Consider the following 115343-nt stretch of genomic DNA (forward strand, 5'->3'; position numbering starts at 1 on the left):
TGCTGCTCAGCTTCACCACCTTGCTGGGGTTCGGTCTGTGGTGGCGCGCGCGCTGGCAGCCAGCCCTGACCCGCGTCGCCCAGGCCGGTCCCAGCCCGCGTACGGTGCTCGATGACCTCAAACGCGCAAGCCATGCCAACGACCCGCAGGCCACCCGTCAGGCACTGGACGCCTGGGCTCGTCAGCAACCGGAAACGCTGGCCGACATGGCTGCCCGCTTCGTGCCGCTGTCCGATGCACTGGACGGCTTGAACGGCGCGCTGTACAGCGAAACCGGCAAGCTATGGCTGGGTGAGGAACTCTGGCGGGCAGTCAAGGCACTGCCTGCGGTGGAAAAGCCGCTGGACCCGAACAACGCGGACAGCCTGCCGCCGCTTTATCCGAAATGATGTGACCTACACACTGTCCGGTAGAGGACGCGACATTGCGTCTATCCCACACAAGGTACCCCCATGCGTCTGTTTCACACCTCCGACTGGCACCTGGGCCAAAACCTCCATGGCCAGGAGCGGGACTTCGAACACGCCGGCTTCCTGACCTGGCTGCTGGCCCGTCTGGCCGAACGCAAGCCCGACGTGCTGCTGATCGCCGGCGACATCTTTGACACGGTCAACCCGCCGGTCCGGGCGCAAGAGCGCCTTTACGACTTCATCGTCAGCGCCCATGAGCAAAACCCGCAGCTGACCATCGTCATGATCGCCGGCAACCATGACTCCGGTTCGCGCATCGAACTGCCTGCGCCGTTGATGCGGCGCCTGCGTACCCACGCGCTGGGCCGCGTGCTGTGGCTCGACGACGGCGTGCTCGATGTCGAGCGCCTGTTGTTGCCGCTGACCAACGCCAAGGGCAAGGTGCTTGGCTGGTGCCTGGCGCTGCCGTTCCTGCGCCCTGCCGAGGTCACCGGGCCGACATTGGGCGACAGCTACCTGCGCGGCATCGGGCAGGTCCACGAAATGCTGATCGCAGCCGCCAATCAGAAACGCAAGAAAGGCCAGGCGCTGATCGCCATCAGTCACGCGCACATGGCCGGCGGTTCGGTGTCGCAAGACTCCGAGCGCAGCCTGATCATCGGCAATGCCGAAGCGCTGCCGGCCAGCCTGTTCGGCGAGACCATCACTTATGTTGCCCTGGGCCATCTGCACAAGCCCCAACGCGTGAATGGCGAAGAGCGTATCCGCTATAGCGGCTCGCCGATTCCGCTGTCATTTTCAGAAATCGGCTACCAGCACCAGATCCTCGAAATCGACTGCGAGGGCGACAAGCTGACCAGCGTCACGCCGTTGCTGATTCCGCGCGCAGTCAACCTGCAACGGGTCGGCCCTGCACCGCTGGCCGAACTGTTGCTGCAGCTCAAGGACATGCCGGAGATCGACCTGCTGGCCGACGTCGATCGCCAGCCCTGGCTGGAAGTGCGGGTGCGCCTGGACGAACCGCAGCCAGACCTGCGCAACCAGATCGAAGCTGCACTGGAAAACAAGGCCGTGCGTCTGGTGCGTATCGCCGCCGAGTACGCCGGCAAGGGCGGGCGCGATGACGACGACAGTCAGACCCTGATCGAACTGGATCAACTCAGCCCGCAGGAACTGTTCAGCCGCGCCTGGCTCGACAGCTACGGCAGCGAGGTCGATGAGCAAACCCTGCAGGACTTCGCCACGCTGCTGCAGGACGTGCAACTGGAGAGCGAACAGCCATGAAGATTCTCGCCATTCGCCTGAAGAACCTTGCTTCGCTGGCGGGCCCCTTTGAACTGGACTTCACCGCCGAGCCGCTGGCCAGCGCCGGCCTGTTCGCCATTACCGGCCCCACCGGCGCCGGCAAGAGCACCCTGCTCGACGCGCTGTGCCTGGCGCTGTTCGGGGCAATCCCGCGGCTCAACAACGTCGGTCAGTCCCGGGTGCCGGAGATCGACGGCGACATCAGCACCAACGATCCGCGCAACCTGCTGCGTCGCGGCACGGGCAGCGGTTATGCCGAGGTGGATTTCGTCGGCATCGACAAGCGTCGTTATCGCGCCCGCTGGGAAACCAACCGCGCCCGCGATAACGCCACGAAAAAACTGCAGGCCAGCCGCCAGACCCTGATCGATCTGGACAGCGAGCAAATCCTCAGCAGCCAGAACAAGACCGAATACAAAACGTTGCTCGAAGCGCGCCTGGGCCTGAATTTCGAGCAGTTCACCCGTGCGGTGATGCTGGCGCAGAGCGAGTTCAGCGCCTTCCTCAAGGCTGATGACAGAGAGCGCAGCGAACTGCTGGAAAAGCTCACCGATACGGCTATCTACAGCCAGCTCGGACGCCGCGCCTACAGCAAGAGCAAGGAAGCCGAAGACGCGCTCAAGGCTCTCAATGCCCAGGCGGGCAATCTGACGCCGCTGGAACCGGAACAACGCGCCGAACTGGAACAACGCTTCAGCGACGCCCAGCAACAGTTGAAGCTGCATCAGGCGCAACTGCGCCAGCTGGAGCTCAAGCAACAGTGGCTCAATGAACTGAACCGCTTGCGTGACAGCCATCAGGCCGCCAGCGAGCAGCTCGCCAGTGCGCAACAGACCTGGGAGCAGCACGCCGGTGACCGCCAGCAACTCGGCCAGCTGGAGCGCCTGGCACCGCAGCGGCATCTGTTCGGCCAGCGGCAGAAACTGGATGCGCAACTCACGCCTTTGGCGGCAAAAATTGAGCAACACACCGCGCAACAGACCCAGACCCAGACACGGGTCAGCGATCTGGACACCCGCCTCGCTGCTGCGCAAAGCACCCTGCAACAGGCGCAGGCACAACAGCAGAGCGCTGCACCGGTTCTGCGCCAGGCGGTGGAACAACAGCTTGAGCTCAACCACCTGAATCAGGAGTTGCAGCAGGTCAGCGAACAGGCGCGAATCGCAGATCAGGCCAGTCACGCTGGACAGGCCGTGCTCGATCAATTGACCGAGCAGCAGCGTCAGGTCGAAACGCGCCTGCAGGCAATCACCGAACAGCTGCACAATAGCGCCGCGCTGGGTTCGCTCAGCCAGTCGTGGGACGCCTACCGACCGCGTCTGCAACAGATCGTATTGCTCAGCTCACGTCTGAACAAAGGCCGTGAAGAACTGCCCGCCCTTGAACAGGCATCGATCCGCGCCGAGCAGGCGTTGAGCGAACGTCGCAGCGCCTTGCAGGCACTGTACGACCAGGCCCAGGTCAAGGCCGACGCGATCAGCCAGGAAATCGAACGTCTGGGCCAGTCGCTGCAGGAAAACCGCCAGCAGCACAGCGCCAGCGACGCGCTGGAGCGCCTGTGGCAGCGTCATCAGGACCTCGCCAGCCGCCTGCAACAGGTGCAGACACAGCAGCAACAGGCCACCGAACGCCGAGCGCAGAGCATCGCCCTGGGCCTGCAACTCAAGGGTGAACACCAAGCGGCGGATCAGGCGTTGAAAGTCACCGTCGAGCTGCTGCAACGTCAGCGCCTGGCCCGCAGCGCCAGCGTCGAGCAACTGCGCGGGCAACTGCTCGATCAACAGCCGTGCCCGGTGTGCGGCAGCGAAGAGCACCCCTATCATCAGCCCGACGCGCTGCTCCAGGCGCTGACCGGTCATGACGACGGCGAAGAAACCGCTGCGCGGCTGAAGGTCAGTCAGCTCAGCGAAAAACTCGCCGAACTGCGCAGCGAAGTCACCGAGCTGAACAATCAGCTCAAGCAGTCCAGGCCACAACAGGATCAGCTCGGCGAGCTCTTGCAGACGCTGACCCCGGAGCTCGAAGCCCACGCGCTGTACCCGCGTCTGCTGGAGCAACCCGAACACCTGCGCAGCGACTGGCTGAGCGAACGCCTGCACCAACTGGCGCAGGACATTGTCACCGCCGAACAGCGCCAGACACGCCTGCTTAAAGTGCAGCGCGACGCCGAATCCCTGCAACAACAGGTGCAGGATGCACGTGAGGCCAGCCAGCAGGCGATGAAGCTGCTCGATGAGCAGCAGCGCAACATCTCGCTGGATAATCAGGCTTTCGAAACGTCCCTGCAGGAATTCGAACCGCTGATGCCCGCCGAGAGCCAGTCGCGGTGGCGCGAATCGGCCACCGAAAGCTTCATGCAACTGGACAACGACATTGCGCTGCGCCTCCAGCAGCTCGATCAACAAAAGGACGAGCAGCAGGAGCACAGCGAGCGCGCGCAGAAAATCGAGCGCGAGCAGATGGCGCAACAAGGCCGTCAGCAAGAGCAGCAAAAGCTGCAGCAGCGCCTTGAAAGCAGCCAGCAACAGCAGGCCACTGTCGAGCAGCGCCTGGGCGAAATCCTGGGCCAGCACGCCAGCGCCGAGGCTTGGCAGGATCATCTGGAACAGGCCGTGGAACAGGCGCGCCAGGCGCAGGCCGCGACCGCTGAACAGTTGCAGCAAGCGCGCAGCGAGCTGATCAAACTTACCGCTGAGCTGGAAGCTGAACGCCTGCGCCTGCAAGGGCTGGAGCAGGAACTGGCGGAACTGGATCGACTGATCGGTCAATGGCGCAGCCAGCACAGCGAGCTGGACGATGCCGCGCTCGACACCCTGCTCGGCTTGAGCGACGACAGCGTCAACCCGCTGCGCCAGCGCCTGCAGCAAAACGAGAAAGCCCTGGAGCAGGGCAACGTGCTGGTGCAGGAGCGCGATGCCCAACTGCAACAGCATCAGGCACAGCACAGTGATACCAGTGATGCGCAACAGTTGCTTTCGGCGCTGTCCGAAGCACAGAGCCTGTCCGCTGGTCATGAGCAATCCTGCGCCGACCTGCGCGCGCAAGTGAGCGAGGACGACCGCCGGCGCAACGCCAGCAGCGAATTGCAGGAGCGGATAGCCGCGGCATATTCGCAATACCAGCGCTGGGGCCGGATCAACGCGCTGGTTGGATCGGCGACCGGTGACACCTTCCGCAAGATCGCCCAGGCCTACAACCTCGATCTGCTGGTGCACCACGCCAACGCGCAGCTCAAGCAGCTGGTGCGGCGCTATCGCCTCAAGCGCGGCGGCAGCATGCTTGGCTTGTTGGTCATGGATACGGAGATGGGCGACGAACTGCGCTCAGTGCATTCCCTGTCCGGTGGCGAAACCTTCCTGGTGTCGCTGGCACTGGCGCTGGGCCTGGCCTCGATGGCGTCGAGCACGTTGAAGATCGAATCGCTGTTCATCGACGAAGGTTTCGGCAGCCTGGACCCTGAATCGCTGCAACTGGCCATGGATGCGCTGGATGGCTTGCAGGCCCAGGGTCGCAAGGTCGGGGTGATTTCTCATGTGCAGGAAATGCACGAACGGATTCCGGTGCAGATCCAGGTCCGTCGCCAGGGCAATGGCCTGAGCACCGTGGAGGTCAGCTGATGGCCGCCCTGCTCTACTCGTTTCGCCGTTGCCCCTACGCCATGCGGGCGCGCATGGCCGTGGCCTATTCCGGGGTCGAGGTTGAATTGGTCGAGGTCAGCCTCAAGGCCAAACCGCCGCAAATGCTCGAACGCTCGCCCAAAGGCACGGTACCGGTGCTGGTGCTGGACGATCAGGTGCTGGAGCAAAGCCTGGACATCATGCGCTGGGCGCTGGCACAGAACGATCCGGGGGACTGGTCGATGTCCGGTGACGCCGATGCGCAACAGCAGATCGCCCAGCTGATTGGGCAAAACGACAGCAGCTTCAAGACTGACCTGGATCGCTACAAATATGCGGTGCGCTATCCAGAATTCAGCCAGCAGGTGTATCGGGGGCGCGGTGAGGTGTTTTTAAGCCAGCTGGAAGGGTTGCTCAACGAGCGAGAGTTTTTGATTACCGATCACCTCACGCTGGCCGACATCGCCCTGGCGCCTTTCGTGCGCCAGTTCTGTTTCGTCGACCCGGACTGGTTCTGGCAAAGCCCCTACCCGAAGTTGCAGGGGTGGCTGCAACGGTTTTTGCAGTCGGCGTTGTTCAAGCAGGTGATGCACAAGTAACAAACCAAGCACAAAGCACTGTAGGAGTGGGCTTGCTCGCGATCCAGTCTGACACTCACCGCCCATATTGCTGGTTGACCGCTATCGCGAGCAAGCTCACTCCTACAGAGGCCGTGCCCACCCGTCAAACTGTCGTCCACTCGAAAATCGTCGAAAACAGTTCACCGTGGCGCGGCGGCGGGTTGCCGGCATTGAGCTTTTGCGCCCGTTGCATTTCGATGGCTTCGGCGACCTCGGTCTTGAATTCCATGCTGCGTGCCACGCCGCCCACCGAGCCCTCGCCCTGCCCCAGCAACGAGCAGCCATTGTTGATCAATGCGAAAAACACGATTACCCAGAAATTCGACCCTTTCACGACACACGCCCCTTCGTGTTGACAGCAGCACGATCAAGTTCGACGAGCGACGACTGGGTAGACACCGAAGCCGGTGCGGTAAGTTGTGGATTCATGCTGGCAACGGTGACCACTGCAATGAAAACAACATACAAAGCGATGGCGGTATAAGCGCCTTGTTTAAGTGAATGAAGAATGGCAGTGGCCATGTCAGTAGCTCCGGGGTGTCTTTGTTTCAGGCGCCCAGAATGCTCGAAGCCACCATTATTTAAAAACGATGCGCAGCGATTCAAAAGATCAGTTCGGTTGATTATTTAGCGGGTCAATCGGCCCGATAGTTTTTTACCTGGCGGTAAATATCAGGCATAAAAAAATCCCCATCGCTTATTCAGCAGACGGGGATCAAAGGGAGGGAATCCAACGCTTTCGCGAGCAAGCTCGCCTGCATCTGGTACCTGGTCTGACACGCAATGGTCAGTGGGTCGTACCAGCCTGTTTGAGGCGAATTTGCTCGCGAAAGCGTTCTTTCTATAGCGAGCAACGACAGCGTTACATTCAAGTTTGGGTCTTACAAATCCATTCCCCGGTATTGTGTGCTTCGTTACCGGGGAATGGATTCACATCGAGTTCTATTCATTACTGAGTCTTGTGATCCAGAGCAGCATAGAAGTTGGCGCTTTGTTGCAGATACTTGGGGGTGTAGCTCTGGGTCGAAGTGACTTTTTTGTCTGTGGCTTCGACACTGGCACTGGCTGGCAATGCAACGGTGGCGGAGATGGCAGACGCGGCGATGATGGAGAAGATATTGAAGTTCATGGGGTGTTCCTCGGTGTTGATGCTTCGTTTCAAGTCTTGACCGTCTTGGCCGTGGAATTAAAAGTACGCCCGAGGAGCTTTCAGAAAAAATCTTTTCTGGCACTAGCCCTTATCACTTCAATTAATACATGGCTCGAGCCCTTGTAAATCAAGGGCTCGAGCCTGCGTCAATGTGTCACTTGCCACTCAGAAAACGAAAATCGGAGGGCGAATCGAAGTCGACTTTCTGCACCGTGTCGCCCAAAACACCGGTTTTCGGGTCAACGCGAACGGTGATGATCTGGTTGCTTTTCTGATTGGCGATCAGCACGAAGCGGCCGCTGGGGTCGAAGCTGAACTCACGTGGCTCCTTGCCCTCCACGGAACGGCGCTGGATTTCCTTCAGCTGGCCATTGGCTGAATTGATGCTCAGGACAACCAGCTCGTTGGCCTCGCCACGGTTGGCGACGTACAGGAATTTGCCATCCGGCGAAGTGTGCAGGCCACCTGCGGCGCGGTATTGCTGACCATCCTTGTTCGCCAGTTCGACCAGTTGCGTGCGTTTGAAGGCGCCGTCGTGGTACTCGAACACGGCCACTTGCGCGCTCATCTCCATGGTCAGCCAGGCGTGCTTGCCGTCCTTGCTGAACAACAGGTGACGCGGGCCACTGCCCGGTGGCAAGTCCACGGACGGCACCTTGGCAGGCTTCAAGGGCTGGGTCTGCTTGCCGTCGTAATTGAAGACGAACATCTTGTCAGCGCCCAGATCCATGGCGATCAGGTATTTGCCATCGGGGGTCGGCACGGCGGCATGAACGTGGGACGAAGCCTGACGTTCAGGGTTGACCTTGCTCGCCTCATGAGTGGCGGTCTGTACCACCGGCGAAAGCTTGCCATCCTTGCCCACGGGCACCACGGCGAGCACACCGCCCGGATCAGGGTGCACGGCGTAGTTGGCGACGAACAGGAAACGTCCGTCCAGGCTCAGATTGGAGTGCGTCGGCTCTTCGCCTTTGCTCTCGATCTGGTTGATGAACGACACCGCATGGGTCTTGGGGTCGATGGCAAAGCTTGAAACCTTGCCGACCACGTCGGTCTGGCCAGGGCCGTTCTCGTTGACCGCGAACAGGTGATGCTGGTCTTTGGACAGGGTCAGCCAGGACGGGTTTTCGCTTTTGATCACCTGACGCGGCTTGGCGTCGAGCTGGCCGGTCTGGGTATTGAAGCCCAGGCGGTAGATGCCTTCGCTGGCGCCAGCGGTGTAGGCACCCACCAGTACGTCGTAGTCGGTCATGGATTTGGCCTGTACGCAAATGGAGGTGAGGCTGCTGGCGAGTACCAGCCAGGGCAGGAGTCTGGGGGTCATGAGCGTGATCTCTTTGTTGGAGTTGTTGGCGCGTGGTCAAACGCGAGAATCAGGTCTATGACAGCGGTTGGCCGGGAGTAGTTGCCAGTAACGACTCAGGATCCGGACCTGTCTTTCGCAGCCGTCCGGCTTGCCGGCGGTGGTGTTGGCCGGATCGCTACCGCCGGCAAGCCGGACGGCTACAAGGGACGGCGTTAATCCTGCTTGTCGTCGTCTTCGTCGTCACCACTGCTGGTAAACGCGTCCGAGAGCACGAGGAGACGATGATCGGCATTGCCGTCATTGATGACCCAGCTTTGCAGCTCACTGTCGAACTCGGCGCTGTCGATCTGCGCCAGGGAGAATCGCCAGACCTTGCGCTCGCGGCCGTCCATGCTTTCGATTTGCAGCATTTCGTCCAGTGAGAATTCGAACGCGTGCAGCCCGTCAATCTCCAGCATGGCTTGGGAAATCAAGGCTGTCTGCAGGGCGGCAAGCAATGTTTGCGGTGTGGTAGTCATGGCAATGATTCGCATAGGTCAAAGCGCGAATGATAGGTCAAAAGGCGCCAGAGCGGTGTGGCTGGCGCCTTGCTGATACCGTTGATGGTCAGTCCTGCAGCGCTTGCCTGGCGTAGTAACGCTTGGGAATGCCCCACACAATCAGCGCAATGGCCAGCACGCTGACCGCGAACAAGGCGAACAGCGCAGGCGTTGCCGTGCCGGTCAGGTCCTTGATACGACCGACCATGAACGGCGCGATGACGCCGCCCAGTTGCCCCAGTGAGTTGATCAGGGCGATCCCCGCCGCCGCCGCGATGCCGCTGAGAAAGCGCGGCGGGATGGTCCAGAAGATCGGCATCCAGGCGATGATGCCGGTCATGATCATGGTCATGCCGATCATCAACGGCAGCAACTGCCCGGGCAACAGCGCACAAACCAGATAGCCCGCCGCAGTCAGGGTCGCGCAGGCGGCCATGTGCCAGCGACGCTCGCTGTGGCGGTCGGAGCTTGCGCCGATCAGCAGGTTGCCGATCACCGCACCTACATAAGGAATCACCGTCAACAGCCCGATGTTCATGGTGTCGAGCACGCCGGCGCTCTTGATCAGCTGTGGCATCCAGAACAGCAGGCCGGTCAGCGCCATGACCAGGCACAGGTAAATTGCCGACATGACGTAGGTGGTCGGGTGTTTCCAGATGTCCTTGACCTTCTGCGGTGATGTCGGCCGCGGTTCTTTGGCCATCCGCGACAGCACCACTTGCTTTTCCTGGGCGCTGAGCCACGGGGCATCTTCAATACGGTCCTTGACCAGCCAGAACACTACACCGCCCAACAGCACCGACGGGATGCCTTCGAGCAGAAACAGCCAGCGCCAGCCGGCCAGGCCCATGACCCCGTCGAAGTGCCCGAGAATCAGTGCAGCGATAGGGCCGCCGACGATGCCACACAGGGGAATGGAGCTTTTGAAATACGAATTGACCCGCGCCCGCCGTGAGCTGGGATACCACTGGGTGAAGAAGTACAACACGCCGGGCACAAAGCCGGCTTCCATTACGCCGATCAGAAAGCGCAGGGTGTAAAACCAGAACTCGGTCTGCACGAACATCATGCAGGCTGAAGCGATGCCCCAGGAGACCATGATCCGGGCAATCCAGATTCTCGCGCCGATCCTGTGCAGCAGGACATTACTGGGGACTTCGAAGAGGAAGTAACCGACGAAAAACAGACTGGCGCCCAACCCGTAGATGGTCTCGCTGAAACCCAGATCACTGGACATCTGCAACTTGGCGAAGCTGATGTTGACCCGGTCCAGATAAGCGAACAGGAAACAACAGATGAACAGCGGCACGATGCGCCAGCTGACCTTGCGGTAAATGCTGTCTTCAATCGCTTCGGCGTCCAGCTGTTCCAGCGGTATGGCATTGGCGGTCATGGGGCGCACCTCGTTTGTTTTTATGTGGGTGTCGGGTGTGTTGCGTTAGCTCTGCGTTTTCACAGCTGTTTTGTAGGAGTGAGCTTGCTCGCGATGGCGCTTTTACACGCACCGCTGCAGCGTCTGATCTGGCGCATCGCGAGCAAGCTCACTCCTACAGGGTCTGGGTTATCAGCTTCATGCTGCAGTGGTATTGAGCCCATCCACCAACCGCTGGATCCCCAGCAGGTTGACGTTTTTCAAGGCGCCGGCCAAGGCGCTGTCGGGGCAGTTCTGCAAGCACGGCTTAAAGCTGCTTGATTGCGCCTGGCTGGAATACCGCTTCGGCCGGGGCGATGCCATTGATCAATGGCGCGCCAAACTCGCTCTGGCTGATCTCGAAATGATCGCCCGGCTGGGTCTTGATGCCGTCGGCGAACGACAGGGTAGCGGTGCCGAAGAAATGCACATGCACGTCGCCCGGACGCAGGAACTGGCTGTACTTGAAGTGGTGGTATTCGAGGTTTTCCAGGCTGTGGCACATGTTCGCCTCGCCGCTCAGGAACTCCTTCTCCCACAGCACCTGGCCGTCACGCAGGATGCGGCTGGTGCCCGCCAGGTTCTGCGGCAGATCGCCGACCCGCAGCTCCGGACCAAACGAGCAGGCGCGCAGTTTTGAATGGGCCAGGTACAGGTAGTTCTTGCGCTCCATGATGTGATCGGAGAACTCGTTGCCGATGGCGAACCCCAGACGGTAGGGTTGGCCGTCATTGCCGATTACATACAGGCCGCTCAGCTCCGGCTCTTCACCGGCATCTTCGGAAAACGGCGGCTGCGGGAAGGCTTGCCCTGGACGAATGACGATGCTGCCGTCGCCCTTGTAGAACCATTCTGGCTGCACCCCGGGCTCACCGGCAGCAGGTTTACCGCCCTCGATACCCCATTTGAAGATGCGCATGGTGTCGGTCATGGCGGACTCATCGTTGCCATGCTGGTGCATCTTGTCGCGGGCCGAGGCGCTGCCCAGGTGCGTCAGGCCGGTGCCGCTGACCAGCAGGTGAGCGGGGTCCGGATGGTCCAGCGGCGGCAGGATCATCAGGTCCGCACGCAGTTGCGAATAATCGTGGTTGTCACCCAGGCCCAGGCTGTCGACCTGCTCAGCCAGGGAAATCTTCTTGTCGATGGCCGCCAGCGCCAGCTCACGGGTGCTGGTCGCGCCTTGAATTTCGCGCACCAGCGCGCCGTCCACCAAGCCGACGCGACGCTGGCCGTTACCCAATTCGAATTGAACCAAATGCATGAATGTCTCCTTTCCAGATGATTGCGTCGTGGCCTTTTGCGGTGGCTGTGTCGAAATCGCTACCGCCGGCAAGCCGGACTGCTACGGGTTCTGTGGCGCTGTCAGACCCGGGATACGAAATGTTTTGTGTAGCCGTGCGGCTTGCCGGCGGCTACACAAGCGTAGTGCTAGCGAGAATTGCGGGCGCTGGCGGCGAAGCTCGACGCAGGCAATACGTGCTTGCGCTCCAATACGCGATACACCACGCCGGTCAGGATCAGTCCACAGACCATCACGCCCGACAGGAAGTACAAGCCGCTGGCCAGATTCCCGGTGAGCTCTTTAAGCCAGCCGATGACGAACGGGCCGATGTAACCGCCCAGGTTGCCCACCGAGTTGATCAGGGCGATGCCCGCCGCGGCGCTGGCTCCGGCGAAGAAGCGGCCCGGCAGGGTCCAGAACACCGCGGTGCAGGAGAACAGCGAAAATGCCACCAGGCACAGCGCCGCCAGTTGCAGTACCGGCACGCTCAGATACGCACTGAAGAACAAGCCGATAGCCCCGATGACATACAGAACCGCCAGGTGACCATAGCGATCATTCAGGCGGTCGGAGCTGCGCGGCACGATCAACAGGCCAACGATGCCGAAGACATAAGGCACCGAAGAGATAAACCCGGTCATCAGGTCCGTGCCGCCAAACTGCTTGATCAACGTCGGTAACCAAAGCCCAAGGCCGTAGATGCTCAGGGTCACCGGCAGGTAGAACAGCGCCAGCAGCAGCACGCGCTTGTCCTTGAGGGCATGCAGCGGATTGCCATGACGGGTCTGGCCGTACTGTTCCAGATCCTTTTTCAGCTCGCCGGCCAGCCAGTCTTTCTCGACCGGGTCCATCCACTTCACGTCCCTTGGGCCATCGGGCAGCCAGCGCAGGACCGGCAAGGTCAGCAGGATCGCCGGGGCACCGATGCACAGGAACAACCACTGCCAGCCATGTAGGCCGCCAACCCCTTCCATCCCCAGTAAACCGCCGGAAATGGGACCGGTGATCATCATCGCGATGGGTTGCGAGAGGATGAACAGGCCCAGGATCTTGCCGCGATGGCGCACCGGGAACCATTGGGTGATGTAGTACAGCACGCCGGGGAAAAAGCCCGCTTCGGCCGCGCCGAGCAGAAAACGCATCACATAGAAGCTGGTCGGGCCCTGGACGAACGCCATCCCCATGGTGATCGCACCCCAGGTGACCATGATCCGCGCGAACCAGCGTCGGGCGCCGAAGCGTTCGAGCATCAGGTTGCTGGGGATTTCCAGCAGGAAGTAACCGATGAAGAACAGTCCCGCGCCCAGGCCATAGGCAGCGTCGCCGATGCCGACATCCGCGCCCATGTGCAGCTTGGCGAAGCCCACGGCGGAACGGTCGACATAGGCGATCAGGTACAGCAGGATCAGAAAGGGTATGAGTTTCAGGGTGATGCGACGAATAAGCCTGAGTTCCTGGCTCATGTATGCGTTCTCCACGTTGTTTTTGTTATGCAAGCGCGGGGATCGCCTCTGCCTTCGTGTGCGCCGTACAACGTGTCGCTCGGCCTGGCAGGGTCGTCCCTCGTTGGGAAACGACTATATAGTATTACTATTTAGCGTTACAACACTTCCACTCAGACGATTTTCGGCCTATTTTAGTCGTCAAGCGAAGCCTTTAGTCTTACAAATCGAGTCTTACAATAAGAGTGCTGATTTATGTCTGATGCCAATAAGAAACCTGTCCTGCGTTCAGCCCAATGGTTCGGTACCGCCGACAAGAACGGCTTCATGTACCGCAGCTGGATGAAGAACCAGGGCATCGCCGACCATCAGTTCCAGGGCAAGCCGATCATTGGCATCTGCAACACCTGGTCCGAACTGACCCCGTGTAACGCCCACTTCCGCACCATCGCCGAACACGTCAAGCGTGGCGTCATCGAAGCCGGTGGCTTTCCGGTGGAATTCCCGGTGTTCTCCAATGGCGAATCGAACCTGCGCCCGACCGCGATGCTGACGCGCAACCTGGCGAGCATGGACGTCGAAGAAGCGATACGTGGCAACCCGATCGATGGCGTGGTGCTGCTCACCGGTTGTGACAAGACCACCCCTGCCCTGCTCATGGGTGCGGCCAGTTGCGATATCCCGGCCATCGTCGTGACCGGCGGGCCGATGCTCAACGGCAAACACAAGGGCAAGGACATCGGCGCCGGGACCATCGTCTGGCAGATGCACGAATCGTATAAGGCCGGCCAGATCAGCCTGGATGAATTCCTCTCCGCAGAGTCCGGCATGTCGCGCTCGGCCGGCACCTGCAACACAATGGGCACGGCGTCGACCATGGCCTGCATGGCTGAGGCTCTGGGCACCTCACTGCCGCACAACGCTGCGATTCCGGCCGTCGATTCGCGTCGCTACGTGCTGGCGCACATGTCGGGCATGCGCGCGGTGCAGATGGTCAACGAAGACCTGCGCCTGTCGAAGATTCTGACCAGGGAAGCCTTCGAGAACGCCATTCGGGTCAACGCCGCCATCGGCGGTTCGACCAACGCAGTGATCCACCTCAAGGCCATCGCCGGGCGCATCGGTGTCGATCTGGACCTGGACGACTGGACGCGCATTGGTCGCGGCACGCCTACCCTGGTCGACCTGCAGCCTTCCGGACGTTTCCTGATGGAAGAGTTCTATTACGCCGGTGGCTTGCCTGCGGTGCTGCGCCGCCTGGGCGAAAACAACCTGATCCCCAACCCCGAAGCCCTTACCGTGAATGGCAAGTCGCTCTGGGAGAACGTGAAGAACTCGCCGATCTACGGTGACGACGAAGTGATCCGTGCCATCGACAACCCGCTGGTGGCCGATGGCGGCATTTGTGTATTGCGCGGCAACCTGGCGCCGCTGGGCGCTGTGCTCAAGCCTTCGGCCGCCACGCCCGCGCTGATGAAACATCGCGGACGCGCAGTGGTGTTCGAGAACTTCGACATGTACAAGGCGCGGATCAACGATCCTGAGCTGGACGTTGACGCAAGCAGCATCCTGGTGATGAAAAACTGCGGGCCAAAGGGTTATCCGGGCATGGCCGAAGTCGGCAACATGGGCCTGCCGGCCAAGCTGCTGGCTCAGGGCGTGACCGACATGGTGCGTATTTCCGATGCGCGCATGAGCGGCACGGCATACGGCACCGTGGTCTTGCACGTGGCGCCGGAAGCCGCTGCCGGCGGACCGCTGGCGGTGGTGCAGGAAGGTGATTTCATCGAGCTGGACTGTGCGACCGGGCGCCTGCACCTGGACATCAGCGACGAACAACTGGCTGCGCGCCTGGCGGACTGGCAAGCGCCGCAACAACTGCTGGTGGGCGGCTATCGCCAGCTGTACATCGAGCACGTGATGCAGGCCGATCAGGGTTGCGACTTTGACTTCCTGGTGGGCATGCGCGGCTCGGAAGTGCCTCGGCATTCGCACTGATCAATCTGGGAGACGAAGCTACCCCTACAGGTGATCGCGCTTGCGCACGCATCCGCCAGGGAGCTGCGGATGTGCGCAAATTTCGCGAGCGCGCGCAATCACTTGCAGGAGCCGGCTTGCTGGCGAACCGCAAGGTGTCAGATACAGGTGATTCGACTGACACTGCGCATTCGCCAGCAAGCCGGCGCCTACAGGGTTGAGGGTCGGGCCGGCAGGTCGCGCCTGACCTGTAAGCCCGCAAGTTTCGCAGCGACGCCAGCGCTCCCCGCCAGTGCTATGATGCGCCGCATTCACCGCTCAGGATTGCCACGCGCGCCCATGGATTACCGTAAGCCCTCCGACCGCAAAAGCATGCATTCGCGCATTGTCCAGGACATCGGCATGCAGATCGTTTCAGGACGCTTCAAACCTGACGACAAACTGCCCGCCGAGGCCTTGCTGTGTGAGGAATATGCGGTCAGTCGCCCGGTGCTGCGCGAAGCCACCCGGGTGCTGGTGGCCAAGGGCCTGGTGTATTCGCGTCCGCGGGTAGGTACGGTGGTCAAACCACGCCGCGAATGGCATATCCTCGATCCCGACGTGCTGCACTGGCTGATGCAAAGCTCGCCGCAGAACGAATTCTTCGCCCTGCTCACCAGCGTTCGCAGCATCATTGAACCGGCCGCTGCCGCCCTTGCCGCGCAACATGCAACACCAGACGAGATCGCCGGCATTGGCGAAGCCTACCAGCGCATGGAGGCGGCGCCGAGCGTGGAGGACGTGCTGCAGCCGGACTTGGATTTTCACAGCCGGATTGCCGATGCCACCCACAACGACCTGCTGGCACACCTGTGCAACATGCTGTCACTGGCGCTGCGCGAAGCACTCAAGCACTCCAACAAACGCCCGAACCTGCATGAGCTGGCCCTGCCCCGGCACAAGGCAATCCTTACCGCCATCGAGAACCGCGACGCCCTCGGTGCCCATCACGCCACGCTGGTGCAGCTCGACGATGCGCGCAATGCGTTGAATGTCGTGCTCGGCAAGGCCATGAAGCTGTAGACGCCCAGGCTTCGGATACTCGGCAGCAGCGAGGCTGGAAGATCCTGCGGTCGCCCTACGGCAGATAAATACTGAACAGCCCGCCGCCCAGTTCGCCACCATTGGCGATCTCGATATGCCCCGGCACGCCCTGGCGCTGATGCTGTCGGGCGATGTTCGCCGCAAAATACAGCCCCAGCCCGGTGCTGCCGCTGCTCTGGTTGATGCCCTGCACATAGTCGGTCTGGTGTTCGATCATGTGCGCGGGAAAGCCCGGCCCATCATCGTTGACGCTGATCACCAATTGCTCGCCGACCTGCCCCGCGCTGATCAGCACTTCATGCCGGGCGAAGCGAATGGCATTGATCACCACGTTCGACACCACCGAACCGATCAACTCACGGTCGAAGAAACCCGGCAGGCCGAAATCGTCGACGCGCAAGCGCGCGATGATGCCGCGGCTGGCGAGTACTTCCTGGTGAAAGGCCAGCTGCGCCTCGATGAAATCGTCCAGCTCGTGGTAGTCCGGACGCAGTGGCAGCTGGTTCACGCCCAGCTTGTACAGCCCCAGCAGTTGCACCAGCATGCCGTTCAGATGCGCGAACTCGTAATCGATCACGCCCTGCTCCGGCGTGCCGCGATCAGTCGCCGGCAGTTGCCTGACCCACTGCCCGTGCGCCTGGATCAACGAGGCCAGCGAGTTTTTCATGTCGTGCACGGTGGAGGCGATCACCATGGAGAAATCCACCCCCGGTTGCTGATCACTCATTGACCAAACGCCCTGGATCGCAGTTTCTGATAACGCTCGTAGCGCGCATCAGTGTCGGGCATCTTGCCGACCATTTTCAGACTGTTCTGGCATTCCTGCAGACTGGCGGTGTCGAGATTCTGCACGCCCACATGCAGCAGCGCCTGCGCCAGGTTCAGGGCAATACTGATGTTCTTCGGTTGCAGTGCCAGCCCCTGACGGAACAAGTCCTGAGCTTCGCCCAGCTTGCCTGCCCGATAGCTGCGAATGCCTTGCATGTTCAGATCGATCGCCGCCTTGCCCGCGCTGAGGATGTCGGGATCGTCGGTCTGCCTGGCGATGCTCTGCATGACCTGCGGATCATCGCCATAGATCTCCGCGCAGCTTTTGAGAATACCGGCGCCGGCGCCTTCCTGCCCCAACTGCTTGAGTTGCGAGGCTACCGCCAGCGCGGCATCGGCACTGAGGAACTGCTCCATGCCTTCGAGCCGCTCCAACGCCTGCTCGGTCAGCTTGGCGGCCATTTCAGGGTCGGAACTGGCCACGCTGGTGGCTTTCATCAGCCGCGCCCGCACTTGCAGGCCGGCATCGTTGACATGCTCCTTGGCGACTTCACCCAGGGTCTGGTTGATCTCGACCCGGGTGCGCGCATCCAGCCCGCGCTCGCCGCCACGGCTGATCAGCGCCTGGGCCAGGCCAAGGTTGGTTTCCGGGTCCTTGAAACGCGAGAACTGCCCTTGCGAAACGGCCTGGCGAAAGGCTTTGGAGGCGCCGTCGAAATCCTGATTCTCCAGCGCCAGCTTGCCCAGCAGGCGTTGACGCCGCACCGCGTAGGGTGACAGGCGCACCGCTTCTTCGAGCATCTTCTGCGCGCGGCGGTTGTCGCCGCTGGCCATCAGCACATCGGCCAGGCCGTCGAACAGCACCGGCATCGCGTTGAACGCGCGGATCGCGTCTTCATAGACCGCCTGCGCGTCGGCGTTACGCCCACGCTTGAACAGCAGCTTGCCCAACGCCGCGTAGGCCCAGGGCTGCGGACGATCGGCAAGAATCGATTTGAGAAACGCCTCCAACGGTTCGTGCTGGCCCAGGTCGCGCAAGGCGTCGGCCCTGTAGCGCAGGCACAGCGGCGCGAAGCGCGGATCCTGTTTGGTCAGGTTGACGCAGGCGGTCAACACCTCCGCCGGTTTGCCGCGATCCAGCGCCTGCAGAATCGGCTTGAGCAGGTTCTTGCGCTGGACGATCTTTTCCAGACGCTGAGCCAGGCTTGCGCGGTTGAAGGGCTTGGTCAGGTAGGCGTCGGGCTCCCACTCCAGCGCGCTCATGACCATCGCCTGGCTGTTCTCGGCAGTGACCATGACGAACACGCTTTCATGACTGATCAGCTTGTCGGTCATCAGGTCTTCAAGCACTTGCTGGCCGTTCTTCTTGCCATCACCCAGGTTGAAGTCGTGCAGGATGAAGTCATAGCGCTTCTGCGAGCACATCTTCAGCGCCTGTTCGCCGGTATCAGCGGTGTCCACTTCCTTGACGCCCAACTCACGCAGCATCGAGCGGACCGAGCTGCGGAAATCGGAGAAATCATCGACGATCAGAAAGCTTTTTTGGTTCCACGCCAGCATCGAGATTCCTGTCACGGGAGAAAATCAGCCCATAGGCAATTACACAACGGATCGACTTCGCCGCCCCCCGTTCAGCGGGACGAATGATAGCCAACATCAATTTGCCATCAAGCTATTTCACGCAAGCTTTGGCCAGTTCAAGTGCGGCAAGAAGCCGCCTGTTCGAGTTATCGGCGGCGCAGGAACAAAGCTTAGGTGATGGCATCGGGAAAATGCCATCGCCAGGCGTAGCCTTTAAAGCACATCCGACTGATCTGTGACGCAGTTGGTCAGCGAGCGGGCACTTAACCTGCTCGAAACATTTCGCCCTCACGCGGCCAACGTCCGTGGATCCAGAATCAGCGACAACCGGGGTGGATGATGACATTCATCGCAGGTGTTTCGAAATGTGTAAAGTCCCCCGCCCCACCGCCGATAGGAAGTGATGCGGCCCATGCAGCCGCGACACTTAAATCCTGCCCTGAGTAATGCCTCCATGTCCTGGCTGACCGATCTGAAACTCAAGTCCAAGCTGTTGTCCGCTTTTAGCCTGTGCGCGCTGATTACTGTGGTGATAGGCGTGCTCGGCCAGTCCGGTATTTCGCGTCTGTACGACCTGTTTCAAGACACGGTCGCCAACAGCATGCTGTCTATCGCCAAGGTCGACTCGGTCAAGGCGAACGTGATCGCCACCAACCGCGACTTCTTCAAGATCATTGCGCTGAGCGCACTCAAGGCGCCGGCTGACGAGATCAATGGCGCGATTCAATCGCTCAGGGAAAATCAGGCTCAGGCAGACAGCGACTTCAACATCTATCGTGGCACTCCAATGGAAGCCGACGAAAAAGCCGCCAGTGAAGACTTCATGCGGGACTGGCCGGCATATATGGCCGCTGTGCAGAACACCTTGGCGGTGATTCAGAGCGGCGATATCGAGCTGGCCAGCAAACAGGCTGCGACGCTGGTTACCCCCACCTATCGCAAAACCATGGGCGAGTTGAAGATCATTATCGAATCCAACTCCCGTCAGGCGCGTGACTCGGCCCAGGCAGGGATCGACACCGACCGTCAGGTGACCTGGATTCTGATCATCGGCTCGCTGATCGCGGTGGTTTGCGCCATCACCTTGGGGCTGATCGTCACCCGCATGATCACCCGGCCGATTTATCAGTCGGTGCAAAGCGCATCCCGGGTCGCCAGCGGTGACCTGTCGCAAGCCATTGCAGTCGGCGGTCAGGATGAAACAGGTCAGTTGCTCAAGGCACTGTCCAACATGCAAGGCAGCCTCAAGGGCACTGTGCAGCAGATCGCAAGCGCATCCGATCAGCTTGCTTCAGCCGCCGAGGAGCTGACCGCGGTGACGGACGACAGCAGTCGCGGTCTGCTGCGCCAGAATGACGAAATCCAGCAGGCAGCCACTGCCGTGAACCAGATGACCGCTGCGGTCGAGGAAGTCGCACGCAACGCCGCCAGCGCGTCGCAGGTGTCGACTCAGACCGCTGACGATGCGCTCAAGGGCCAGCATCAGGTGCAGCAGGCGGTGAGCGCAATGAACACCATGACCGTGGAAATCACCGACTCGACCCAACGCGTCGAAGCCCTGGCAGGACAGATCCGGGATATCACCAAAGTCCTGGACGTGATTCGCGGCATCGCCGAACAGACCAACCTGCTGGCGCTCAATGCCGCCATCGAAGCCGCCCGCGCCGGTGAGCAAGGCCGCGGCTTTGCGGTGGTGGCCGACGAAGTGCGTGCGCTGGCTCACCGTACCCAGGTATCGACCGGCGAAATCGAATCGATGATCACCCTGGTGCGCAAAGGTGCCGACGAAGCCGTCCAGGCCATGGGCAAGAGCCAGGCCATCGCGGTCAACACCCAGACTTTGGCCACCGAAGCGGGCCTGGCACTGGAGCGCATCAGCGCAGGCGTCAGTCAGATCAATGAACGCAATATGGTCATCGCCAGCGCTGCCGAAGAACAGGCGCAGGTCGCGCGGGAAGTGGACCGCAATCTGGTGAATATCCAGGACCTGTCGGCACAGACTGCCGCGGGCGCCAACCAGACCAGCGCCTCGAGCCAGGAACTGTCGCGTCTGGCGGTGTCGTTCAACATGATGGTCGGCAAGTTCACGCTGTAACTATCTTGCGCTTGAAACTGTAGCAGCACGGCTTGCTGGCGGTAGCGATCTTCAGGACGTTCCGCCGGCAAGCCGTGCTGCTACACAGATGCTTGCGCTTCAGACATTGCCGGGACAACTGTGCTGCCGCAATCGCGAGCAAGCTCACTGCTACAGGGAGCGCTCGCGCGCAGCAACGGCAATTGGCCACCTGAGACAAATTGGCGTATTGACTTAAACGTCGTCTGATTTGTCGTAAATCACATTTCGGGTACAATCCCCGCCCCGTTGCAGAGCGCTTGGACCTGATGACCGAGTTCTGCGATGGATTGATGTTTACTCAAGCTGCTGAATCCAAAGATCGAATAAAAAGCCAGCACCGAGGGACATAGAACGGGAGGTCGCCCGAAACACCGACCTCTTGACCCTTCCTCCTCGTCTTCTGAGAGCGAAGCCTGCGCGACATTCATGCCTGTACGGCGGTGATGTGCTGCAGGACCTTGCCTGATGAAGGGTTGCAGGCGGATAACTTTCTATCTATTGGATGACTCAATGTTCAAGAAAACGAGCACGGCTCTGCTGGGCCTGGCCATTTCGGCAACTCTACTGCAAGCCCATGGCGCCGAGAGCAAGAAAGTCGACGTACTGCTGATTGGCGGCGGCATCATGAGTTCGACCCTGGGTGTCTGGCTTAATGAACTGGAACCGGGCTGGTCGATGGAAATGGTCGAGCGCCTGGACGCTGTCGCCGAAGAAAGCTCCAACGGCTGGAACAACGCCGGCACCGGGCACTCGGGCCTGGCCGAGCTGAACTACACGCCTGAAGATAAAGACGGCAAGGTCAACATTTCCAAGGCCATTGAAATCAACGAAGCCTTCCAGGTGACTCGTCAGTTCCTCTCCTGGCAGGTCAAGAGCAGCGTTCTGAAGAACCCGCCGTCGTTCATCAACACCACACCACACATGAGCTTCGTGTGGGGCGATGACAACATCAAATTCCTCAAGAAGCGTTACGACGCGCTGCAAGCCAGCCCGCTGTTCCGTCCGATGCAGTACTCCGAAGACCCGGCGCAGATCGCCAAGTGGGTCCCGCTGATGATGGAAGGCCGCGATCCGACCCAGAAGCTGGCGACCACCTGGACGCCGATCGGTACCGACGTCAACTGGGGTGAAGTCACCCGTCAATACGTGTCCTACCTGCAGACCCGTCCGAACTTCGACTTGAAGTTGTCCAGCGAGGTCAACGACATCACGCGTAACGAAGACGGCTCCTGGCACGTCGAATACAAGAATCTGAAGGACGGCAGCACCTCCGGTACCGACGCCAAGTTCCTGTTCATCGGCGCCGGCGGCGGTGCGCTGAAGCTGCTGCAGAAATCCGGGATTGCTGAAGCCAAGGAATACGCAGGCTTCCCGGTCGGTGGTTCGTTCCTCGTCACCGAGAACCCGACCGTCGCCATGCAGCACATGGCCAAGGCCTACGGCATCGCCTCCACCGGCGCGCCGCCCATGTCGGTTCCGCACCTGGACACCCGCGTGCTCGACGGCAAGCGGGTGATCCTGTTTGGCCCGTTCGCGACCTTCTCCACCAAGTTCCTGAAAGAAGGCTCGTACCTGGACCTGTTCAGCAGCATGACCACGCACAACTTCTGGCCGATGACCAAGGTCGGTATCGAGCAGTATCCATTGGTCGAGTACCTCGCCGGTCAGCTGATGCTGTCTGACGACGACCGCTTCAAGGCGCTGCAGGAATACTTCCCGCACGCCAAGAAGGAAGACTGGCGCCTGTGGCAAGCCGGCCAGCGCGTGCAGATCATCAAGCGTGATGCAGACAAAGGCGGCGTGCTCAAGTTGGGCACCGAAGTCGTTTCTTCCCAGGACGGCACCATCGCGGCGCTGCTGGGCGCATCGCCGGGTGCTTCGACCGCTGCACCGATCATGCTCAACGTTCTGGAAAAGATCTTCAAAACCCAGGTGGCAACGCCTGAGTGGCAAGCGAAGATCCGTCAGATCGTGCCGAGCTACGGCACCAAGCTCAACGACTCGCCAGCCGCTGTGCAGCAGGAATGGAACTACACCGCAGAAATTCTGCAGCTGGGCACTCCACCGGTGCTCGATCAGACCGTTGGTACCAGCACTGCACCCGCCAAGCCAGTCGAAAGCAAGCCTGCAAGCGACATGGCGTTGTAAAGACTGCGTGATGAGCTTGTATCAGGTTTGAACTAGTAATGAACAAGCCACGGGGGCTAATCACCTCGTGGCTTTTTTGTCTAGGGTTGTCGGCGGATTAACGTCGATTGAAAGACCGCATGAAGGAATGACAGTGCAGATACAAGTTTGGCGTCAATCTTCCAAATAAAAAAGGCCGCTCAATTGAGCGGCCTTTGTGTTCAGCGGTTCAGCGATTTACTTGGCCAGCCAGGACTCGACCTCGTCATTGCCATGCTCGGCCTTCCAGGCTTTCAACAGCTTGTGGTTGCCGCCTTTGGTCTCGACCAGTTCACCGGTGTGCGGGTTCTTGTAGACCTTGACCGAGCGCGCCTTGCGCGTGGTCTTCTCGGGAGCCGCTGCCGGGGTGCCCTTACGGCCGCCAGCCTGTGGATCGAGGATATTGATCACGTCGCGCAGGCTGTAGTTGTACTCACCCAGCAGGCCACGCAGTTTGTTTTCAAATTCCATTTCCTTTTGCAATCCGGTGTCGTTTTTCAGCGACTCCAGTTCAGCAAGTTGTGCGGCCAGCTGTTGCTCAAGCTTACGAAATTCTGCCAAACGAGACATAGGGTGCTCCTGATTCGGGGAAGTGGCATTTGCTTGCTGCAATGCTAGTTGAAAGTACTAATCCAGTCACCTGCCTGTTGCACTTATCGCATTAAATTTCTTCGTAGCAAGTTCCAGAGGCTGATTAGCTTCGAGGTTCTATGCTGCTGCAAATTAATTGTGCAAGCTATCGCCATAATGCAGCGTGGCCACGGCATCTTTGCGTCAGATCCAGGAACCACCCGCCTGTTTATCAAGAGATGCCCAAGATGTCAGCCAGTACACTTACCGCTCGGCAGGCCTGCCAGATACTCAGGGATATAGCCCTGGGGGTTCGCGTCATGCGCCGAGTGTCTGCGGCAAAATGGGGCGAGTCCAGCGCCGCGTCGTTCGTCATCGAGGCCGACGGTTGGTCGCTGACGCTATCAGGCAGCGGGGACAAGCTGGAATGCTGCCAGCGCTGCAGTTCGCCGGATGGCCAGACCGGTTCGCTCGAATCCTGGCAACGCTACGGCACCGATCCGGTCAGCCTTCTGAGCACTTGGGAATACCACACCGTACTTCAGCTGCTGCAATCGATCTGAGACGCCGATCGATACCCTGATAAAAGCTGCACCTCTCGCTCCCCTCCTCCCGACAAGTGCCGTCTGATGCCCGTTCGGGATGCGCAGCTTTTTTATCAAAACCGACACAAAAGTCAGCGCCCCTCTAGGGGAAACCCTTACAAATTCATCGACTATTTCCGGGCAAGGCGCCAATAAAATAAATCCTTATAAATCAGTTATTTATATGGAGTAATGGACCTGAACGCGGCGGTAAAACGGCACTTTCCCGGCGGCGAGCGCAGCAAAACCGCAAACGCAATTGGCGTAACCCCTGATTCCGATTACTAAATGTGTCCAGGACCCCTCAAGTATCAAAATGCCATGTCGATAGCATGGCACTCGAGGGCTCGTTTTGCGGCGATGCGAGCGTGAGTAACTCTGCCAATAACTAAATTCATACCAGGAAAGTTAACCCTATGACCTCCATCGTCACGTCGATGTCAACGGCGCAAATTGCCGTGTTGTCTACCAAGCAGATCGCGGCACTATCGACTTCCGATATTGCCGCGCTCAGCACCGCGCAAGCTTCCGTTCTCACCACCGCCCAGATCGCCACGCTGTCGACAGCCGACGTGGTATCGCTGAGCACGGCAGCTATCGCAGCCTTCAACGCTTCGCAACTGAGCGCGCTGAACACCAAGGACGTGGCTGCACTTGCCACAGCTCAGGTTGCTGCGCTGACCACTACTCAAGTGGCTGCGTTTTCCACCGCCCAGATCGGTGCCCTGACCGGCACTCAAGTCAATGCACTGGCCAGCAACATGACCACTGCACAGATCGGCGTACTGTCGGCGACTCAGGTCAAAGGCTTGACCACCACAGTGTTGGGCGCTTTGGGGGCAACTCCAGTGTCGGCCTTGAACACCAAGGCCATCGCAGCGCTGACCACTGCCCAGATCGGCTCGCTGTCGACCACCGCCGCTGCCGGCATGACCACCGCTCAGGTCAAGTCGATGACGACCGCGCAGGTCAGCACCGTCGCTACCAAGCTGGCGACCGCACAGATCGGTGCCTTGACCACCGGCCAGGCCGCGGGTCTGACCACCACCGTACTGGCAGCACTGACCAGCGTTCAGCTGCAGGCCATTGCCACCGCCGACATCGCAGTGATGTCCACGACTCAGGTCTCGAGTCTTTCGACCACCGCGCTGGGCAACCTGACCAACTCTCAGTTGCAAGCCATTTCGACCAAAGACATCGCTGCGCTGTCGACCACTCAGGTCGGCTCTCTGAGCACCGCCCAGGTCGGCGTACTCAGCACCGCTCAGGCCGGCGCATTGAGCGGCGCCCAGGTCAGCTCCCTGGCTGCCAAACTGTCCACCGCCCAGGTTGGCGCATTGTCCACGGCCCAGGCTGCGGGCTTGAGCACCACGGCTGTGGCCGCTCTGTCTACCGTTCAGCTGGCTGCGATTTCGACCAAGGACATCCCGTCCCTGACCACCGCGCAGGTGGGTGCCATTGCCACTGCAGACGTCGCTTCTCTGACGACTGCCCAGGTCACGGCAATGACCACCAACCAGGTCGGCGCACTGGCTGCCAAAATGTCGACCGCGCAGATTGCGGTACTGAGCGCCACACAGGCCGGCAGTCTGTCGAACGCGGTGCTGGGCTCGTTGAGCTCCGTACAGTTGCAAGCGATCTCGACCAAGGACATCGCGGCGCTGTCGACCTCTCAGGTATCGAACCTGTCGACCACCGCATTGGGCAACCTGACCACTGCACAGTTGCAGGCCATCGAGGCCGCAGACGTTGCCGCGATGTCGACCACTCAGGTCGGCTCCCTGACCACTGCCCAGGTCGGTTCGCTGGGCACCGCTCAGGTCGCAGCACTGACCAGCACCCAGGTTGGCGTTCTCGCGGCCAAGATGAGCACTGCCCAGATCGGCAAGCTGAGCATCACCCAGGTGCCAGGCCTGACGACCACGGCAATTGCCGCTCTGAGCACCGCTCAGGTCGCGGCGATTTCCACCCAGGACATCGCCAAGTTGACCACCACCCAGTTGGGCGGTTTGACAACCACAGGCGTTGCCTCGCTGACCACCGCCCAGGTTACCTCGCTGTCCACCGCCCAGGTCGGCGTACTGGCGGCGAACCTGACGCCCGGTCAGATTGGCGCTCTGACCACAGGTCAGGCTGCAGGTCTGTCGACCACCGTGCTGGGCTCGTTGACCTCCACTCAGCTTCAGGCGATTTCGACCAAGGACATCGCTGCCTTGTCGACCGCTCAGGTCGGCAGCCTGTCGACCACCTCGCTGGGTAACCTGACCACGGCTCAACTTCAGGCGATCTCGACCAAGGACGTGGCGGCCCTGTCGACCACTCAACTGGCTTCGTTGTCTACTGCCAAGGTCGCCGCACTGGCCACCGCGCAGGTTGCAGCACTGACCAGCACCCAGGTCGGCACGCTGGCCGCCAGCCTCAGCACTGCACAGATCGGCACATTGTCGACCGCGCAAGTGGCCGGCATCAGCACCACCGCCGTTGCCGCCCTGAGCACCGCCCAAGTGGCTGCAATTGCCACCCGTGACATCTCTTCGCTGACCACGACTCAGCTGGGCTCGATGACCACGTCCGGTGTCAACGCGCTGACGACTGTTCAGGTTTCCGCCCTGACGACCACTCAGGTCGGCACGCTGACCGCCAAGCTGAGCACCGCTCAGGTCGCTGCCCTTAGCGCAAGCCAGGTCACTGGCCTGGTTGTCGCCAGCCTGAGCACCGCCCAGGTGGCTGCGGTTTCGACCACCGACGTCGCTGCACTGTCGACCGCGCAGATGACCGGGCTGTCGAGCACCCAGATCGGGAGCTTTACGACCGGCCAGATCGCAGCGTTGAAGTACACCCAGGTCAGCTCGCTGGGCCAGAGCTTCAGCACCACCCAGATCGGCGCCCTGACCACCAGTCAGGCTGCAGGTTTGACCACCTCGCTGCTGGCGGGCTTGAGCACCGCTCAACTGCAGGCGATCTCCACCAAGGAAATCGCAGCGCTGACGACCACTCAGGTATCGGGTCTGGCAGCTTCGGTGCTGAACAATCTGAGCACCACTCAGGTTCAGTCGATCGAAACGGCTGATATCGCGGCCCTGACCACCGGTCAGGCTGCTGCTCTGTCGAGTGCTCAAGTCACTAGCCTGACCACCAGTCAGGTTGCTGCCTTGAAATACACTCAGGTCAGCGCACTGGGCACCAACCTGTCCACGGCGCAGGTCGCGCAACTGTCTACAGCGCAGGTATCGGGCATCTCGACGACCACACTGGCGGCCCTGAGCACGGCGCAGGTTGCAGCGATCACCACCAAGGATATCGCTGCCCTGACCACCACCCAGGTCAGCTCGCTGACCACGGCGCAGATCGGTGCACTGTCGACCTCTCAGGTCGGCGCACTGACCCACGCTCAAGTCGGCGCACTGACCTCGACGCAACTGGGTTCGGTTTCTACTACTCAGGTCCCGTATCTGAACCTGTAAGACCGCCACTCAGGCTCATGAAACGACGCTTGTCCAGGCCCTGCATCCGCACGGCACGTTCAAGCGTCGGTCGATCGAGTGCTATTAAACGCAAGGGTTGGACAGGCGACTGCCAACCCCTGCTCTGCGCCTGCGGTTCTGAATGAACCCGAATGTGCTCACCAGGATCGCCGCTGGGCAGACTCCTGAAACACGCTGCTAAAACACCTCGCGTATTGCCCCTCCCCGTTTTTTCCTTCATACCGGCCAGCGTCCGATGTCTTCATCGCAACTTCGCGAGCATTCAATTCAACACTTGCTCCTGTAGCCACACTGCAAGTGCGTTCTCTGGGCGCTGCTTGAACAGACTTATGGCGTGCTCGCCGATACGGCGCGCAACAGACGCCTGACGGATCGGCCACGCATCAAGCTTTTACCTACATGAAATGTCGGGCGCGATCGGCTGACGCCGCAGCATCAGTAGACATCAGCGGAGTGGCGTGTTGGGGGGCGAAAATGATCAGCAGGAGGGTGCAGCAGAAGAATCTTGAGGGTCCGCGCAACGATACGCTCGCGCGGTGATCATAATGGTGTCCCAGGGCAGGTTCGAACTGCCAACCTTCCCCTTAGGAGGGGGATGCTCTATCCAATTGAGCTACTGAGACACAGTGCTGGTGCTCTAGACGGCACCAGCGGGACGGCGAGCATGTTAACGGCAACCCTTTGTTTTGTCATGTCGTCATTGTCTTTTAGCGTCGTAGTCCGCCGGAGCTTTGACGACCGATACGTTGGCGTCATGCAAAATGCAATGCTGCAAAATGGCGTCATTGCAAAGTGCAATCCAAAGCCGTGCCAGCAAAGCTCTAACCACTTGATTTTAATGGATTTATTTTAAAATCTCGCTTGGCATGCAGACTGCATTATTCATCCTCGTGCAATCCCCTTCAAAACCAATTCCAAACGAAGGTAATCGAGATGAACATGACTCTCTGTGCGTTGAATGCTGCGGCGCTTGTGGCGTTGGTGGCTTTCCACTTTCAGGACGATGGCAGCAAGACACAGAGCGTCGCTGTTCAGGCTCAACCACATTACCTCATGAAGCAGGCTCCGCGCTTTGCCGGGTTGTCGGCGGCTCATACCGACGCCATGCTGGCCAACGATACCGATGAAGCCATTCCAGTCGATCGCTCCGAGCGCTGGGTGTTTTGAATTGATTGGTTGATTGCACAGGCTTACCGACCACCCGTCTTCACTTTGAGAACCGCCATGTCGAAAGCAGCAACCTTATTTCTGATCCTGGCCATCATGGCCATTGTGGCGGATCAATTGCTTGCGCTGCCGAAAGGCTCCTTGAGCACCATTATCCAGACCTGCGCAGGTATCTTCGCCAGTCTGTTCATTGCCGCGCTGGTCGTGGGCCGACGGATCAAATTCGATCCAGTCCTTCGCAGGGCCAAACCCTGACCTTGCGCTCCCCGCCAGCCCGCGAGTGCTACGTCAGCGAACCCTGATTTCTGCAAACCCGCGCAGCGTGCCGTTCCTCCCTGACAGACCCTTCGTCTCTTTCTTGACTCCTTTCTCGTAATTCTCTGTAGACCCACCTACGCTGACGACAGATAGCCATCATGGCAGCGCGTTCGCGCCCGCCGGAGCTATTCGTTCGGATAGGTGGTATTCGGGAACTTTGCTAACCAGAACGCATTTCTGATAATTGGTGCTGGCTATACGCCTTTATCTAGTTCAATATTTGTCACAGATTTGACGCCAAGGTTCCGGCGGAACTGATGCATGATGACGGACCTTTATGTTGGCCGGTTGAACATTTTGCCAAAATGACAGTCAGACGATGACATCTCGCGGCCTAATGCAAGAACCGCCCCCCCTTTGAACTAAATCGGTTAAATATATGAGCCCTATGAAACAGGCCAATTATTCCAGTCGCACAGCTGACAAGTTCGTTGTCCGTCTCCCTGAAGGCATGCGCGAGCAAATCGCGGATGTTTCCAAGGACAACCATCGCAGCATGAACTCTGAAATCATTGCGCGTCTTGAACAAAGCCTGATTCAGGAAGGCGCGCTGGGCAATGAACCAAAGCTGCGTCTTGACAGCCCTGAGCTGTCGTTGCACGAACGCGAGCTGTTGCAACGCTTCCGCCAGCTGGCCCACCGCCAGCAGAACGCTTTGATTTCCCTGATCGCGCACGACACCAGCCTGGCAAACGACGACGAATAAGTCCCGACTGCCAGAGACTTGAAAGCCAGCCACGAGCTGGCTTTTTTGTGCGCGTGATTCATCCGGCCAGCCGTTTGTGCCCGCTCAGGGTTGCGGCTTGGGTGATGCCCGGGCCTGAGGTGCTATTGCTGCGCGCCAGCTACCTTCCGTAGGGACGCTTGTTCTCCCGGATGCGCGCTGCTGCAAGCTGGCTCATCAACGAAATCGGCTAAAAAAAACCGCCAGCGAAGGCGGTTTTTTTGGCTGCTCAGGCAGCTTCAGAGCAGGAAGATCGTCGCCAGCCCGAGGAAGATGAAGAACCCTCCACTGTCGGTCATGGCGGTGATCATCACACTGGCACCCATGGCCGGGTCTCGTCCGAAGCGCGCCAGGGTCATGGGGATCAATACGCCCATGAAGGCAGCCAGGAGCAGGTTCAGGGTCATCGCCGCGGTCATGACCACACCCAATGACCAGCTGTGATAGAGCAGGTAGGCGACAATGCCGATCACCCCGCCCCACACCAGGCCGTTGACCAATGCCACGCCAAGCTCCTTGCGCATCAGGCGCGAGGTATTACCGGTGCTGACCTGGTCCAGCGCCATGGCCCGAACGATCATGGTGATGGTCTGGTTACCGGAGTTGCCGCCGATGCCGGCGACAATCGGCATCAATGCCGCGAGCGCCACCAGCTTTTCGATCGATCCTTCGAACAGCCCGATCACCCGGGAGGCGATAAAGGCTGTGATCAGGTTCACCGCCAGCCACGACCAGCGGTTACGCAGCGAGCGCCAGACCGAGGCGAAGATGTCTTCTTCTTCGCGCAGACCGGCCATGTTGAGCACTTCGGTTTCGCTTTCCTCACGGATCAGGTCGACCATTTCATCGATGGTCAGACGGCCGATCAATTTGCCGTTCTTGTCCACCACCGGCGAGGAAATAAGGTCGTAACGTTCGAACGCTTGGGCCGCTTCATAGGCATCGCCGTCCGGGTGGAAAGTCACCGAATCGCTGGCCATGACTTCTGCAACCTGCTTCTCAGGGTCGTTGACCAGCAGACGCTTGATCGGCAAGACACCCTTGAGCACGCCATCGGAGTCGACCACGAACAGCTTGTCGGTGTGGCCGGGCAGCTCCTTGAGCCGCCGCAGGTAACGCAACACCACTTCCAGACTGACGTCTTCGCGGATGGTCACCATCTCGAAGTCCATCAGGGCGCCGACTTGTTCTTCGTCGTAGGACAATGCCGAACGCACGCGTTCACGCTGCTGGCTGTCCAGCGCTTCCATCAGCTCGTGAACGACGTCGCGCGGCAACTCGGGGGCAAGGTCGGCGAGCTCGTCCGCGTCCATTTCCCTGGCAGCGGCCAGCAGTTCGTGATCGTCCATGTCGGCGATCAGGGTTTCACGAACGGAGTCGGATACTTCGAGAAGAATGTCGCCGTCACGCTCGGCCTTGACCAGCTGCCAGACCGTCAGACGATCTTCAACCGGGAGCGCTTCGAGAATATAGGCGACGTCGGCGGAGTGCAGGTCATCGAGCTTGCGTTGCAGCTCAACCAGATTCTGCCGGTGGACCAGGTTTTCTACCCGGTCCTGGTGCTGGCCTTCCTGACGATGGGTCAGATCCTCGACTACACGTTGGCGCTGCAGCAGATCAACGACTTGAGCGAGGCGATCCTGAAGGCTTTCCTGCGTTTTTTTTACTTCTATTTCGGTCATAGGCGAACTCCACTCCCAGCAGTGGAGCACGCCGGGAGATCAATCAGTCGATTCTTGATTGGTAAAGCTTGATGCTGAGTTGCTACTGGGTAAGTCCATGGAGGTATTCCACAAGCCCCGGCGGGGCTGACGGGCGCAATCATACACCGCTTGCCGCGGCCGGATGTTAAAAATTCAACGTGGAACAACCGCTTGCAACACAATGTTAAGCATTGTCCGAGTCGTTATCGCTACGACGTCACATCCAGTGAAAAAAACACGCTCGCCGGAGCCATTGCTGCTCGCTAGTGTGCCCTGACGCCCGTCACGGAGGACGCTGTCATGGCATTGGACGTTCAAAAGACCTTTGTTGCTGCCCTGCTGACCTTGGCGCCATGCGCCTTTGCGACAACGGTGAATCGTTGCGAGGATGGACACGGCAACCTCACTTTTACCACCCTCGCCTGCCCGCCCGGGCACAGCCTGAAATTGCACAGGGCGCATAACCCGTTACCCGGTACGATCCCCACGGCGCCGCCTGCGATTGCAGAATCTGCGCGAGCGCAAACAAACAAAGAGTTGGTGGTGATCGGGCAACGCGACGATGGCTGCGGCAACATCTTGAGCGCCCAGCAACGGCGCAAGTCGATCATTGATGAACGGACGCCTGCGGGCATGACCAAACGCGACGTGGAGAGCCTGCTGGGCAAGCCGGACAAGGTAGTCGGTCGTAACGCTGAGCTACGTTACATCTACGAGACAAAGAAAGGACGAAGCCGGCAGGTGATTTTTGATGAACACGGGTGCGTAAAAGGCAAACGCGAAAAAACCAGACCGTAGAAAAGCAAAAAGCCCGCATTTGCATGCGGGCTTTTCGTTTTATGGTGCACTCGACAGGATTCGAACCTGTGACCGCTCGGTTCGTAGCCGAGTACTCTATCCAGCTGAGCTACGAGTGCATGTGGCGCTTGATAGACCAGATCACCTCTGGTTACTGCGTTTTACTTCTGGAAGTGAGTGGTACTTCCGAAGACCTGTTGAAGCCAGGCTCTTTCTTAAACCGTTATCCGTATTGCTACAAATAACGCTTAAATGGTGCACTCGACAGGATTCGAACCTGTGACCGCTCGGTTCGTAGCCGAGTACTCTATCCAGCTGAGCTACGAGTGCATTTGTTGCCGCGCATTATAGGCCGTTAAATCTTCTGGTCAAGCACTTTTTCTAGTAAATTCAACAACTTACCGATCAAGCCAGATTACAACGTACTACGCAAATAATGGCGGAGAACGGGGGATTCGAACCCCCGACACCCTTTTGAGGTGTACTCCCTTAGCAGGGGAGCGCCTTCGGCCACTCGGCCAGCTCTCCGCAACACGGGGCGTATAATAACCACCCTTTTCCCCGTTTGCAAACCAAAAATTCAATAAAAATTAATGGCTTGGTTCCTGGTCCTTCTCTTTCTTGATGCGCAGGTAAATCTCCTCACGGTGAACGGCCACTTCCTTGGGCGCATTGACCCCGATTCGCACTTGATTACCCTTGACGCCCAGCACGGTTACGGTGATTTCACCGTCACCAATAATCAGACTCTCCGCGCACCGACGGGTCAGAATCAGCATACCTATCTCCTCAACCTGCAATTCAGGGACAACAGTCTGCACAAACCAAAAGGCACCAGCCTGAGCCTGCAGCAGCAGCAGGCCTTCGCCTTGAGTATTGACCAGCGCGGAAAAAAGAACAGCTTCGCGCGCCTGTCAGAAACGCAAAAGGCGCGGTATCCACCGCGCCCCCTGCCAATCGCTTACTCGCCCTGTCGAGGGGCGTCGAGCTCGAAAGCCGTGTGCAGTGCGCGCACCGCCAGTTCCAGGTACTTCTCTTCGATCACTACCGAAACCTTGATTTCAGAGGTGGAGATCATCTGGATGTTGATGCTTTCCTTGGCCAGCGCTTCGAACATGCGACTGGCAACACCGGCATGTGAACGCATGCCGACGCCAACGATCGAGACCTTGGCGATCTTGGTATCGCCAACGACTTCACGAGCGCCGATTTCACTGGCGGTGTTTTCCAGCACCTGCAGCGCCGCCTGATAGTCGTTGCGGTGCACGGTGAAGGTAAAGTCGGTGGTGTTATCGTGCGCGACGTTCTGCACGATCATGTCGACTTCGATATTCGCGCCGCTGATCGGGCCGAGGATCTTGAATGCAACGCCCGGGGTGTCTGGCACGCCACGGATTGTCAGCTTGGCTTCGTCGCGGTTGAAGGCGATGCCAGAAATGATCGGCTGTTCCATGGATTCCTCTTCATCAATGGTAATGAGGGTGCCTGGACCCTCCTTGAAGCTGTGCAATACGCGCAGCGGGACGTTGTACTTGCCGGCGAACTCGACCGCACGGATCTGCAGCACCTTGGAGCCGAGACTGGCCATTTCCAGCATCTCTTCGAAGGTGATCTTGTCCAGACGCTGGGCCTGGGACACAACACGCGGATCAGTGGTGTAGACACCATCGACGTCGGTGTAGATCTGGCATTCGTCGGCCTTCAAGGCTGCCGCCAGCGCAACGCCGGTGGTGTCCGAACCACCGCGACCCAGGGTCGTGATGTTGCCGCTTTCGTCCACGCCCTGGAAACCGGCGACCACAACCACTCGGCCGGCCTTGAGGTCAGCGCGAATCTTCTGATCGTCGATCTGCAGGATACGCGCTTTGTTGTGCGCGCTATCGGTCAGGATGCGAACCTGATTGCCCGTGTAGGACACTGCCGGAACACCACGCTTGATCAGCGCCATGGCCAGCAAGGCAATGGTCACCTGCTCGCCCGTCGAAACGATCACGTCCAGTTCGCGAGGAACCGGCTGATCGCTGATCTGCTTGGCCAGCTCGATCAGGCGATTGGTTTCGCCGCTCATGGCAGACAGAACCACCACCAGATCATCGCCCGCGTCGCGGAATTTTTTGACTTTGTCGGCCACCTGCTCGATGCGCTCTACCGAGCCCACGGAGGTGCCGCCAAATTTCTGTACGATTAAAGCCATCTCAAAGCCGCCTCAGCCCGTGAAGGGCGCCCGTTAAACATTCAAACCGCGAAGCGCCGGAACCTGCAGGAGGCAGGTTCCGGGTGGGTCGACTTAAATTCCCTGCTCGGCGAACGGAACCGCCAGCGCAAGCGCTGCGTCCAGGCTTGCGGCATCAACACCGCCACCTTGTGCCATATCAGGACGACCGCCGCCTTTACCGCCAACCGCGGCAGCCGCTTGCTTCATCAAATCACCGGCTTTGAGTTGGCCAGTCAGGTCCTTGGTGACGCCTGCCACCAGCACGACCTTGTCTTCATGCACCCCGCCGAGCAGGATCACTGCGCGGCCGAGTTTGTTCTTCAGTTGGTCAACCAGCGCCAGTAGCGCCTTGCCATCCTGCCCGTCGAGGCGGACAGCAAGCACCTTGGCGCCCTTGACGTCCACCGCCTGGGCCGACAGATCGTCGCCCGCAGCGCTGGCCGCCTTGGCCTGCAATTGTTCCAGCTGTTTTTCCAGCAGGCGATTGCGTTCCAGGACAGCCGAGAGCTTGTCCAGCAGGTTGTCGCGATTGCCTTTGACCAGGCTCGCGGCTTCCTTCAGTTGTTCTTCTGCGCCGTTGAGATAGGCCAGTGCCACAGCACCGGTCACCGCTTCGATACGACGCACGCCGGCAGCCACGCCGCCTTCGCTGATGATCTTGAACAGCGCGATGTCGCCGGTGCGGTTGGCGTGGATCCCGCCGCACAGCTCGACCGAGAAATCACCGCCCATGCTCAGCACGCGAACGCTGTCGCCGTACTTCTCGCCGAACAGCGCCATGGCGCCCTTCTGCTTGGCGGTTTCGATGTCGGTTTCTTCGGTTTCGACCGCGGTGTTCTTGCGCACCTGGGCGTTGACGATGTCTTCCAGCGCCTTGATCTGCTCTGGCTTGATCGCCTCGAAGTGGCTGAAGTCGAAGCGCAGGCGCTGACTGTCCACCAGAGAGCCTTTCTGCTGAACGTGATCGCCCAGTACCTGACGCAGCGCCGCGTGCAGCAGGTGAGTGGCCGAGTGATTCAGCGAGGTCGCCTGACGCACCTCGGCGGCAACCTGGGTGCTCAGCGTAGCGCCGACTTTCAAGCTGCCCGACACTTGAATACCGTGGTGCAGGAATGCGCCGCCGGTCTTGGTAGTGTCGCTGACGTCGAAACGGACATCGCCGGCGGTGAGGTAACCGCTGTCGCCAATCTGACCACCAGACTCGGCGTAGAACGGCGTGCGGTCGAGAATGACCACGCCATCCTCGCCTTCGTTCAACTGCTCGACGGCAACGCCTTCCTTATAAAGAGCGACGACTTTCGCCTCGCCCGCGGTGGCGCTGTAGCCGGTGAATTCGGTAGCCACATCCACCTTGACCAAGCTGTTGTAGTCCATGCCGAAGGAGCTGGCGGAGCGTGCGCGCTCGCGCTGGGCGTCCATCTCGCGCTCGAAACCGGCCTCATCGAGGGTCAGGTTGCGTTCGCGGGCGATGTCGCCGGTCAGGTCCATCGGGAAACCGTAGGTGTCGTACAGCTTGAACACCACGTCGCCCGGCACCACGCTGCCTTTGAGCTCAGCCAGATCCTGCTCGAGGATCTTCAGGCCCTGCTCCAGGGTCTTGGCGAACTGCTCTTCCTCGGCCTTGAGAACACGTTCGATATGAGCCTGCTGGGATGTGAGCTCAGGGAACGCTTCGCCCATCTCGGCCACCAGGGCGGCGACGATCTGATAGAAGAAACTGCCCTCGGCGCCCAGCTTGTTACCGTGACGGCAAGCCCGGCGAATGATGCGACGCAGCACGTAGCCGCGGCCTTCATTGGACGGCAGCACACCGTCGGCAATCAGGAAGCCGCAGGAACGGATGTGGTCGGCGACGACTTTCAGCGAAGCCTGATTGTCGTTGCTGCAACCGATCGCCTTGGCCGAAGCCGCCAGCAGACTCTGGAACAGGTCGATCTCGTAGTTGGAGTTGACATGCTGCAGCACCGCGCTGACCCGCTCCAGGCCCATGCCGGTGTCGACCGACGGCGCAGGCAGCGGGTGCAACACGCCATCGGCGGTGCGGTTGAACTGCATGAAGACGTTGTTCCAGATCTCGATGTAACGGTCGCCGTCTTCTTCTGGCGAGCCCGGCGGGCCACCCCAGATGTGGGCGCCGTGGTCGTAGAAGATCTCGGTGCAAGGACCGCACGGACCGGTATCGCCCATGGTCCAGAAGTTGTCGGAGGCGTACGGCGCGCCTTTGTTGTCGCCGATACGGACCATGCGCTCGGCCGGCACGCCGATTTCCCTGGTCCAGATATCGTAGGCTTCGTCGTCCGAGGCATAGACCGTGACCCAGAGTTTTTCCTTGGGCAGGTTCAGCCATTTGTCGGAGGTCAGGAAGGTCCAGGCGTAGGTAATGGCGTCACGCTTGAAGTAGTCGCCGAAACTGAAGTTACCCAGCATTTCGAAGAATGTGTGGTGGCGAGCGGTATAGCCGACGTTTTCCAGGTCGTTGTGCTTGCCACCGGCGCGTACGCATTTCTGGCTGCTGACGGCACGGGTATAGGCTCGTTTTTCCTGGCCCAGGAAGCAGTCCTTGAACTGGTTCATGCCTGCGTTGGTAAACAGCAGGGTCGGGTCATTGCCCGGAATCAAGGAGCTGGAGGCTACACGGGTGTGACCCTGCTCTTCGAAGAAGCGAAGGAAGGCTTCACGGATTTCTGCGCTTTTCATAGGTTCTTCCACGGGAACTGCGGCCAGAGGCAAGTGCAAAACGTCATTCGACGTAGCGACGGCAAAGGGCCGCATTATATAGGCGTTGCTTCCACGGTACAGTGACTTTGTACGATAGAAGCAGCCAATTGGATTATCGGTCGACTATCGGCTGCCAGACTCGGCAAATGCCGCGACCACCTGCTCCATCTGCGCGGCCGACGCATCAAGATGCGTGACCATGCGCAAACGTGGCGCGGCGCTCAGGACTATCCCTCGCGCTGCGCAGAAGGCCTTGAGCTGTTCGGCACGCTCACCGATCTGCACGTAGACCATGTTGGTTTGCACCGGCTCGACTTCAAAGCCCAACTCGCCCAGCGCCTTGGCGAGGAACGCAGCATTGGCGTGGTCGTCGGCCAGACGCTCGACCTGATGCTCCAGCGCGTACAGCCCCGCCGCCGCCAGCAAACCAGCCTGACGCATACCGCCGCCGACCATTTTGCGCAGGCGACGGGCCTTGGCGATCAGTTCGCGGGAGCCGCACAGCACCGAACCTATCGGCGCACCCAGCCCCTTGGACAGGCACACCGATACCGAATCGAAATGCTGGGTGATGTCACGGGCATCCACGCCCAGCTTGATCGCCGCGTTATACAGTCGCGCGCCGTCCAGGTGCAGCCCCAGACCCTTCTCGCGGGTCAGCTCGCGCGCCGCCTGCAGGTACGCCAGCGGCAGGACTTTGCCCTGCATGGTGTTTTCCAGCGCCAAGAGCCGAGTGCGCGCGAAATGGAAATCGTCCGCCTTGATCGCGGCCGCCACCTGAGCCAGGTCCAGCGAACCATCGAGCTGATTGTCCAGCGGTTGCGGCTGAATGGAACCCAGCACCGCGGCGCCACCCCCTTCATATTTGTAGGTGTGCGCCTGCTGGCCGACGATGTATTCGTCGCCACGTTCGCAGTGGGCCATCAGCCCCAACAGATTGCTCATGGTGCCGGTGGGCACGAACAACGCAGCGGCAAACCCCAGGCGCTCGGCCAGCCACGACTCCAGTTTATTGACCGTCGGGTCTTCGCCATAGACATCGTCGCCCAGTGGCGCTCGCGCCATGGCCTGGCGCATGCCTTCGGTAGGCTGGGTCACTGTGTCACTGCGCAGATCGATAACCGTCACGATGAAGCTCCCTGAAAGGTGGTTCGAAACCAGTGTGGAGGCCAGTGTTAAGGTTTTGAGGCCAGAGCCAGGGATAATCAAGGCTTGGCGCGGCAATTCCAAGCGCTGCTTATAAGAAAAGCTGATGAAAACCATCAAAAAGGCTCGATGCACATTCTGAAAATCTGTGTTACAAACTGCACGCCGACGAAATATGCCGTCGGCAACGTTCTCAGGGCGGGGTGCGATTCCCCACCGGCGGTAATGGCGCGCAAAGCGTCTAGCCCGCGAGCGCTCGCGCAGGATTGAGTTCCTGTACGAGGTCAGCAGACCCGGTTGGATTCCGGGGCCGACGGTCATAGTCCGGATGAAGAGAGAGCGGGATTGGCACCACAGGATCGGCTCGAAGCATCATCACGCGCGCTTGTCGCCCGGCTGACCGTCGACCGTACCCTGGCATCCCCTTCGATCCAAAGCGCCCTGTTTTTTAATTAAACAGGAGTCAGAACAGATGCAACCCACCGCAATTCACGCTCACGAGCGCATCGCTTTCATTCAAGCTTGCTGGCACAAAGATATCGTCGATCAGGCGCGCAAGGGCTTTGTCAGCGAAATGGCGGCCCACGGCTATGCCGAAAGCGATATCGACTTTTTCGAGGTAGGCGGCGCGTTTGAAATCCCGCTGCACGCAAAACTGCTGGCCAATACCGGTCGATACGGTGGCGTCGTGGCTGCCGGTCTGGTGGTCGATGGCGGGATCTATCGCCATGAGTTCGTCGCACAGTCGGTGATCAGTGCGCTGATGCAGGTTCAGCTGGAAACCGAAGTGCCGGTGTTCTCGGTGGTCTTGACCCCGCATCACTTCCACGCTGGCGAAGAGCATCAGAAGTTCTTCTTCGAGCACTTCGTGCACAAGGGCCAGGAAGCAGCGAAGACCTGCGCCGACACGCTGGCCAAGCTGCGTGCAGTGCGTCGTATCGGTGAGTCGCAGAAAGCGGCGGGCTGATTGGGTTGCTCTTGTAGGAGTGAGCTTGCTCGCGATCCGGCCGTCCTTTGAACACTGAGGTGCCGGATAAATCGCAATCGCAAGCAAGCTCACTCCTACAGCGGGTGGTATTGAATCAGTAACCTCAGACCAACCTGGCATCCGTCGTCGGCACGATCAGAATCCCCGCTCGCAAGCCGTTCTTGACCTTCGGGTTGGGGAAGATGATGCGTGCGCCCTCTTCTTCCACCACCCAGCGCGAATCGGCCAGATCCTCGGCCAGAACGTAGCCTTTTTCCAGCAGCGTGAAGTTTTCCACATCGGCCGCCAGATTGAGGCGGAAGGCGTCGCTGTGCTTGATGATTTCCCGCGCAACGCTGAACAGCTGCAGACCGTCCAGATCCTCGTGGCCGTCAGCCTCGCAACCCTCGATCAACTGCTGCAGACAAGCCTTGAGTCTGGTGAGGTTGACCTCCTGGTTCTGCCCGAACGGTCGCGCCTTGCCCAGCTCCAGCGTGAACGCTTGGGCATCGAGCTTATCGTAGGTGTAGGCGCTGAAGACGATGGAGGACTTGTTCTGCAACAGCACTGCGTCCATCCCCGCGGCTCGCAGGCGTGCCAGTTCACGGCGTGAATGCTGACGCCCTGCTTTCCAGGGATACAAAGCGAACTGCTCGATCTTCGAGCCACGAATCGCCGTGTGCAGGTCGTAATGCAGGCGGTAGCGATCAGGCAGGCTGAAGAAACTTGCCGCCAGACGCTCCAGTTCACACGCACGCAGCGCTTCGTTGCCGCTGGCCTGTTCATGCCGACCATTGAACAGCCGGTTGACGTCCTGCTCGATATAACGCTCGCCGCGACGCATCGCTTCGGGGTTGCCGAACAGGAACAGAATGCGCGCGCGAGGCTTGAGTTCGCCTCGGGCGATGGCGTGAATCAGCTCGTCGAGCAGCTCGACCGGCGCCGTTTCATTGCCGTGGATGCCGGCAGACAACAGCAGATCGGTGCCATTGTCGCGCGCCTCCGGCGGCCGGACTTCCAGCGCACCCTCGGCCAGCCAGCGCATGCGCACGCCTTCGACGGTCAGTTGAGTCTTTTCTGCGGGTTCACGACCCGCCAGGGTCAGTTCAAGCAGTTTGCCGAGGGCGAGCATGGGGACACTTCCTGCTTAGTGGTTACAGTCAGGGCCGTGCACGTGACCGTCGTCTGCCTCGTCGTCGCCGCTCATGTCTGCCGGCTCCATTTCCAGTTGCAGGCTGACCAGGTTGGTGGCCAGTGGGCGCAGCAACAGATTGGCGTATTCGGCGTCACCTTCTTCGACGTCAACGCCGATCAGCAACTGGCCGCGGCCGTCCTGCTGAATCCACAGCTCCTTGCCCTGCCAGATAACGGCAAGACGTGTGCAGGAGGTCTCCAGCTGAGTACCGTCGGTGTCTTCAAGGATCAAACGCAGGGCGTCACTCATATCAGCAATTCTCTCTATAAAAGCAAACCCATCGCCTGTCTGACGCCGGTTGGGGTCAGGCGCGACGGGCTTGGGGCATCAATTGATTTGGAAAGGATAGACCGCGCCCAACTTCAGGTGCTGAGTCAGTTCATCCAGTGCCGTGCGGCATTCGGTCAACAGCTGTGGATCCGCCAGGTCGGTTTCGCTCATGCGATCGCGATAGTGCTTGTCCACCCATTGGGTCAGCGTGTCGTACAACGGCGCGGTCATGATAACCCCTGGGTTGACCACCGCCAGTTCCGTTTCGTTGAGCGCCACGCGCAAACGCAGGCAGGCCGGGCCGCCGCCGTTCTGCATGCTTTGCTTGAGGTCGAACACCTTGACCTCGCGGATCGGGCTTTTCTGGTCAGCGATCAAGCGCTGCAGGTAGTTCCACACGCGCTCGTTGCCGCGGCATTCTTCCGGGACGATGAGCAGCATCGAGCCATCGGCACGCGACAACAGCTGGCTATTGAACAGGTAAGAGCGCACGGCATCTTCCACGGCTACTTCGCTGCGCGGCACACAGATGGCCTGGAAGCGACCGCCACGACGATCGAGCTTGTCCTGCAGCTCGCTGAGCATGTGCTCGGTATTGAGAAAGGCGTCTTCGTGATAGAACAGCACTTCACCGTTTCCTACGGCAATCACGTCATTGTGAAACACGCCCTGATCGATCACCGCAGGATTCTGCTGGGCATAAACCACGCCCTCATCGCTCAGCCCGTGCAGGCGCGCCACCGCTTGCGAGGCCTCCAGGGTCTGGCGCGCCGGGTATTTCTGCGGTGCCGGAAAACGGCTATCGAACGCTGCGCGACCGAACACGAAGAACTCCACGCCCGCCGCGCCATAGTCACGGCACAAACGCGTGTGGTTGGCCGCGCCCTCGTCGCCGAACTGGGCAACGGCAGGCAGCGCCGGGTGATGGGCGAAGTGCTGCGGGTCGGCGAACATGGCGCCCAATACCCGGCTGGTGGTCGGGTGCTCAATGCTGCGGTGGTATTTGCAGTTGAGATTGGCCGCGGTGAAATGCACGCGGCCATCGGCGGTGTCGGCGCTCGGGCTGACCGTGGCGGCGTTGGCCACCCACATGCTCGACGCCGAGCAGCTGGCAACCAGCAACGGCATGGACTGTCTGGCGGCGCGCTCGATGACCTGTGCGTCGGTCCCGCTGAACCCCAGTTTGCGCAGACCGGCAACGTCCGGGCGCTCCTGCGGGGCCAGCACCCCCTGTGTGAAGCCCATGTCCATCAGCGCTTTCATTTTCGCCAGGCCTTGCAGCGCCGCCTCGCGCGGATTGGACGCCTGCTGGCAGTTGCTCTGGGACGCAACGTTGCCGTAGGACAACCCACCATAGTTATGGGTCGGCCCCACTAGACCGTCAAAGTTGACTTCACAGGATTTCATCGGTGAGGCTCCGTGGATCTGTTTTTTATGTGCACATTCTGCGTGCGCTGCATGACCCGTAAGGGTTAATTCAGGGTGATACCGGGCGTCAGGCTCGCTGGCAACGCCAGGCTCGCGGTCTCCAGCGACGCCACCGGATACGCGCAGTAGTCCGCTGCGTAATAGGCGCTGGCGCGATGGTTGCCCGACCCTCCCACACCACCGAACGGCGCGGTACTGGCGGCGCCGGTCAGTTGTTTGTTCCAGTTGACGATGCCGGCACGGCTCTGCAGCCAGAACTGCTGGTAACGCGCCTGCGAGTCCGACAGCAGACCGGCGGCCAGACCGTACTGGGTGGCATTGGCCTCATCGATCGCAGCATCAAAGTCAGCGTAGCGAATCACCTGCAACAGCGGGCCGAACAGTTCTTCATCGGCGCGATCACTGACGTCGCTGACGTCGATGATGCCCGGTGTGAGCAAGGCCGACTGCGCCTGCGGCTGAGTCATTTCCAGCAGCGCCACAGCGCCATTGGCCAACAACTGCTCCTGTGCATCGAGCAAGGCTTGGGCGGCGTGCAGAGAAATGACCGAACCCATGAACGGTGCAGGCTGTTGATCGAAGGCACCCACCTCGATGGTCCTGCTGACCTCGACCAGCCGCGTCAGGAATGCATCGCCCCAGCTTCCCTGTGGGACCAGCAGGCGACGGGCGCAGGTGCAGCGCTGGCCGGCGGAGATGAATGCCGACTGAATCACGGTGTAGACCGCGGCATCGACGTCAGCGACTTCATCCACCACCAGCGGGTTATTGCCACCCATTTCGAGGGCGAGAATCTTGTCCGGGCGCCCGGAGAATTGTTGATGCAGCGAGTTGCCGGTACGGCTGGAACCGGTAAAGAACAGCCCGTCGATACCGGTGTTGGCGGCCAGGGCAATGCCGGTTTCCCGAGCGCCCTGCACCAGGTTCAGGACACCTGCCGGCAAACCCGCATCGATCCAGCATTGCACGGTCAGTTCAGCGACTTTGGGCGTCAGCTCGCTGGGCTTGAACACCACCGTGTTACCGGCCAGCAGCGCCGGGACGATATGCCCGTTGGGCAGGTGCCCCGGAAAGTTATAGGGGCCGAACACCGCCACCACGCCATGGGGCTTGTGCCGCAGCACGGCGGTGGCGTCACCCAGAGGGCTGCTCTTCTCACCGGTACGCTCGCGGTAGCTCTGGATCGAGATCGCAACCTTGTTGGCCATGCTGGTCACTTCCGTGGCCGACTCCCACAGCGGCTTGCCGGTTTCCTCGCCGATGCACCGGGCGATTTCGTCCGCGCGAGTTTTCAGCGTGGCGGCGAAGGCTTCGAGCACAGCGATACGTTCTTCCAGGGTCCGCGTCGCCCAAGCCGGGAACGCCTGACGTGCGGCTTTCACCGCCGCATGGACTTGCCCGGCGGTCGCGCCTTGCCCGGACCAGATCACCTGTTGCGAGACCGGGTTCAACGATTCAAACGCCTCGCCCTGCCCGGCCTGCCAGGTGCCTGCAATATACAGAGTGTTCATCAAATGGCCTCCCGAGCTGGGGACAAAGGCACCGCACGGACCTGATCGCCGGCGTTCAGACGCAGGCGCTTGGCGGTTTTCGGATCGACCACCAGAGTCCCCGCGGCAAACCGTGCAGGGGCAGCCGTCACTCGGCAATCTTCGCGTTTGCGGTTGTGGATAAGGAACGGCGTTGCGTCATCGCCCGGCGTGCCGACGGCCAGCACCAACGCCTGACTGTCGCGCACTGCGCGGATCTTGCCCTTTTCGCATTCGATGGCAGGCCCTGCGTCAAAGATGTCGACGTAGCCTTGATAGCTGAAGCCCTCGCCCTTGAGCATGGTCAGCGCAGGTTCGGTGCTGGTGTGCACGCGACCGATGACATCCCGCGCCTCTTGCGACAGAAAGCAGCTGTACAACGGAAATTTAGGCATCAGCTCGGCGATGAACGCCCGGTTACCGACACCGGTGAGGTAGTCGGCCTGACTGAATTCCATCTTGAAGAAGTGGCGGCCCAGGCTTTCCCAGAATGGCGAATGGCCGTGCTCGTCGGACATGCCACGCATTTCGGCGATGATCTTGTTGCCGAACAGCTCCGGGAACTCGGCGATGAACAGCATGCGCGCCTTGGACAGCAAGCGGCCATTCAAGCCGTTACGGAAATCGGCGTGCAGGAACAACGAGCACAGTTCCGAGTTGCCGGTCAGATCGTTGGCCAGAAACAGCGTGGGGATTTCGCGATAGATATTCAGCTCTTGAGAGGCGCTGACCGTCAGGCCCACCCGGTAGTTGTACCAGGGCTCACGCAGGCCCACGGCGCCGGCAATCGCCGAGATACCCACCACGCGCTCATCGTCGTCTTCGAGCACGAACAGGTAGTCGGTGTCACCCCGCTCGGCTTCGCCACGGAAGGTCTTTTCGGCCCAACCGACCCGGTGTGCCAGACGCTCTTCATTGGCCGGCAGCGTGGTCAGGCCTGCGCCTGTGGTGCGCGCCAGGTCGATCAGCGCCGGTAGGTCACTGCTGCGTACGGGACGAACGATCATGCTTTCTCCTCAAGCCGGTTTCCGGGAAACCGGCGAACTCGCCAATCTGCGATACGGTGTCAGGCTGTTACCTGTGCGCTGCCACCGCCAAACTCAACTGTCAAACCGCGACGACGCGCACGCTGGCGCCTTCACCGACACCCAGCGCTTCGGCTGCCGCCAGACTCAGGGTCACCGGTTTGCCGGGCACCCAGTCCAGTTCCAGCATCACTGCGCGATAGTCCTGCAACTGACCATTGGCCACCAGATACGGGCGCCCGCCCTTGACCGCGTCACCGCTGGCGACCGTGTCGACCTTGACCGGCACCACGCGGCTCTGGGCAATCGAGCGAATCCCCGAAACGCGCGCGTGCAGGGTCGGACCGCCATCGAAAATGTCGATGTAGTGATCGGTCTCGAAGCCTTCGCGCATCAGGATGTCGAAGGTGATCTGCGCGCGCGGATGGACCTGACCCATGGCCTCCTGGGCCTCGTCCGGCAACAGCGGTACGTAGATCGGGTAATGCGGCATCAGCTCGGCAAGGAAGGTGCGGCTTTTCAGGCCACAGATGCGCTCGGCTTCTGCGTAGTTGAGGTCGAAGAAGTTGCGGCCAATGGCGTCCCAGAACGGCGAATCACCGTTCTCGTCGCTGTAACCGACGATCTCGGTCACCACCGAATCGGCGAAACGCTCCGGATGGCTGGCGACGAACAACAGCCGGGCACGGGAATTGAGCTCCGACCACAGGGTGCCGACCAGTTCAGGCAGCACGTAAAAGCTGGTCAGCAGGCTGTTACCCGTGAGGTCGTGGCACTGCGAGAGCACGTGGATCTTGTTGTGGATCTTCAGCTCGCGGGAGGCATGCACGAAGGTTTCGTTGCGGAAACTGTAGAACGGCTCGGAATACCCCGCCGAGGCGACGATCCCGGAGCAGCCGACCAGTCGCCCGGAATCGGTGTCTTCGAGCACGAAGAAATAGGTTTCCTCGCCATTGAAACTGACTTCGGCGGCGAACGACGCTTCCGAAGCGGCGATCTTGTCACCCAGACGTCCAGCATCGTCCGGCAGGGACGTGACACCAATCGGGCTGTCCGCGGCGAGTCGTTGGACCTCGCTCAGATCAGCCATTTGCGCGGGGCGCATCACCAGCATGGTGCCACTCCTTGAGAAAAACAGGCCGGCGAAATCCGGCATGAGAAAGAAAAAACAAATCAGCGGGTTGAAGCCATGCCAGATGCAGACCCCGACTCTGTGGGAGCCGGCTTGCTGGCGAAGGCGTCATGTCAGTCGACATCGAGGTGTCTGAACGGACGCTTTGGCCAGCAAGCCGGCTCCTACAGGTCGTGAGGCGTTTGTTAACCCTGGGTCAGCCTGGCCACGGCACGCTCGAAGCGGTCCAGACCTTCGTTGATATCGGCATCCTCGACCACCAGGCTCGGCGCGAAACGCACCACGTCGGGGCCGGCTTGCAGAATCATCACGCCCTCGTGCTCGGCGGCGTTGAAGAACTCCTTGGCCTTGCCTTTCCAGGCATCGGTCAGCACGCAGCCGATCAGCAGGCCCATGCCGCGCACTTCGCTGAACACGCCGTACTGTTGGCCGATCTTCTCCAGGCGCGCCTTGAACAGGTCATGCTTGGCGTTGACGCCGGCCAGCACTTCAGGGGTGTTGACCACGTCGATGACCGCCTCGCCCACCGCACACGCCAGCGGGTTGCCGCCGTAGGTAGTGCCGTGGACGCCGACCGCCAGGTGCTTGGCGAGTTTCTCGGTGGTGAGCATGGCCGCCATCGGGAAACCGCCGCCGATGCTCTTGGCGCTGGAAAGGATGTCCGGCGTCACGCCGTAGTGCATGTAGGCAAACAGATGGCCGCTACGACCCATGCCGGTCTGCACTTCGTCGAAGATCAGCAGCGCGTTGTGCTCGTCGCACAGCTTACGCGCGCCTTGCAGGTACTCGAGCTCGGCCGGCAGCACACCGCCCTCACCCTGGATCGGCTCGAGCACCACGGCGCAGGTCTTGTCACTGACCGCGGCCTTGAGGGCTTCAAGGTCGTTGAATGGCACGTGGGTAATGCCGGTGATCTTCGGACCGAAGCCGTCGGAGTACTTCGGCTGCCCACCGACGCTGACAGTGAACAGGGTACGGCCGTGGAAACTGTTCAGCGCCGCGATGATTTCGTACTTTTCGCTGCCGTACAGGTCGTGAGACACGCGGCGCGCGAGCTTGAACGCCGCTTCGTTGGCTTCGGCCCCGGAGTTACAGAAGAACACGCGCTCGGCGAAAGTGGCGTCGACCAGTTTTTTCGCCAGACGCAGCGCAGGCTCGTTGGTGAATACGTTGGAGACGTGCCACAGCTTGTTGGCCTGTTCGGTCAGCGCGCCCACCAGCGCCGGATGCGCGTGGCCCAGCACGTTGACTGCGATGCCGCCGGAGAAATCCACCAGTTCACGACCCGACTGATCCCAGACGCGGGAACCCTGGCCGCGCACGGGAATGAACGCTGCGGGGGCGTAGTTGGGGACCATCACCTGGTCAAAATCGGCACGTTGCACCGGAACTTGCTCAACGGACATCGGAGTCTCCTGAAGAGGAACGCCTGCCTGGGACTGGCGAGCGATGGAAGGATTGTAAGGACTGATTTCGGTCCGGCCTTGCCGCCAAGCGACAACTTGTTATAGCGCCAAACCGGCTTTTTCCGCGGCTTGCGGCAATGCGACAAATAACGTCGCAAAGGCGCAGTTTAAACGTTGGAGGTCCGTTGTAGCAGCGGCTTGTCGATTTGATTGCAAAGGCAGGCGATTCGCCGATTGCTGCTGCCGAAGGTGTGGGAGTCAGGCTTGCCGACGATCTGGCGTGCAGCGGCAGAAAACCCTGTGAATGCAGCTTGCCTGACACAGCACGGTGGATGGTTTTACTGGCGCTGCGCCCCAGATCGCGGGCAAGCCTCGCTCCTACGCCTTCGGCAGAAGCAAGAACAGCTCACCCGCGCTCGGCAGGCACCGAGGACAGCTCGAACGGGCTGCTGCTGCGGCGCTGGTTGCGGTCTTCGCGAGGGGTGGCGCCGAAGAAATTGCGGTAGGCGCTGGAAAAATGCGGGCCCGAGGAGAAACCGCAGGACAGGCCGATCTGGATGATCGACTTGCTGGTCTGCATCAGCATCTGCCGAGCCTTGTTCAGGCGCAGCTCCAGGTAATACTGGCTCGGCACACGATTGAGGTATTGCTTGAAAATACGCTCCAGCTGACGGCGGGACACGCACACGTGTTGAGCGATTTCATCGGTGGTCAGCGGCTCCTCGATGTTGGCCTCCATCAGCAAGACTGCCTGAGTCAGCTTCGGATGACTGGAACCCAGGCGGTTCTGCAGCGGAATGCGCTGGCGCTCGCCGCCTTCACGAATGCGCTCGACCACCAGTTCTTCGGATACCGCGCCGGCAAGCTCGGCGCCATGATCACGCGCCAGCACCGCCAGCAGCAGGTCGAGCACCGACATCCCGCCACAGGCGGTCAGGCGATCGCGATCCCAGTCGAACAAATGACTGGTGGCGATGACCTTGGGAAAGCGCTCGGCGAAATCGTCCTGCCAACGCCAGTGCACCGCAGCACGGTAGCCGTCGAGCAAGCCCAGTTGCGCCAGCGGATACACCCCGGCCGACAGGCCGCCGATCACGCAGCCGGCACGAACCAGTTGCTTGAGCGCACCGGCCAACGCAGACGCCATGGGCGCCGGCGGCTCGTCGGCCAGCAGAAACAGCTTCTGGAACGCTTCAAGACGACCGTTCCAGGGCTCGCCGGGCAGCTGCCAGCCAGCACCGTCGACAACCGGCTCGGCCTGCAGAAACGAGAGTTCGTAAACGACGTCAGGATGAACGCGCTGAGCAACACGCAGGGCTTCCTCGGCCAGCGCCAGGGTCAAGGCTTTGGTGCCGGGCCAGATAAGGAATCCGATTCGATGGGCAGTCATGGCGTGCAATCCGAAACGTGTCGCTGTTATGGGTCACACGCCAGGCGTGCGAAGAAAAGCGCTTGTGTTCAGTTCATGGCGGGTTCGGGTGACGCGCAGCATGAACTGTTCTGACACAAAACGCACCGCTCAAGGCGGCGCCAATTGCTACTTCAAGCTGCCCGAAAGAAACTGCTGCAGACGTTCCGATTTCGGGTTGACCAGCACTTCGCGCGGGTCGCCGCGCTCTTCGACCAGGCCCTTGTGCAGGAAAATCAGCTGGTTCGAGACTTCGCGGGCAAAGCCCATTTCATGGGTCACCACAACCATGGTGCGACCTTCCTGCGCCAGCGCCTGCATGACCTTCAACACATCACCGACCAGCTCCGGGTCCAGCGCCGAGGTCGGCTCGTCGAACAGCATGACCTCAGGCTCCATCGCCAGGGCGCGAGCAATTGCCACGCGCTGCTGCTCGCCGCCGGACATGTGGCCCGGGTAGGCGTCCTTGCGATGGGCAACGCCGACCTTGTTCAGGTAATGCTCGGCCTTTTCCAGCGCTTGCTTCTTCGACACGCCCAACACATGAACCGGCGCCTCGATGATGTTTTCCAGGGCCGTCATGTGAGACCACAGATTGAAGTGCTGAAACACCATGGACAGGCGCGAGCGCATGCGCTGCAGCTGTTTGGGATCGGCTGCCTTCAGGCCGCCATCCTTGTTCGAGATCAGCTTGAGCTCTTCATTGTTGAGCAGAATGCGGCCTGATTTCGGTTGTTCCAGCAGGTTGATGCAGCGCAGAAAGGTACTCTTGCCCGAGCCGCTGGAGCCGATGATGCTGATCACATCGCCAGCCTTGGCGGTCAGCGAAACACCCTTGAGCACTTCGTGACTGCCGTAGCACTTGTGCAGGTCCTGGACTTCCAGTTTGTTCATGATGTCGGTTCTCACAAGTAATCAGTCACTGAGCAGGCGGCCTGAGCGCAACGGGGTGCGACCCGCCACTTTGGCCATCCAGTAGCCCGGCTGGGCGTAACGCAGTTTTTCGATGGCGAACAACACCCCGGCGGTACCGGCGCAGACCGTGGTCGCCCGATCGCTCAACGGATCGACGACCTCGAACAGCGGCTCGCCTGCCTCGACCCAACTGCCCGCCGCCCGCAGGAAAGTCAGCACGCCGGCGTGCGGTGCGTAGATCATTTCGGTGCCGTCGAACGGCATGCCTTCGCATGCCTGGAACGCCGGTTGCGGCCATTGACCGCCGATCAGGCCGTGCTCGGCAAGAAACGCCAGGATGCCCTCGGCGTAAGCCTGCGCTTCGGTCTTGCCGGTGTTGGCCTGACCGCCCAACTCCAGGGTGGTGGACAGGCAAGCCAACGGGATCTGCGCATCGGGAAACTGTTTGGCCAGCCGCACCCAGGGCAGCGAGCAGGCTTCATCGAATGAGCTGCCGCCCGAATCTTCGGCCAGCAGCCCGACGCTGACGCCCAGATGCGCCGACAATGAGCGCCATTGCGGCCAGTGCTGCGGCAGCGCGTACATGTGCAGCGATGCGTCGGTGTCGCAGTGCAGATCCAGGACGATGTCGGCATTACAGGCATGGCTGAGCAGTACCCGCTGCATGCCCGCCAGCTCACTGGCCGCTGGCGGCAGCTGGTCGATGACGTCGACCATGGCCTGACGGATCAGCTTGACGTTCGCATGCGGGTCATCGCCCAGCTTGCCCGCCAGGAGCTGCGCAACCGGCTCGCTCAATTCGGTGAAGTCCCGGTTGAAGTTCTTGCCGCTGGCGTACTCGAACCGTCCCTGATGATTGCCTTGCAGCAGCTGGCCCAGACCGATGGGGTTGGCCACAGGCACCAGTTCGATGACGCCGTTGAGCAGACCCTGCTGTTCCAGTTGCGCGAGACGGTTTTTCAGCTCCCAGGCGGTGCGCATGCCCGGCAGCTCGTCGGCATGCAGGCTGGCCTGGATATAGGCCTTGCGCTCGCCCTGACCGAAGCGAAAAACGCTCAGCGTGCGCTCGGTGCCCAGGGTGCTCCAGGGCAGCGTGTGATCGATGCGTTGCATATCAGTGCTTCCTCGGTGCGAGGTAACCGAGCCAGCGGCGCTCGGCCAGCTTGAACAGTTTCACCAGAATGAAAGTCAGGCACAGGTAGAACACGCCAGCGGTGATGTAGGCCTCGAACGGCAGGTAGAACTGCGCGTTGACAGTGCGTGCCGCGCCGGTGATGTCGATCAGGGTGACGATGGACGCCAGACTGGTGGTCTGCAGCATCATGATCACCTCGTTGCTGTACTGCGGCAGCGCCCGGCGCAATGCCGACGGCAGCAGGATGCGCCGGTACATCTTGGCCTTGGACATGCCCATCGCCCGCGCCGCTTCGATCTCGCCCGGCGGTGTCGACTTGAGGCTACCGGCGATGATCTCGGCGGTGTAGGCACTGGTGTTGATGGCGAACGCCAGGCAGGCGCAGAACGTTGCGCTGGACAGCCACGGCCAGAGGAAGCTCTCGCGGACCGCCGGGAATTGCGCCAGACCGTAGTAGATCAGGAACAGCTGCACCAGCATTGGCGTGCCACGAATCACGTAGGTATAGCTCCAGGCCAGCAGGTTGACCCAGGCGACCCTGGACACGCGCATCAGGCCCAGCGGCAAGGCCGCGAGCAGGCCGAAGAACAGCGACAGCGCGAGCAGTTTGAGGGTGATCAACAGCCCGCCGAAGTACAGCGGCAGGTTTTCCCAGACGACGTTGTAATCGAAGATCATAGGTCTGCCACCCTTACGCCGGCCGAGTAACGTTTCTCGATATAGCGCAGTACCAGCAGCGAGACACTGGTGATCACCAGGTACATGGCCGCGACTGCGAGGAAGAAGGTGAAGGGTTCGCGGGTGGCATCGGCCGCCTGCTTGGCCTTGAACATCATGTCTTGCAGACCGACCACGGAAATCAGCGCGGTGGCCTTGGTCAATACCAGCCAGTTGTTGGTGAATCCCGGAATCGCCAGGCGAATCATCTGCGGCACCAGGATGCGGAAAAACACCCGCGGGCCGCTCATTCCGTAGGCCATGCCCGCTTCGGCCTGACCTTTGGGAATCGCCATGAAGGCGCCACGAAAGGTTTCCGAGAGGTAGGCACCAAAGATGAAACCCAGCGTGCCGATACCGGCCATCAGCGGGTTCAGATCGATGTAATCGTCATAACCGAGCAATGGCGCAACACGGTTGAGCAGGTCCTGGCCGCCGTAGAAGATCAGCAGGATCAGCACCAGGTCGGGAATGCCGCGGATGACGGTGGAGTACAGGTCGCCCAGCCAGGCCAGCCAGCGCACCGGCGACAGACGCAGCGACACGCCGATCAGACCGAGCACGATGGCCAGTGCCATGGAGCACAAAGCGAGCTGCAGGGTCAGCCATGCACCGTCGAGGATGACGGCTCCGTAGCCTTTCAACATGTTGTTTGGCCCTCGAGCGCGGGATAGAAAAATGGCGCAATCAGACGGTGCGAAAACCAGCTGCTTGCGCCATTGGCGACTTCAAACCGACTTACTGACCGTAGATATCGAAGTTGAAGTATTTGTCTTGAATGGCTTTGTACTTGCCGTTGGCGCGGATGGCAGCGATGGCGGCGTTGATCTTGTCCAGATCAGCCTTGTCGCCCTTGCGCACCGCGATGCCTACGCCGTCGCCGAAGTAGTTGACGTCGGTGAAGGCCGGACCGACAAACGCGTAGCCCTTGCCCTGATCGGTATTGAGGAAGCCATCCTGCAGCAGGGTGGCGTCTGCCACGGTACCGTCCAGACGACCGGCGCCGATGTCCAGGTAGACCTCGTTCTGCGAGCTGTACGGCTTGATTTCAGCACCCAGTGGCGCCAGGACTTCCTTGGCGAAGCGCTCGTGGATCGAGCCACGCTGCACGCCAATGTTCTTGCCCTTGAGTTCGCTAAGGCCATCGCTGATGGCGGTGCCCTGCTTCATGACCAGACGGGCCGGGGTGTTGTAGTACTTGTTGCTGAAATCGACGGACTTCTTGCGGTCTTCGGTGATGGACATCGAGGACAGGATCGCGTCGATCTTGCGCACTTTCAAGGCCGGGATCAGGCCGTCGAATTCCTGCTCGACCCAGACGCACTTGACCTTCATCTCTTCGCACAGGGCGTTGCCGATGTCGTAGTCAAAGCCGACGATGCTGCCGTCAGGCGCTTTCGAGGCGAATGGAGGGTACGCCGCTTCGATACCGATCTTCAGGGGTTTTTCGTCGGCGAAGGCTGGCTGTACCAATACGGACAGCGCCAGCGCGCCCAGCAGCATGAGCTTTTTCATTCTTGGAACTCCATCGGTATAACGCGACAAATGGCAGTGAGCTAAACGCTCAACGGGCAGAAGGAATTTCTGAAATTGCGACGCGAGGTGCCATCGAGTCTCAGGGCTCGAAAGGCCTTCGGCGAGTGATCGGCATTTTAGCGGCAGGCTGAAAGTCGATATTTCTTCAATGCGACAACTAGTTACAGAAGCACCGAGAAAGTCGATCACCCTGATTGACAGGTCCAAAGCTTTATGCAAGGGACGTTGAAAGCAAACCTATCAACGAAGCAAATAACGCGCCCATTATTGGCAAAGCCTTCTAATCCGGCAAGTCCAGCGTAGCTACGGGGTTATCCGGACCGATGAAATGCACAGGATTCGGGATGAAACGCCCCACATCGGTGCGCAAGGTTACAGGGTGGTGACTCCCGGTAACAAATCGATATATCCCGAATTTGACAACGCCGCGGTCAATGTAGGAGCTGCGGGAGGTTGCGACAATGGCGATTGCAATCCTGCTGACACACCGCTTTCGCCACCGTCGTAACCTCCGACAGCGCCTATAGAATCAACGCCAGCTCGCAGAGAGGGGCTTGCTTCACTGCCCAAACAAAAACGCCCCGCCCGGCTTTCACCGGACGGGGCGTTTCAGATCCCTGAACGTCAGGCGACGTTCATGGTCTTGTGGGTCTCTACCAGATGCGCCACCACGGCTGGGTCGGCCAAGGTCGAGATATCACCCAGCGCATCGTACTCGCCGGTGGCAATCTTGCGCAGGATGCGCCGCATGATCTTGCCCGAACGGGTCTTGGGCAGGCCCGGGGCCCACTGAATCACGTCAGGCGAGGCAATCGGGCCAATTTCCTTGCGCACCCAGTTGCGCAACTCGATGCGCAGCGCTTCGTCCGGCACTTCGCCGCCGTTCAAGGTGACGTAGACATAAATGCCCTGCCCCTTGAGATCGTGAGGCACGCCCACCACAGCCGCTTCGGCGACTTTCGGGTGGGCAACCATCGCGCTCTCGATCTCGGCTGTCCCCATGCGGTGGCCGGAGACATTGAGCACGTCGTCGACGCGACCGGTGATCCAGTAGTAACCATCCTCGTCGCGGCGCGCGCCGTCACCGGTGAAGTACATGCCACGGAAGGTCTTGAAGTAGGTATCGACGAAGCGGTCGTGGTCGCCGTACAGAGTGCGCGACTGACCTGGCCATGAATCGAGGATCACCAGATTGCCTTCGGCGGCCCCTTCGATCAGGTTGCCCAGGTTATCCACCAGGGCTGGAATCACGCCAAAGAACGGACGCGTCGCCGAGCCAGGCTTGAGCGCCGTCGCACCCGGCAACGGGCTGATCAGGATGCCGCCGGTTTCGGTCTGCCACCAGGTGTCGACGATCGGGCAGTTCTGCTTGCCGACGGTGTTGTAGTACCAGTTCCAGGCTTCCGGGTTGATCGGCTCACCCACCGAACCCAGCAAACGCAAGCTTGAACCGTCAGCGCCTTCAACCGCCTTGGTGCCCTCGGCCATCATCGCGCGGATGGCGGTCGGGGCGGTATAGAGGATGTTGACCTTGTGCTTGTCGATGATCTTCGACATGCGGGTGATGTCCGGGTAGTTCGGGATACCTTCGAACAGCAGTGTGGTGGCGCCATTGGCCAGCGGGCCGTAGACGATGTAGCTGTGCCCGGTGACCCAGCCGACATCGGCGGTGCACCAGTAGACCTCGTCCGGCTTGTAGTCGAACACACGCTCATGGGTCAGCGCGGCGTACAGCAAATAGCCCGCCGTGGTGTGCAGCACGCCCTTGGGCTTGCCGGTGGAGCCTGAGGTGTAGAGGATAAACAGCGACTCTTCGGCGCCCATTTCCTTCGGCGCACAGGTGTCCGACGCCACTTCCAGCAAGGAGTGGTACCAGATGTCGCGGTGGCGATACCACTCGATGTCGCCGCCGGTGCGCTTGCAGACGATGACTTTCTGCACGCTACTGGTTTCAGGGTTGGCCAAGGCGCGGTCAACGTTGGCCTTGAGCGCAGTGCGCTTGCCGCCACGCAGGCCTTCGTCAGCGGTGATGACCACTTTCGATTTGCAGTCGATGATGCGACCGGCCAGGGCTTCGGGGGAGAAACCACCAAATACCACCGAGTGGATCGCACCGATGCGCGCACAGGCCAGCATGGCGACCACGGCTTCAGGGATCATCGGCATATAGATGGTGACCACGTCACCACGGTGCACATCCTGGCCGCGCAAGGCGTTGGCGAACTTGCAGACTTCTTCATGCAGTTCGCGGTAGGTGATGTTGCGGCTTTCGGAGGGGTCGTCCCCTTCCCATATGATCGCGATCTTGTCGCCACGCTCTGCCAGATGGCGATCCAGGCAGTTGTAGGAAACGTTCAGAGTGCCATCGGCGAACCACTTGATATCGACACGGTGATCGTCGAAGGAGGTCTGTTTGACGGTGGTGAAAGGCTTGATCCAATCCAGGCGCTGGGCCTGCTCGCGCCAGAAGCCATCGGGGTTGACCACCGACTGCTGGTACATCGCCTTGTAGGTAGCCTCATCAGTGAGCGTATTTGCTGCCACTTCAGGGCGGACGGGGTACAGGGAAGCCGCACTCATCTTTCTTACCTCGGTGGAAATGTTGTTGTTTTATGACCCTGTTGTATCCGCCGGTGGCCGCGAAAGCCATTCGACGATGGTCTTACCGGACCTCAGCATAACGCCCAAACCCGCTCCAGCGCCCGCTATGAGGCAAATCTTCATGTTGAAACTACGACTAAAGAACGAGAGTCCGGAGTGATCGCGATGACTATTGGGCGATTGTTACCGGTTTGCTCAATAGTCTTTATCAAAATGGTTTCTATATGAATCCGCAACAGCGGCATAGAATTCGTTCCGCCAACACGGCAAATGGTTGACAACTAACAGCCCCCCACACCGGCTTGTCGATCAAGCAACTCAACCTGGTAATTAACTGGCTTCACACAAAGTCCCACAAGGGTTTTGTGCACCCTGCCGAGCGGAATTCCTGTTTTGCAGCGTTGAAGAAGCAACTAGAGGAAACATGTCATGAAAGCTGCACTGGTTGTAATGGCTCTTTGTGGTTTCAGCGCCATGGCAATGGCAGAAGAATCAGGCGCCAAAGTCGCCAGCCAACAACAACGCATCGAGCATTACACCTATTCGACCACGCTGGACATCGCCAAGGTCATTTCGGTCGACGAAGTGCCCAACGTCTGCAGCGTGGTCCCGCAGCACATGACCTACGAAGACTCCCAGGGCGTGCGCCACGTGATGGAGTACATGGTCATGGGTAACGGCTGCAGCAACGGTTGATTGCGATGAGGTTAGTTTCGCGCGATGCCAGGATTAATTATTGATCCGGGTCTCGTTGTATACCCAGGCGTGTCGCCTGCTCGCGATTGCGATATTTCAGCCAGAGTACTATCGCGCTCTATATCGCAATCGCGAGCAGGCCACGCTCCTGCAGTTGTTATTTCCCCATACCATACTGCTTCAACTTATTGGCAATCGTGGTATGCGAAACTCCCAATCGCCTGGCCAATAGTCGACTGCTCGGATGCGCAACGTAAAGTTGTTCGAGTACGGCTTTTTCGAATCGCCCGACAATATCTTCCAGCCCACCCTCCAGCGAAAAGTTCCCCAGCGGCTGTCGCACGCCGTAATCGGGCAAACGAATATGCTCGACCTTGACCAACCCGCCCTCGCACAACGATACCGCCTGAAACAGCACGTTCTCCAACTGCCGGACGTTACCGGGCCAGTGATACTGGCGCAGACGCTCCAGGGCGGGCGCAGCGATGCGCGGCAAGGCGCAGCCTATCTGGCGGCTGGCCTGGTCGAGAAAATGCTGCGTCAGTGGCTCCAGACCGTCCAGGCATTCGCGCAGCGGCGCAATGTGCAACGACAGTACGTTGAGCCGGTGATACAGGTCCTGACGAAACTCGCCGCGTGCGCACAGTTCCGAAAGGTCCACCTGGGTGGCACAGATCACCCGCACATCCAGATACACCTCTTCATCACTGCCTACGCGCCTGAAGCAGCCTTCCTGCAAGTAGCGCAGCAGCTTGGCCTGCAATCGCGCGCTCATTTCCGCGACGCCATCAAGAAACAGCGTACCGCCGGCGGTCAGCTCCAACAGCCCGAGCTTGCCTTCGGCCCGCGCCCCTTCAAACGCACCGGGGCCATAGCCGAACAGCTCGGTCTCAGCCATGGACTCGGACAAGCCTGCGCAATTGAGCGCCATCATCGGCGATTGCCCACGCGGGCTGGCCAGATGACAAGCCCTGGCCAGTAACTCCTTGCCGGTGCCGGTTTCGCCTTCTATCAACAGGGGAGCATCCAGGGGCGCCATGCGCCTGGCCTCGCGCACCACCGCCGCCATCACTTTCGAGCTCTGGAAGATGCTGTCAAAACCGCGCAACTCCTGCTTGCGCACGTTGTAGATGTGCTCACCGACCCGGTCTGCGCGATGCAGCGTGAGCACCGCGCCGGCCATGGCTTCGCTGTCTTCGTGCTGGGATTGTAGCGGCGCGATGTCGGCCAGGAAGATGTCACCTTTGACCTTGACCCGCAGGCCATTGATCCGCGAGCGGTTGGCCCGCACCAGTTGTGGCAGATCGAAGTCCTCGGCATAACGCGACAACGGTATGCCCGGCACTTCATCGACGCGCACGCCCAGCAACTGCGCCGCTGCCCGGTTGGCGGCGACGATGGAGCCACTCATGTCGATCGACAGCACCGGAAACTCCAGCGCGCCAAGCAAGGCATTGAGCTCCATGTGCCGACGCTCGCTGGGCATCAATCCCACGCGCTTGACGCCGAACACCCCGGGAATCGTTTCGAATTTCGGAACCAGCGCCTGGAACTGCAGATTGATCAGATTCGGGCATCGCAGGTAGATGGCATCGCCATGTTCGCCGCCGACTTCGCCGCCGGAGACATTGACCCCGTAGGAGACCAGCAATTGGAGGATGTCGCGCAGGATGCCGACGCGGTTCTGACAGTGCACTTTGATGCGCATGGGAGCGGACCGTGAAGAGGTGACGATCTTTTTAAAACGAAGCGAAGTTGATCGTCAACAATTCGTTACAGCGCCGCGCTTTTCATCCCCGGTTAAATGCGGATTAGCCGGCACGCAACCACCGCTGTCAGGTTTTCTTTACAACCAGCGAACGTTTTCCAGCGTCGATTGAGACCCGCGCTCTGCGCCAGCACCTGGGAACGGGTTATCTATACCCCAAGGCGGGTCGCGAACCTGCAACGCATCACCCCGGACAAATACCGCTCCATATAAGAACAATGCCATTCAGGAGAGCAGCATGAGTACCCAGTATGTCGCCCGAGAGCCAGACGCCAGCGGGTTCATCGAGTATCCCGATGCAGAACATGCGGTGTGGAATACCCTGATCACTCGGCAGCTGAAAGTCATCGAAGCCCGCGCATGCCAGGAATACCTGGACGGTATCGACCAACTGAACCTGCCCCATGAGCGCATCCCGCAGTTGAGTGAAATCAACCGCGTACTGGACGCCACCACTGGCTGGCAAGTCGCCAGGGTCCCGGCGCTGATTCCCTTTCAGACTTTTTTCGAACTGCTGGCCAGCAAACGATTTCCCGTGGCTACGTTCATTCGCACTGAAAAAGAACTGGATTACCTGCAAGAGCCTGACATTTTCCACGAGGTATTCGGACACTGCCCATTGCTCACTAACCCCTGGTTTGCCGAATTTACCCACACCTACGGCAAGCTCGGTCTGGCAGCCAGCAAAGAGCAGCGCGTGTATCTTGCCCGTCTGTACTGGATGACCATCGAGTTCGGTCTGGTGGACACCGCGCAGGGTCGCAGGATCTACGGCGGCGGCATTCTCTCCTCACCGCGGGAGACCGTTTACAGCCTCTCGCCTGACCCTGAGCATCAGTCGTTCGATCCGGTCGAAGTGATGCGCACGCCCTACCGTATCGACATCCTGCAGCCACTGTATTTTGTATTGCCGGACCTCAAGCGGCTGTTCGACCTGGCCCAGGAGGACATCATAGCCATGGTGCGAACGGCCACTGAACTGGGCCTGCACGCCCCACGCTTTCCCCCTAAAAAGCAGCCAGCCAACACAACCGCTGCCTGAACACTTCCGCCCGAACAAGGAACCGCGTAATGACATCCCTAAGCCAAGCCAGCTGCGAAGCCTGCCGCGCCGACGCACCCAAGGTCAGTGACGCCGAACTGCCGGAGCTGCTCAGGCAGATCCCGGACTGGAATATCGAAGTTCGTGATGGCGTGATGCAGCTGGAAAAAGTCTTCGTGTTCAAGAATTTCAAATTTGCGCTGGCGTTTACCAACGCGGTCGGCGAAATTGCCGAGGCCGAAGGTCATCACCCGGGTCTTCTGACCGAATGGGGCGAAGTGACCGTGACCTGGTGGAGCCACTCGATCAAAGGGCTGCACCGCAACGACTTCATCATGGCCGCCCGCACCGACGAGGTGGCCACAGGCGCCGAGGGCCGTAAGTAAATGCATTTTTCACAGATTCAGCGCGTACCGGATGATCCGATCCTGGGCTTGATCCAGGCCTATGCCAACGACCCCAATCCGAACAAGTTCGATCTGGGCGTGGGCGTGTACAAGGACGCGCAAGGCCTGACCACCATTCCGCGCGCGGTCAAAATCGCCGAGCAGCGCCTGGTGGATTCGCAGCCGACCAAGACCTATATCGGCGGCCATGGCGAACCGCGTTTCGGCACGCTGATCTGTGAACTGGTCATGGGCGCCGATTCGCCGCTGATTGCCAGCAAGCGCGTGGGCGCCACCCAGACCCCGGGCGGCACCGGCGCATTGCGTCTGAGCGCCGACTTCATCGCCAACTGCCTGCCCGGCAAAGGCATCTGGCTGAGCGATCCGACCTGGCCGATCCACGAAACCATCTATGCCGCCGCGGGCTTGAAGGTCAGTCACTATCCCTACGTCGGCAGCGACAACAAGCTCAACGTCGCGGCCATGCTGGAGACGCTGAACAGCGTGCCGGAAGGCGACGTGGTCTTGCTGCATGCGTGCTGCCACAACCCGACCGGCTTCGACCTCAGTCACGATGACTGGCGGCAAGTGCTGACAATCGTCAAACGTCGCAACCTGCTGCCGCTGATCGACTTCGCCTATCAGGGCTTCGGTGACGGCCTGGAAGAAGACGCCTGGGCCGTTCGCCTGTTTGCCGCTGAACTCCCGGAACTGCTGATCACCAGTTCCTGCTCGAAAAACTTCGGCCTGTACCGCGAACGCACCGGCGCCCTGCTGGTGTGTGCCGACAGCAGCGAAAAACTGATGGATGTCCGCAGCCAACTGTCGGCAACGGCCCGCAACCTGTGGTCCAACCCACCGGATCATGGCGCAGCCGTGGTGGCTGAAATCCTCGGCGACCCGGAACTCAAAGCGCTGTGGGCCGACGAAGTCGAAGAAATGCGCAGCCGCATCGCGCAGCTGCGCCAGGGCCTGGTCGAAGCGCTGACTCCGCTGGGCCTGGGCGAACGTTTTGCCCACATCGGCGTGCAGCGCGGCATGTTCTCCTACACCGGGATGAACGACGACCAGGTCGCCCGCCTGCGCAAGGAACACAGCGTCTACATGGTCGCCGCCGGCCGCGCCAACGTCGCCGGTATCGACGCCACGCGCCTGGATGCCCTGGCGGCGGCGTTTGCGGTGGTGTGCAAGGACTGAAGCGCACCGATACCCCTGTAGGAGTGAGCTTGCTCGCGAGGACGTGGCCTTATCAGGGTCGCATGGCATCCCGCTATCGCGAGCAAGCTCACTCCTACAGGTTCGGCGTCGTTGAGGCGGTTGGTTGTAGCAACCAGTCGCCACTACATGATCAACGGCCATGATTTAAAGTCTGTTTGTCATTTGCAGTGCTGTATCCTCCCTGAGCGTTTTTTGGACGCGCTGTTTAAACCAGCACCTTGTGAGGAGCGACGACATGCATGAAATCCCAAACTTCCCCTTCCCAAGCCAAAACCAGCAAAGCGCAGCAGCCCGTCAGGAACTCGGTCAGCCGATCGAGATGAAAGCCGGTGCGAAAGAGGGTGATAGCAAGAAAGCCCAAGGCCAACGCTGAAGGTTGATTTTTCAGCCCCTATGCAAGAGCGTCTGCAAGGCGTACTTCCATAAGGGCTGAATGTTCCGAGACCAGAACCATGACTGACTTCACCGAAACCCAGGCCCAGGCCTTGATTGGCACCGCCGAAAAAATGATCGAGATCTGGGCGCGTCTGAGCCCGGAAAAACAACAAGCGTTGCTGGCCCGCTTCGGCACCCAGGAAAACGCCCTCGCCGCACTGGTCACGACGCAGCTCGTGGCGCCCGCCGCCGAATAACCAAAAAGCCGACAACGGCACATTCGCGCCCGGTTCTACGCCGATTCAACCTTCTGCCGCCATGAAAGATCCTTCAGCTGCCATCACCAGGCACCCGTGGTTATCATGTGGCACCGCTTGGCCTTCAAGCGTCTACGCTTCAATCAGTTTCTGCCCCGCTGCACCTCCCCTGTCGTAATCGTGGATCGAACCCATGCCAGACGCTTCGAGCGCCGCAACACAACCTATCGCTGCCCAAAAACCAATGGCTATCACGCTGCAGGTGGTGTCCATTGTCCTGTTCACGTTCATCGGCTACCTGAACATCGGCATTCCCTTGGCCGTGCTGCCGAGCTATGTGCATACCGACCTTGGTTTCGGCGCGGTGGCGGCAGGCCTGGTGATCAGCGTGCAGTACCTGGCGACCTTGCTCAGCCGGCCCTTTGCTGGACGCCTGATCGATAACCGTGGCCCCAAGAAGGCGGTGAGCATTGGTTTGTTCGGCTGCGGGTTGAGCGGCGTGTTCATGCTGCTGGCCGGATGGCTCGATGCCTGGCCGATGGTCAGCCTGGTCGCCCTGTTCGTCGGTCGCCTGGTGCTGGGCAGCGCGGAAAGCCTGGTGGGTTCGGGCTCCATTGGCTGGGGAATTGGCCGGGTCGGGGCTGCGAACACGGCCAAGGTGATTTCCTGGAACGGCATCGCCAGTTACGGCGCGCTGGCCATCGGTGCGCCGCTGGGGGTGTTGCTGGTCAATGCATTGGGGTTGTGGAGCATGGGTGTGAGCATCATCCTGCTGGCGGCACTGGGCATTTCCCTGGCATGGAAAAAAACTCCGGCGCCGATCGTCCATGGCGAGCGCCTGCCGTTTCTGCACGTCCTGGGTCGGGTGTTGCCCCATGGCACCGGACTGGCGCTGGGCTCGATCGGTTTCGGCACTATCGCCACCTTCATTACCCTGTACTACGCCAGCCACACCTGGCCCAACGCGGTGCTGTGCCTGAGCCTGTTTGGCGTCTGCTTCATCGGTGCGCGATTGCTGTTCGGCAACATGATCAATCGCATCGGCGGCTTCCGGGTGGCGATTGGTTGCCTGTCGGTGGAGACCCTCGGGTTGCTGCTGCTGTGGCTTGCGCCCAATCCGAATCTGGCGTTGGCCGGCGCCGCGCTGACCGGTTTCGGCTTCTCGCTGGTGTTTCCGGCGCTGGGGGTCGAGGCGGTGAATCTGGTACCGGCCGCCAGCAGGGGTGCTGCGGTGGGGGCTTACTCGCTGTTCATCGACCTGTCGCTGGGGATCACCGGGCCGGTTGCGGGCGCGGTGGCAGCAGGTTTTGGCTTCGCTTCGATATTCCTGTTCGCGGCACTGGCGTCGCTGGGTGGCCTGGGCTTGAGCATCTATTTGTACAAGCAAGCCAAGGTGATGCGCGAGAAAGTGACCGACCTGTAGCCGGTACGCAGTCCCCCTTAGCAGTCAGGCTTGCCGGCGGCAGCGAATTCAAAGGCGCCACCGCCGGCAACCCGGACGGCTACAGATGGACAGCCAAACCTCTAGAAATCGATCTTGCCCCGCCCCGCTTTGATCGACCCGCGCTTGGACTTGGATTCCAGTCTGCGGGTCTTGGAGCCCAGCGTAGGCTTGGTCGGGCGGCGCTTTTTCTCGACCTTGCCGGCACTGACGATCAGCTCGCTCAAACGCTCCAGGGCGTCGGCGCGGTTCTGCTCCTGAGTGCGGTACTGCTGTGCCTTGATGATGATCACGCCGTCACCGGTGATGCGACTGTCACGCAGCGCCAGCAGCCGCTCCTTGTAGAACGGCGGCAAGGATGAGGCGTTGATATCGAAACGCAGATGCACCGCGCTGGACACCTTGTTGACGTTCTGGCCGCCCGCGCCCTGGGCACGGATGGCGGTGAGCTCGACTTCGCTGTCAGGCAAGTGAACGTTGTTGGAGATGATCAGCACGGGCGGGCCCTTATTTGATGATCGAGGTGCGCTGGGCCATGGAAACGCGGTCGGCATGACGTTTGTTCTTGATCAGATAGAACAGCCACATCGCCACCAGCCACACGGGAATGGCATACACCGATACGCGGATGCCCGGGATCATCAGCATGATCGCCAGAATCAGCACCACGAAAGCCAGGCACAGATAGTTACCGTACGGATACCACAGCGCCTTGAACAACGGCTGCTGATCCTTGCGGGTCATGTGCTGACGAAACTTGAGGTGCGAGTAGCTGATCATCGCCCAGTTGATCACCAGAGTCGCGACCACCAGCGACATCAGCAACTCCAGCGCATTTTGCGGAATCAGGTAGTTGAGCAACACGGCAATCAGCGTCACCGCAGCCGAAACCAGGATTGCCCGCACCGGTACACCACGGCCATCGACCCGCGCCAGCGACTTGGGTGCATCGCCCTGCTCGGCCATGCCGAACAGCATGCGCGCGTTGCAGTAGGTGCCGCTGTTGTACACCGACAAGGCAGCCGTCAACACCACGAAGTTCAGGATGTGCGCTGCGGTGTTGCTGCCCAGCATCGAGAACACGTGCACAAAGGGGCTGCCGCTGTAGGCATCGCCAGACGCATTGAGGTCAGCCAGCAGCGCATCCCACGGGGTGAGCGAGAGCAGCACCACCAGCGAGCCGATGTAGAAAATCAGGATGCGGTAGATCACCTGGTTGATGGCTTTGGGAATGATGACTTTCGGCTGATCGGCTTCGGCTGCGGTGAAACCGAGCATCTCCAGGCCGCCGAAGGAGAACATGATGAACGCCAGCGCCATCACCAGCCCGCTCACCCCGTTGGGGAAGAAGCCGCCGTGTTCCCACAGATTGCTCACCGACGCTCCAGGCCCGCCAGTGCCGCTGACCAGCATGTAGCTGCCCAGGGCAATCATGCCGAGAATGGCCACAACCTTGATGATCGCGAACCAGAATTCCGCTTCGCCGAACACCTTGACGTTGGCCAGGTTGATGACATTGATCATCACGAAGAACACGGCCGCCGAGGCCCACGCAGGAATCTCCGGCCACCAGTACTGCACGTACTTGCCGACCGCGGTCAGTTCGGACATGCCCACCAGGATGTACAGCACCCAGCAGTTCCAGCCGGACAGAAAACCGGCAAAACCGCCCCAGTATTTATGTGCAAAATGGCTGAAAGACCCCGCGACCGGCTCTTCGACGATCATCTCGCCGAGCTGGCGCATGATCATGAAGGCAATGAAGCCGCACAGGGCATAGCCCAGAATCATCGACGGACCCGCCGATTTGAGAACCCCCGCCGAACCCAGGAACAATCCTGTGCCGATGGCGCCGCCCAGGGCGATCAGCTGGATATGACGGTTCTTGAGACCACGTTTCAAGTCACCCGAATGGGACATGTGTTCGCTCATTGCATAGTCACCTTTTTGTTCTTGTCTGTGACGGAATCGAACCCGACGCGCTCATGACGCGGCGGAATGAAACGGGGTGGGTAAACCCCGAATTTTGCTGGCGTCCATACGCCGATGATTCACAGAAAAAACGCGGCGTATTGTACACCGCAAAATCGCGCGTGGCAGGCCTGACGGTGCGCATTCGGGACGGGAGCCGGCTTGCTGGCGAACGCGGTGGGAGGCGCAAAAAAAAACGCCAGTCACAGGGACTGGCGTTTTTTGTGTTTCAAGCCATCGTCACTCAGGCTTGCGACGACCGAAACCTGGACGCTGACCGGAACCGGCTGGCGGTCCACGGCGCTTGCCCGACGGGCTCTTGTCATCGACCAGCTTGATGCCCGGGCGTGTGCTCTTGGGCTTGGCCGGGCGCTTGTTCATGTCGCTCGGACGCTCGGCCACTGGCGTGCCACGGCTGCTGTCAGTACGACCACCAATGGCCGGGCGCGGAGTACGCGCCGGACGACCGCTTTCAGCCGGCTTGCGCGCCGGGCGCTCGCCATCGGCCAGGCGCGGTTCGCGGGCCGGACGATCAGCAACGACGGCATCCTTGGCCGGGCGCAACTGACGCACGCGCTCGCCTTTGCCCAATGGACGCGACGACTGACGCTGCAGACGCTCCAGCTTGTCCTTGGTCTTGGCGTTCATTTGCGGCATGGCAACCGGCTTGAGGCCGACTTCGGCACTGAGAATGTCGACTTCCTGCTGGCTCATTTCGCGCCAGCGGCCCATCGGCAGGTCGGAGTTGAGGAACACCGGACCGAAACGCACGCGCTTCAGACGGCTGACCACCAGCCCCTGGGATTCCCACAGACGACGCACTTCGCGGTTGCGACCTTCCATGACCACGCAGTGGTACCAATGGTTGAAGCCTTCACCGCCCGGCGCCTGCTGGATGTCGGTGAAACGCGCAGGACCGTCTTCCAGGATCACGCCGTTCTTCAGACGCAACAGCATGTCGTCATCGACTTCGCCACGCACACGTACCGCGTACTCGCGGTCCATCTCGAAGGAAGGATGCATCAGGCGGTTGGCCAGCTCACCGTCGGTGGTGAACATCAGCAGACCGGTGGTGTTGATGTCCAGGCGACCGATGTTGATCCAGCGGCCTTCTTTGGGACGCGGCAGGCGGTCGAACACGGTCGGACGGCCTTCAGGGTCGTCACGGGTGCAGATTTCGCCGTCCGGCTTGTTGTACATGATCACGCGGCGGACCGTTTCGGCCGCTTCTTCGCGACGGATCACGCGGCCATCAACGGTGATGGCATCGTGCAGATCGACGCGCTGACCCAGGCTTGCCTGAACGCCATTGACCTTGATCCGGCCTTCGCCGATCCAGGCTTCGACGTCACGGCGCGAGCCGACGCCAATACGCGCCAGCACCTTTTGCAGTTTTTCGCCTGCTGGGCCGATTTCTTGGTCCTGCTTGTCTTGTTCACTCATCTGGGCACCTCCCGGTGTGTCGAATCAGGCCGCGCGCGAGTGGGCACGGCCTGTTGCCCTGGGCTCCGGACGGGAGCCAAGGGCTGAAAATCAAAAACCTGTGGCGAGTGTGGATCGCCAAAAGGTCGCGAATCATACGCCCATGGCGCGTGTTGCGCATCAGAGACTAGCCAAAATCCCGAGGCTCACTTCTTTTTCCGCCGACCGGCAGCCTTGAGCGTTGCCAGACGCATGGCCGACTCGGCCAGAACCGCGCGTTTCTCGTCCTTGTCCATCTTTTTCCACGATTTGATCTCGCGCTTGCTGCGCCCGCATCCGAGGCAGATGGCGTCGTCGAATTTGCAGAGGCTGATGCAGGGGTCTTTGGTGCTCATGGGATGGCCTGAATATTTGATGATCGCCGAGCACTCTGTAGCAGGCCGCCTTGCCGGCGGTGGCGATGCTGAGTGCGCCACCGCCGGCAAGGCCAAATGCTACGAGGACTTGTAGCGCCGGGAGGAATCAGTTACCGCGGATCTTCGTCGTCCGCAGGCTGGTCTTCCAATTCAGACTCTTTATCGACCTCATCGAGCAATAAATCGTCGAAGTCGGTTTTGAGTCCCGACTCCATGGTGTCCAGCTCCGCCAGCAGGCTGCGGAAACTGGTCTCGTCGCGGGGCGCTTCGGTTTGCGCTTGAGGGTCTGCCGGCAGGCTGGCATCGGCCAGCGCCTGCAAGTGCGCAGGCACCGGGGCGTCGTCGAAGTCCAGGATCGGTTCTGCTTCCATCTGGCGCAGGTCAGCCAAAGGTGGCAGCTGGTCGAGGCTTTTGAGATTGAAGTGATCGAGAAACGCCTTGGTGGTGGCGAACATCGCCGGCTTGCCCGGCACATCACGGTAACCGACGATCCTGATCCACTCTCGTTCCAGCAGCGTCTTGACGATGTTGCTGTTGACCGCGACGCCACGGACATCCTCGATTTCTCCGCGAGTGATCGGCTGGCGATAGGCGATCAGGGCCATGGTTTCGAGCAAGGCACGGGAATAGCGCTGCGGGCGCTCTTCCCACAGCCGCCCAACCCAGGGTGCGAACTTTTCGCGGATCTGCAGGCGGTAACCCGTAGCGACCTCCTTCAACTCGAACGCCCGGTTGTCGCAGGACTTGCCCAGCAGCGTCAGGGCTTTTTTGAACACCGCTGGCTCCGGGCGCTCGGCCTCCTCGAACAGCTCGAACAGCCGCTCCAGCGATTGCGGCTTACCGGAGGCCAACAGAAATGCTTCGAGCAGCGGTGCCAGCTCGCGGGGTTCGTTCAGGTTCATCGATCAGCTCTGGCTATTATTCGGCTCGCGCACGCACATGAATGACGGCAAAAGGTTCGTTCTGCACCAGCTCGACCAGTTGTTCCTTGACCAATTCCAGCACCGCCATGAACGTCACCACCACACCCAGACGGCCTTCCTCGGCGGTGAATAACTCAGCGAAAGGCACGAAGCCCGCGCCCTTGAGGCGCTCGAGCACGTCGCTCATGCGCTCACGGGTGGACAGCGCCTCGCGGCTGACCTGATGGCTTTCGAACAGGTCGCCACGGCGCAGCACATCGGCCATGGACATCAGCAACTCGTCGAGCGCCACCTCAGGCAGCAACTTGCGCGCCCGCGCTTCGGGAGCATCGAGCCTGGGCACCAGCACATCGCGGCCGACACGGCTGAGCCTGTCGATGCCTTCGGCGGCAGCCTTGAAACGCTCGTACTCCTGCAAGCGCCGGATCAGTTCGGCGCGCGGGTCGTCTTCTTCGGCTTCGACCACCTCTGAACGCGGCAACAGCATGCGCGACTTGATCTCGGCAAGCATGGCGGCCATCACCAGGTATTCGGCGGCCAGCTCCAGGCGCACGGTTTTCATCAGCTCGACATAGCCCATGTACTGGCGAGTGATTTCCGCCACCGGAATGTCGAGGATGTTGATGTTCTGTTTACGAATCAGATAGAGCAGCAGGTCCAGCGGGCCTTCGAAGGCCTCGAGGAACACTTCCAGTGCGTCCGGCGGGATGTACAGGTCGACCGGCATCTGCGTGACGGCCTGACCGTAGACCACGGCAAACGGCAGTTCCTGCTGAGCTTGCGCCTGGGCATCCGGCGTCTGGGCGTCGGTCACTCGACCTCGACCCCGAACGGCGTGGGATCGCCACAACCGACCCGCACCACCTGCGGTTCGTCTTCAGACAGATTGATCACGGTGGATGCCGAGATCCCGCCCTCGCCGCCATCGATGATCAGATCGACATGATGTTCGAGGACCTGACGCATTTCATAGGGGTCGCTCATCGGGATGGTTTCGCCCGGCATGATCAGGCTGACGCTCATCAACGGCTCGCCCAACTCCTGCAGCAGCGCCTGTGCAATGGGATGTTTGGGCACGCGCAGGCCGATGGTGCGGCGTTTGGGATGCAGCAGCAGCCGCGGCACCTCGCGGGTCGCCCCCAGGATGAAGGTGTAGGGACCCGGAGTGTGCGCCTTGAGCAGGCGGAAAGCGGCGGTATCGACCTTGGCGAACAACCCCAGTTGCGACAGATCGCAGCACATCAGGGTGAAATTGTGCTTGTCGTCCAGATCGCGAAGCCGGCGGATGCGATCCAGCGCAGCCTTGTCGCCCATCTGACAACCCAGCGCGTAGGATGAATCTGTCGGATAAACCACCAGACCGCCCGCCTTGATGATATCAACGGCCTGTTTGATCAGGCGCGCCTGCGGGTTCTCCGGGTGGACCTGGAAAAATTGACTCACGGTATCTTCCTGTTCAGACGGCAGTAGGCTGGTCATGTTTGAATCGACACCAAAGTGGCGGCAGATCCTCAGGGAGCGGGCGATAAACGCCAATCTCGGACCAGGCGCCAGGGGCATGGAAATCACTGCCGGCACTGACCAGCAGACCGAATTCACGGGCCAGGATGGCCAGGCTGCCCACCTGATCGGCGGGCTGCAGGCCGTTGACCACTTCTATTGCATGGCCGCCTGCCTGAATGAAATCGGCGACCAGCTTGCGACGTTTGCTGCGGGTGAAATCGTAATGCGAAGGGTGCGCCAGACTGATCCAGGCGCCGGCGGCGCGCAAGGTGGCGACGGTCTCTGCCAGCGTCGGCCAGTGTTGCTTGACGTCGCCCAGCTTGCCTGCACCCAGCCATTTACGGAAAGCCTCGGCGCGGTCTTTGACAAAACCTTCGTTGATCATGAAGTCGGCGAAGTGTGGCCGGGCCGGTGCATTACCGCTGTCACCGAGCGCCTGCTGCACGGCGCGAGCACCTTCCAGCGCTCCGGGCATACCTTTGATCGCCAATTTGCGACTGATTTCTTCGGCGCGCAACCACCGCCCGGTGTGCAATTGCTCAATGGCATCGAGCAAAGGGCGGGCATCGACATCAAAACCGTAGCCCAGAACATGGATAGTCGCCCCACCCCAGGTGCAGGATAGCTCGATCCCGTTGATCAGTTGCATATCCAGCGCAAGCGCCGCCGCACGGGCTTCTTCGAGGCCTTCGATGGTGTCGTGGTCGGTCAGGGACAGCACCCTGACGCCGTTCTCATGGGCACGGGCGACGAGTGCCGCAGGCGCAAGAGCGCCATCGGACGCGGTACTGTGGCAGTGCAGATCGACATTCATAGGGGCGCTTTCGCAGTCATTGATGTTTGTTATTATGCCGTCACATCCAGCTTCTGGCTCTTACTGTGAAACAATTCATCGACTTCATCCCGCTTATCCTGTTTTTCATCGTTTATAAAATCAGTCCCCAAGCCGTCGATATCCTGGGCCACAGCTTCATGGTAGGCGGAATTTTCAGCGCCACCGCGATGCTGATCGCCAGTTCCATCGTCGTCTACGGCATCCTCTTCATCCGTCAGGGCAAACTGGAGAAAAGCCAGTGGCTGACCCTGATCGCCTGTCTGGTGTTCGGCAGCCTGACCCTTGCCTTCCACAGCGAAACCTTCCTGAAGTGGAAAGCGCCGGTGGTCAACTGGGTGTTCGCACTGATTTTCGCCGGCAGTCATTTCATCGGTGACCGTCTGCTGATCCAGCGCATCATGGGCCACGCGCTGACCCTGCCCCAGGCAATCTGGGTCAAACTGAACATCGCCTGGATCGTGTTCTTCCTGTTCTGCGGCGCCGCCAACCTTTATGTGGCGTTCACCTATCAGGACTTCTGGGTCGACTTCAAAGTCTTCGGAAGCCTCGGCATGACCCTTGTTTTCCTGATCGGCCAGGGCATCTTCCTGGCTCGGCATATGCACGATGCCGACGCATCGACCCAGCCTTCAACAAAAAAGACAGAGGACTGAAATGCTCTACGCAATCGTGGCAACCGACGTCGCAAACTCCCTGGAAAAACGCCTGCAAGCGCGCCCGGCGCATCTTGAGCGCCTGACCGTGCTCAAAAACGAAGGCCGGATCGTACTGGCAGGCCCCATGCCTGCGGTGGACAGCAATGATCCGGGCGCGGCCGGTTTTACCGGCAGCCTGATCGTCGCCGAGTTCGAATCCCTCAGCGCCGCACAGACCTGGGCCGACGCCGATCCTTACATCAAGGCCGGGGTCTATGACCATGTAGTGGTCAAGCCCTTCAAGCAAGTCCTGCCCTAACCCCGCCTCTGGCGTTTGGCCCCCGGTCTGCTCTGCAGGCCGGGGGCGATTGACGCCGTTGCGACTGCTTGTCGATATTCCACTGCTCGGGGCCCAACGCCTGCAGCGAGGCGAAGAATCGACCCGGCAATCGTGTCATCGCATCAGCGAGCGCAAAAGTATTCAGCTCCAACGCCTGCATCAGCAGAACCAAAGGCTTAAACTGCTGCTCAAACAAGCGCAGTCGGTCATGCCCGCGCGCATGCCGACCGAGCAACAACAATGGTTTGTCACAGGGGGCGGCATTGCCACGCTGACCCTGCTGTGCGGTATCTTTGCCAGCGGCTGGCGTAGACAGCGTCGGCAATGGCTAAATTGAGTGAGTCATGAGCGAGCTGTTACTTATTGATGATGACCAGGAGCTGTGTGAGCTCCTGAGCAGTTGGTTGAGTCAGGAAGGCTTTCAGGTGCAGGCTTGCCATGACGGCCAGAGTGCCCGCAAGGCGCTGGCCGAATCCGCCCCGGCGGCGGTGGTACTGGACGTGATGCTGCCAGACGGCAGCGGGCTGGAGCTGCTCAAGCAATTGCGTACCGATCACCCTGAACTCCCGGTACTGATGCTCTCGGCACGCGGTGAGCCGCTGGACCGCATCCTCGGTCTGGAGCTGGGTGCAGACGACTACCTGGCCAAGCCCTGCGATCCCCGCGAGTTGACCGCCCGCCTGCGCGCTGTGTTGCGTCGCAGCCATCCGGCGGCAGTCTCCAGCCAGATGGAGCTGGGCGACCTGTGTTTCAGCCCGGCCCGTGGCGTGGTCACCATCGACGATCAGGAATTCACCCTGACCGTGTCCGAAGCGCGGCTGCTCGAGGCGCTGCTGGGGCAACCCGGCGAGCCGCTGGAGAAGCAGGAACTGGCGCAACTGGCCCTGGGCCGCAAACTGACCCTGTACGACCGCAGCCTGGACATGCACGTCAGCAACCTGCGCAAGAAGATTGGCCCTCACGCCGACGGCCGCCCGCGGATCGTCGCGTTGCGCAGCCGGGGTTATTACTACGCGGTGTGATAGCGACCCCCATCCTGTAGCAGTGAGCTTGCTCGCGAGTGCGATCCGACCGACAAAACGTTACTGCCTGACAGACCGTAATCGCGAGCACGCTCAGTCCTACAGATATTTGCGCCAGTCGAACGCCGCGCATCTGTCAGCACCATGACAAATTCTCTTTACCCAAGCTTTACCCACGCCTGACCTCGCTTGACCTTGATCTCCCTAAACTGGCCACAACCGGCACAGAGCCGGATTCGAGACAAGGAGATACACCATGCGCAAGACTCTGATGGCTTTGATGTTCGCTGCTGCTCTGCCTACCGTCGCAATGGCGATGCCACCACAAGGCGATCACATGGGTGGCCCTGGTGGTCCAGGCTTCGATGGCGCGGGCATGCATCACCGCAAAGGCCCGTTCGACAAACTGAACCTGACCCCGGAGCAACGTCAGCAAGTGGGCAAACTGATGGGCGATCAATGGCGTGGTCGTTCCGAGATCACCCAGAAGTACCTGGCCAAGTTGTCGCCAGCCGATCAGAAAGCCATGCAGGATGAACTGGCTGCCAAGCATGCGAAAACCCAGGCCGACATCCGTGCCATGCTGACCCCGGATCAGCAGAAGACCTTCGACCAGATCCAGAAGGATCAGGCTCAGCGTCGTGCTGACCGTGCCGAGTTCGAAGCCTGGAAAGCGCAAAAGGCGCAAAAAGCCCAGTAACAGGCGACTGGCGCGGCGTTACACTCCCCAGCCCGACACGCTCTCCCCGGCGTGTCGGGCTTTTCTGATTGAGGGCTTCACGTGCGTTCATTGTTCTGGCGAATCCTGGCAAGCTTCTGGCTCGCCATCGCATTGGTAGCGGGTCTGTCGATTCTGCTGGGGCACATGCTCAATCAGGACGCCTGGATTCTCAGTCGCCATCCCGGGCTGCACAACCTGCCGGAAAAGTGGACGACGCTGTATGAGGATAAGGGCGAAGACGCCGCCCAGGACTTTCTGCAGGGTCTCAAGCGCAAGTACCACATCGATGTCCAGGTGCTCAACGACAGCGGCGAGGCCGTCATTCCCGGCACGTTCCCGCCCCGCGCGGCGGCGTTCGAAGCCCGTCAGAAGGACGATCCCCGGCAGTTGCCGTGGCGGCGCCTGACCGCTGAATACACCAGCCCCAAAACCAGCGAAACCTACCTGCTGATTTACCGCATTCCGCATCCGGAGCTGGACGCCTGGCACCGTGAAAGCCTGCTCTGGCCGCTCAGTGCGCTGGGTATCGCGTTGGTGGTCCTGACCTTGTTCAGCCTGTTGGTAACCCTGTCGATCACCCGCCCGCTGAGCCGGCTGCGCGGCGCTGTGCACGATCTGGGACAAACCACCTATCAACAGAACAGCCTGGCGCAACTGTCCAACCGTCGTGACGAGTTTGGTGTGCTGGCCAATGACTTCAATCGCATGGGTGCACGGCTGCAAAGCCTGATCGGCAGCCAGCGCCAGTTACTGCGCGATGTCTCCCACGAACTGCGCTCACCGCTGGCGCGCCTGCGTATCGCCCTGGCGCTGGCCGAGCGCGCGGAACCGGCGGAGCGCGAAAAGCTCTGGCCACGGCTGACCCGTGACTGTGATCGGCTGGAGGAGTTGATCAGTGAGATTCTGGCCCTGGCGCGACTCGATGCCGACATGGGCAGCGCCACGGCGGTCGACCTGCCAGGGCTGCTGCATCATTTGAAGGCAGAAACCGAGATGAGCAGCGCTGAGCAGATCATCGCGGTCCAGGCGCAACCGGGTGTGCAGCTACAGGGCTGGCCGAGTGTGCTGGAGCGTGCGCTGGATAACCTGCTGCGCAACGCTGTGCGCTTCAACCCGGCCGGTCAGCCGATCGAACTCAGCGCACGCAACGAGGATGACATGCTGTTCATCAGCGTGCGCGACCATGGCCCTGGTGTCAGCCCGGAACACCTGGCGCAACTGGGTGAACCCTTCTACCGTGCGCCGAACCAGACCGCGCCGGGCTACGGCCTGGGTCTGGCGATCGCCAAGCGCGCGGCGGAAAAACACGGCGGCAGTCTGGTGCTGGAGAATCATCCGCAGGGCGGGTTCATCGCCAGCATTGTGGTGCCCCGGGATATCAGCCCCGCACAGACCTGAACCGTGGCAGCCGGCTTGCTGGTGAATGCGTCAGGTCGATGCCTATGACCTCGACCGACACACCGTCTTCGCCAGCCAGCCGGCTCCTGCAGGGTCATGTCGTGCCGCCGACAGGGTGCGATTCAACCCACGCCTTGGGAGCAAGAACCGGGCGTGGCGCAGAACGGCTCAGCCCTGCCATTGGCTGACAAAATCCACCACATCCGGCTTGGCCGCTTCACGCGGCGGATTCTGTGGCGTGCCCAGGTAAAGGAAGGCGATGACTTCTTCATCCGCCGCCAGCCCCAGGCCTTTGGCGACAAGTGGCGAATAGGACAACTCGCCGGTCCGCCATACCGCGCCCACCCCCAGTGCATAGGCGGCCAGCAGCACGCTGTGTGCAGCACAGCCTGCGGTGATCAACTGCTCTTTTTTCGGCACCTTGTAGTGGTCCTGCAGTTTGGCGATCACCACCACCACCAACGGTGCGCGCAGCGGGCCCAAGCGCGCCTTGTCCAGGGCTTTTTCATCCGCCGGTCCTGCCCCCTCGACCAACGCCTGCGCCAGCATGTCTCCCATGCGCTGACGGGCATCGCCCTCCACCGTGAGAAAACGGTAAGGTCGCAGTTGACCATGATCGGGGGCGCGCAGCGCCGCGCTGAACAGGATTTCACGCTGGGCGGCGTCCGGAGCCGGCTCGACCAGGCGAGGAACCGACACACGATTGAGCATTAGGTCGAGCGCTTCCATTGAATCGTCTCCTGAAAAAATGATGGGCCATTGTAGTGCCGTAAACGTGCTCTTGGACTTCAATCACCCATAACGGCAGCATTTCTTACATGACACCCGGAAACGGCCTCGGTTTACTTGGCTTTGCCCATGGGTAGAATGAGCGCCTTTCCACTTCCCAGATCAGAGCGACTGCATGGCGTTGCCGACCCTTCGCATCATCGGTTTCATTATCGGCATCTTTCTCATCACGCTGGCTATCGCGATGGTCGTGCCCATGGCCACGCTGCTGATCTTCGATCGTGCCGGCGACATGCCCTCGTTTCTCTGGTCCAGCATGATCACCTTCGTCGCCGGGCTGGCGCTGGTCGGCCAGGGACGCCCGGAGCATGTCCACCTGCGACCGCGAGACATGTACCTGCTGACCGTCAGCAGTTGGGTGGTGGTGTGCGTGTTCTCCGCCCTGCCCTTTTTGCTGACCCAGCACATCAGTTACACCGACTCGTTTTTCGAAAGCATGTCCGGCATCACCGCCACCGGGTCCACCGTACTCAGCGGGCTGGACAGCATGTCGCCGGGGATCCTCATCTGGCGCTCATTGCTGCACTGGCTGGGCGGCATCGGCTTCATCGGCATGGCGGTGGCGATCCTGCCACTGTTGCGTATCGGTGGCATGCGTCTGTTCCAGACCGAGTCATCGGACCGCTCCGAAAAGGTCATGCCGCGCTCGCACATGGTGGCCAAGTTCATCGTCCTGGTGTACGTCGGCATTACCGTTCTGGGCAGCCTGGCATTCTGGTGGGCGGGCATGAGCCTGTTCGACGCGATCAACCACGCGATGTCGGCGATTTCCACAGGTGGCTTTTCCACCTCCGACCAGTCGTTGGCTAAATGGCCACAACCGGCGGTGCACTGGGTGGCGATCGTGATCATGATCCTGGGCAGTCTGCCCTTCACCCTCTACGTCGCGACCCTGCGCGGTCACCGCAAGGCGCTGCTCAAGGACCAGCAGGTGCAGGGATTCATCGGTCTGTTGTTGCTGACCTGGCTGGTGATGGGGCTCTGGTACTGGGCCACGACTGACCTGCCCTGGTACGAAGCGTTGCGCCACGTGGCACTGAACGTGACGTCGGTGGTGACCACTACCGGCTTCGCGCTGGGCGACTACAGCCTGTGGGGCAATTTCTCGCTGATGATATTTTTCTACCTGGGCTTCATAGGCGGCTGCTCCGGCTCGACCGCCGGCGGAGTCAAGGTGTTCCGTTTCCAGGTGGCCTACATCCTGCTCAGGGCCAACCTGCATCAGTTGATTCACCCACGCGCGGTGATCAAGCAAAAGTACAACGGCCATCGGCTGGATGACGAGATCGTGCGGTCAATCCTGACGTTCTCGTTTTTCTTCACCATTACCATCTGCCTGATCGCGCTGCTGCTGTCTCTGCTGGGCCTGGACTGGATGACCGCACTGACCGGCGCCGCCAGCACTGTGTCTGGCGTGGGGCCGGGGCTGGGCGAGACGATTGGCCCGGCGGGCAACTTTTCGACCCTGCCCGATGCGGCCAAATGGATTCTGTCGGTGGGAATGCTGCTGGGCCGGCTGGAGATCATCACCGTGCTGGTGCTGTGCATCCCGGCGTTCTGGCGGCATTGATATAACCGCCCACTAGGGGTGAGCTTGCTGGCGATGCATTTGCCAGGCGATGCATCTGTGGCGCCGATTGGCAATCATCGCCAGCAAGCTCACTCCTACAGGGCGGGGCAGTACTTAGCCGATTGCCTTTCTCAACCGATACTCCCCGGGTGTCTCGTCGAACCAGCGGCGAAACGCCCGGAAAAAGTTGCTCGGGTCGGCAAAACCCAACAGGTAGGCGATCTCCAGCAGGGTCATCTGCGGCTGCGCCAGGTACTGTTCGGCCAGTTCCCGGCGGGTATCGTCGAGCAGGGTCTGGAAACTGGTGCCCTCCTCCTGCAAGCGCCGCTGCAAGGTACGTTGCGACACGTGCAGGCTCTGCGCCACGGCTTCGCGCTTGGGTTCGCCCTGGGGCAACAGACGGCACAGCACCTGACGGGCCTGATGGGTCACACGATTGCTGGCAAAGCGCGCGAGAAACTCCCCGGCAAAGCGATCATGCAGCCTGGCCATGGCCTCGTCGGCCGTCGGCAAGGGCGCTTCCATATCCGCACGCTCGAAGACCAGCGCATCGTAAGGCGCGTTGAACGTCAGCGGCGCGTGGAAGAATTTCTTGTAGGGTTCGACGTTCTTCGGCTGATCGCCCTGGATCAGCACATGACGTGGGTGCAGCGGGCGACCGGTCAGCCAGCCACAGAACGCCAGCGCAAACGCCAGTGAGGCTTCAGCGCTTTGTCGCGTGGGGGGTAGAAGATCGCCGTGCACCGTCAGGATCAGTGCGTAGCCTTCGGGAAGCAGGCGAAAACTCAGGTCAGCGCTGTCGGCGATAATGCGTTGATAGCGCACCAACCGATCAAAACCCTCCTTGAGCGTGCGGCTGGACATCAACGCGTAACCGGCCACGCTGAAAGACGCCGGTCGTACCACCCTGGCCATGTTCAGGCCCACCGCCGGGTTGCCGGACAACTCCACCGCGCGCTGCCAGAGGCGGGTCATGGAGTCCTGTGCAAAACGTGCATCGGGATTTTCGAGGTCGGCATACACCAGGCCCAGTTCCTTGAACAACGCCTGGCAGTCCAGCCCGTCCATTTCCAGGGATTTGACGATCCCCATCGCCCAACTTGAAGAAGTCGTTTTTTCCATGCTTACGTCTTCTTGTCCAGAACCGGTCGCCCCCTGCGACTGATAGCCGAAGGATACTACGTTGGCACCCATTGTCACTGTTTGCCGCAAGCGCTCGGCTAGACTCGATTGACCGCATGCATCAGAGAATACCGTTGTGGATACCGTCAAAAACTTCGATCGATTCGCCGACTTCTATCCGTATTATCTGCAGGAGCATCGCGACAGCACCTGTCGCCGACTTCATTTCATCGGCACCAGCCTGGTGCTCCTGCTGCTGGCAACCGCTCTGCTCAGCGGCGACTGGCGGTTGCTATGGATTTTGCCGCTGGCAGGTTATACGTTCGCCTGGGTCGGGCACTTCTTTTTCGAGCGCAATCGGCCGGCCACATTCAAGCACCCCTTCTACAGCTTGCTGGGCGATTTCGTCATGTACAGGGACATGCTGACCGGCAAGGTACCGTTCTGAGGCAAGCGCTTCAGACCCCACGCTGATATCGACCCATCAACCGCGCTTATGCGCGCGCAGACAAGGCGCGCTGAGCCATCAAGCCGTCCCGCAAGGTCACCACGCGACGACGGGCTAGGCCTACACTCATTGCATCCATTACAACAAACGAGCCTGCGCCTGCCATGAGCCATTTCGACCAAGCACGCTTCACCCATATGGAGCATGGCACCGAGCAGGACTGGGCGATCATCGCCAAGGATTTCGGCGTCTACGCCCGCCAATTGCCAAGCCGTATTCTCAACCACCTGCGTCTGCTCGACGGTGACTTCGGCGGCTTCCCGGTGGATCGACTGACCCATTCACTGCAAACGGCAACCCGCGCGCATCGTGACGGGCGTGACGAGGAGTACGTGGTGTGCGCACTGCTGCACGACATCGGCGACACCCTGGCCACCTACAACCACCCGGACATTGCCGCGGCGATCCTCAAACCCTTCGTCAGCGCCGAAAACCTGTGGATGGTGGAGAAACACGGGATCTTTCAGGGCTATTACTTCTTCCATCATCTGGGGATGGATCGGCATGTGCGTGAGCAATTCGCGGAGCACCCGCAGTACCAGCAGACCATAGAGTTCTGCGCCAAATACGATGCAGCGGCGTTCGATCCTGACTATGAGCATTTGCCGCTGGCCTACTTCGAACCCATGCTGGCAAGGGTATTCGCCCAGCCGAAAGCCTCGCTCTACAAGGCTGCGATGGAGAAGAATCCTTCGGTCGTGTAGCGCCTTGTGCCTACGGCCAGGCAGGTGTGGGGGCTGAAAAAGCACCGCTTGGCGCATGGCGATCCTGTTCAGGCTCCAGGGGCGGAGTCGAAAACGGCACACGCCGCTACGTCAACACAAACTCCACCGGTTCAAGCAGCGGCGGCAACGGCGCGACGCCCAGTGCGTCGAGAATGTCGCGCTCGATGATGCGTACCAGTGCGTCGGTGGGCAGGTCATTCTCGTCGTAGCCGAACGGGTCCTCCAGCTCGTTGCTGATCGCATCCAGGCCGAAGAAGGTGTAGCTGACGATGGCGATGAACAACGGTGTCATCCAGCCAAGCGGCTCGGCCATGGCAAACGGCAGGAGGATGCAGAACAGGTAGATGGTGCGGTGCAGCAGCAAGGTATAGGGAAATGGCAACGGCGTGTTCTTGATCCGGTCACAGGCGGTCAACACCCGGCTCAGCACACTCAAGTGATTAGCCAGCAGCGTGTAGCGCCACTCATTGAGTTGGCCGCTATCGCTGGCCTGGGAACACTGGCGGCCGACTTCGCGCAGGATCGTGTCACAAAAACTGGCACTCCCTGGCGCGGGCATCCGGCTCAGCCAGGGCTGCGCGGCCTGCTGTACATCCTGGCGGCGCAGCGTCGCGTTCAGCCCGTGGGCAAAACCACACAGATCCCGCAGGATGCTGCGACGCACCGCCTCATCCTTGATGACCTGGGTTTCGCGAATGATCGAGCGGGTTTCGGTGATCATCTCGCCCCATGCCTTGCGCGCTTCGTACCAACGGTCATAACAGGCGTTGTTGCGAAAACTCATGAAGATCGACAGCGATAACCCCAACAGGGTGAACGGCGTGGCGCTGACCTTGGCGAAATAATCGGGGTGCAGGCTTTCAACCAGCACGATGGCGGCAGCCAGCAGGGTCACCAACAGACTGCGCTTGGCAATGCGCCGGGCAATCGAGCCCTTCAGTGCCAGCAGCACATTGATCAGGTTGGGATGAGGTCGAACGATCATGGAGTCAGTCTATGCGCCAAGGAGGTGAACCCGCCCGGTGAGCATAGGTGCGTCACTGCAACTGCGTCCAATCACTGATGGCGAAGACTTCATCGAAGCGTTCTATCAAGCGCCCGGGCGTCAGCTGTGCGGATGGGCGCTACGGTCGTTATGACCCAGATCGCGCTCCGGATCGATCTGGTCACGCACCCGCTGCTTGAGCACCTTGGCCTCGGGGAAACCACCATCGACCTTGCGTTCCCAGATCTGCACATCGTCACAGGTGATGCGAAACACGCCACCGGTGCCGGGGACCAGCGAGACCTTGCCCAGATCGTCGCCAAACGTGCTGAGCAGCTCCTGCGCCAGCCAGGCCGCACGCAGCAACCACTGGCACTGGGTGCAATAGGTAATGGTGACTTCAGCTTTGCCGGGCATGACTCAACCCAACCCTGCCAGCAGATCGCGCGCGGTCTGTTGCGGGCCGTCATCGGACTCCTCGATCACTTGCTGCAACAGGCGACGCGCCTCCTCGATGTTGCCCTCATCGATCAACACCTGCGCCTCGTTGATCAGACTCAGGGGTTGCTCTTCAAGGTCCATCAGATCGAACTCGGCATCATCGGTCATGAAGCTGTCGAGAAACGCATCGTCCATCAAATCACTGTTGCTCTGAGCGATCGACTCGGGCTCCGGCTCGAACTGCACGTCCATCGGCTCGATGGTCTCATCTTCCGCGAAATCGCTAAGGAACTGCTCATCCGGCATTTCGAAAACTTCGGGCAGCTCGGTGAGGTTCGAGGCGAACGAGGGGTCCAGCGCGGGCTCGGCTTCAGGGACAGGCTTGCGCGGAGCGGGGGTATTTTCGAACGGATCGACCAGGTCCCAGTCGGCGTCCATGGAAAGGTCATCCAGATTGAGGTGGAAATCGTCTCCTGGCTCAGGATTGAGCGATGCCGCTGCGTTTTCATCGAGCTGCCCGGCTTGCCGGTCGCTCGCGTCCGCGGCCGCCACACCCGCTGCGGCGCCAGCAACCACTGCGGCTGTCACCGCTGTCGATGCTGCGCTTGGCGCGGGTGCCAGCTTGAGCTTCGGATAACGATTGCGGATCTCTTCAAGCTTCTGCGCTTCGATGCCCTGATTCAACAGCACCTTTTCTTCGGTTTCAAACCCTGCGATATCGCCTTGCTCGCCGAGCAGCTCGAGGATGCGCATGCGCACATCCGTGCGCTGTGGTTGTCGTTCCAGTGCATCGCGAAGGATCGCCAGTGCTTCGGTGAAACGGCCGTAAGCGATGTAGATGCTGGCGCCATCCAGGGCATCGGTGGCGGCACCGGCCAGCCGTTGCCCGGCAGGGGCGGAGGGAGTCTGCGCCGCCGCAGCGACCGGGCGCGGGCTGACAGCGGGCACTTCAAACACCGGAGTGACCGTCGGTTGGGCGGGTTTGATCATTGGCTCGACCGGCTCCGGCTGCAGCGCCAGCTGATTCTTGATGCGGTTGCGCCGCACCGACCAGGCCAATGCCAGCAGCAACACCAGTAACAACAGTGCGGCCAGTATCGTGGTCCAGGGCAGGTCATCGTCTTCAACCGGTGGAACCGCCACCGGCGCTGGCGCGGTCACCACGGGCTCGGTTTTCTGCACGGGGGTATTGGCCGACGCAGCGGCAGGAACAGGGGCTGGAGCAGGCCTGGACGCCAACGCCTTCATCTCGGCCAGTTGGGTCTGCAGTTCGATGATCTGCTTGTTCTTGCCTGCCTCTTCCTCGGAAATCTGCTGCATCTGGCCTTTGAGGTCATCGACCGTCTTGCTCAGTTGCTGATTCTGCAGCGCGGTGGCGCTCAATTGCTCAGCCGCACCCGGTGTCGCGACGGGCGCCGGCATGGCTGCGGTTGTCGGTGTCGGCGCGCCGGAACCGGCTGCTGGAGCAGACCCCGCGGCCGCTACCGTCTTGGGCTCGACGGCGCTGTCGGGCAGCAACAGGCTCTGCCCTACTTTCAGCTGACTGCGCGAACCCTGGGGAAATGCCTGCGGGTTGAGCGCCTGAATGCCGCTGACCAGCTCGGCACCCGAGGCCTTGCTGCCCGGCGCCTGCACACGATGGGCGATGCCCGCCAGGGTGTCGCCGGAGGCCACGGTGTAATGCTTGCCCTGTACCGCCTTGGGTGGCGCAACGGGCAATCGCGATTCATTGGTTTTCGCCCCAGCGGCAGGCGATTGAGCACGGCTACGCGTCGCGGCAATGCCGGTCGGCGAGTTGGGTGGATCAAGCAGCAGGGTGTATTCGCGCAACTGGTCGCCGTTGGGACGCACCAGACGCACCACGAAGTTCAGGTAGGGTTCGGTCACCGCTTTGCGTGACTCGACATGCACCACCGCTCGGTTGCCACGAATCACGGGGGTGAAACGCAGGTCATTGAGAAAAAACACGCGTTCCACGCCAGACTTGGCGAAGGCTTCGGCGGGTGCCAGGGCGACGACCACTTCGTCGGCGCCAAGGCCACCGACTTCGATCAGTTCGATGTCAGCGTTCAGAGGCTGGCCCAGGGCCGAATGCAGGGTGATGTCCCCCAGCCCCAGGGCGGCCGCCAGGGAGCTGTGGAGCATGGACACCGAGGCAATCGCCAACGTCAGCAACCCAGTGCGAAGACCCGACGGCACGCCAACGGTGGCAAAACTCCTGCGCCGACTACCGGCCTGAAAACTCTTCAGCATGCGAACCCTTATGAGGCAGGCTTCCCTGCAAATGCGTGGTACGGACACCCTGTCCGGGCAAGATCAGTATGGGTGCAAATAGAACAGGATGTTTCGACAGGTTCAATGTATTTGTCGCAGGCATTGGGCCATATCGTCAGGATTTTTCCAGATTGGCGAGAATCGCCGAGTGCACGCGCATGCACACCCGCAGATCCTCCTCGTTGATGCCAACGAACAGTTCGTGGCGCAGCGCTGTCGCAATGGTTTCGATCTTCTCGATCAGCGGCTTGGCGGTTTCACACAGGACAATTTTTTTCGCACGACGGTCTTCGACCACGGCCTGGCGGCGAACCAGCCCCTGGTTTTCCAGACTGTCGAGCAAACGCGCCAGGGTCGGCCCTTCAACACCTACGCTCTGCGCCAGCTCACGCTGGGTGGGCGGCTCTTTGAATCGGGCCAGGTGCAGCAGGACCAGCCAACGGGCCTGGGACAATCCCAGGTCAGCCAGGCGCCGATCCAGCTCGGCACGCCAGCCCCGGGACACATGGGCCAGTTGCATGCCAAAGCGGTGTTCTTCAGTTAGAGGCATAGGTAACTCAGTGGTTAGAGGCGATTCCTAATTAATAGGCAGCTAACCATGGAGCTTGTGAGGAGGCAAGTGGCCGCGTGTGGTGTTTCGTCGCAGACGACAGAGGCAGTCCGGAGTGCGGCAGGTATGGCGTGGGATCGAGTGGCGCAGTCGCGATTGAACCAACGCCAAACCCCGCAGGCGTCAGCTTGCTCGCGATGGCACCGGCTCAGTCACCGTTGCAGCGCCGCAAAAAGGGCAATCGCGAGCAAGTTCACGGTACAGGTGGCCAATCGCGCGGTGTGCTGTTTCGTCGCGGATGACAGTGGTAGTGCGCAGTTCGGCTGGGATGACATTGGCTACCGGACCGGCCTAGGTTCCTCCGGTCCCCATTGGCAGCCGACGCCGGATTGATCGTCTGCATCCGCATTCATTAAGTTCGATGCCATTGGTCATTCCAACACCAACCATAGTGCCTGGAACTTTAATACTTATCGTACCTATCTATCAACAATCAGCGACAACATCAATTTATATTACCCACCTTATCGCAAAAGATTATAAGACATCAAAATACACTGACTAAAATCTAGCATTGCAATATCGGGATTTTATTAATACGGATCTTCGGTCGTTATACATAGTCAGATGAAATCAGGAGAAGGGATGAATACCTCATATTCAGCAGCAATTTCTATCAACGGCGAAGTGGTAGAAATCGTACCTATTGAAGCCCACGGGGAATGGACCGCTCCGCACTTGCCTTTGCAACGAGGCGGAAACCTGATCACCACAAAAGTTGGGACGGTAGATTCTCAAGCTTGGACAATCAACGCACTACTGCAACTTCCTGCTCCTACCATTAACGGGATCATCGATGGTTACCTTAACCCCGATGAGGCGCCAGCTCAGACACCTGTTACCGTTATTTCTCCTGATATTGAAACAGGAGATCAGGTCTCGCTGCACTGGAGCGCGGGAGGGCTTTTGACAGTTCTCGGCCCTGAAACCGCCATTAAAGGGGTGCCAGTGGTTTTTCAGGTGCCAAAGGCTGAACTCAGGGTCGGCGAAGCGGAGGTATTCTATAAGGTGACTGCGCCAAACGTTTCCCAAGCGTCGGCAGTCAGCGAATTCACCATCGATACCTGGGTTGATATCGTCACTGATTTTGCTACCGCCACAACAATCGCTCCCTGGGTCCGTGGGAACGCCTACACCCAGTCTCGCCTGGTGAGCGGCGAAGGACTTAGAAACGAGACCAGCATCGGCTGGCAACATTCAGGCATCATTATTACGACGCCCGCTACGTTCAGGCCGACTACATCATACCGATTTGAAATGAGGGCCAGAAACGTTAATCCGGCCAGCACCATCAAGCCAAGACTTTCAATCCAGATCGATGGGCATAATCTAAGTGAAACGGATTTGACTACCTCAAGCTGGGTCACTCTTCAGGGAATTTATATCGCCACCGATTCGGTTCTAAAGGCGTGCACCGTGCATAGTCATCGGGACGGAGGGAGCGGCCAAGGTGGAGGTCCCGACGGTGGCAACGATTATTCCATACGGGACATAAAGATCAGCCGCGTTTAGTTCAGTGGCAGTAGCAGTAGCAGTAGCAGGTCGGATTGCAGGCTGCAGTTTTGCCCGGGCCGGTGGCTGCAGATGTACATCATCCATCTCTTGGCCGAAGTAGCTTTCAGACCTCGAATTCCGACTGCAACGCCGCTCGCACGCAATACAGCACGCCTTCCGGCACCCGACCGGTGAACATCTGGGCGATGGAGGCCACAGGTGGCAGCTCGCCTTCGCCGTCGAGGAAGGCGTCCTGGATTTCCCCGAGCAGATCTTCCGGCAGATCCAGCGCCTGATCCAGCGACAGCTGCTGCTGGCCGATTGCTTCGGCGAGCATCGTGTAGACGTTCTTTTCCGTGCATTGCAACTGGCCGGCAATCTGCATCGGCGTCATGCCGGCGCGGGCAAGGCTGATCAGTTCGTGGCGCAGGTCGACGACCACCCGTGGCGCCGGCGCTGCACCGCCGAGCACTTCCAGGAAGGCCTCGCCATAGCGCTCCAGTTTGCGCGCGCCCACGCCACTGACCCGGCCCATTTCGGCCATGGTGCCGGGCTGACTGCGCAGCATTTCGAGCAAGGTCGAGTCGGGGAAGATGACGTAAGGCGGCACGCCGTGTTCTTCGGCCAGCTTGCGCCGCAGGGCGCGCAGGGCTTCCCACTGTTCGCGCTCCTCGCCTCGCACCAACTGGCTGGCGGGGCTGCCCGAGGCTTTGGGCGTGGTCTGCGGTTTGAGGTCGCGACGCAACTCCAGGGTCACCTCGCCGCGCAGCAGCGGTCGACAGCTGTCGCTCAGACGCAAGCCGCCATAACCTTCCAGGTCGATGTCGGCCAGACCACGGGCCACCAATTGACGAAACAACGAACGCCAGTCGCCCTCGCTGCGGCTCTTGCCCACACCGAACACCGCCAGTTTCTGATGGCCGAAGCTCTGGACCTTGTCGTTCTCCTTGCCCAGCAGCACATCCACCAGATGCCCCACGCCGTAGCGCTGGCCGGTGCGGTAGATCGCCGACAGCGCCTGCCGGGCAGGTTCGGTTGCGTCCCAGGTCTGCACGCCGTCGACGCAGTTGTCGCAGTGGCCGCAAGGGTTGGGCATGATTTCGTCGAAGTAGGCCAGCAGCGACTGACGACGGCAGCGGGTTTCTTCGCACAACGCCAGCATCGCATCGAGCTTGTGGTGCTCGACCCGCTTGTGGCGCTCGTCGCCTTCGGAGTTCTGCAGCATCTGCTTGAGCATCAAGACATCCTGCAGCCCATAGGCCATCCAGGCATCGGCCGGCAGACCATCGCGCCCTGCCCGGCCGGTTTCCTGATAGTAGGCTTCCAGCGACTTGGGCAGATCCATGTGCGCGACGAAGCGCACGTTGGGCTTGTCGATGCCCATGCCGAACGCGATGGTGGCAACCATGATCAGCCCTTCCTCATTAAGGAAGCGTCGCTGGTTGCTCGAGCGCGTCTCGATGGGCAGACCGGCGTGATACGGCAGCGCCGGGTAGCCGTTGTCGCTCAGGAACGCTGCGGTCTCCTCGACTTTCTTGCGCGACAGGCAATAGACGATACCGGCATCGCTGCGCCGTTCGGAGAGGAACGCCAGCAGCTGCTTGCGCGGCTGTTCCTTGGGCACGATGCGGTAAAAGATGTTGGGGCGATCGAAACTCGACAGGAAACGCTCGGCCTTCTGCAGGTGCAGGCGGGTGACGATTTCTTCGCGAGTGCGCTTGTCGGCCGTTGCGGTCAGGGCGATGCGCGGCACGTCCGGAAACAGCTCGGCCAACTGGCCCAGTTGCAGGTATTCCGGACGGAAATCATGTCCCCATTGTGAAACGCAGTGCGCTTCATCGATGGCGAACAGGGCGATTTTCAGGTTTTGCAGGAACGCCAGCATGCGCGGCTGAACCAGCCGCTCCGGCGCCAGATAGAGCATTTTGACTTCGCCCAGGCGAATCCGGTTGGCCAGGTCGCGCTGTTGCTCGGCACTTAACGTCGAGTTCAGCGCAGCCGCCGAAACCCCCAACTCTTCAAGGGTGGCGACCTGATCGTCCATCAATGCGATCAGCGGCGAGACCACCACCGCCAGGCCGTCACGCAACAGGCCAGGGACCTGGAAACACAGGGACTTGCCGCCGCCGGTGGGCATCAGCACCAGCGCATCTCCACCACTGGCCACGCGCTCGATAATGGCACCCTGGCGACCACGGAAGCTGTCGTAGCCGAAGATGTCTTTAAGTACGCGTTGAGCCTGGTCGAGCATATATACCCCGGGTGGTGCCGCTACGGCGGGTGGAGATTGGCCGTCGAAATCGCAAAGCGCGGCAGTATACCGGAGCGCTCCGCACGATTGGACAGCGCTTACACCAACGGTCGAAATTTAGCCCAATACCGAATCCGTGGCCCTCGCCGCTGGCGCCCGAGGCACTCAGGGCCTAGAATTCAGCATCGTTTATTTCCAAGGTAGTCCGTCCAATGTCCTTCGCCGAGCAATTAACCCGCCTGCAAGTATTCCTCGACGCCGATGAGCTGCACGACGAGGCGTTGGACTACGTGGCCGCTCACGGCTACCTGACCGCGCTGTCGATCTGCGCCGACACCGTGCCGGAGCGTGAATGGATCGACGCCTTGTTCGCCGAACCACCGCACTACGCCGATGAGTCGCAGAAGGCCGAGATCGAAGCCACCCTGATCCAGCTTCAGGCACACATCGCCCGCACGCTGGCTTCGGAGGAAGAATTCGAACTGCCTTGCGAACTCGATCTGGGCGACGACCCGGATGATTCGGAACTGCGCGGCTGGTGCATCGGCTTCATGGAAGGTGTCTTCCTGCGTGAAGCGGCCTGGTTCGAGACCGCCGAGGATGAAGTCAGCGAAATGCTGCTGCCGATCATGGTCGGTTCAGGTCTGTTCGATGAGCAGGCAGAATTCGCCGACATCGCCGCTGATGCCAATCTGATGGACGACATGATCGTGCAGATTCCTGAAGCGCTGACCGCGCTGTATCTGCTGGCGCAGGCACCGGACGAAAAACCGGCCATCCTCAAACCCCGCCACCACTGAGTCTGCGCCTTTGGCGCGCGGGACTCCCGGGGCTTCACCACAGCGCACGAGCCGCTCCCGGCTCGTGCGTTATCTCTTCCAGGGTATCGGCTGGCTGAGCGTGGCCCTGGGCGTCATCGGAATATTTCTGCCGGTGCTGCCAACCACGCCTTTTCTCCTGTTGGCCGCCGCCTGCTTCGCGCGAAGTTCTCCACGTTTCTACCAATGGCTGGTGACGCATCCTCGGCTCGGTCCGTGGATCGGCGATTACCTGCAAGGCAACGGCATCCCCCTCAAAGGCAAGATCTACGCGATCGGCCTGATGTGGCTCAGCATTGGGTTTTCCTGCTGGCTGGTGCCCATGATCTGGGCGCGGGGGTTCATGCTGCTCAGTGCGACCCTGGTAACCGTTTATATCCTGCGGCAGAAGACCTTGCGCTCGTAGCGCTTTGTTGGCTCAGGAATGTGTACATAGCCATTTTCGCGCCAGATCGTCGGCAAGCCGCACGCCCACGCCCTCCGGGCAGAATCAAAAACAGTCGCCACCCCCCGTTCTGCTTCTGCCCGGAGGGCGTGGGAGCCTGGCTTTCCGGCGATCTGCAGGGCACCGGCAGCACAATCAGAATCTTCGCCAAGAGATTGTGGGAATTGGATCGGGCAGTCGACACTGCGATGTCAGAACTGACGCATTCGCCAGCAAGCCCGCTCCTACACATTTCGCGTCGCTGAACATAGCGGTCATCCACACAAACCCTGTAGCAGTCCGGCTTGCCCGCGGTGGGCGCGGGATCGCCACCGCCGGTGCGCGCATCTGCTTGTGATTTTTGCTTCCTGACCTCGACAGTCCAGACATCACAGAACGTGACTTGGGTGCAGGCTGAACGCAGGTGGCGTGGAGTGGGTCGAGCGGCATGGATGCTGCGAGAGCGCCGCCAGGTCATGGATGTCCGTTCGGCGCGGGCCCACGGAGCGTCGCCTGCGTGAAGGTACCCGACGAAGTCGGGCCTAAGCGGGAGCAGGAGCCCTTGGTTACTTGGGGCCTTTCCAAGTAACTCGCCGCAGGCGAAACAGTTCGGCCGTTAGGCCGCGCCATAGTCACCGCCAACAAGATAGGTAGGCTGTTTGCCCACTCAAGAAATTTGGTGCGGTGTTCCAGGCACACCGCAAGCCTGTCATTCAAACCGTGTCGACCTTCAACGAGTGATCACCGAGCATGCCGTTGATGATCGATGCCGTGTCCGCCCCGCCCGCGACCATGCCGCCCGCCCCGGGGGAGACGCCGTAGTGCTGGGCCAGGTTGACGCCCGCAAGGTCAATGGTTTGAGTGGTTGCCCCGCCCGCCACGCTGCTCACGTCGATGGTCGACACCAGCGAGGCGCCGTTGCCGCTGACGCTGAAGTGCAGGTAATTCTCCAGTGAATTGGCGTCGGCATGCTCCCCCTGCAGCAATTGCGAGAGGTCGAGCTTGTCGATGCCGAAATTGAAGTCGGTCACCGTGTCATGCCCGGTATTGCCAGCCTGCCACTGGAAGGTGTCGCTGCCCGGCCCGCCGGTCAGGACGTTGTTGCCCGACCCGCCGATCAGCACATCGTCACCGGCACCGCCGTTGAGCAGATTGTCACCCTGATCGCCCGTCAGGTGGTCGTTGTAGTTCGAGCCCATCAGATTCTGGATATTGACCAGCGTATCGACCCCGGCCCCTCCGGTGTGTTGCGGACCGAGTTCGGCGGTGCTGACGCTGACGCCTGCGGTCGCCAGCGAATAATTGGCAGTGTTGATCCCGGCGCCGCCATCGAGCAGATCATTGCCCGGTCCGCTGAAGAGCATGTCATCGCCGTTGTCGCCAAATAGCTCGTTGGTGCCAGGCCCGGCAACCAGCACATCATTGCCGTCGCCACCGTGCAGGTGACTGTCGGCCGCGCCCACCAGGACGTCATCAGCGGTGGTCCCCAGGACGGTATGGCCGTCCTGATGGGCGATGGTGACCGCTGCCGTGCTGCTGTTGCCGTGGGCGTCGCTGACGGTATAGGTACTGTGCACATCGGGCGTGGCATCGAGCGCGGCATAACCGATGGTCAGGTTCAGGTTGTAGTGTTCTGTTTCGCCAGGCTCCCCCTGATTGAGCACACCCAGTCGGTAGACCCCGTCTTCAGTGGCGGTGAACGTGTCGCCGTCGCCGATGCTGTGATATGCGCCGTCCTCGAACTTCCAGGCCATGCCCAGCACGTCGTTGGTCAGGCTGTGATCGACGGTGACGGTCTCACCGGCCTTCAGGTGCACGCTGTACAGGTCCTGGGCATTGGACGGTGAGGCATTGGCCGCCCCCAGAAAACCGCTGATCAACAACAGCGCGGTGGTCGCCGTATTGTTGTAGAAATCGCTGCGACTGAGGTTTTTCAGTTGGTTGACGTCCTCATCCGCCGATCCGCTGAACTTCAAGGTCTTGAGCGAGCGCGCGGTAAAGTCCTCTCCCTTGGCGCTCCAGCCCGTGCTGAACGTGGTCGGCGTTACCGTCAGTTCGCCACCGTTGCCTTGCACATCGTTGGCCGCCAACGCTGCGCCCGGAATGACGATGCTCGAGCCACTGAGGTTGGTGATGACGTTGTCGGCCACTGCGGTGGGGGCTTCGAAGATCTGGGTTGGCACGACATGCACGGTCAGATCGGCAGACGCCAGGTCGCCGTCATAATCACTGAGCACGTAGTGAATGTGCTCGGTGGCCGCCTGACTGATGCCGGCGCCGGGGGTGAAGCTGTAATCTCCGGTGCCCATGTTGAGCACCAGGGTGCCGTGCTCGGCGGCCACAGTGAGGGTGTTGCTCAGGCCGTTGAAGCTGCCGTGATTCTCGCCGCCGCTGGTGGTGATGCCACCCTGGTGACTGTACGCCTTGGGATCGAAGCTGTAGGTGGTGCCGTCGACCGTCACAGACTTGATGAAACCCTGATCCGCGCCGAACGTGCCGCCTTCCAGCAGGCTGCCATGCACCCCACCCTGGACCGTGCCGCTGAGCACCGCGTTCAGCTGGCCAAGGTCAGTGACGATCACCGCATTGCTGTTGGAGCCGGCCTGGCCGTTGTAGGCGACCGGATCAAGATACGTACTGCTGACATCGGTGCCGACGCCAATGGCATAAGCGTTGATGTGGTGGCTGCTCAGGAAAGTGCTCCAGGCCGCCTCTTCGGTCTCACTGATGCCGTCGCCGCGGTCCGGGTCCGGCACTCTGCCCGGGTCCGAATGCTCGGGCGAGGTGGTCGGATTGCCGTCGGAAAAGAAATACGCCAGGTTCTGCGCCCCGGCGATGGCACCCTTCTCGACGAACGCCTGTTCAGCCGCAGCCAGCGCTGCGTCGTAGTTGGTGCCGTTGCCTGCTGTCACCGCGTTGACCATGGCCTTGGCGGTGGCGACGTCCATCCATTCGTTGCTGCCGATATGCGCCTGGCTGTTGAAGGTGACCAATTGCACGCGCACATCGCCCAATGCCTGGTACTTGTCGAGCAACTCGATGATCGCATTCTTCTCCAGCTGCAACCGGGACAGGCCATCGACCCCCGAGGCCTCGTTCATGCTGGCCGAGTTATCGACGATCAGCATCAGGTTGCTGTTGACCGGGTCGGTGGTCACGGTCTTGTCGATACATGCCGCTTGCGGTTGGTCATCGACAATGCTCACCACAATCTGCGCGGTGGACGATTTGCCCAGCGAATCGGTGACCGTGTAATTGAAGGTCTCGTGGGTGATATTGGGCCCATCGTTGGCCGCGGGCGTGGTGTTCGGCGCGGACGTCAGGGTGTAGGTGTAGCTTCCGTCGGCGTTCAGGTGCAGCATCCCGAACGCACCTTGAAGCGTACCGTTGTGAGCGCCGTCGAGACTGAACGTCAGCGCACCGCTGCCCCCCTGCACGGCATCCGCCAGCGTGCCGGTCCCGGTCTCGGCAGTGGAGCCTGGATTGCTGCCAGTGACTTTGCCCGGCGCCAGGTCCTGGCCGTCCTTGTGCGTGTCCAGCGCGCTTTCCTGCACCGTGATGTCGTGATCGTTGCAGGCAATCGGCGGGCACGGCGGCGCGACATTGACCGTCACGGTGGTGGTGCTGGTGTCGCCATCGGCGTCGCGGATGGTGTAGGTGAACACATCCTGCTCGCCATGCGCACCGACCAGTGCCGGGTTGCTGTGGTAGGTCGCCACCCCTTGAGCATCGACCGTCAGTGTGCCGTACAAGCCGCTGATCACCGTGTTCAAGCCGCCGGAAGCCGGCGTTGAAATATCCCCGCCGGCGCGCACACCGACGATCAGACCGTTGGGACCCGCGCCGTCCGCGCCCGGCGAGTCGTTGAGCAGCAGATTACCGCTGACTTCCCCACCCGCCGCGACACTGCCGATATCGCAATGCGCCTGTGGCACGTCGTCGAGCACATGCACGTTGATGCTGCCGTCGGCAACATCGCCGTCCTTGTCCACGGCGTGCACGGCGATCTGTTCGTCGTTGACGGTACCGTTACCTTGGTTGTGGGTTTGCGCCCCGTCGAGGGTGTAGGTGTAGGTGACCTCACCGGTGCCGGGGTTGTAGTTGAGGACGGTCAGGATGCCACCCGATGGCAGCGTGATCGATTGCGCCGAGGTGATCCCCGCGCCATTGACCACGACGTCGATGCCGCCAATGGTCAGGGTCTGCAAACCATCGGGGGCGCTGACCTTGATCACACCGTTCTGGGTCAGGGCGCCTGCGTCCGGCGCGCTGCCGTCGGCAAGGTTGGCCTCGTTCAGCGTCACTTCGCTCGCGCCCAGGGTCACGGCGTTATTCACAGGCGGCGGCGGCTCGTCCGGCGGCGTCACTACTGGCGGTTCGACGGGCGGTGTCACGACGGGAGGCTCCACGGGAGGCGTCACGACAGGAGGCTCTACGGGAGGCGTGACAACAGGAGGTTCAACCGGAGCCGTCACCACCGGCGGTTCGACGGGCGGCACGACCACCGGTGGCAGCGAGTTATCGCCATTGCGGTTCGGATCGCCGAAGACCTCACCCTCCGGCACTTCGAAACGGCTAACCAAACCGGCGGTGGGAAAGCCGACGACCGGATTGACGACCCCGGCAGTTTCGGTCAACAGCACATAGGAATGTCCGCCGCCCAGGGCACTGGGCGCACCGCCGGGGCTGGCGTTGCCCGCAGCTGATGGCTCGGTGACCTGAGCGGGATCGGCGCCGGCGGCAACCGCCTGCTGTACCTGCTGTACCTCGGCGAGCACATAGGGGCTGGGCGCTGCGTCGGGGGCGTCGACATGGGTTGCATGACTGGCAAGGTTTTGCGGGGTCAAGGGCATGCTGCTGTCGCGACCAAGCGTCAGCTCACCGCCGTGGGTCAGGTGAACCGCCACCGCCCCTGTCGGGCCGGTCTGCAACAGCTCGCCGGCGAAAACCTTGTCGCCTTCGACCACCAGCCGCCGGCTGCCGTCGCCCGCCACTGCGAACACATCGCCCACTACCCGCTCAACCGTACCGATCAACCTGGCCATACCCGCTCCCTTTCTGCAAATTCCGGATCAGAAAATGTTACGGATCCAACAGAAACTGTTCGAATCAAGCACAGAAATGGCATGAAGCCAGCATCACGCGACAATTTTATGTCGCTGAATTTTCTCAGGTTTTTTGCTCGAAAAACCGCTTGATCGAACGCCGTCAAATTTCCGTTAAAACCACCACCAAAACCAAAATACACCCGTAACACCTTGAATACAGGCGGTTCATAAAATCAACCTTGGCCCGGAAAAGCGAAACAGCATAAGTTTTTTTTGGAATAAAGCTTATGAAAAAAACGTCTTAGCGTTTACGAAAGTTGTTCTTCGCTGTGATGTTACAAATCTGATACGGTTTTACCCAGCAGATTCGACGGTTTATTGGCGTTAGGCAGCAGCACATCATTCCAGGGAGAAGTTTCCATGCGCGATTTGACCCCGCTTTACAGTGCAGTTGTGTTGGCGGTCGCCTGCGCTCAGGCACAAGCCATGTCACTGAATCAGGCGATTCAGAACACCATCGACAACCACCCGGAAATTCACGCCAACGTGAATAACCGCCTGTCCGCAGACGAAGACGTGAAAATCGCCAAGGGAGGCTATCTCCCGACCGTGGATCTGCTGGCCGCCTATGGCCGTGAGCACACCGACAGTCCCACTACCCGCTTTGTCGGCAATCACAACGAAGAAACCCTGAACTACACCCAGTCCGAACTGCGCCTGAGGCAGATGCTGTTCGACGGGTTCAATACGCGTAACGAAGTCGGCCGCACCCAGGCGGTGGTCAACTCTCGTGCGTACTACCTACGCGGCACCTCGGAAAGCCTCGCGCTGCGGGCCATCGAGGTGTATCTGGAAGTGCTCAAGCGTCGCGAGATGCTGGCGCTGGCCAAGAACAACCTGCAGGCGCATCTGCGCATCAACGACCAGATCGGTCTGCGCAGCAATCAGGGGATCGGCAGCAACGCCGACGCTGATCAGTCCAAGGCTCGCCGCGCGCTGGCCGAAAACAACTTCTACACCGCACAGGTGGACCTGGCTGACGCCGAGGCCAACTTTTTCAGCGCTGTGGGCAGGATGCCCGACGAGCTCGAATCACCAGCATCGATCAAGGGCGAAGTGCCGCCCAGTTTGCTCGATGCCCGGCAGAGCATGCTGCTCAACAATCCTTACCTGAAATCCGCTCAGGCCGACGTCAACGCCGCCGAGAAGCAGTACGAAGTGGCCAAGTCGCCGTTTTATCCGCGCTTCGACGGTGAGCTTGCGGTGGGCGCCAACGACAACCTGCAGGGTGAGGAAGGCCACGACAACGAATGGCGCGCCGCGGTGGTGATGAATTACAACCTGTTCAACGGCAACCGTGACAAGGCCCGGCTGAATTCGGACGCCTACAAGACCGGCCAGGCCATGGACATTCGCAACAACGCGTTGCGCATGCTCAACGAGAACATGTCGCTGGCCTGGAACGCGATGAATAACGCCCGCGTGCAGACGCCAATCGCCCGGGAGTACGCCGAAACCACGACCAAGGTGCGCGCCGCGTATCAGGATCAGTTCGGCCTCGGTCAACGTACCCTGCTCGACCTGCTCGACAGTGAAAACGAGCTGTACAACGCCGCCCGGCGTTACACCGAGCTGCGCTACACCGAAGAGTTCTCGATGTACCGGGTGCTGGCCACTGAAGGCGAGCTGTTGCGCAAAGAGCGCGTTGTACTGCCGAGCGAAGCAGTCGCCCTGACGGAAGTCAAAAGCGAAGCGCGGCTGCCTGAACTGAAGTAGCGCGCGAGCGCTGGGAGAAGCCCTGTGACCAGCATGCAATCACCCCCCGCAGAACCGGCTGCGTTCGACCCACGTTCGAACTTCGACGACCCGCTGCTCGACGGCCTGCTTATCCTCTGCCGGCTGCACGATTGCAGCGCCAGCCGCACCAGCCTCAGCGCCGGTCTGCCACTGGCCCAACAGCTGCTGAGCGTCGACCTTCTGCCTCGCGCCGCCGCTCGTGCCGGCCTGCAGGCGCGCATCCTGCGCCGCAATCTGGAGGCCATCGACGGTTTGAACCTGCCCGTTTTGCTGCTGCTCAAGGGCAATCGATGCGCGATCCTCAGGCGCTGGGAAGAAGACGGTCGCGCGCTGATCCTGCCCAGCGAAGCCGAGGGTGGCGAACAACGGGTCAGCCGCGAAGAACTGCAGAGCATCTACACCGGTCAGGCGCTGTTCGCCCGCCCGCGCCACGAGCTGGAAAACCTGCGTGCGCCGCTGGTGCCACGGGTCCACGCCTGGTTCCGCGACACGCTTAAACTCTCACGCGGGCTGTATGGCGATGCGATTCTCGCCAGCCTGCTGATCAACGTGCTGGGACTGATGGTTCCGCTGTTCGTCATGCAGACTTACGACCGCGTAGTGCCCAATCAGGCAACGTCGACGCTGTGGGTGCTGGCGGTCGGGTTGCTGATCGGCACGGTATTCGAATTGACCCTGCGTCTGGTGCGCGCACGCTTGCTCGATCAGGCCGGGAAGAAAACCGACGTGATCCTCTCGGCCACGTTGTTCGAGCGCATCACCGGCATGGCGATGAAGGCACGCCCGGCGAGCATCGGTGGTTTCGCCCAGAGCATTCACGACTTCCAGGGCCTGCGCGAATTCCTCACCGCCGTGACCCTGACCAGCCTCATCGACCTGCCGTTCGCCGTGCTGATGCTGGCGGTAATCGGCCTGCTCGGCGGCTGGCTGGTGCTGATCCCGCTGGTGGCGTTCCCCGTCACCATCCTGTTTGCCTGGGTCATCCAGATACGCCTGCGCGACACCGTCGAGCGCAGTCTGGCGCTGGGGGCCGAACGCCAGGCGCTGCTGGTGGAAACCCTCGGCGGCCTGGAAACCCTCAAGGCCTGCGGCGCCGAAAGCGAGCGCCAGCACAAGTGGGAATCGACCCATGGCGCCCTGACCCGACTGGACAGCCATGCCCGCGATCTGTCGGCACTGGCCAGCAACGGCACGTTGTTCATCCAGCAGTTCTCGGGCATGGCAACCATCGTCGCCGGCGTCTACATCATCATCGCCGGCAACCTGAGCGTCGGCGCACTGGTCGCCAGCTACATGCTCGGCAGTCGCGTGCTGGCGCCACTGGGGCAGATCGCCGGCTTGATCACGCGCTATCAGCAGGCGCAGGTGACGATGAAAAGTACCGACTCGCTGATGGCCCTCCCGCAAGAACGCGAGCCAGGCAAGCATCCGTTGCAGCACACCCGGCTCAAGGGTGCCGTGCAAGTGGTCAACGCCAGTTTCGCCTATGGCGGGCCAGGTACACCGGCGGCGCTGAACGACGTCAGCATCACGGTCAGCCCCGGCGAGCGCATCGGCATCATTGGCCGCAGCGGCTCGGGCAAGAGCACCCTGGCGCGGCTGATGATGGGCTTTTACACGCCTGATCAGGGGCAACTGCTGCTGGACGGCCTGGACCTGCGTCAGGTGGATGTCGCCGATCTGCGCCAGCAAGTGGGGTATGTCGCCCATGACCTGCCGTTACTGGCCGGCAGCCTGCGCGACAACCTGACCCTGGGCGCACGCTACGTGACTGACGCACGGATGCTGGAGGTGGCCGAGCTGACCGGCGTGACCGCGCTTGCGCGTAACCATCCGCTGGGCTTTGACCGCCCGGTCGGCGAGCGCGGTCAGCTGCTGTCCGGGGGGCAGCGCCAGACCGTACTGCTGGCCCGAGCACTGTTGCTCGATCCACCGATCATGCTGCTCGACGAACCCACCAGCCACATGGACAACAGCAGCGAAGATATCCTGCGCCACAAGCTGTTCGAACGGCTGCAGGGCAAGACCCTGTTGCTGGTCACCCACCGCATGTCGATGCTCAGTCTGGTCGACCGGCTGGTGGTGCTGGACAACGGCAAGGTGGTCGCCGACGGTCCCAAAGAGCGGGTTGTCGAAGCATTGCGCAAGGGCCATGTCGGCCCGGCCACGGTTTAAGGAGCGTCGTCCATGTCATCCGCTCACAGCTATTTTCATCCCGCTCGACGGATCGATAACGAGTTCATGCCTGAAGTGGCGGGCGTCGCGGCAGAAGATTCGTCACGGCGCTCGCGGATTACCGTGTGGCTGGCCGCCGCGCTGATCATCACGGCACTGGTCTGGGCCAGATTCGCCGTGTTGGAGGAAGTCACCATGGGCGAAGGCAAGGCGATTCCGTCAAGCAAGGTGCAGGTCATTCAGAACCTTGAAGGCGGCATCGTCACCGAGATTTTTGTCCGTGAAGGCCAGATCGTGAACAAGGGCGACACCCTGCTGCGCCTTGACGACACGCGGTTTCTGTCGAACAAGGGCGAGAGCGAAGTCGACAAATACACCCTCATGGCGCAGGTCGATCGGTTGTCGGCCGAGTCTCAGGGGCGGCCATTGAAGACCTCCGCCGAAGTGCTGAGCAAAGCGCCACAGGTGGCGGCCGATGAGCAGTCGCTGTATGACTCGCGCCAGCGGCGTCTGGCCAGCGAGCAGCGCACGTTGCAGGAACAACTTCGACAAAAGATGCAGGAAGTGGCGGAGTTCCGCTCCAAACAGGATCAATACCGCAATCAGTTGGGGTTCATTCAGCAGGAGTTGAGCATGTCCACGCCGCTGGTCAACAGCGGTGCCGTGTCGCCGGTTGAAATCATCCGTCTCAAGGGCAAGGCATCCGAAGCCCGCGGCCAGATGGACGCCACGTCGCTGGCGATTCCTCGCGCCGAAGCGGCGATCAACGAGATCAAGAGCAAGATTCAGGAGTCGCTGGACAGCTTTCGCTCCGATGCCGCCAAGGATCTTAACGACAAACGTTCGGAGCTGGCCAAGGCGAGCGCCACCAGCATCGCCATCGACGACCGCGTGACTCGCACCACGGTGACCTCTCCGGTCAAGGGCATCGTCAAGACGCTCAAGGTCAATACCATCGGCGGTGTGGTTCAGCCGGGCAGCGACATGGTGGAAATCGTGCCACTTGAGGACAACCTGCTGATCGAAGCGAAAGTACGTCCCCAGGATGTCGCCTTTTTGCATCCCGGCCAGAAAGCCATGGTCAAGTTCAGCGCCTATGACTACACCATTTATGGTGGCCTGCCAGCCAGACTGGAGCTGATCGGCGCCGACACCACCACCGACGACAAGGGCAACACCTTCTACCTGATCCAGGTGCGCACCGATAAAAACCATCTGGGCAGCGACGCCAAACCGCTGCTGATCATCCCCGGCATGGTCGCCACGGTGGACATCATCACCGGCGAGAAGAGCGTGATGGATTACCTGTTGAAGCCGGTGCTCAAGGCCCGGACCGAGGCGTTGCGGGAGCGGTGATGATTACCGCTCGCGGCCTCTGGGGTTTTGATTGATCGTTGATTGATCGTTGATTGATCGTTGATTGATCGTTGATTGATCGTTGATTGATCGTTCCCACGCTCTGCGTGGGAATGCCTTCTCCGACGCTCCGCGTCGCCGTCGGTGGAAACGGCGCATCCCGGGCGGCGTTACCACGCCGAGCGTGGGAACGATCACCGATGAACCAGGCACAACGTAGGTGTCCGGGCTTGCTGCCGGTGCCCGGCAGATCGTCAGCAAGCCAGACTCCCACGCCCTCCGGGCAGAAGCGACCGGCGCCAAGACCTCTGATTCCAGGCTACTTCTTTTTTCCATTCCCCTTTTTGAACGCCGCTTCCAGCGCATCGTTGATCGTGCGCAGCACTTTCACCCGGGCCCAGCGTTTGTCGTTGGCTTCGACCAGCGTCCACGGTGCGATCTCGGTGCTGGTGCGGTCGACCATGTCGCCCACCGCCTCTCGGTATTGCGGCCACTTCTGCCGGTTGCGCCAGTCGTCATCGGTGATCTTGTGGCGTTTGAAAGCAATCTTCTCCCGGGCCTTGAAGCGTTCCAGCTGGGTGGCGTCGTCGATGGCCAGCCAGAACTTCACCACCACCACGCCTGCATCGGTGAGTTGTTCCTCGAAGTCGTTGATCTCGCTGTAGGCCCGCAGCCAGTCGGCTTCGGAGCAGAATCCTTCCACCCGCTCGACCAACACGCGGCCATACCAGGAACGGTCGAATACGGTGAACTTGCCACGCGCCGGTATCTGCCGCCAGAAGCGCCACAGATACGGCTGCGCGCGCTCGTCCTCGCTGGGGGCGGCAATCGGCACGATGTGGTACTGCCGTGGATCCAGCGCCCCGGCCACCCGTTTGATCGCCCCGCCCTTGCCCGCCGCGTCGTTGCCCTCGAACACCGCCACCAGCGCATGTCGATGCATGCGTTTATCGCGCATCAGACCGGACAGGCGCGCCTGCTCGGTAATCAACTGCTCTTCGTAATCGTCCTTTTCCAGGGCCAGGGTCATGTCCAGGTTGTCCAGCAGACTCAGCTCATCGGTGTTGCTGGGCAGCGGCCCGAGATTCACCAGACGGGTGCCGCCTTCGGGTGTCTTCAGGGCGTTGTGCAAACCTTCGAGCAGCAACCGGCCGACGGTCAGGCTGCGATAGTTGGGGTCCAGGCCTTCAATGACGTGCCAGGGGGCGTAGTCGCGGCTGGTACGGCGCAGGACGCGCTCGCCGAAGCGCACGAACTTGTCGTAGGTCTTGGACTGCTGCCAGTCCAGCGGGCTGATGCGCCAGCTGTGCAGCGGGTCGTCCTTGAGGGTCTTGAGGCGCAGTTTCATCTGCTTCTTGGACAGGTGAAACCAGAACTTGAAGATCACTGCGCCTTCATCGACGAGCATTTTTTCCAGGCGTTCGGCAGCATTGATGGCCTGATCGAGCACCGGGTCCTTGAACTGATTGTGGACGCGGCCCTGGATCATCTGGCTGTACCAATTGCCGAAAAACACGCCAATCCGGCCCTTGGGCGGCAACTGACGCCAGTAGCGCCAGACCGGCGGATGGGCCAGTTCCTCGTCGGTTTGCTGATCGAAGGTGCGCACTTCTATATAGCGCGGGTCCATCCAGTCATTGAGCAGCTTGACGGTTTCACCCTTGCCGGCCCCTTCGATGCCATTGATCAATACGATGATCTGGCGCTTGGCCTGCTCGTGCAGTTCGTACTGGGCTTCCAGCAACGCCTCGCGCAGGGCCGGGACTTCGGCGTGGTAGGTGTCATCGTCGATGGTGTGGCCGATTTCAGCGGATTCGAACATGTACAACTCCCAGGGGCAGGTCGCTCAAGATTAGCGGATAGCGCGGGTCAGTGAGGGCTATGACCGCGAATCGCTGCCATGGGTCAATCGCAGTGCTGCATGGCGCTGCTTGCGCTGGGTTAAGATGCCGCCCTTGCACCTGCCAAAGCCAGACCATGACCACTATCGAGCACGCCCAGATTGACTGGGACGAACGCGGCAACCCTCACTCCCGGGTGTTTGCCGACGTTTACTTTTCCACCGAGTCGGGCCTGGACGAAACCCGTCACGTGTTTCTGACCCAGAACGAACTGCACGAACGCTTCAGTGCGCTACCTGCTGACGGGCGCTTGGTGATTGGTGAGACTGGCTTTGGCACCGGGCTCAATTTCCTCTGCGCCTGGCAGCTGTTCGAGGCCTGTGCACGCCCGGGCGCTCGATTGCAGTTCGTCAGCGTCGAGAAATTCCCGCTGTGCCGCGCTGACCTGCAACGTGCCCTTGCGCTGTGGCCGGAGCTGGCAACCTTCGCCGAGCAACTGCTGGGGCAATACGTGGCCATCCACGAGGGCTTTCAGCGCCTGATATTCGACGGCGGGCGCGTCACGCTGACCCTGCTGATCGGCGATGCGCTGGACATGCTGCCGCAACTGGACGGGCAGATCGACGCTTGGTTCCTGGATGGTTTTGCCCCGGCGAAAAACCCCGAGATGTGGACGCCGCAGCTGTTTGCCGAACTGGCGCGCCTGGCCGCGCCGGGCTCGACCATCGCCACCTTCACCAGCACCGGCTGGGTGCGCCGAGCGTTGAACGCGGCGGGCTTCAAAATGAAGCGGGTGCCAGGCATCGGCCACAAATGGGAGGTACTCAAGGGACGCTTCATCGAATGGCCGCAGGACGTGCCGCTGCCGCCACCTGTCAAACCCTGGTTCGCGCGTCCGGGGCAGTTGACCGGTGCACGCAAGGCGCTGGTGATTGGCGCCGGTCTTGCCGGTTGTGCCACGGCGGCTAGCCTGGCCGCGCGAGGCTGGCAGGTCAGCCTGCTGGAGCGTCACCAGGACCTGGCGCAGGAGGCGTCCGGTAATCCGCAAGGGGTGCTTTACCTGAAACTGTCGGCCCACGGCACGGCGCTCTCGCAGCTGATTCTCAGCGGCTTCGGCCACACCCGACGCCTGCTTGAACGGCTGCAGCGCGGCGTCGACTGGGATGACTGCGGCGTGCTGCAACTGGCGTTCGATGAAAAAGAGCACGAGCGACAGGCGCAACTGGCCGGAGCGTTTTCCAGCGATCTGCTGCAGGTGCTGGACAAGGCCGATGCCCAGGCCAGGGCCGGGATTGCGCTGAACAGCGGGGGTCTGTTCTATCCCGAGGGCGGTTGGGTTCATCCGCCTGCGTTGTGTCGGCACCAGGCAGGCCAGGTGAATGTACGCTTGCTGGTGCACCACGACGTGGTTGAGCTCAGGCGCCAGGGCGAGCTTTGGCAGGCATGGGACGGCGAGCAGTTGCTGGATTCGGCGCCTGTGGTGGTGTTGGCGGGGGCAGCGGATATCAAGCGCTTCCCCGCCAGTGCAGAGCTGCCGCTCAAACGCATTCGCGGGCAGATCACCCGACTCGCGCAAACCCCTTTGAGTCAGTCCTTGAGCACCGTGGTGTGTGCCGAAGGTTATGTAGCGCCTGGGCGTCTGGGCGAACACACATTGGGCGCCAGTTTCGATTTCAAGAGCGACGACCTGACGCCGACCACCGCCGAGCACCTGGGTAATCTCCAACTGCTGCGGGAGATATCCACGGACCTGGCCGACCGACTGCAGGCCGGTGAGCTTGCCGCCGAACAACTGCAAGGGCGCGCCGCGTTTCGTTGCACCAGCCCCGATTACCTGCCCATCGTGGGCCCTCTGACCGACAGGGAGGCGTTTCTCGACGCCTACTCCGTGCTGCGCAAGGATGCCCGGCAAGTGCCGCAGGCCGAATGCCCCTGGCTGGACGGCCTGTACGTCAACAGCGGGCATGGCTCACGCGGGCTGATCACAGCACCCTTGTCCGGCGAGCTGATCGCCGCCTGGCTGGACAACGAACCCTTGCCACTGCCCCGCAGCGTGGCCGAGGCCTGTCACCCGAACCGGTTCGTGCTGCGCGGATTGATCAGGGGTAAATAGAACCCGCTGTTTTGATCGCGTCCAAATGCCAGTGACCCCGCCGGACGCATAACCTGTGTTACCCACCAGGGCGGCAATCGCCAGCAACATCCCTGCAGCAGTCCGGCTTGCCGGCGGCATCGCCCTCGACATCGCCACCCCCGGCAAGCGGGACTGCTACAGAACAGGCATCGCTCGCTTTTGATTCTGGCCGCAGGCCGTGGGAGCCCGGCTTGCCGGCGATCTGCCGGGGACCGGCAGCAAAACCAGACGTCTTGGTTGTGTCAGGTACAGCGCAGTGGCAGGAGTCGCTGCCGCTTCGCGCCAGATCGCCGGCAAGCCGGGCTCCCACGCCCTCCGGGCAGAAGCGGGTTTGCTGGACGCAGAGCGTGGGAATGCATCCCAGGACGCTCCGCGTCCACCCGCGATGGACGCAGAACGTGGAACGTCCAAATGCACGCCACCCGCCGGACGCATCACCTGTAGCAGTCCGGCTTGCCGGCGGCATCGCCCTCGACATCGCCACCGCCACCGCCACCGCCAGCAAGCCGCACTGCTACAGAGCAGGGATCGCTCGCTTTTGATTCTGGCCGCAGGCCGTGGGAGCCCGGCTTGCCGGCGATCTGCCGGGGACCGGCAGCAAAACCAGACGTCTTGGTTGTGTCAGGTACAGCGCAGTGGCAGGAGTCGCTGCCGCTTCGCGCCAGATCGCCGGCAAGCCGGGCTCCCACGCCCTCCGGGCAGAAGCGGGTTTGCTGGACGCAGAACGTGGAACGTCCAAATCCAAGCCACCCGCCGGGCGCATCACCTGTAGCAGTCCGGCTTGCCGGCGGCATCGCCCTCGACATCGCCACCGCCAGCAAGCCGGACTGCTACAGAGCAGGCAACATTTGATCGTTCCCATGCTCCGCGTGGGAATGCATCCCAGGACGCTCCGCGTCCACCCGCGATGGACGCAGAACGTGGAACGATCAAATCCAAGCCACCCGCCGGACGCATCACCTGCAGGAGCCCAACAGAGCGGCAATCAACTCAAATCTCTGGTTTGGTCCTGCGCATTCGACGCAACTTCTCTACTGCGACGCTGATCAACTGTCCGACCATTCGGATATCCCGGTATTCTCCCTCCCACTCCCCTGTCAGGTGCATGTCGATGCTGCAAGTCCAAGGCGTGTTCAAGAGCTATGCTACGGCCCAGGGCCCGTTGGCCGTTTTGCGCGGAGCGGATCTGCATCTGGACCAAGGGCAAAGCCTGGCGTTGATGGGCGAGTCGGGCAGCGGCAAGAGCACCTTGCTGCATCTGGTGGCCGGGCTGGATCAAGTGGACAAGGGCAGCATCGACATCGCCGGGCAGCGTCTGGAGCGGATGAGCGAGGCGCAACTGGCCAACTGGCGACGCACGGAGGTCGGGCTGGTGTTCCAGCAGTTCAACCTGATCGGCAGTCTCAAGGTCGAAGACAACCTGGCCTTTCAGGCGCGGCTGGCCGGGCGCTATCAACCCGCCTGGCAATCCGAGCTGATCGAACGGCTGGGCCTCGACGCCCTGCTCAAGCGCTACCCCGAACAACTCTCAGGCGGCCAGCAACAGCGCGTCGCCATCGGCCGTGCGCTGGCCTCGCGCCCCGGTCTGCTGCTGGCCGACGAACCCACCGGTAACCTGGACGAGAACACCAGCGACGAAGTCCTGCAACTGTTGCTCGATCTTCTGGCCGACAGCCCCACCAGCCTGCTGATGGTGACCCATAGCCCCAGGGTGGCGGCGCGTCTGGATCGTCAGGCGGTATTGCATCTGGGGCGTCTGGCCGCTGAAGGCGAGCGCTGATGCCGGTTTTCTACTGGACGCTCAAGGCGCTGCTCAGCCATTGGCGGCGCCATCCCGTGCAGTTCTTCAGCGTGCTCACCGGCCTGTGGCTGGCGACCTCCCTGCTCACCGGCGTGCAAGCGCTCAACAGTCAGGCGCGGGAAAGCTACGCCAAGGCCAGCCAGCTGATTGGTGGTGAACCGCAGAAGGTGCTGGTTGCCCCCAACGGCGCCAACTTTTCCCAGGACCTGTTCGTCAGTCTGCGTCGTGCCGGTTGGCCGGTGTCGCCCGCCTTGCGCGGCCGCATCACCCTCAAGGACTTGCCTGACCAGCGCCTGACCTTGCTGGGCATCGAGCCGGTGTCGCTGCCGGTCAACACCGCGCTGGCCGGGCAATCGCTGGACACCGCGCAGATCGTCGAGTTTTTCAGCCCGCCGGGCAGCACCTGGATCTCCCCGCAAACCCTGCAGGCCCTGGGTCTGCATGAAGGACAGCAACCGCTGAGCGAGGCCGGCCAAGCGTTGCCGCCACTGCATGCGCAAGCCGACATGGCGCCCGGTCTGCTGCTGGTGGACATCGGTTTCGCGCAACAGCTGCTGAACCAGCCCGGGCAGATTTCCCGCCTGATCCTGCCCAAGGACTTCGCTGAAGATCCCCCCGCCCTTCCCGATGAAATGAAAGGTGAGCTGGTCATCCGCAAAAGTGGGGAAGACAACGATCTGGGACGCCTCACCGAAAGCTTTCACCTGAACCTGGACGCGCTGGGTTTTCTGTCGTTCGTGGTCGGCCTGTTCATCGTCCATGCAGCAATCGGCCTGGCCCTGGAGCAACGTCGTGGCCTGCTCAGAAACCTGCGGGCCAGCGGCGTCAGTGCCCGGGGATTGATTGCCAGCCTGATCGTCGAACTGGGCGCACTGGCGCTGCTCGGCGGCATCGCCGGGGTCATCAGCGGTTACTGGCTGGCAAGCGTGCTGCTGCCCGATGTCGCTGCCAGCCTGCGTGGCTTGTACGGGGCCGAGGTGGCCGGGCATTTGAACCTGAGCGTCTGGTGGTGGCTGAGCGGGCTGGGCGTCAGCCTGTTCGGCGCGTTCCTGGCCGGCACCAGCAGTCTGTTGCGTGCCGCGCGCCTGCCTTTGCTGGCGTTGGCCAATGCGCAGGCCTGGCACGACACCCACGCCCGCTGGCTGAAGCGCCAAGGCTGGGTTGCCGGGATCTCGGCAGTGATCGCGGTGCTGGCGGCGTTGTTTGGCAATAGCCTGACATTGGGGTTCGTGCTGATGGCCAGTCTGTTGCTCGGTGCCGCACTGGGCTTGCCGGTCTTGCTCGACAGCCTGCTCAACGCGCTGCTGGGTAAGAGCCGCTCGGTGCTGGGGCAATGGTTTCTGGCCGATTGCCGCCAGCAGTTGCCGGCCCTGAGCCTGGCGCTGATGGCGCTGCTGCTGGCCATGGCGGCGAACATCGGCGCCGGCAGCATGACCTCCGGTTTTCGCCAGACCTTCACCCATTGGCTCGAACAACGCCTGAGCGCCGAGCTGTACATCAATCCGCAGAACTCGGCGCAGGCGGCCCCGCTTCAAAAATGGCTGAGCGAGCAACCACTGACCTCGGCCGTGCTACCCAATTACCAGGTCTCGCTGCAATTGAAGGGCTGGCCAGCCGAGCTTTTCGGCGTGATCGATCATGCGCATTACCGCCAGCACTGGCCGTTGCTGGAATCGGCCGCGGGCGATCCGTGGGCGGCACTGGCCAAGGAAGACACGCTGATGCTCAGCGAACAACTGGCCCGGCGCCTGAAGGTCGGTGTCGGGGATCAGGTCAAGCTGCCCGCCCCGGACGGCGAATGGCCGTTGCGTGTGGTGGGGATCTACGCCGACTACGGCAATCCCAAGGGCCACATTCTGGTCAACGCCGATCACCTGCTTGGGCACTGGCCGACACTGACGCCCAACCGCTTCAATCTGCGGATCGACCCACACGCCATCCCGCAGCTGCTGCGCGTGTTGCACAACAGATTCACCATCGACGACAACCGCATCGTTGATCAGATTCAACTCAAGGCCTGGTCCAGACAGGTGTTCGAACGCACCTTCGCCGCCACCGCCGCGCTCAATAGCCTGACGCTGATGGTGGCGGGCGTGGCGCTGTTCATCAGTTTGCTGACCCAGAGCCAGAGTCGCCTGGGGCAACTGGCGCCGTTATGGGCGCTGGGCGTCACGCGGCGGCAACTGATGCTGTTGAATCTGGCGCAGACCTGGCTGCTGGCGGTGCTGACACTGGTGCTGGCGATTCCGCTGGGCCTGCTACTGGCCTGGTGCCTGGATGCGGTGATCAACGTTCAGGCGTTCGGCTGGCGCCTGCCCTTGCAGGTGTTCCCGGGGCAGTTGCTGCGCCTGATGCTGCTGGCCATGCTCGCCACCCTGCTGGCCTCGGCGTGGCCTTTGTATCGCCTGTATCGCACACGACCTGCGGACCTGCTGAGGACCTTCGCCAATGAAAGCTAGGGGGATGAAACCCAGGGCGACGGCCTTTCTCGCAATCGGACTCACCGCGGGCCTGCTGCTGAGCGCGTGCGACGACAAACCCGAAGAGGAAAAAGGCTTCGCCGGGCTTGCGGACGATGCCGCCAGCTACGCCCAGGTAATCCCTGGCAAGCGCTTCGCGTTCCCGCAGGATCACGGCCCGCACAATGACTTTCGGATCGAGTGGTGGTACATCACCGCCAACCTCAAGGATGCCGACGGCCAGTCGTTCGGGGTGCAGTGGACGCTGTTTCGCAACGCATTGCCGCGCCCGGAAAACGCTGTGAACAGCGAACAGGGCTGGAGCAATCGCAACCTGTGGATGGGCCATGCGGCGGTCACCTCGCAAGATCAACACTATGCCGCAGAACGCTATGCCCGAGGCGGCGTTGGTCAGGCGGGGGTGACGCTGACGCCCTTCTCGGCCTGGATCGACGACTGGTCCTTGAGCAGCTCGGCAAGCGGCGATGAGCCTTTGGCCGACATGCACCTGCAAGCCCGCGGCCCGCAGTTCAACTACCGCCTGCACCTGACCTCGGCCCGGCCACCGGTGCTGCAGGGCAAGCAAGGCTTGAGTCAGAAATCGGAACAGGGCCAGGCCTCGTATTACTACAGCCAGCCGTTTTTTCAGGCCGACGGCAGCCTCGAGATCGACGGCAAGGCTTACCAGGTATCAGGGCCCGCCTGGCTGGATCGCGAATGGAGCAGCCAGCCACTGACCTCCGAACAAACAGGTTGGGACTGGTTTTCCCTGCATCTGAACGACGGCACCGAAGTGATGCTGTATCGCATGCGCCAGAAAGACGGCGAGCCCTACCTGACCGGGACCTGGATCAACGCCGACGGCAGCACCGAGTTGCTGCAAGCGTCCGACATCGCGCTGGAGCCAGACGACACCAGCGACGTCGAGGGCCGCGACATGCCGACCCGCTGGTCGGTAAAAATCCCCGGCAAGGGCATGGAGGTCTCGGTTCAAGCACTCAATCCCCAAGCCTGGATGAACCTGCAGATCCCCTATTGGGAAGGACCGGTGCAGGTGACCGGTAGTCAGAAAGGCGTGGGGTATCTGGAGATGACCGGGTACTGAGCACTTAATACCGACGCGGCGACTTCCACTGTGCTTCTGCCCGGAAGGCAGAATCAACAGCAACAGGCAAAGCCCAACGACCGTATACCCTTCCTTATAACCGATCGTTCTAAAACTCTCGCAAATCCCACAGGTCAGTCTTTGGGTAGCCGGACTTCCCGTCTACGCTCCCCAACGGAAAACCGGTAAGGATTATATGTGCGGATTAGCTGGTGAATTACGCTTTGACAACCAACCTGCGGACCTCGCCGCAGTAGAACGCATCACCCATCATCTGGCCCCTCGTGGCCCGGATGCCTGGGGCTTTCATAGCCAGGGGCCGATTGCCCTGGGCCATCGTCGCCTGAAAATCATGGACCTGTCCGACGGGTCGGCGCAGCCGATGATCGACAGCCATCTGGGCCTGTCACTCGCCTTCAACGGCGCGATCTACAACTTCTCGGAACTGCGTGCCGAGCTTGAAGCCCTGGGCTATCAGTTTCATTCCGGCGGCGATACTGAAGTGCTGCTCAAGGGTTACCACGCCTGGGGCGCAGACATGCTGCCCAAGCTCAATGGCATGTTCGCCTTCGCCATTTGGGAGCGTGACAACAACAGCCTGTTCATCGCTCGCGACCGGCTCGGCGTAAAGCCCCTGTATCTGTCGCGTACCGACAAGCGCCTGCGTTTCGCCTCGGCCCTGCCCGCGCTGCTCAAAGGCGGCGACATCAGCCCGATGCTCGATCCGATCGCGCTGAATCACTATCTGAATTTCCATGCCGTGGTCCCCGCACCCCGCACCTTGTTGGCTGGCGTCGAGAAAATTCCGCCGGCCACGTGGATGCGCGTGGGTGCCGATGGCTCGGTCGAACAGAAAACCTGGTGGACCCTGCCCTACGGCCCGCATGCCGATGAGGCCAATCTGACCCTGGAAGACTGGCGCGACCGCGTGCTCGACAGCACCCGCGAAGCGGTCGCCATCCGCCAACGTGCGGCGGTGGATGTCGGCGTGCTGCTGTCCGGTGGTGTCGACTCGAGCATGCTGGTCGGTTTGTTGCGTGAAGTAGGCGTCAAGGACCTTTCGACCTTCTCCATCGGCTTCCAGGATGCCGGCGGCGAGCGTGGTGACGAGTTTCAGTATTCGGACCTGATCGCCAAGCACTACGGCACTCATCATCACCAGTTACGGATCAACGAAAGCGAGATCATCGAGCAGCTGCCTGCCGCGTTTCGCGCCATGAGCGAGCCGATGGTCAGTCATGACTGCATCGCCTTCTATCTGCTGTCTCGCGAGGTGGCCAAGCATTGCAAGGTGGTACAAAGCGGCCAGGGCGCCGACGAATTGTTCGCCGGCTATCACTGGTATCCGCAAGTCGACGGCGCCAGCGATCCCTATGCTGCCTACCGCGATGCGTTTTTCGACCGTAGCTATCAGGAATACGCTGACACCGTTGCCCCGCAATGGCTGACCGCCAATGACGCCGCCGGTGACTTCGTTCGCCAACACTTCGCCATGCCGGGCGCCGAGGCCGGAGTGGATAAAGCGCTGCGTCTGGACAGCACGGTGATGCTGGTCGACGACCCGGTCAAACGCGTCGACAACATGACCATGGCCTGGGGCCTGGAAGCGCGCACGCCGTTTCTCGACTATCGCCTGGTGGAACTCTCGGCCCGTGTACCCGCACGCTTCAAGCTGCCTGACGGCGGCAAGCAAGTGTTGAAGGAAGCCGCGCGGCTGGTGATCCCCTCCGAAGTCATCGACCGCAAGAAAGGCTATTTCCCGGTGCCGGGCCTCAAGCACCTGGAAGGCAATACGCTCAACTGGGTGCGCGATTTGCTGATGGACCCTAGTCAGGATCGGGGCCTGTTCAACCCCACCATGCTCGACAAGCTGCTGACCAACCCTGACGGTCAATTGACCCCGTTGCGCGGCTCCAAGCTGTGGCAACTCGCGGCCCTGAACCTGTGGCTCAGCGAACAAGGACTGTGACCGATGAAAGCCAACGCTTCGATTTATAACCAGCGTCTGTTGCGCGGTCAGGCGCCGTCCTACGAACGGCTGCAGGCGCGCTTCGCTGAAGACGGCAGCATCCCCGAGGCCGAGCCTCTGGCGTTGCATTGCGGCTGGGGTCGGCTGTTGATCGGCCACACCTACCCGGACCCGGCGGCGCTGGCTAACGAGCTGCTCAACGAAAAACCCGGCGAACGTGATATCGCGCTATACGTGGCCGCACCGCAACAGGTGCTGGCGCAGTCGCCGCAGCAGTTGTTCCTCGATCCGTCCGACACCCTGCGCCTGTGGTTCAGCGACTACCGCCCTGCGCAACGGGTGTTTCGCGGTTTCCGCATTCGTCGGGCGCAGAACCAGGAAGACTGGACCGCCATCAACAACCTGTACATCGCTCGCGGCATGCTGCCCATCGACCCGACCCTGCTGACCCCGCGTCATCAAGGCGGGCCGGTGTACTGGATCGCCGAGGATGAAACCAGCAACGCGGTGATCGGCAGCGTCATGGGCCTGAACCATCACAAGGCGTTCAATGATCCGGAGAATGGCAGCAGCCTGTGGTGCCTGGCGGTCGATCCGCAATGCACGCGCCCAGGTGTGGGCGAAGTGCTGGTGCGACACCTGATCGAGCACTTCCAGAGTCGCGGCCTGGGCTATCTGGACTTGTCGGTGCTGCACGATAACCAGCAGGCGAAAAACCTTTACGCGAAACTGGGTTTCCGCAACCTGCCGACCTTCGCTATCAAGCGCAAGAATGGCATCAACGAAAAGCTGTTCCTTGGCCCGGGACCGCAGGCGGATTTCAACCCGTATGCGCGAATCATCGTCGAGGAAGCCCATCGCCGCGGTATCGACGTGCAAGTCGATGACGCAGAAGCGGGCCTGTTCACCCTCATACACGGTGTCCGGCGCATCCGCTGCCGCGAATCGCTGAGCGACCTGACCAGCGCCGTCAGCATGACCCTGTGCCAGGACAAGCGCCTGACCAACAAGGCACTCAAGGCCGCTGGACTGGAGTTGCCGGTGCAGCAGCTGGCGGGCAACGCCGATGACAACCTGGCGTTCCTCGACGAGCACCAGCGCGTCGTGGTCAAGCCGGTGGATGGCGAACAGGGCCAGGGCGTGGCGGTCGATCTGCGCACCATCGAAGACGTGCAGGCTGCCGTGGAGCGGGCCCGTCAATTCGATTCCCGGGTGCTGCTGGAAAGCTTTCACGACGGGCTGGATCTGCGCATTGTCGTGATCGGGTTTGAAGTGGTGGCCGCGGCGATCCGTCGTCCGGCAGAAATCATGAGTGATGGCCGCCATACCATCGGTGAGTTGATCGAAGCCCAGAGCCGGCGTCGCGCGGCGGCCACCGATGGCGAAAGCAAGATCCCGGTCGACGAGGAAACCCGACGCACCGTGGAAGACGCAGGTTTCACTTTCGACAGCGTGCTGCCAGCCGACCAACGCCTGGCGGTGCGGCGCACAGCCAATCTGCACACTGGCGGCTGCCTGGAGGACGTGACGGCGATCCTCCACCCGGTGCTCAAAGACGCTGCCATCCGCGCTGCGCGCGCCCTTGATATCCCGGTAGTGGGCCTTGACCTGATGGTCCCGGCCGCCGACCAGCCGGAGTATGTGTTCATCGAAGCCAACGAGCGTTGCGGCCTGGCCAACCACGAGCCACAGCCGACCGCCGAGCGCTTCGTCGATCTTTTATTTCCCCACAGCCTGCCTGTGCATGGCTAAGGCGCGACTCCTGTAGGAGTGAGCTTGCTCGCGATGGTGTCGGTGGCTTAACAACGCCGCAGGCTTATATATCCGATCGCGAGCAAGCTCAGTCCTACGGATGTGTTGCGCTGCTAAATTGAGGAGCCTCCCCATGACCACTGCAAAAACAATCCACGAACCGGATCTGAATTACCTGCAGAAAGTCCTGCTGGAAATGCTCGCGATTCCAAGCCCTACCGGCTTTACCGACACCATCGTGCGCTACGTCGCCGAGCGTCTGGAAGAGCTGGGCATTCCCTTCGAACTGACCCGTCGCGGGACCATTCGCGCGACCCTGAAAGGCAAGCAGAACAGCCCTGACCGCGCCGTGTCCGCGCATCTGGACACCATTGGCGCCAGCGTGCGCGAGGTCAAGGACAACGGCCGCCTGGGTCTGTCGGCGGTCGGTTGCTGGTCCAGCCGGTTTGCCGAGGGCAGCCGGGTCAGCGTGTTCACCGACACCGGGGTGATCCGCGGCAGTGTCCTGCCGTTGATGGCTTCCGGACATGCGTTCAATACCGCGGTCGACACCATGCCGATCAGCTGGGACCACATTGAATTGCGCCTGGACGCCTACTGCGCCACCCGCGCCGACTGTGACGCGCTGGGGATCAACATCGGCGATTTCGTCGCCTTCGATCCGTTGCCTGAATTTACCGAAAGCGGCCACATCAGCGCCCGTCATCTGGACGACAAGGCAGGCGTCGCGGCCCTGCTCGCGGCCCTCAAGGCCATCGTCGACAGCGGCGCCACCCCGCTGATCGACTGCCACCCGCTGTTCACCATCACCGAAGAGACCGGTAGCGGCGCAGCGGGCAGCCTGCCGTGGGACGTCAGCGAATTCGTCGGCATCGACATCGCCCCGGTCGCCCCTGGCCAGCACTCCAGCGAACATGCCGTGAGCGTGGCGATGCAAGACTCCGGCGGCCCCTATGACTACCACCTGTCCCGGCATCTGCTGCGCTTGGGCCAGGAAAAAGAACTGTCGGTGCGCCGCGACCTGTTCCGCTATTACTACAGCGATGCGCATTCGGCGATCACCGCCGGCTACGACACCCGCACCGCGCTGCTGGCCTTCGGCTGCGACGCGACACATGGTTATGAGCGCACCCACATCGACAGCCTCAGCACGTTGAGTCGACTGCTGACGGCGTACATCATGAGCCCGCCGGTGTTTGCCAGCGATGCGCACCCTTCCAATGCGTCGCTGGAGAACTTCAGCCACCAACTGGAACACGACGCGCAGATGGAAACCGACACCCGGGTGCCCTCGGTGGATACGTTGGTGGGGCAGCGCTAAAGGCAGCTTGCCTGACGCCCGTCCTCTGTGGGAATGGGCTTGGCCCCGATTGCCTTGTGTCAGCCAGCAAGTTGTGACTGATATACCTCAATCGCGAGCAAGCTCACTCCCACAAAAATGTGCGCCGGGCTGGCACGTGCGTAACGCCAACCGTAGGAAAGCCTTACCGCAGCTGTAGCCTGCAAACCCGGTCCGCGTTAGCATCCCGCGCATCTGCCCCTGCACCCGCCGAGAACCCTATGCTGATCCCCCACGACCAACTCGAAGCCGACACCCTGACGCGTCTGATCGAGGACTTCGTGACCCGCGAGGGCACCGACAATGGCGACGAAACGCCGCTACAGACCCGCGTCCTGCGGGTCCGGCATGCGTTGAGTAAAGGCCAAGCAGTTATTTTCTTCGATTTGGACAGCCAGCAGTGCCAGCTCATGCTCAAGCACGACGTGCCCAAAGAATATTTCGAGTAAGCAAGGCGCAGCGCAAGGCAAGCGGGCTTTGCTGCGCCGGCGGGTCTAGGAATCCGTTGATTGCGCCGCCAGTTGCTGCAGGCGCGCCGCGATGCGTTTATAGACTTCGGCGCGATGAATTTTCACGTGCTGCGGGGCATCGATCCCCAGCCGCACCTGATTGCCGGTGATGCCCAGAATCTGCACGGTGATGTCATCCCCGATGGAGAACGTCTCTCCCACTTCTCGCGTCAATACCAGCATTTTTCCTACTCCCTTGGTTGTAACCGAGAAAGCAGGTTGCCGCGCCGACCGTGGTGCTTCAATGCACCCAGAACAAATCAGACGCGTCCTTCAAGACTCAGAGGCGTTTGCTGACAGACATGTCCTACACAACATCAAACGCTTTTAAATATTCGGAAAATTCCTCAGCGCAGATCAGATAAATCACCGGTGAGTCATCAGGAAACCGACCATCGCGGGCCGAGCAGGATGATGGTCGCGCCAATCACGCACAACGCCACGCCAATCCAGTCCGAGGTCAAGGGACGTACGCGCTCGATCACCCCAAGCCAGGCAATGGAAGCGATGATGTAGATGCCGCCGTAGGCTGCATAGGCGCGTCCGGCGTAGGCGGCCTCCACGCGCGTCAGCAGCAATGCGAACAGGGTCAGGCTGAGCAGCGCGGGGACGACCCAGAACGCGCTCTTACCCTGGCGCAACCACATCCAGAAGCCGTAACAGCCGGCAATCTCGAACAGCGCAGCGAGGAAGAACCATAGATAGTTGAGCACGGCGAATCTCTTCAAGGGGCCGGTAAAGTGCCGGCAACCCTATCAGAAAACCCTCTGTATCACTCCTTTCCAGACTTCGCCTTGGCGCGCATCTTGTCCGCCATGTTGGCCATCTCGTCGTACAGCAGCTGTGGGTTTTTCTGTTTGAGCTGCCAGGCCATGCGTCCCTGCTCATGGGGCAGGATCATGAATTCACCCTTTGCCACCTGGTCAAAAATGTATTCGGCGATATCGCTGGCGCTGATCGGTGAGCTTTCCAGCAGTTTGCCGACTTGCGCCTTCATCGCTGGCGTCGGGCCGCGGAACGAGTCCAGCAGGTTGGTCTGGAAAAACGAGGGGCAGACCACATGAACGCTGATCTCCTGCTGCCGCAGCTCGACCAGCAGGCTTTCGGACAGCGCCACCACTCCCGCCTTGGCCACGTTGTAGTTGCTCATCGCCGGGCCTTGCATCAGCGCTGCCATCGAGGCGATGTTGATGATCTTGCCCTTGCTCTGCTCAAGCAGCGGCAGGAATGCCTTGCAGCCCTTGACCACACCCATCAGGTTGATCGCGATTTGCCAGTCCCAGTCTTCCAGCGACAGCTCCTCGAAAAAGCCACCGGAGGCAACGCCGGCATTGTTGACGATGACGTCGATACCGCCCAGCTTCTGTTCGCATGCCTGCGCCAAAGCCGTCAACTGGCTGTAGTCGCGTACATCGCAACGCTGTACAAAACCGTCGCCGCCGGCCTCACGCACCAATGCGAGCGTTTCCTGGAGGCCGCCATCGTTGACGTCAGACAGCGCCAGCTGCCAACCCTGCCGGGCCCAACGCACTGCGATTTCGCGACCCAGACCGGACCCGGCGCCAGTGATCATGATGCGATTTTGCATAGGGATTGCCTTGTCGATTGCGAGAAAGTGAGTAGAGTGTAAACAGACAAATTGTCCGACAACGCCTTCATCAGCTCGCTGAATATGCAAGGCAAACCGACGCCTCAGGCTGCTCGACGGCGACGCCATAGCCGCTTGATCACCCGCCAATAGGCGATCAGGTTGACCGTCAGCACCACCACCCCGAGCCCGATCTGAATCGACGGTGTCAGTCCTGCCGGGTAAATCAGCGGGATCAGGTAATGGCCGACGAAATCACCTGCATAACCGGCGGCGCCCGCCTTGATGCGCAGGCTGTTTTCCAGCGGCGTCAGCGGGCAATAGAGGTGCAGAAACTCCACCGACATGCCCCACGCGACGGCAGGCGCATGCAGCCAGACCAGAGCCGGCCAGCGCAAAACCAGAAGTGCACCTGACATGACGAACACAATGAACAGAAGATGGAAGACCACGACTGCATCTGCCGCCAGCGAGTAATACATAGCCTGCTTCCTGTTAGAGCTTGCCGGGCAACTTTGCGGACCGATGCAGCGGTTGTAAGTTCCGCGCTGAATGCACGCAGCGCGCAAATGAATCAAGACTAAGCAACGCTGTTAACAGCGACAACTTAAAAACCTATCCACTT

Annotated in this window: 99 protein-coding genes, 4 tRNA genes, 2 pseudogenes and 1 riboswitch (1 of these 106 only partly in view); of the genes and pseudogenes, 48 read left to right on the plus strand and 57 right to left on the minus strand. The window is 61.0% G+C overall.

Features of this window, described 5'->3' with window-relative positions; genetic code table 11:
- The 4 genes from ACI2KS_RS01015 to ACI2KS_RS01030 all read left to right on the plus strand — a co-directional run.
- On the plus strand, nucleotides 1-389 hold the final stretch of the coding sequence (locus ACI2KS_RS01015) for a BatD family protein (RefSeq protein WP_404616541.1). 1297 nt of this gene lie to the left of the window's left edge; only the last 389 of its 1686 coding nucleotides appear in the window; the start codon falls outside the window, past its left edge; it ends in the stop codon at nucleotides 387-389.
- A 63-nt stretch (nucleotides 390-452) separates the two neighbouring features.
- Nucleotides 453-1694 (plus strand): exonuclease SbcCD subunit D C-terminal domain-containing protein, encoded by a 1242-nt coding sequence (locus ACI2KS_RS01020; protein WP_404616542.1) that lies wholly within the window; start codon nucleotides 453-455, stop codon nucleotides 1692-1694.
- Complete coding sequence (locus ACI2KS_RS01025) at nucleotides 1691-5332, plus strand: AAA family ATPase (RefSeq protein ID WP_404616543.1); 3642 nt, start codon at nucleotides 1691-1693, stop codon at nucleotides 5330-5332. The genes ACI2KS_RS01020 and ACI2KS_RS01025 overlap by 4 nt, the downstream gene beginning before the upstream one ends.
- The gene (locus tag ACI2KS_RS01030; protein WP_404616544.1) at nucleotides 5332-5931 is read left to right on the plus strand and encodes a glutathione S-transferase; all 600 of its coding nucleotides are present in this window, start codon (nucleotides 5332-5334) and stop codon (nucleotides 5929-5931) included. Before ACI2KS_RS01025 ends, ACI2KS_RS01030 begins: the two co-directional genes overlap by 1 nt.
- A gap of 124 nt (nucleotides 5932-6055) precedes the next feature.
- Here the strand turns inward: ACI2KS_RS01030 and ACI2KS_RS01035 are convergent, their stop codons facing one another.
- The 8 genes from ACI2KS_RS01035 to ACI2KS_RS01070 form a co-directional block, all read right to left on the minus strand.
- Nucleotides 6056-6286, minus strand: a complete 231-nt coding sequence (locus ACI2KS_RS01035) for a hypothetical protein (RefSeq protein WP_404616545.1) — start codon at nucleotides 6284-6286, stop codon at nucleotides 6056-6058.
- Nucleotides 6283-6474, minus strand: a complete 192-nt coding sequence (locus ACI2KS_RS01040; protein ID WP_404616546.1) for a hypothetical protein — start codon at nucleotides 6472-6474, stop codon at nucleotides 6283-6285. The genes ACI2KS_RS01035 and ACI2KS_RS01040 overlap by 4 nt, the downstream gene beginning before the upstream one ends.
- Nucleotides 6475-6901: 427 nt before the next feature.
- The gene (locus ACI2KS_RS01045; RefSeq protein WP_404616547.1) at nucleotides 6902-7081 is read right to left on the minus strand and encodes a hypothetical protein; all 180 of its coding nucleotides are present in this window, start codon (nucleotides 7079-7081) and stop codon (nucleotides 6902-6904) included.
- Nucleotides 7082-7256: 175 nt separating this feature from the next.
- On the minus strand, nucleotides 7257-8426 hold the full coding sequence (locus ACI2KS_RS01050; RefSeq protein ID WP_404616548.1) for a lactonase family protein: 1170 nt from the start codon (nucleotides 8424-8426) through the stop codon (nucleotides 7257-7259).
- A gap of 194 nt (nucleotides 8427-8620) precedes the next feature.
- Entirely contained in the window at nucleotides 8621-8926 is a 306-nt protein-coding gene (locus ACI2KS_RS01055; protein ID WP_404616549.1) for a DUF5629 family protein, read from the minus strand.
- 88 nt (nucleotides 8927-9014) lie between these two features.
- Nucleotides 9015-10340 (minus strand): MFS transporter, encoded by a 1326-nt coding sequence (locus ACI2KS_RS01060; RefSeq protein ID WP_404616550.1) that lies wholly within the window; start codon nucleotides 10338-10340, stop codon nucleotides 9015-9017.
- Nucleotides 10341-10626: 286 nt separating this feature from the next.
- Nucleotides 10627-11619 (minus strand): AraD1 family protein, encoded by a 993-nt coding sequence (gene araD1 / locus ACI2KS_RS01065; RefSeq protein WP_404616551.1) that lies wholly within the window; start codon nucleotides 11617-11619, stop codon nucleotides 10627-10629.
- Nucleotides 11620-11786: 167 nt separating this feature from the next.
- Complete coding sequence (locus ACI2KS_RS01070; RefSeq protein ID WP_404616552.1) at nucleotides 11787-13103, minus strand: MFS transporter; 1317 nt, start codon at nucleotides 13101-13103, stop codon at nucleotides 11787-11789.
- 234 nt (nucleotides 13104-13337) lie between these two features.
- On the opposite strand from ACI2KS_RS01070, the gene ACI2KS_RS01075 reads away from it, so the two are divergent.
- On the plus strand, nucleotides 13338-15080 hold the full coding sequence (locus ACI2KS_RS01075) for an IlvD/Edd family dehydratase (RefSeq protein WP_404616553.1): 1743 nt from the start codon (nucleotides 13338-13340) through the stop codon (nucleotides 15078-15080).
- A 318-nt stretch (nucleotides 15081-15398) separates the two neighbouring features.
- Nucleotides 15399-16121 carry a FadR/GntR family transcriptional regulator gene (locus tag ACI2KS_RS01080; RefSeq protein WP_404616554.1) on the plus strand — a complete coding sequence of 241 codons (723 nt, stop codon included), beginning with the start codon at nucleotides 15399-15401 and terminating at the stop codon, nucleotides 16119-16121.
- Nucleotides 16122-16176: 55 nt separating this feature from the next.
- Here ACI2KS_RS01080 and ACI2KS_RS01085 read toward each other — a convergent pair whose 3' ends face one another.
- Together ACI2KS_RS01085 and ACI2KS_RS01090 are read right to left on the minus strand one after the other, a co-directional pair.
- A complete protein-coding gene (locus tag ACI2KS_RS01085) occupies nucleotides 16177-16869 on the minus strand; it encodes a sensor histidine kinase (RefSeq protein WP_404616555.1) in 693 nt (230 codons plus the stop codon).
- Entirely contained in the window at nucleotides 16866-18470 is a 1605-nt protein-coding gene (locus ACI2KS_RS01090) for a response regulator (protein WP_404616556.1), read from the minus strand. The genes ACI2KS_RS01085 and ACI2KS_RS01090 overlap by 4 nt, the downstream gene beginning before the upstream one ends.
- A gap of 83 nt (nucleotides 18471-18553) precedes the next feature.
- On the opposite strand from ACI2KS_RS01090, the gene ACI2KS_RS01095 reads away from it, so the two are divergent.
- From ACI2KS_RS01095 to mqo, 4 genes and pseudogenes are all read left to right on the plus strand, one after another.
- Nucleotides 18554-18730, plus strand: coding sequence for a hypothetical protein (locus tag ACI2KS_RS01095; RefSeq protein WP_404616557.1), 177 nt, complete (start codon nucleotides 18554-18556; stop codon nucleotides 18728-18730).
- A 215-nt stretch (nucleotides 18731-18945) separates the two neighbouring features.
- Nucleotides 18946-19728, plus strand: a pseudogene (locus ACI2KS_RS01100) (MCP four helix bundle domain-containing protein); the annotation flags it as partial.
- Entirely contained in the window at nucleotides 19723-20586 is an 864-nt protein-coding gene (locus ACI2KS_RS01105) for a methyl-accepting chemotaxis protein (RefSeq protein WP_404617229.1), read from the plus strand. The pseudogene ACI2KS_RS01100 and the gene ACI2KS_RS01105, both read left to right, overlap by 6 nt.
- Nucleotides 20587-21117: 531 nt before the next feature.
- Complete coding sequence (gene mqo, locus ACI2KS_RS01110) at nucleotides 21118-22755, plus strand: malate dehydrogenase (quinone) (protein WP_404616558.1); 1638 nt, start codon at nucleotides 21118-21120, stop codon at nucleotides 22753-22755.
- Nucleotides 22756-22971: 216 nt separating this feature from the next.
- Here the strand turns inward: mqo and ACI2KS_RS01115 are convergent, their stop codons facing one another.
- The gene (locus tag ACI2KS_RS01115) at nucleotides 22972-23343 is read right to left on the minus strand and encodes a histone-like nucleoid-structuring protein, MvaT/MvaU family (RefSeq protein WP_404616559.1); all 372 of its coding nucleotides are present in this window, start codon (nucleotides 23341-23343) and stop codon (nucleotides 22972-22974) included.
- A gap of 248 nt (nucleotides 23344-23591) precedes the next feature.
- On the opposite strand from ACI2KS_RS01115, the gene ACI2KS_RS01120 reads away from it, so the two are divergent.
- A complete protein-coding gene (locus ACI2KS_RS01120; RefSeq protein ID WP_404616560.1) occupies nucleotides 23592-23906 on the plus strand; it encodes a hypothetical protein in 315 nt (104 codons plus the stop codon).
- 437 nt (nucleotides 23907-24343) lie between these two features.
- A complete protein-coding gene (locus tag ACI2KS_RS01125) occupies nucleotides 24344-27391 on the plus strand; it encodes a beta strand repeat-containing protein (RefSeq protein ID WP_404616561.1) in 3048 nt (1015 codons plus the stop codon).
- A 567-nt stretch (nucleotides 27392-27958) separates the two neighbouring features.
- On the opposite strand, the gene ACI2KS_RS01130 is transcribed toward ACI2KS_RS01125, so the two are convergent.
- Nucleotides 27959-28035, minus strand: a tRNA-Arg gene (locus ACI2KS_RS01130).
- Nucleotides 28036-28345: 310 nt separating this feature from the next.
- Between ACI2KS_RS01130 and ACI2KS_RS01135 the strand changes: the two genes are divergently transcribed.
- From ACI2KS_RS01135 to ACI2KS_RS01145, 3 genes are all read left to right on the plus strand, one after another.
- Nucleotides 28346-28579 carry a hypothetical protein gene (locus ACI2KS_RS01135; protein WP_404616562.1) on the plus strand — a complete coding sequence of 78 codons (234 nt, stop codon included), beginning with the start codon at nucleotides 28346-28348 and terminating at the stop codon, nucleotides 28577-28579.
- Between the two features lie 57 nt (nucleotides 28580-28636).
- Complete coding sequence (locus ACI2KS_RS01140; RefSeq protein ID WP_404616563.1) at nucleotides 28637-28834, plus strand: PA3371 family protein; 198 nt, start codon at nucleotides 28637-28639, stop codon at nucleotides 28832-28834.
- Nucleotides 28835-29276: 442 nt separating this feature from the next.
- Nucleotides 29277-29603 (plus strand): Arc family DNA-binding protein, encoded by a 327-nt coding sequence (locus tag ACI2KS_RS01145; RefSeq protein ID WP_404616564.1) that lies wholly within the window; start codon nucleotides 29277-29279, stop codon nucleotides 29601-29603.
- A 257-nt stretch (nucleotides 29604-29860) separates the two neighbouring features.
- On the opposite strand, the gene mgtE is transcribed toward ACI2KS_RS01145, so the two are convergent.
- The gene (gene mgtE / locus ACI2KS_RS01150; RefSeq protein ID WP_404616565.1) at nucleotides 29861-31303 is read right to left on the minus strand and encodes a magnesium transporter; all 1443 of its coding nucleotides are present in this window, start codon (nucleotides 31301-31303) and stop codon (nucleotides 29861-29863) included.
- A 321-nt stretch (nucleotides 31304-31624) separates the two neighbouring features.
- On the opposite strand from mgtE, the gene ACI2KS_RS01155 reads away from it, so the two are divergent.
- Nucleotides 31625-32122 (plus strand): DUF4124 domain-containing protein, encoded by a 498-nt coding sequence (locus ACI2KS_RS01155; protein WP_404616566.1) that lies wholly within the window; start codon nucleotides 31625-31627, stop codon nucleotides 32120-32122.
- 42 nt (nucleotides 32123-32164) lie between these two features.
- Here ACI2KS_RS01155 and ACI2KS_RS01160 read toward each other — a convergent pair.
- The 7 genes from ACI2KS_RS01160 to ltaE form a co-directional block, all read right to left on the minus strand.
- Nucleotides 32165-32241: transfer RNA gene (locus tag ACI2KS_RS01160), tRNA-Arg, on the minus strand.
- Between the two features lie 134 nt (nucleotides 32242-32375).
- Nucleotides 32376-32452 (minus strand) — tRNA-Arg (locus ACI2KS_RS01165).
- 107 nt (nucleotides 32453-32559) lie between these two features.
- Nucleotides 32560-32650: transfer RNA gene (locus tag ACI2KS_RS01170), tRNA-Ser, on the minus strand.
- A gap of 62 nt (nucleotides 32651-32712) precedes the next feature.
- The gene (gene csrA / locus ACI2KS_RS01175) at nucleotides 32713-32901 is read right to left on the minus strand and encodes a carbon storage regulator CsrA (RefSeq protein WP_020290522.1); all 189 of its coding nucleotides are present in this window, start codon (nucleotides 32899-32901) and stop codon (nucleotides 32713-32715) included.
- 182 nt (nucleotides 32902-33083) lie between these two features.
- Complete coding sequence (locus ACI2KS_RS01180) at nucleotides 33084-34316, minus strand: aspartate kinase (protein ID WP_404616567.1); 1233 nt, start codon at nucleotides 34314-34316, stop codon at nucleotides 33084-33086.
- Between the two features lie 93 nt (nucleotides 34317-34409).
- On the minus strand, nucleotides 34410-37034 hold the full coding sequence (gene alaS, locus ACI2KS_RS01185) for an alanine--tRNA ligase (protein ID WP_404616568.1): 2625 nt from the start codon (nucleotides 37032-37034) through the stop codon (nucleotides 34410-34412).
- 144 nt (nucleotides 37035-37178) lie between these two features.
- Nucleotides 37179-38183, minus strand: a complete 1005-nt coding sequence (ltaE, locus tag ACI2KS_RS01190; RefSeq protein ID WP_404616569.1) for a low-specificity L-threonine aldolase — start codon at nucleotides 38181-38183, stop codon at nucleotides 37179-37181.
- Between the two features lie 203 nt (nucleotides 38184-38386).
- A riboswitch (FMN riboswitch) is annotated at nucleotides 38387-38546 on the plus strand.
- Nucleotides 38547-38673: 127 nt separating this feature from the next.
- On the opposite strand from ltaE, the gene ACI2KS_RS01195 reads away from it, so the two are divergent.
- The gene (locus ACI2KS_RS01195; protein ID WP_404616570.1) at nucleotides 38674-39168 is read left to right on the plus strand and encodes a 6,7-dimethyl-8-ribityllumazine synthase; all 495 of its coding nucleotides are present in this window, start codon (nucleotides 38674-38676) and stop codon (nucleotides 39166-39168) included.
- A gap of 124 nt (nucleotides 39169-39292) precedes the next feature.
- Here the strand turns inward: ACI2KS_RS01195 and astE are convergent, their stop codons facing one another.
- The 14 genes from astE to acs form a co-directional block, all read right to left on the minus strand.
- On the minus strand, nucleotides 39293-40300 hold the full coding sequence (astE, locus tag ACI2KS_RS01200) for a succinylglutamate desuccinylase (protein ID WP_404616571.1): 1008 nt from the start codon (nucleotides 40298-40300) through the stop codon (nucleotides 39293-39295).
- Nucleotides 40301-40315: 15 nt separating this feature from the next.
- Entirely contained in the window at nucleotides 40316-40612 is a 297-nt protein-coding gene (locus ACI2KS_RS01205; protein WP_404616572.1) for a topoisomerase II, read from the minus strand.
- A 78-nt stretch (nucleotides 40613-40690) separates the two neighbouring features.
- Nucleotides 40691-42040, minus strand: coding sequence for an N-succinylarginine dihydrolase (astB, locus tag ACI2KS_RS01210; RefSeq protein WP_404616573.1), 1350 nt, complete (start codon nucleotides 42038-42040; stop codon nucleotides 40691-40693).
- Between the two features lie 65 nt (nucleotides 42041-42105).
- A complete protein-coding gene (gene astD, locus ACI2KS_RS01215) occupies nucleotides 42106-43575 on the minus strand; it encodes a succinylglutamate-semialdehyde dehydrogenase (protein WP_404616574.1) in 1470 nt (489 codons plus the stop codon).
- Entirely contained in the window at nucleotides 43572-44597 is a 1026-nt protein-coding gene (astA, locus tag ACI2KS_RS01220) for an arginine N-succinyltransferase (protein WP_404616575.1), read from the minus strand. The genes astD and astA overlap by 4 nt, the downstream gene beginning before the upstream one ends.
- Before the next feature lie 100 nt (nucleotides 44598-44697).
- Nucleotides 44698-45729 (minus strand): arginine/ornithine succinyltransferase subunit alpha, encoded by a 1032-nt coding sequence (gene aruF / locus ACI2KS_RS01225; RefSeq protein ID WP_404616576.1) that lies wholly within the window; start codon nucleotides 45727-45729, stop codon nucleotides 44698-44700.
- A gap of 203 nt (nucleotides 45730-45932) precedes the next feature.
- Nucleotides 45933-47153 carry an aspartate aminotransferase family protein gene (locus tag ACI2KS_RS01230; RefSeq protein ID WP_404616577.1) on the minus strand — a complete coding sequence of 407 codons (1221 nt, stop codon included), beginning with the start codon at nucleotides 47151-47153 and terminating at the stop codon, nucleotides 45933-45935.
- Between the two features lie 406 nt (nucleotides 47154-47559).
- The gene (gene argR / locus ACI2KS_RS01235; RefSeq protein ID WP_404616578.1) at nucleotides 47560-48543 is read right to left on the minus strand and encodes a transcriptional regulator ArgR; all 984 of its coding nucleotides are present in this window, start codon (nucleotides 48541-48543) and stop codon (nucleotides 47560-47562) included.
- A 147-nt stretch (nucleotides 48544-48690) separates the two neighbouring features.
- Nucleotides 48691-49455: an ABC transporter ATP-binding protein gene (locus tag ACI2KS_RS01240; protein ID WP_404616579.1), complete on the minus strand. Its 765-nt coding sequence runs from the start codon at nucleotides 49453-49455 to the stop codon at nucleotides 48691-48693.
- 21 nt (nucleotides 49456-49476) lie between these two features.
- The gene (locus ACI2KS_RS01245) at nucleotides 49477-50589 is read right to left on the minus strand and encodes a succinylglutamate desuccinylase/aspartoacylase family protein (RefSeq protein ID WP_404616580.1); all 1113 of its coding nucleotides are present in this window, start codon (nucleotides 50587-50589) and stop codon (nucleotides 49477-49479) included.
- A 1-nt stretch (nucleotide 50590) separates the two neighbouring features.
- Complete coding sequence (locus ACI2KS_RS01250) at nucleotides 50591-51289, minus strand: ABC transporter permease (protein ID WP_404616581.1); 699 nt, start codon at nucleotides 51287-51289, stop codon at nucleotides 50591-50593.
- A complete protein-coding gene (locus tag ACI2KS_RS01255) occupies nucleotides 51286-51975 on the minus strand; it encodes an ABC transporter permease (protein ID WP_404616582.1) in 690 nt (229 codons plus the stop codon). Before ACI2KS_RS01255 ends, ACI2KS_RS01250 begins: the two co-directional genes overlap by 4 nt.
- A 91-nt stretch (nucleotides 51976-52066) precedes the next feature.
- Entirely contained in the window at nucleotides 52067-52843 is a 777-nt protein-coding gene (locus ACI2KS_RS01260) for an ABC transporter substrate-binding protein (RefSeq protein WP_404616583.1), read from the minus strand.
- Nucleotides 52844-53488: 645 nt separating this feature from the next.
- Nucleotides 53489-55444 carry an acetate--CoA ligase gene (gene acs / locus ACI2KS_RS01265; RefSeq protein WP_404616584.1) on the minus strand — a complete coding sequence of 652 codons (1956 nt, stop codon included), beginning with the start codon at nucleotides 55442-55444 and terminating at the stop codon, nucleotides 53489-53491.
- A 450-nt stretch (nucleotides 55445-55894) separates the two neighbouring features.
- On the opposite strand from acs, the gene ACI2KS_RS01270 reads away from it, so the two are divergent.
- Complete coding sequence (locus ACI2KS_RS01270; RefSeq protein ID WP_404616585.1) at nucleotides 55895-56161, plus strand: DUF2790 domain-containing protein; 267 nt, start codon at nucleotides 55895-55897, stop codon at nucleotides 56159-56161.
- A gap of 157 nt (nucleotides 56162-56318) precedes the next feature.
- Here the strand turns inward: ACI2KS_RS01270 and ACI2KS_RS01275 are convergent, their stop codons facing one another.
- A complete protein-coding gene (locus tag ACI2KS_RS01275) occupies nucleotides 56319-57869 on the minus strand; it encodes a sigma-54-dependent transcriptional regulator (protein ID WP_404616586.1) in 1551 nt (516 codons plus the stop codon).
- Between the two features lie 211 nt (nucleotides 57870-58080).
- Here ACI2KS_RS01275 and phhA point away from each other — a divergent pair, with 211 nt between their 5' ends.
- The 6 genes from phhA (at nucleotide 58081) to ACI2KS_RS01305 (ending at nucleotide 62630) form a co-directional block, all read left to right on the plus strand.
- Nucleotides 58081-58971 (plus strand): phenylalanine 4-monooxygenase, encoded by an 891-nt coding sequence (phhA, locus tag ACI2KS_RS01280; protein WP_404617231.1) that lies wholly within the window; start codon nucleotides 58081-58083, stop codon nucleotides 58969-58971.
- Between the two features lie 29 nt (nucleotides 58972-59000).
- A complete protein-coding gene (locus tag ACI2KS_RS01285; protein WP_404616587.1) occupies nucleotides 59001-59357 on the plus strand; it encodes a 4a-hydroxytetrahydrobiopterin dehydratase in 357 nt (118 codons plus the stop codon).
- Nucleotides 59358-60554, plus strand: a complete 1197-nt coding sequence (locus ACI2KS_RS01290) for an amino acid aminotransferase (protein WP_404616588.1) — start codon at nucleotides 59358-59360, stop codon at nucleotides 60552-60554.
- Between the two features lie 256 nt (nucleotides 60555-60810).
- On the plus strand, nucleotides 60811-60948 hold the full coding sequence (locus ACI2KS_RS01295; RefSeq protein WP_404616589.1) for a hypothetical protein: 138 nt from the start codon (nucleotides 60811-60813) through the stop codon (nucleotides 60946-60948).
- A gap of 79 nt (nucleotides 60949-61027) precedes the next feature.
- Entirely contained in the window at nucleotides 61028-61207 is a 180-nt protein-coding gene (locus ACI2KS_RS01300; RefSeq protein WP_081569130.1) for a hypothetical protein, read from the plus strand.
- 193 nt (nucleotides 61208-61400) lie between these two features.
- On the plus strand, nucleotides 61401-62630 hold the full coding sequence (locus ACI2KS_RS01305) for an MFS transporter (RefSeq protein ID WP_404616590.1): 1230 nt from the start codon (nucleotides 61401-61403) through the stop codon (nucleotides 62628-62630).
- Between the two features lie 101 nt (nucleotides 62631-62731).
- Here the strand turns inward: ACI2KS_RS01305 and arfB are convergent, their stop codons facing one another.
- From arfB to ACI2KS_RS01345, 8 genes are all read right to left on the minus strand, one after another.
- Nucleotides 62732-63145, minus strand: a complete 414-nt coding sequence (gene arfB / locus ACI2KS_RS01310; protein ID WP_404616591.1) for an alternative ribosome rescue aminoacyl-tRNA hydrolase ArfB — start codon at nucleotides 63143-63145, stop codon at nucleotides 62732-62734.
- Between the two features lie 10 nt (nucleotides 63146-63155).
- A complete protein-coding gene (locus tag ACI2KS_RS01315; RefSeq protein WP_404616592.1) occupies nucleotides 63156-64580 on the minus strand; it encodes an amino acid permease in 1425 nt (474 codons plus the stop codon).
- 279 nt (nucleotides 64581-64859) lie between these two features.
- Entirely contained in the window at nucleotides 64860-66062 is a 1203-nt protein-coding gene (rluB, locus tag ACI2KS_RS01320; protein ID WP_404616593.1) for a 23S rRNA pseudouridine(2605) synthase RluB, read from the minus strand.
- A gap of 185 nt (nucleotides 66063-66247) precedes the next feature.
- Nucleotides 66248-66436, minus strand: a complete 189-nt coding sequence (locus ACI2KS_RS01325) for a DUF1289 domain-containing protein (protein WP_404616594.1) — start codon at nucleotides 66434-66436, stop codon at nucleotides 66248-66250.
- A gap of 131 nt (nucleotides 66437-66567) precedes the next feature.
- Nucleotides 66568-67359 (minus strand): SMC-Scp complex subunit ScpB, encoded by a 792-nt coding sequence (gene scpB, locus ACI2KS_RS01330; RefSeq protein WP_404616595.1) that lies wholly within the window; start codon nucleotides 67357-67359, stop codon nucleotides 66568-66570.
- Nucleotides 67360-67375: 16 nt separating this feature from the next.
- Complete coding sequence (locus ACI2KS_RS01335) at nucleotides 67376-68074, minus strand: segregation and condensation protein A (RefSeq protein WP_404617233.1); 699 nt, start codon at nucleotides 68072-68074, stop codon at nucleotides 67376-67378.
- Between the two features lie 116 nt (nucleotides 68075-68190).
- Entirely contained in the window at nucleotides 68191-68823 is a 633-nt protein-coding gene (locus ACI2KS_RS01340) for an L-threonylcarbamoyladenylate synthase (RefSeq protein ID WP_404616596.1), read from the minus strand.
- Between the two features lie 13 nt (nucleotides 68824-68836).
- The gene (locus tag ACI2KS_RS01345; RefSeq protein WP_404616597.1) at nucleotides 68837-69697 is read right to left on the minus strand and encodes a PHP domain-containing protein; all 861 of its coding nucleotides are present in this window, start codon (nucleotides 69695-69697) and stop codon (nucleotides 68837-68839) included.
- A gap of 65 nt (nucleotides 69698-69762) precedes the next feature.
- Here ACI2KS_RS01345 and ACI2KS_RS01350 point away from each other — a divergent pair, with 65 nt between their 5' ends.
- The 6 genes and pseudogenes from ACI2KS_RS01350 (at nucleotide 69763) to ACI2KS_RS01375 (ending at nucleotide 73834) form a co-directional block, all read left to right on the plus strand.
- Nucleotides 69763-70371, plus strand: coding sequence for a septation protein A (locus tag ACI2KS_RS01350; RefSeq protein WP_404616598.1), 609 nt, complete (start codon nucleotides 69763-69765; stop codon nucleotides 70369-70371).
- Nucleotide 70372: 1 nt separating this feature from the next.
- Complete coding sequence (locus tag ACI2KS_RS01355; protein WP_404616599.1) at nucleotides 70373-70672, plus strand: YciI family protein; 300 nt, start codon at nucleotides 70373-70375, stop codon at nucleotides 70670-70672.
- A 112-nt stretch (nucleotides 70673-70784) separates the two neighbouring features.
- Nucleotides 70785-71030 (plus strand): annotated as a pseudogene (locus tag ACI2KS_RS01360) (translation initiation factor 2); the annotation flags it as partial.
- A gap of 7 nt (nucleotides 71031-71037) precedes the next feature.
- On the plus strand, nucleotides 71038-71715 hold the full coding sequence (locus ACI2KS_RS01365) for a response regulator transcription factor (protein ID WP_404616600.1): 678 nt from the start codon (nucleotides 71038-71040) through the stop codon (nucleotides 71713-71715).
- A 256-nt stretch (nucleotides 71716-71971) separates the two neighbouring features.
- Entirely contained in the window at nucleotides 71972-72415 is a 444-nt protein-coding gene (locus ACI2KS_RS01370) for an LTXXQ domain protein (protein ID WP_404616601.1), read from the plus strand.
- Nucleotides 72416-72496: 81 nt separating this feature from the next.
- Nucleotides 72497-73834: an ATP-binding protein gene (locus tag ACI2KS_RS01375; RefSeq protein ID WP_404616602.1), complete on the plus strand. Its 1338-nt coding sequence runs from the start codon at nucleotides 72497-72499 to the stop codon at nucleotides 73832-73834.
- A gap of 168 nt (nucleotides 73835-74002) precedes the next feature.
- Here the strand turns inward: ACI2KS_RS01375 and ACI2KS_RS01380 are convergent, their stop codons facing one another.
- Nucleotides 74003-74563, minus strand: a complete 561-nt coding sequence (locus ACI2KS_RS01380; RefSeq protein ID WP_404616603.1) for a nitroreductase family protein — start codon at nucleotides 74561-74563, stop codon at nucleotides 74003-74005.
- Between the two features lie 175 nt (nucleotides 74564-74738).
- Between ACI2KS_RS01380 and ACI2KS_RS01385 the strand changes: the two genes are divergently transcribed.
- Nucleotides 74739-76193, plus strand: a complete 1455-nt coding sequence (locus ACI2KS_RS01385) for a TrkH family potassium uptake protein (protein ID WP_404616604.1) — start codon at nucleotides 74739-74741, stop codon at nucleotides 76191-76193.
- 114 nt (nucleotides 76194-76307) lie between these two features.
- Here the strand turns inward: ACI2KS_RS01385 and ACI2KS_RS01390 are convergent, their stop codons facing one another.
- On the minus strand, nucleotides 76308-77315 hold the full coding sequence (locus ACI2KS_RS01390; RefSeq protein WP_404616605.1) for an AraC family transcriptional regulator: 1008 nt from the start codon (nucleotides 77313-77315) through the stop codon (nucleotides 76308-76310).
- Between the two features lie 136 nt (nucleotides 77316-77451).
- Between ACI2KS_RS01390 and ACI2KS_RS01395 the strand changes: the two genes are divergently transcribed.
- Together ACI2KS_RS01395 and ACI2KS_RS01400 are read left to right on the plus strand one after the other, a co-directional pair.
- A complete protein-coding gene (locus tag ACI2KS_RS01395) occupies nucleotides 77452-77763 on the plus strand; it encodes an Mpo1-like protein (RefSeq protein WP_404616606.1) in 312 nt (103 codons plus the stop codon).
- A 164-nt stretch (nucleotides 77764-77927) separates the two neighbouring features.
- Nucleotides 77928-78527: an HD domain-containing protein gene (locus ACI2KS_RS01400; protein ID WP_404616607.1), complete on the plus strand. Its 600-nt coding sequence runs from the start codon at nucleotides 77928-77930 to the stop codon at nucleotides 78525-78527.
- Nucleotides 78528-78633: 106 nt separating this feature from the next.
- Here the strand turns inward: ACI2KS_RS01400 and ACI2KS_RS01405 are convergent, their stop codons facing one another.
- The 4 genes from ACI2KS_RS01405 to ACI2KS_RS01420 form a co-directional block, all read right to left on the minus strand.
- A complete protein-coding gene (locus ACI2KS_RS01405) occupies nucleotides 78634-79533 on the minus strand; it encodes a bestrophin family protein (protein ID WP_404616608.1) in 900 nt (299 codons plus the stop codon).
- A 120-nt stretch (nucleotides 79534-79653) separates the two neighbouring features.
- The gene (locus ACI2KS_RS01410; RefSeq protein ID WP_404616609.1) at nucleotides 79654-79950 is read right to left on the minus strand and encodes a SelT/SelW/SelH family protein; all 297 of its coding nucleotides are present in this window, start codon (nucleotides 79948-79950) and stop codon (nucleotides 79654-79656) included.
- A 3-nt stretch (nucleotides 79951-79953) separates the two neighbouring features.
- A complete protein-coding gene (locus ACI2KS_RS01415) occupies nucleotides 79954-82227 on the minus strand; it encodes a FimV/HubP family polar landmark protein (RefSeq protein WP_404616610.1) in 2274 nt (757 codons plus the stop codon).
- Between the two features lie 136 nt (nucleotides 82228-82363).
- Nucleotides 82364-82798, minus strand: coding sequence for a MarR family transcriptional regulator (locus ACI2KS_RS01420; RefSeq protein WP_404616611.1), 435 nt, complete (start codon nucleotides 82796-82798; stop codon nucleotides 82364-82366).
- Between the two features lie 645 nt (nucleotides 82799-83443).
- On the opposite strand from ACI2KS_RS01420, the gene ACI2KS_RS01425 reads away from it, so the two are divergent.
- Nucleotides 83444-84370, plus strand: coding sequence for a hypothetical protein (locus tag ACI2KS_RS01425; RefSeq protein ID WP_404616612.1), 927 nt, complete (start codon nucleotides 83444-83446; stop codon nucleotides 84368-84370).
- Between the two features lie 106 nt (nucleotides 84371-84476).
- Here ACI2KS_RS01425 and recQ read toward each other — a convergent pair whose 3' ends face one another.
- Complete coding sequence (recQ, locus tag ACI2KS_RS01430) at nucleotides 84477-86603, minus strand: DNA helicase RecQ (protein WP_404616613.1); 2127 nt, start codon at nucleotides 86601-86603, stop codon at nucleotides 84477-84479.
- 212 nt (nucleotides 86604-86815) lie between these two features.
- Between recQ and ACI2KS_RS01435 the strand changes: the two genes are divergently transcribed.
- Entirely contained in the window at nucleotides 86816-87403 is a 588-nt protein-coding gene (locus ACI2KS_RS01435) for a UPF0149 family protein (RefSeq protein WP_404616614.1), read from the plus strand.
- A gap of 10 nt (nucleotides 87404-87413) precedes the next feature.
- Nucleotides 87414-87827: a YbaN family protein gene (locus ACI2KS_RS01440; protein WP_404616615.1), complete on the plus strand. Its 414-nt coding sequence runs from the start codon at nucleotides 87414-87416 to the stop codon at nucleotides 87825-87827.
- A gap of 731 nt (nucleotides 87828-88558) precedes the next feature.
- Here ACI2KS_RS01440 and ACI2KS_RS01445 read toward each other — a convergent pair.
- Entirely contained in the window at nucleotides 88559-92890 is a 4332-nt protein-coding gene (locus ACI2KS_RS01445; protein ID WP_404616616.1) for a retention module-containing protein, read from the minus strand.
- The gene (locus ACI2KS_RS01450; RefSeq protein ID WP_404616617.1) at nucleotides 92878-93093 is read right to left on the minus strand and encodes a hypothetical protein; all 216 of its coding nucleotides are present in this window, start codon (nucleotides 93091-93093) and stop codon (nucleotides 92878-92880) included. Before ACI2KS_RS01450 ends, ACI2KS_RS01445 begins: the two co-directional genes overlap by 13 nt.
- A gap of 220 nt (nucleotides 93094-93313) precedes the next feature.
- Between ACI2KS_RS01450 and ACI2KS_RS01455 the strand changes: the two genes are divergently transcribed.
- Genes ACI2KS_RS01455 through ACI2KS_RS01465 form a run of 3 tightly spaced genes read left to right on the plus strand, consistent with a single transcriptional unit; the run spans nucleotide 93314 to nucleotide 98221 of the window.
- A complete protein-coding gene (locus ACI2KS_RS01455; protein WP_404616618.1) occupies nucleotides 93314-94669 on the plus strand; it encodes a TolC family outer membrane protein in 1356 nt (451 codons plus the stop codon).
- 33 nt (nucleotides 94670-94702) lie between these two features.
- On the plus strand, nucleotides 94703-96865 hold the full coding sequence (locus ACI2KS_RS01460) for a type I secretion system permease/ATPase (RefSeq protein ID WP_404616619.1): 2163 nt from the start codon (nucleotides 94703-94705) through the stop codon (nucleotides 96863-96865).
- 12 nt (nucleotides 96866-96877) lie between these two features.
- Nucleotides 96878-98221, plus strand: a complete 1344-nt coding sequence (locus ACI2KS_RS01465; protein WP_404616620.1) for an HlyD family type I secretion periplasmic adaptor subunit — start codon at nucleotides 96878-96880, stop codon at nucleotides 98219-98221.
- A gap of 319 nt (nucleotides 98222-98540) precedes the next feature.
- On the opposite strand, the gene pap is transcribed toward ACI2KS_RS01465, so the two are convergent.
- Nucleotides 98541-100043, minus strand: a complete 1503-nt coding sequence (gene pap / locus ACI2KS_RS01470) for a polyphosphate:AMP phosphotransferase (RefSeq protein ID WP_404616621.1) — start codon at nucleotides 100041-100043, stop codon at nucleotides 98541-98543.
- Between the two features lie 155 nt (nucleotides 100044-100198).
- Between pap and mnmC the strand changes: the two genes are divergently transcribed.
- The 9 genes from mnmC (at nucleotide 100199) to ACI2KS_RS01515 (ending at nucleotide 113070) form a co-directional block, all read left to right on the plus strand.
- Nucleotides 100199-102175, plus strand: coding sequence for a bifunctional tRNA (5-methylaminomethyl-2-thiouridine)(34)-methyltransferase MnmD/FAD-dependent 5-carboxymethylaminomethyl-2-thiouridine(34) oxidoreductase MnmC (mnmC, locus tag ACI2KS_RS01475; protein ID WP_404616622.1), 1977 nt, complete (start codon nucleotides 100199-100201; stop codon nucleotides 102173-102175).
- A gap of 419 nt (nucleotides 102176-102594) precedes the next feature.
- The gene (locus ACI2KS_RS01480; RefSeq protein WP_404616623.1) at nucleotides 102595-102738 is read left to right on the plus strand and encodes a hypothetical protein; all 144 of its coding nucleotides are present in this window, start codon (nucleotides 102595-102597) and stop codon (nucleotides 102736-102738) included.
- 569 nt (nucleotides 102739-103307) lie between these two features.
- Nucleotides 103308-103976: an ABC transporter ATP-binding protein gene (locus ACI2KS_RS01485; protein ID WP_404616624.1), complete on the plus strand. Its 669-nt coding sequence runs from the start codon at nucleotides 103308-103310 to the stop codon at nucleotides 103974-103976.
- Nucleotides 103976-106456 carry an ABC transporter permease gene (locus tag ACI2KS_RS01490; RefSeq protein WP_404616625.1) on the plus strand — a complete coding sequence of 827 codons (2481 nt, stop codon included), beginning with the start codon at nucleotides 103976-103978 and terminating at the stop codon, nucleotides 106454-106456. Before ACI2KS_RS01485 ends, ACI2KS_RS01490 begins: the two co-directional genes overlap by 1 nt.
- 4 nt (nucleotides 106457-106460) lie before the next feature.
- Nucleotides 106461-107561 (plus strand): lipocalin-like domain-containing protein, encoded by a 1101-nt coding sequence (locus ACI2KS_RS01495; protein ID WP_404617235.1) that lies wholly within the window; start codon nucleotides 106461-106463, stop codon nucleotides 107559-107561.
- A 196-nt stretch (nucleotides 107562-107757) separates the two neighbouring features.
- A complete protein-coding gene (locus tag ACI2KS_RS01500) occupies nucleotides 107758-109530 on the plus strand; it encodes an N-acetylglutaminylglutamine amidotransferase (RefSeq protein ID WP_404616626.1) in 1773 nt (590 codons plus the stop codon).
- Nucleotides 109531-109533: 3 nt separating this feature from the next.
- Entirely contained in the window at nucleotides 109534-111282 is a 1749-nt protein-coding gene (gene ngg / locus ACI2KS_RS01505) for an N-acetylglutaminylglutamine synthetase (protein WP_404616627.1), read from the plus strand.
- A 133-nt stretch (nucleotides 111283-111415) separates the two neighbouring features.
- Nucleotides 111416-112603, plus strand: a complete 1188-nt coding sequence (locus tag ACI2KS_RS01510) for an osmoprotectant NAGGN system M42 family peptidase (RefSeq protein WP_404616628.1) — start codon at nucleotides 111416-111418, stop codon at nucleotides 112601-112603.
- A gap of 239 nt (nucleotides 112604-112842) precedes the next feature.
- On the plus strand, nucleotides 112843-113070 hold the full coding sequence (locus ACI2KS_RS01515; protein ID WP_404616629.1) for a YheU family protein: 228 nt from the start codon (nucleotides 112843-112845) through the stop codon (nucleotides 113068-113070).
- Nucleotides 113071-113115: 45 nt separating this feature from the next.
- Here the strand turns inward: ACI2KS_RS01515 and csrA (ACI2KS_RS01520) are convergent, their stop codons facing one another.
- The 4 genes from csrA (ACI2KS_RS01520) to ACI2KS_RS01535 form a co-directional block, all read right to left on the minus strand.
- Nucleotides 113116-113313: a carbon storage regulator CsrA gene (csrA, locus tag ACI2KS_RS01520; protein ID WP_404616630.1), complete on the minus strand. Its 198-nt coding sequence runs from the start codon at nucleotides 113311-113313 to the stop codon at nucleotides 113116-113118.
- A 197-nt stretch (nucleotides 113314-113510) separates the two neighbouring features.
- Nucleotides 113511-113843 carry a YnfA family protein gene (locus tag ACI2KS_RS01525; protein WP_404616631.1) on the minus strand — a complete coding sequence of 111 codons (333 nt, stop codon included), beginning with the start codon at nucleotides 113841-113843 and terminating at the stop codon, nucleotides 113511-113513.
- A 59-nt stretch (nucleotides 113844-113902) separates the two neighbouring features.
- Nucleotides 113903-114718: an SDR family oxidoreductase gene (locus ACI2KS_RS01530; protein WP_404616632.1), complete on the minus strand. Its 816-nt coding sequence runs from the start codon at nucleotides 114716-114718 to the stop codon at nucleotides 113903-113905.
- A 104-nt stretch (nucleotides 114719-114822) separates the two neighbouring features.
- Nucleotides 114823-115200 carry a DUF2784 domain-containing protein gene (locus ACI2KS_RS01535; protein WP_404616633.1) on the minus strand — a complete coding sequence of 126 codons (378 nt, stop codon included), beginning with the start codon at nucleotides 115198-115200 and terminating at the stop codon, nucleotides 114823-114825.
- Nucleotides 115201-115343 lie beyond the last annotated feature (143 nt).

It is taken from the genome of Pseudomonas sp. NPDC087358, assembly GCF_044900785.1.
GTDB lineage: Bacteria > Pseudomonadota > Gammaproteobacteria > Pseudomonadales > Pseudomonadaceae > Aquipseudomonas.

Coding starts and splice junctions, on each gene's coding strand:
- ACI2KS_RS01020 (WP_404616542.1), top strand. CDS start 453: ATGCGTCTGTTTCACACCTCCGACTGGCACCTGGGCCAAAACCTCCAT.
- ACI2KS_RS01025 (WP_404616543.1), top strand. CDS start 1,691: ATGAAGATTCTCGCCATTCGCCTGAAGAACCTTGCTTCGCTGGCGGGC.
- ACI2KS_RS01030 (WP_404616544.1), top strand. CDS start 5,332: ATGGCCGCCCTGCTCTACTCGTTTCGCCGTTGCCCCTACGCCATGCGG.
- ACI2KS_RS01040 (WP_404616546.1), bottom strand. CDS start 6,474: ATGGCCACTGCCATTCTTCATTCACTTAAACAAGGCGCTTATACCGCC.
- ACI2KS_RS01045 (WP_404616547.1), bottom strand. CDS start 7,081: ATGAACTTCAATATCTTCTCCATCATCGCCGCGTCTGCCATCTCCGCC.
- ACI2KS_RS01050 (WP_404616548.1), bottom strand. CDS start 8,426: ATGACCCCCAGACTCCTGCCCTGGCTGGTACTCGCCAGCAGCCTCACC.
- ACI2KS_RS01055 (WP_404616549.1), bottom strand. CDS start 8,926: ATGACTACCACACCGCAAACATTGCTTGCCGCCCTGCAGACAGCCTTG.
- ACI2KS_RS01060 (WP_404616550.1), bottom strand. CDS start 10,340: ATGACCGCCAATGCCATACCGCTGGAACAGCTGGACGCCGAAGCGATT.
- araD1 (WP_404616551.1), bottom strand. CDS start 11,619: ATGCATTTGGTTCAATTCGAATTGGGTAACGGCCAGCGTCGCGTCGGC.
- ACI2KS_RS01070 (WP_404616552.1), bottom strand. CDS start 13,103: ATGAGCCAGGAACTCAGGCTTATTCGTCGCATCACCCTGAAACTCATA.
- ACI2KS_RS01075 (WP_404616553.1), top strand. CDS start 13,338: ATGTCTGATGCCAATAAGAAACCTGTCCTGCGTTCAGCCCAATGGTTC.
- ACI2KS_RS01080 (WP_404616554.1), top strand. CDS start 15,399: ATGGATTACCGTAAGCCCTCCGACCGCAAAAGCATGCATTCGCGCATT.
- ACI2KS_RS01085 (WP_404616555.1), bottom strand. CDS start 16,869: ATGAGTGATCAGCAACCGGGGGTGGATTTCTCCATGGTGATCGCCTCC.
- ACI2KS_RS01090 (WP_404616556.1), bottom strand. CDS start 18,470: ATGCTGGCGTGGAACCAAAAAAGCTTTCTGATCGTCGATGATTTCTCC.
- ACI2KS_RS01095 (WP_404616557.1), top strand. CDS start 18,554: ATGATAGCCAACATCAATTTGCCATCAAGCTATTTCACGCAAGCTTTG.
- ACI2KS_RS01105 (WP_404617229.1), top strand. CDS start 19,723: ATGCAAGGCAGCCTCAAGGGCACTGTGCAGCAGATCGCAAGCGCATCC.
- mqo (WP_404616558.1), top strand. CDS start 21,118: ATGTTCAAGAAAACGAGCACGGCTCTGCTGGGCCTGGCCATTTCGGCA.
- ACI2KS_RS01115 (WP_404616559.1), bottom strand. CDS start 23,343: ATGTCTCGTTTGGCAGAATTTCGTAAGCTTGAGCAACAGCTGGCCGCA.
- ACI2KS_RS01120 (WP_404616560.1), top strand. CDS start 23,592: ATGTCAGCCAGTACACTTACCGCTCGGCAGGCCTGCCAGATACTCAGG.
- ACI2KS_RS01125 (WP_404616561.1), top strand. CDS start 24,344: ATGACCTCCATCGTCACGTCGATGTCAACGGCGCAAATTGCCGTGTTG.
- ACI2KS_RS01135 (WP_404616562.1), top strand. CDS start 28,346: ATGAACATGACTCTCTGTGCGTTGAATGCTGCGGCGCTTGTGGCGTTG.
- ACI2KS_RS01140 (WP_404616563.1), top strand. CDS start 28,637: ATGTCGAAAGCAGCAACCTTATTTCTGATCCTGGCCATCATGGCCATT.
- ACI2KS_RS01145 (WP_404616564.1), top strand. CDS start 29,277: ATGAGCCCTATGAAACAGGCCAATTATTCCAGTCGCACAGCTGACAAG.
- mgtE (WP_404616565.1), bottom strand. CDS start 31,303: ATGACCGAAATAGAAGTAAAAAAAACGCAGGAAAGCCTTCAGGATCGC.
- ACI2KS_RS01155 (WP_404616566.1), top strand. CDS start 31,625: ATGGCATTGGACGTTCAAAAGACCTTTGTTGCTGCCCTGCTGACCTTG.
- csrA (WP_020290522.1), bottom strand. CDS start 32,901: ATGCTGATTCTGACCCGTCGGTGCGCGGAGAGTCTGATTATTGGTGAC.
- ACI2KS_RS01180 (WP_404616567.1), bottom strand. CDS start 34,316: ATGGCTTTAATCGTACAGAAATTTGGCGGCACCTCCGTGGGCTCGGTA.
- alaS (WP_404616568.1), bottom strand. CDS start 37,034: ATGAAAAGCGCAGAAATCCGTGAAGCCTTCCTTCGCTTCTTCGAAGAG.
- ACI2KS_RS01195 (WP_404616570.1), top strand. CDS start 38,674: ATGCAACCCACCGCAATTCACGCTCACGAGCGCATCGCTTTCATTCAA.
- astE (WP_404616571.1), bottom strand. CDS start 40,300: ATGCTCGCCCTCGGCAAACTGCTTGAACTGACCCTGGCGGGTCGTGAA.
- ACI2KS_RS01205 (WP_404616572.1), bottom strand. CDS start 40,612: ATGAGTGACGCCCTGCGTTTGATCCTTGAAGACACCGACGGTACTCAG.
- astB (WP_404616573.1), bottom strand. CDS start 42,040: ATGAAATCCTGTGAAGTCAACTTTGACGGTCTAGTGGGGCCGACCCAT.
- astA (WP_404616575.1), bottom strand. CDS start 44,597: ATGATCGTTCGTCCCGTACGCAGCAGTGACCTACCGGCGCTGATCGAC.
- aruF (WP_404616576.1), bottom strand. CDS start 45,729: ATGCTGGTGATGCGCCCCGCGCAAATGGCTGATCTGAGCGAGGTCCAA.
- ACI2KS_RS01230 (WP_404616577.1), bottom strand. CDS start 47,153: ATGTCCGTTGAGCAAGTTCCGGTGCAACGTGCCGATTTTGACCAGGTG.
- argR (WP_404616578.1), bottom strand. CDS start 48,543: ATGACTGCCCATCGAATCGGATTCCTTATCTGGCCCGGCACCAAAGCC.
- ACI2KS_RS01240 (WP_404616579.1), bottom strand. CDS start 49,455: ATGAACAAACTGGAAGTCCAGGACCTGCACAAGTGCTACGGCAGTCAC.
- ACI2KS_RS01245 (WP_404616580.1), bottom strand. CDS start 50,589: ATGCAACGCATCGATCACACGCTGCCCTGGAGCACCCTGGGCACCGAG.
- ACI2KS_RS01250 (WP_404616581.1), bottom strand. CDS start 51,289: ATGATCTTCGATTACAACGTCGTCTGGGAAAACCTGCCGCTGTACTTC.
- ACI2KS_RS01255 (WP_404616582.1), bottom strand. CDS start 51,975: ATGTTGAAAGGCTACGGAGCCGTCATCCTCGACGGTGCATGGCTGACC.
- ACI2KS_RS01260 (WP_404616583.1), bottom strand. CDS start 52,843: ATGAAAAAGCTCATGCTGCTGGGCGCGCTGGCGCTGTCCGTATTGGTA.
- acs (WP_404616584.1), bottom strand. CDS start 55,444: ATGAGTGCGGCTTCCCTGTACCCCGTCCGCCCTGAAGTGGCAGCAAAT.
- ACI2KS_RS01270 (WP_404616585.1), top strand. CDS start 55,895: ATGAAAGCTGCACTGGTTGTAATGGCTCTTTGTGGTTTCAGCGCCATG.
- ACI2KS_RS01275 (WP_404616586.1), bottom strand. CDS start 57,869: ATGCGCATCAAAGTGCACTGTCAGAACCGCGTCGGCATCCTGCGCGAC.
- ACI2KS_RS01285 (WP_404616587.1), top strand. CDS start 59,001: ATGACATCCCTAAGCCAAGCCAGCTGCGAAGCCTGCCGCGCCGACGCA.
- ACI2KS_RS01290 (WP_404616588.1), top strand. CDS start 59,358: ATGCATTTTTCACAGATTCAGCGCGTACCGGATGATCCGATCCTGGGC.
- ACI2KS_RS01295 (WP_404616589.1), top strand. CDS start 60,811: ATGCATGAAATCCCAAACTTCCCCTTCCCAAGCCAAAACCAGCAAAGC.
- ACI2KS_RS01300 (WP_081569130.1), top strand. CDS start 61,028: ATGACTGACTTCACCGAAACCCAGGCCCAGGCCTTGATTGGCACCGCC.
- ACI2KS_RS01305 (WP_404616590.1), top strand. CDS start 61,401: ATGCCAGACGCTTCGAGCGCCGCAACACAACCTATCGCTGCCCAAAAA.
- ACI2KS_RS01315 (WP_404616592.1), bottom strand. CDS start 64,580: ATGAGCGAACACATGTCCCATTCGGGTGACTTGAAACGTGGTCTCAAG.
- rluB (WP_404616593.1), bottom strand. CDS start 66,062: ATGAGTGAACAAGACAAGCAGGACCAAGAAATCGGCCCAGCAGGCGAA.
- ACI2KS_RS01325 (WP_404616594.1), bottom strand. CDS start 66,436: ATGAGCACCAAAGACCCCTGCATCAGCCTCTGCAAATTCGACGACGCC.
- scpB (WP_404616595.1), bottom strand. CDS start 67,359: ATGAACCTGAACGAACCCCGCGAGCTGGCACCGCTGCTCGAAGCATTT.
- ACI2KS_RS01345 (WP_404616597.1), bottom strand. CDS start 69,697: ATGAATGTCGATCTGCACTGCCACAGTACCGCGTCCGATGGCGCTCTT.
- ACI2KS_RS01355 (WP_404616599.1), top strand. CDS start 70,373: ATGCTCTACGCAATCGTGGCAACCGACGTCGCAAACTCCCTGGAAAAA.
- ACI2KS_RS01365 (WP_404616600.1), top strand. CDS start 71,038: ATGAGCGAGCTGTTACTTATTGATGATGACCAGGAGCTGTGTGAGCTC.
- ACI2KS_RS01370 (WP_404616601.1), top strand. CDS start 71,972: ATGCGCAAGACTCTGATGGCTTTGATGTTCGCTGCTGCTCTGCCTACC.
- ACI2KS_RS01380 (WP_404616603.1), bottom strand. CDS start 74,563: ATGGAAGCGCTCGACCTAATGCTCAATCGTGTGTCGGTTCCTCGCCTG.
- ACI2KS_RS01385 (WP_404616604.1), top strand. CDS start 74,739: ATGGCGTTGCCGACCCTTCGCATCATCGGTTTCATTATCGGCATCTTT.
- ACI2KS_RS01390 (WP_404616605.1), bottom strand. CDS start 77,315: ATGGAAAAAACGACTTCTTCAAGTTGGGCGATGGGGATCGTCAAATCC.
- ACI2KS_RS01400 (WP_404616607.1), top strand. CDS start 77,928: ATGAGCCATTTCGACCAAGCACGCTTCACCCATATGGAGCATGGCACC.
- ACI2KS_RS01405 (WP_404616608.1), bottom strand. CDS start 79,533: ATGATCGTTCGACCTCATCCCAACCTGATCAATGTGCTGCTGGCACTG.
- ACI2KS_RS01410 (WP_404616609.1), bottom strand. CDS start 79,950: ATGCCCGGCAAAGCTGAAGTCACCATTACCTATTGCACCCAGTGCCAG.
- ACI2KS_RS01415 (WP_404616610.1), bottom strand. CDS start 82,227: ATGCTGAAGAGTTTTCAGGCCGGTAGTCGGCGCAGGAGTTTTGCCACC.
- ACI2KS_RS01420 (WP_404616611.1), bottom strand. CDS start 82,798: ATGCCTCTAACTGAAGAACACCGCTTTGGCATGCAACTGGCCCATGTG.
- ACI2KS_RS01425 (WP_404616612.1), top strand. CDS start 83,444: ATGAATACCTCATATTCAGCAGCAATTTCTATCAACGGCGAAGTGGTA.
- recQ (WP_404616613.1), bottom strand. CDS start 86,603: ATGCTCGACCAGGCTCAACGCGTACTTAAAGACATCTTCGGCTACGAC.
- ACI2KS_RS01435 (WP_404616614.1), top strand. CDS start 86,816: ATGTCCTTCGCCGAGCAATTAACCCGCCTGCAAGTATTCCTCGACGCC.
- ACI2KS_RS01445 (WP_404616616.1), bottom strand. CDS start 92,890: ATGGCCAGGTTGATCGGTACGGTTGAGCGGGTAGTGGGCGATGTGTTC.
- ACI2KS_RS01455 (WP_404616618.1), top strand. CDS start 93,314: ATGCGCGATTTGACCCCGCTTTACAGTGCAGTTGTGTTGGCGGTCGCC.
- ACI2KS_RS01460 (WP_404616619.1), top strand. CDS start 94,703: ATGCAATCACCCCCCGCAGAACCGGCTGCGTTCGACCCACGTTCGAAC.
- ACI2KS_RS01465 (WP_404616620.1), top strand. CDS start 96,878: ATGTCATCCGCTCACAGCTATTTTCATCCCGCTCGACGGATCGATAAC.
- pap (WP_404616621.1), bottom strand. CDS start 100,043: ATGTTCGAATCCGCTGAAATCGGCCACACCATCGACGATGACACCTAC.
- mnmC (WP_404616622.1), top strand. CDS start 100,199: ATGACCACTATCGAGCACGCCCAGATTGACTGGGACGAACGCGGCAAC.
- ACI2KS_RS01485 (WP_404616624.1), top strand. CDS start 103,308: ATGCTGCAAGTCCAAGGCGTGTTCAAGAGCTATGCTACGGCCCAGGGC.
- ACI2KS_RS01490 (WP_404616625.1), top strand. CDS start 103,976: ATGCCGGTTTTCTACTGGACGCTCAAGGCGCTGCTCAGCCATTGGCGG.
- ACI2KS_RS01495 (WP_404617235.1), top strand. CDS start 106,461: ATGAAACCCAGGGCGACGGCCTTTCTCGCAATCGGACTCACCGCGGGC.
- ACI2KS_RS01500 (WP_404616626.1), top strand. CDS start 107,758: ATGTGCGGATTAGCTGGTGAATTACGCTTTGACAACCAACCTGCGGAC.
- ngg (WP_404616627.1), top strand. CDS start 109,534: ATGAAAGCCAACGCTTCGATTTATAACCAGCGTCTGTTGCGCGGTCAG.
- ACI2KS_RS01510 (WP_404616628.1), top strand. CDS start 111,416: ATGACCACTGCAAAAACAATCCACGAACCGGATCTGAATTACCTGCAG.
- ACI2KS_RS01515 (WP_404616629.1), top strand. CDS start 112,843: ATGCTGATCCCCCACGACCAACTCGAAGCCGACACCCTGACGCGTCTG.
- csrA (WP_404616630.1), bottom strand. CDS start 113,313: ATGCTGGTATTGACGCGAGAAGTGGGAGAGACGTTCTCCATCGGGGAT.
- ACI2KS_RS01530 (WP_404616632.1), bottom strand. CDS start 114,718: ATGCAAAATCGCATCATGATCACTGGCGCCGGGTCCGGTCTGGGTCGC.
- ACI2KS_RS01535 (WP_404616633.1), bottom strand. CDS start 115,200: ATGTATTACTCGCTGGCGGCAGATGCAGTCGTGGTCTTCCATCTTCTG.